A 113,904-nucleotide genomic window follows, 5' to 3' on the forward strand; every position below is an offset into this window, starting at 1 on the left:
CCCCCCCCCCCCCCCCGGCCCCGCCACCCCTCCCCCCGGGCCCCCCCCCCCCCGGGGGGGGGCCCCCCCCCCGCTGCCGTGTTCGATCGACGTGCGCTGACTCAGCCGCCGTCAGGGGTGGGTGTCGGAGTCGCCGGTGTGGCACCCACCTGCGCACGCACGCGGCCCAGGATCTCCGCCATCTTCTCGACCTGGGTCTGGTACTCGCCGAGGTTGCCCTTCTCGAGCGCCTGCTGTGCGGCGTCGTAGGCCGCGTCGGCCTGCTGGAGCAGCTGCTCGACACTCTGCGGTGTCGGCGACGTTCCTCCGTCGCCTCCGTCGGCCTGGTCCGTCGGCGGCGGGGCGCCCTCGATGCCGAGGGCGACGCGCAGAGCCTCGTCGAGGTTCTGGCCGAAGCCGATCCCCTCGCCGAACGACGCGATGACGAACTGCAGGACGGGATACGAGCCCTCGGTCGCGCTGCGTCGGATGTAGACCGGTTGGACGTACAGCAGTCCCTCGCCGACCGGCAGCGTCAACAGGTTGCCGAAGAGCACCTTCGTGCCGGCCGACTTGTACGGCAGCAACGCCGACGACACCCTGCTGTCGGCCTCGAACCGGTTGGCGATCTGGTTGGGGCCGTCCACCGTGGAGGCAGAACCCAGCTGCAAGATCTGGATCTTGCCGTAGTTCTCGGTGTCGCTCGCCTCGGAGTTCACCGACACGAACGAGGCGAGGTTCTGGCGGTTGTTGGGCAGGTAGACGCTGGTCAGCGAGAACCGCGAGTCCTCCTCGCCCGGGCGCTGGATCGACAGGTAGTAGGGCGGCTGGAGCGACCCCTTGGCCGTCGGGTCCTCCGGGATCTTCCAGCGCTCGCCACCCTCGTAGAAGGTCTGCGGGTCGGTCACGTGGTACGCGCCGAGGATGTTGCGCTGCACCTTGAACATGTCGACCGGGTAGCGGACGTGCGCGAGCAGGTCGGGCGAGATCTCCGACTTCGGCTTGACCGTGTCGGGGAAGACCTTCATCCAGGTCTTGAGCACCGGGTCCTCGGTGTCCCACTGGTAGAGGTCGACCGACCCGTCGTACGCGTCCACCACGCCCTTGACGGCGTTGCGCATGTAGTTGACCTGGTCCGATGGCAGAACCGCCTGCGCACCGGTGCCGGTCAGCGTGTCCGAGGTCGCCTCGTCGAGCGAGACCTTCTCGGAGTAGGGGTAGTTGTCGCTCGTGGTGTAGCCGTCGACGATCCACACGACGCGGCCGTCCACGACCGCCGGGTACGGGTCGCCGTCGATCGTGAGCCACGGCGCCACCTTGGCGACCCGGTCACGCGGGTGCCGGTCGTACAGGATCTTGGAGTTCTCGTTGACGCGGTTCGAGAGCACGATGTTGGGCTCGCTGAACTTCACCGCGTAGAGCAGCTTGTTGAACGCGCTGCCGATGTCGACGCCACCCTTGCCGTCGTACGTGTTCTGGGTGACGTTCTCGGCCGGCGACTCGCCCGCGGCCTCCTCCTCCTCGGCGGTCGTGCCGTTGCCGCGCGGGATGTCGACCTCGATCGGCTTCGCGCCCTCGGGGCGTCCGACGATGGAGTACGAGGGAGAGTTTTCGCCGAAGTAGATCCGCGGCTGCTTGTCGAGCTTGAGCTCGCCGACCGGGGGGATGTCGCGCTCGACCCAGACGGGCTCGCCCTGCGAGCCGCGCTGGTTGCCCTGGGCTGCGATCACGCCGTAGCCGTGGGTGTAGACGGTGTGGTCGTTGGCCCAGTTGCGCTGGTTCTCCGGCAGACCGTCGAGGTTGAGCTCGCGCGCCGCGATCACGATGTCCTGCGGGTTGTCGGTGCCCTCGAGCTGGTAGCGGTCGACGTCCAGCGTGGGCGGCACGCTGTAGTAGCCGCGGACCTGCTGGAGCTGCTCGAACGCTGGAGACACCAGCGTCGGATCGAGCAGGCGCGTGCTCACGCGCGACTCCGCCGACTCGGTCAGCTGCTGGGGCGTCAGCTCGGTCTGCGCGTTGTAGTTCTGCTTCTCGACCCCCGCGATCCCGAACGCGTCCCGCGTGGCGGTGATGTTCTTCTCGATGTAGGGGGCTTCCTTGTCAGGCTCGGACGGCTTGACCTGGAAGGACTGCATGATCGCCGGCCAGATGCCGCCGATCAGCACCGAGGTCAGCACGAGGAGCGCCAGGCTGATGCCGGGGAGGAGCCAGTTGTGCCAGATCGCGTTGGCGAAGAAGAGCAGCGCGCACAGCAGCGACACCGCCATCAAGATGTTCTTGCTGGGGATGCGCGCGTTGGCGTCGGTGTAGGTGATGCCGGTCAGCAGGTTGCCGCTGTCGACCGAGAACCCGAAGCGGTCCAGCCAGTAGGCGAACGCCTTCAGCAGCATGATCAGGCCGATGAGGATCGACAGGTGGGTCTGCGTGGCCCGGGAGATCTTGCGGTTCTTGCCCGAGAACGCGATGCCGCCGTAGATGTAGTAGACGACCGCCACCGCGATGACCGAGACGATCAGCAGGGCGAATCCGAAGCCGGTGAGGAAGCGCAGCCACGGGTAGTCGAAGACGAAGAACGAGATGTCGCGGCCGAAGGTCTCGTCGTTCTTGCCGAACGGCGTCGCGTTGCGCCACATCAGGAACGTCCGCCACTGCCCCGCGGCCGAGGAGCCGGCGAAGACCAGCAGGAGGATGCCCAGGCCGATCAGCGCCACCTTGCGCAGCGGGTGGATGGCCTCGCGGTAGCGGACCACCGGGTCGTTGGGGCGCACCGGACCTGGAGTCTTGGGACGCGACCGGTAGGCGAGCCAGACGTTGAGGACCACCACGCCGGCGAACAGCGCGCCGAACACGACGAACATCAGCACCCGCGTGCTCAGCATCGTCGCGAAGACCGAGCCGTAGTCGACCGACCGGAACCAGAGGCGATCGGTCCACACACCCGTGAAGATGGCACCGAGGAACAGCAGCGCCACGAGCGTGATGATGGTGGGAATCAGGACACGTCGTCCCTGTCGTCCGACCTCGGGTCGAGGTCGGGCAGCGGCGGATCCTTCGCTCACAGCTCTCCTTCAGTAGTCGTGCTCGAGGCACAACAGTCTTCGGACTGCAAGTGTGACAGGTCAGTCCAGCAGGGTCTGCCGCAGCATCGAGACCAGGCCGGGGACCAGATCGGGCCCCTCGGCGAGCTCGTCGCTGCCGCGCACGTCCACGATGCAGTGCGCCTGGCCGTCCCTCGTCACCGCGACGGTCAGACGGACCTCCTGGCGATCGGGGTGCTCGGCGACGAAGTCGGACACGGTCGACTCGTCGTCGGGCAGAGACTCCTCGGCGTCTGGAGGCAGCATGAGGCGCTCCAGCACCACGGCGGTGCCGTCGACCTGCGGCGGCCACACGATCTCGGTGACGAAGTCCTCGAACGAGCGCTCTGCGGGCAGGTCGTCCTGCTCCACCGCGGTGAACGAGTCGTCCACGTCGTCGGGCCCGATCCCGAGCTCACGGGCCAGCGCGGGCTCGTCCGCGGCCAGCGCGGCCGTTCGCACCAGGGCGTACAGGCGTGGGGGCGCGTCCCACCCGGCCGCCTGCGCCACCTCGGCGATCTCGAGGGCGGTCTCTCTCAGGGCGTTCGTGGGTGTCAGCTGCATGTGGGAACCGTGGCCTTCGGGTCGTCGGAGAGCTTGTCGAGCGCGTCGACGGCATCGGCGAGCTTCTTGACACGCACCAGGCGCATGTCGAAGTCGTCGGACGCCGCCGCTTCGGCGCAGTTGCCGTCGGGGACGAGGAACACCTTCGCCCCCGCAGACGACGCGCCGGCGAGCTTTTGCTGGATCCCGCCGATCGGGCCGACCGCGCCGGCGGCGTCGATGGTGCCCGTGCCGGCGATCGTCGTGCCGTCGGTCAGGTCACCGGGGGTGAGCATGTCGTACAGCGCGAGGGCGAAGACGAGGCCGGCGCTCGGCCCGCCGATCGACTCGCCCAGGTTGTTGGCGATGGGGAACGGCAGCTCGACATCGGTGCCGAGGCTGACCCCGATGCGCGCCTTGCTCGGGTCGTCGGGGGCTGCCTCGGACCTCACCTTGACGGTCTGGTCCGACGCGTCGCGCCGGATGCCGAGAGTGATGACGGCGCCGGGCCGCGCGGACGACACGAGCTTGACCGCCTGGTCGGTGCCGGTCACCTTCTGACCGTCGACGCTGACCAGCACGTCGTCGACCTTGAGGACGTCGGCCGAGGGGCCGTCCTCGGAGACCGCAGCGATCTCGACGACCGACGCGACGTCGTACCCGGCCTGGGTGAGCGCCGCAGCCTCGGAGGTCAGCTTGGAGCTGGCCATCTGCGCGGCGTTCTCCTGCCGCGACTCCTCCGCGGTCTGGTCCTTCGGATAGACGAGGTCGCGCGGAACCACGGCCTCCTCGGGGTTGAAGTAGGCGATGAACGCCTGCGGGAGGCTCACGCGCGAGTCGGCACGCGTCACCGACACCGTCGTCAGGCGGATCTGACCATCGGTCGGGTAGGTCTTGGCGTCCTCGATCTCCAGGACCGGTTTGCCGTCGTAGTCGCCCAGCACGTCGACGGTCGGCCCGGGGCGCATCGTCACGTACGGGACGGGGAGCAGCAGAGCGACCGCGACCAGGGTCAGCACGAGGAGCCCGGCCGAAGCCAGGGTAGAGGTCCGGCGGCTCATCGGGGCGTGCTCACCGGCCTGACTCGGGCTTGGCACGACGGACGACGACGCCGCTGGGCGGCTGGGGCGACTGCCGGGCGTGGACCGCGGCCGGCAGCGGCCGCTGGACGGCGTCGCTGAACCGCGCGTACGCGGGATCACCGGGGCCCCAGGAGCGGGCCGAACGATCGACGCCGTGCGACGCGTCCGCACCCCGACGCCCGTACCACGCTGCCCACAGCATCGCGAGCGCGGTGACGGCGAGAGGCACCGCCAACCACAGCAGGATCTTCACGCCACCAGTCTAGGCGGCTCGGCCGCACCCCGGTCGAGCGAGCGCAGCGAGTCGGGACCTAGGGACTCCCCACCCACTCGTCGCTCCCGTCCTCGAAGAGCTGGTGCTTCCAGATCGGCACCTCGGCCTTCAGCCGCTCGACCAGCGCACGGCTGACCTCGTACGCCGCCGGCCGGTGGGGTGCCGCCACCGCTGTCACGACCGCGAGGTCGCCGATGTCGAGGTCGCCGACGCGGTGCACCACCGCAACTCCCCGTACGCCGGTGCCCCCCGAGACCTCCTCGGCGATCGCGCGCAGCACCGGGAGGACCCGGGAGTGCGCCGAGTACGCAAGGCCCTCGACCCCCTTGTCGCCGTCGTGGTCGCGCACCGCCCCGACGAAGAGCACGACGGCGCCGGCGCCGGCGTCGGCCACCGCCTCGTACACCTCGGAGATGTCCAGGGGCTCGTCACGCACGTCGACCAGACGGACCACATCGCTCATGGCGAACAAGACTAGGGCGGTTCGAGCCTCACGGGTACGTTGGAACCATGCCTGATGAGCCCGAGCGCACCCCTGACGACATGCCCGACGACCCGGAGGGCACCTCCAGCGGGGGCGACCAGGGGCCCGACCACGGCATCGGCTTCGGCAAGGTGCCCGGCCCGTCCCAGGGCGGCACGGGCTCACCGTCTGGCGACAACCCGTTCGCGGGCACCCCGATGGAGGGCCTCTTCGGCCCCTTCGGGCAGATGTTCGGCGGGACCGGCGGTGGGCAGATGCCCGACATGAACCTCCTGATGCAGCAGATGCAACGCATGTTCGCCCCGCACGACGGCGCGGTCAACTGGGAGCTCGCGACCGACGTCGCCCGCCGTACGGTGGCGGCCTCTCCCGACCCGTCGCCGCTGCGCACCGAGTCATCCGCTGTGGACGATGCGATGCGACTCGCGGAGGTCTGGCTGGACACCGCGACCGACATCCCCGCCGCCGCCATGCGCTCGGCTGCATGGAGTCGGTCGGAGTGGGTGGAGTCGACGATGCCCACTTGGCGGGCGATGGTGGAGCCGATCGCCGAGCATGTGGTCGCGGCGATGTCGAACGCCCTGCCCGAGGAGGCCAAGGCGATGGCCGGCCCGCTCGTGGGCATCCTCAACCAGGCCGGCGGCGCCATGTTCGGCTCGCAGGTCGGCCAGGCGATCGGGACGCTCGCGACCGAGGTCCTCGCGACCACCGATGTCGGCCTCCCCCTCGGTCCGTCGGGTGTGTCCGCCCTTCTCCCCGCCAACGTCCGCGCGTTCGGCGAGGGTCTGGACCAGACCGACACCGACGTGTTCCTCTACGTGGCCCTGCGCGAGTGCGCGCACCAGCGGCTCTTCGCCCACGCGCCGTGGCTGCGGGGGCGCCTGCTGTCGACGATCGAGGAGTACGGCCGCGGGACGAGCATCGACGTCTCCTCGATCGAGGAGAAGATGCGCGGTCTCGACCCGACCAACCTCGCGTCCGCCCAGGAGGCGCTCGAGGGTGGACTGTTCGAGCCCGAGCGCACCCCGCAGCAGCAGGCGGTGCTCGACCGGCTCGAGGCGCTGCTCGCGTTCATCGAGGGGTGGGTCGACGAGGTCGTCACCCAGGCGACCGACGGTCGGATGCCGAGCGCACCGGCACTGCGCGAGGCCATGCGGCGACGCCGTGCCGCCGGAGGCCCGGCCGAGCAGACGTTCGCCTCGTTGGTCGGTCTCGACCTCCGTCCGCGCCGGTTGCGCGACGCCGCCGCGCTCTGGGCCGCGCTGCGCGACCATCGGGGCGCCGAGGCACGCGACGCCGTGTGGTCGCACCCCGACCTGATGCCCACGGCCGCCGACCTCGACGATCCGCTCGGCTTCGCCTACGACGAGAAGGACCCGGCCCAGGGCAGCGGTGACGCCGACTTCGACGCCGCTCTCGCCGACCTGCTCGAGGGCGGCAGCGACGGCGCTACTTCGGCTCCCGGTGCCGAGGATCCGAGCAAGGGCGACACGAGCAAGGGCGACACGAGCGAGGGTGACACGAGCGAAGGCGACACGGGCGAGGGCGAGGGTCCGAGCTCGGGCACCGCCCGTTGAGCCTGCACGCCGACGCGTACGAGCTCCTCGCCGGCTGGGCTGCTCCCGACGACCAGCAGGCCGCGATGCGTGCGAGCTACCTGACGCACCTGCAGTCCCATCCCGACGCCATGGAGCGCAGCTGCCTCCCGCAGCACCTGACGGCGAGCGCGATCGTCATCACCGATGACGGGACGCGGGTTCTGCTGACACTGCACCGTCGTCTGCGGCGGTGGTTGCAGACCGGGGGGCACTGCGAGGACGGTGACGCGAGCGTGCGAGCTGCTGCTCTCCGCGAGGCCACCGAGGAGTCCGGCATCGCTTCGCTGCGGGTCGATCCGGTGCCGCTGCGGCTCGACCGCCACACGCTCTCGTGCGGTGGTCGCGCCGATGCCGAGCACCTCGACGTCCAGATGCTCGCCACGGCGCCCGTCGACGCCGTGCCGGCGATCAGTGCGGAGTCGCTCGATCTCGCCTGGTTCGACGTGGACGCGCTCCCTGAGACCGACGACTCCGTACGCGCGCTGGTGATCGCGGCACGCAGACGCCTGAGGGCGGCCGACCTGGGTCCCACCCCTCCTAGGGCGTGACCGTGATCGGTGTCCCCGCGTAGACCAGGCGCCAGTCGACCGACGCGAAGACCGCGGGATCGATGGCGCCGACCTCACTCACCCAGTCGATGAGCAGCTGCCGGATCTCGACCTGGGCGTTGTAGACGACCGGTGCTGTCGTGACACCCGGGAAGTTGCCGCCCCCCGACTGCCGGTAGTTGTTGATCGCGACGACGAACCGCTGGTCGTCGCTGACGGGAGTGCCGTCGTACGCGAGTCCGACGATGCGCGACCCGACGGGTCGCGAGAGGTCGACGTCGTACGTGAGCGGGGCGTCGAGGCCGCCCATGATGTCGTAGTTGTAATCGGGCGTGCCGTTGGGTGCCGTGTCGGTGACGGCATTGGTGACCGCGCTCGACGGCACCGGGCCGGGGGCCGTCACGGGCTTGAAGTAGCGTGCCGAGAACTCGAGATAGGCATGAACCTCAGCGCCTGTCAGGACGATGCCGAGCAGCGTGTTGTCGTAGATGTAGAGGCCGGCCACGTCGCGCACCGAGACCTCCCCCGCCGGGATCGCGGCTGCACGGTTGAACGGCGCGGCGATGCTGAGCACCGGCAGAGCTGCCTCGGGCGTGCCTGCGATCGCCTTCTTGACCGCGTCCGCCTGCACGTAGTTGATGAAGTCGATCGCCGCGGTGTCCTCCCACGGCGCCGTCGCCGCCGACATCGACGTCAGCGCCGAACCGATGACGGAGTTGACGTACGTGATGACCTTGTCGTGGTCGGCCTGGAGCAGCCTCACGATCCGAGGGTCCTCGTCGACCGTGTTGGCGTTGAGGACCTGCGACGTGACGCCGACGACCTCGTAGCCGGGGCCGCGGCGCCGACGCCTGACCGTCACGTCGATCGCCGACAGACGCATCCCCCAACGCAGCGGCTCGGTGAGGACGACCTCCCTGCCGGTCTGCGTGTTCGTCACGGTCCGTTGCGCGATCTCCACATGAGCGTGCCCGACGAGGATCGCGTCGATGCCGGGCACCTCCTGCGCGAGGAGGGTCGAGGCGTTCTCCGGCCACGGGAGCGCGTCACCGTACGAGGACGAGGTGTCGGCTCCGGAGTGCGCGGAGACGATCACCACGTCGGCACCCGCTCGGCGCATCCTGGGAACCCAGTGCTTCGCCACCTCGACCAGCCCGGGGAAGACCAACCGTCCCTCCACGTTGGCCTTGTCCCAGATCGCGATGCCGGGGTTGGTCAGACCGAGGATGCCGACCCGGACGGTGTGGCGTCCGACGCGGACCCGCTTGATGACGAACGGCGGGAAGACCGGGAGCCCGGTCGCCGCGTCCTGCGCGTTGGCACCGAGCAGAGGGAAGTCGCACTGTCGTTCGAACGTGCGCAGGAGAGGGAGACCGTAGTTGAACTCGTGGTTGCCGAGCGCGGCGGCGTCGTAGCCGATCACATTCATCGCGCGCGCCATCGGGTGGACCACACGCCGGCCGATCGGCTCGATCCTGGCGTAGTAGTAGGCCAGGGACGTCCCCTGGATCGTGTCGCCGGCGTCGATGAGCAGCGGGCACGGTGAGCTGTGGTGCTGTCGCATCGCGTCGACCAGCGTCGAGATCTTGGCGAGGCCGATGTCGTTCTGCGCGGAGTCGGTGTATTCGGCGTTCTTGAAGTAGTCCCAGTTGAAGACGTTGCCGTGGAGGTCGGTCGTGCCGAGCACGGTGAAGGTGGCGGTGTCACGCCCGTGTCCGGGCCGCCGGCCGTGGGCGGCAGCAGACGGCGCGGCGTACCCGGCTGCGGCCAGGGCCGCGGCCGCGGCTGACCCGCTGAGCACCGTACGGCGGCGGAGCGCGGCCGGTGTCCGCCCTCCGGTGGTCTGAGCTGGTTGCCGGGCTGGTTGCTCGGGGGACGGCGTCGGGGTCATGGACACTCCTCGGGGCGAGCGCATCGGGACCTGCTCATCGTCGCGCGACCATCCCGCGAACGCCTCGTCAGAACGTGACGTGATCTGGTCAGATCTCGGGCACGTCCTTCCAACCAGCTCCTGCGACGACACCCTCGAGGAACCCGCGGGCACGCTCCGTGCGGGGATAGCGGTCGACGTGCTCCCAGAACTCGGGCCCGTGGTGCGGCACCAGCAGGTGGGCCAGCTCGTGGACGAGGACGTAGTCGACGACCCACTCCGGGAAGCCGTGCAGTCGGCTAGACAACCGGATGGTGCCGTCCTCCGGTGTGCAGGAGCCCCATCGCCGCCGCTGGTTGTCGACCCACCGCACGCTCGTCGGGCAGGCGGCGCCGCCCAGGTATCGGGCACTCAGCGCGTCCGCGCGCGCATGCAGCGCGGCGTCGTCGCGGTGGACGCGCCGGTCGCGTCGCTCGACCTTGGCGACCATCGTGTCGACCCACCGCTGCTCCTCGGCGTGCGAGAGGCCGGCCGGCATGAGGATCACGATGCGGGAGCCGTCGCGATAGGCCTGCACGGACTTGCGCCGACGGGCGCTGCGGCGGATCTCGACATGGGGCCGGTCGGGGGCGCCGGGAGTGGAAGCACGGTCGAGGGCGGCGGGCATGGGATCACGGTACGCGCCGCGACGGGGAGGATGAATGCTGCGTCCACAAGGCTGTGACCGGCGTCCGGGCAGGTCAGCAGGCCTCAGCCGCCTCAGAGAGGCCCCCCTGTCCCCGGCTTGTGCACCGGTTCTCCCACACTTTCCACAGCGACACCCGGCGGTTCCCACAGACTATCCCCAGGTTTTTCCACAGGGGTGGACAACGACACGCGGCATGGAGTTGCCGGGTGCGCGGGTCGCCCGTAGCGTCGATGGGTCGGTGCTGGTCAGGCCGGGCGTCGGCTAGGGGAAGGCAGGCGGACGACTGGCCGGGACCGACTCGTGCGGCGACCTGTGGACGGCCGTCCGCGTGTGGACGACGCCCTCGCTGCGCACCGTTCCTCGGGCAAGGTGGATCGACCCCCTCTTTCCACCTGCCCGAGGAGCCCCCGATGAAGCCCCTCCTGCGACCCGGCACGAGCGTCGTGCGCCGCAGTGCCAGAGCGCTCCAGATCGGCACCGTGGCCGGCGCCGCCCTCGTCGTCGCTGATCGCCAGGGCGTCGCGGCCGTCCTCCGGGGCGCCGACGGCACGCGCGACCTCGACACGATCGCCGCGACCTCCCAGCTGCCCCGGGCCGTCGTCGCGCAAGCAGCCGCCTCGCTGCTCGAGGCCGGGGCCCTGCTCGATGCCCGCACCTGGGACGACGTCGGCGGGGCCGCCCTGATGGGTGAGGCCAGGGCTCTCGCAGCGTGCGGGGAGTCGCGCGAGCAGGTGGCCGACAGGTTGCGCGCACGCTCGGCGGCGCCCGTCGAGATCGTCGGTGACCGCCTGACCGAGGATCTCGCTCGTCGACTGGGCCAGATCCTCGGCGAGGCCGGCGCCGACCTCGTCGGCACGATCGGCGCCCAGGGTGCTCCCGCTCTCGTCGTGGTGATGTCGGCGGGACCGAGCCCGCGTGAGGCCTTCGACGTCCTCACCGGGGAGGGCGTGGCTCATCTGCCCGTGGTCTGCGAGGCCGATCGCGTGCGCGTCGGCCCGCTCGTACGCCCGGGGTTGACGCCCTGCGTCCGGTGCGACGACGTCGACCGTGCCGGCTACGAGCCGACCTGGCCGTTCGTCCTGGAGCAGCTCGCCCGACCGATCGCCCAGGCCCCGGCGACCCACCCGCACGCGCTCGACACGCTCACCGGATATGGGGTCGCCGTGCACCTGGCGGGTCTGGTCCTGGCCTTCTGCGACGGACGACCGTCGGCTGCCGAGGGCGCGGTCCAGGTCCTCGGACCGGGAGTCCAGGCCGGCGCGGTCACCGCCGTCGCGCTGCAGCCCGACTGTCCGTGCCAGATCCTCACCTCGGGCGACGGGTTCGATCCCCGCGTGCGTGTGGCGCGGGGTGTCAGAATGACAGCATGACCGACGGTCCAGACACGCCCGACGACGACGGCCGCGGCTCGGCCGTCCCCCACGGGTCGTTCTCGCGAGCGGTCAAGCTCGCCTCGCTGCCGATCGGCTTCGCCGGCCGCACCACCTTCGGCATGGGACGCCGCCTGGTCGGCGCCCCTGCCAACGCGGTTCTCACCGAGGTGCAGCTCCGCACCGCCGAGCAGATCTTCGCCGTTCTCGGTGAGCTCAAGGGCGGCGCGATGAAGTTCGGCCAGGCGATGAGCGTGTACGAGGCGGCGGTCCCGCCGGAGCTCATGGAGCCGTACCGTGAGGCGTTCGTCCGGCTCCAGGACGACGCCCCGCCGATGCCCGTCAAGACGGTGCACAGGATCTTCGCCGGCGAGCTGGGGCCGAGGTGGCGTGAGCAGCTGGTCGAGCTCGACGACACACCGGCTGCCGCGGCCTCCATCGGTCAGGTCCACCGTGGCCGTTGGTTCGACGGCCGCGAGGTCGCGGTCAAGGTGCAATACCCCGGTGCCGCGGCGGCGATGCGGTCGGACCTGCGCCAGATCGGTCGGCTGAGCCGTCTCTTCGCCGTCGCGTTCCCCTCCATCGACGTCAAACCGCTCGCGGAGGAACTGGCCGAACGGGTCCGCGAAGAGCTCGACTACGGCCTCGAGGCAGAGGCGCAACGTGCGTTCGCCGCAGCCTTCGCCGACGACCCGCAGATCGTCGTCCCCGACGTCGTGGCGCACACCGAGACCATCCTCGTCACGACCTGGATGGAGTCCAAGGCGTCGCTCGCCCAGATCATCTCCGACGGCCTGCCGAGCGAGCGCGACCACTACGGCGAGCTCTTCGCGCGCTTCCTCTTCGCCGGGCCGAGAAGGGTCGGCATGCTGCACGCCGACCCGCACCCCGGCAACTACCGGATCCTCGACGACGGACGACTCGGGGTCGTGGACTACGGCGCGGTCGCTCGCGTCCCCGGCGGTCTCCCGCCGGTGATCGGACGTCTGCTGCGCGCTGCGGTCGACGACGACTACGCGACCGTGGTGGACGGACTCCGTGAGGAGGGGTTCATCAAGCCCGGGGTGCGCATCGACGAGGAGATCATCCGGTCCTACCTCGAGCCGTTCGTCGAGCCTGCACGCCACGAGGTCTTCACGTTCAGCCGTGAGTGGATGCGCGAGCAGGCCCAGCGGGTGTCGCGGCCCGCGCGAGAAGGGCTCGGGACCGCGATGAAGATCAACCTGCCGCCGTCATACCTGCTGATCCACCGGGTCTGGAGCGGCGGCCTGGCCATTCTCAGCCAGCTCGATGCCACGGCGCCCTTCCGCGGGATCCTCGAGGAGAGCCTCCCCGGCTTCGCCGACTGACCTCGCCCGACACGAGGGACGGGCAGCATCCGGTGGGATGCTGCCCGTCTCCGTGGTCTGGCAGCTACAGCATCCGGGCGATCCGGCTGCGCACGCCGTACGCAACGCGTACGAGGCGTTCGATCATCGGGGCTCTCCTTCGGCATGGTGACTCCGTCAGGCGACGGCGTCCTTGCGAGGGCGTCCCCGCGGCCGCTTGCGGGGGATGACGGTGCCCTTCAAGAAGAGCTCGCCACCCCACACCCCCCACGGCTCCCCGCGCTCGAGCGCCCCTGCCAGGCACTCGCGGCGGATCGGGCACTCGAGGCAGAGTGCTTTTGCGTCCTCGACACCCATCGGTGTCTCGGCGAACCAGAGCTCGGGGTCGCGGGTACGACACGGGATCGACGTGTGCTGCACCTCGTGCTCGAGCACGGCGGTCGTCATGGTTTCTCCTGAGAATGAGAGATGGTTGCTGGTGGTGGGCAACACGGTCTCTGTCGGGAACGACAGGAAGGCCGCGGATCCCTGGTGTGGGTTCCGCGGCCTGTGTGGCGTCTGATCGACGGTTAGGTCGAGTCAGGACTCCGGCGAGCAGATCCCAAGGACTGGTGGATGTCGGCATTCGGCGACGCGGCGACGAAGGACGGCATGAGCCACCCGAGGTATCGCGTGCGCGTCGCAACGGCAGCGACGTCACAGACGTCGGCGCCGCCGAGGTTCTTGATGCTGCCCATGACGATGCACGCTCCTCTCTCAGGTCGATCGGGCTGACGAAGCAAGACTCTATGGCGCCCTTGCGACAAGGCGCAAACCAATTATTGCCAAGTTTTCGATAATTTATTCCGCGGCCGTCACGCCTCGCAGAGTGCCAGGACGTCGGCGCCGTACTTCTCGAGCTTGGCGCGACCGACTCCGGGGACCTTGAGGAGATCGGTCTCCTCCCGGGGCCTCGCCTCGGCGATCGCCGTCAGCGTCGCGTCGGTGAACACCACGTAGGCGGGGACCTTCTGAGCCGACGCCTGCTCGCTGCGCCACCCGCGGAGGCGTTCGAAGAGGTCCTCGTCGTAGGAGGACGGGCAGTCGAGACAGCGCCCGAGCTTGCGCTCGGCGCCGGTGGTGAGGACCGCGTCGCAGCTGCGGCAGCGGGCGATCGAACGCTCCTTGCGTGTGCGGCGGCTTCGTCCGGCCCCCACGACCGGCTCCGCGTCGGCCGGCCGCAGGCCGTCGAGGAACCGGCTCGGGCGTCGGTTTCCGCGTCCCCCGGGGTTGCGTGCCAGAGACCAGGAGATCTCCAGCCGGTCGCGGGCACGCGTCACCCCCACGTAGAAGAGCCGTCGCTCCTCCTCCACACCGGCGTCGTCGGTGGCATAGGCGATCGGGACGGTGCCCTCCTGCATCCCGACCAGGAACACCGCGTCCCACTCGAGGCCCTTGGCCGCATGGAGCGTCGTCAGCGTGACGCCCTCGGCGATCGGGGCGTGGGCGTGCTTCGCCCGTCGATCGAGGTCGTCGACGAGAGCGGTGAGGTCGGCGTCGGGTCGCGCCGCCTGCAGGTCGGCCGCCATCGAGACCACGGCATGCAGCGACTCCCACCTGTCGCGCTGGGCGCCGGCTGTCGTCGGGGCGGACTCGGTGTAGCCCATCGTGGCGAGCACGGTGCGCACGTCGGACACGAGGCCCTCCTCCCCCGCATCGCCGCCGCGAGCCTGCCCGCGCAGCAGGGTGACCGCCTGACGCACCTCCGCACGGTCGAAGAACCTCTCGACACCACGCACGACGTAGGCAAGGTTGCGCGCGGCGAGCGCCTCTTCGTAGGCCTCGGACTGCGCGTTGGTCCGGAAGAGGATCGCCATGTCGCGCAGCGACGTGCCGCCCTCTCGGAGCTGGAGGATCTGCGCCGCGACCGACTCGGCCTCGGCGACCTCGTCGGAGTAGGACGTGTAGGTCACGGCGGGACCGGGCTCGCGCTGCGCTCTGAGGACCACGCCGTCGCGCCGTCCACGGCTGAACACGGCGTTGGCAGCCGCGACGACCTGGGGTGTCGAGCGGTAGTTGCGCACGAGCTCGATGCGCTGGGTGCCGGGATGGTGCTTCGAGAACTCGTTGAGGTGCTTCGGGGAGGCACCCGCGAAGGAGTAGATCGTCTGCAGGGGGTCGCCGACGACGCAGATGTCGTGCCGCCCGCCGAGCCACTGCTCGAGGAGCGCGGCCTGCAACGGGTTGACGTCCTGGTACTCGTCGACGACCAGCCAGCGGTACTGGCGGCGGATCTCGGCGGCCACTCTCTCGTGCTCGGCCAGCATCGAGACCGTGCAGAGAAGCACGTCCTCCATGTCCATGCGGCCGCGGTCGCGCTTGACCTCCTCATAGGCCGCCATCACGTGCGCGACCGTCGCGTCGTCGACGGCGTCGAGGCCGCGGTGCGCCAGCGGGGCGAGCCGGGGGTAGTCGTCGGGGCGGACGTTGGACACCTTGGCCCACTCGATCTCCGCGGCGAGATCGCGCAGCAGCGCCGAGTCGGTCTGCACACGGCACCGTCTGGCGGCCTCGGCGACGAGCGGGATCTTGGACGCGATCAGCTGGGGAAGCCCGTTGCCGTACAGCCGGGGCCAGAAGTAGCCGATCTGGCGCAGTGCCGCCGCGTGGAACGTCCGTGCCTGGACGCCCTCCGCGCCGAGCTGTCGCAGGCGACCGCGCATCTCCCCCGCGGCACGCGCCGTGAAGGTCACCGCCAGCACCTCGGTCGTCTTGTAGACCCCTGTCGTCGCCCCGTAGGCGATGCGGTGCGTGATCGCTCGCGTCTTGCCCGTCCCAGCGCCGGCGATCACGCACACCGGTCCGCGCAGAGCGAGAGCGACCTCGCGCTGCTCGGGGTCAAGGGCGTCGAGCAGGCTGTCGGCGGACGGCACGGATCTCCTCGGGGGTGGTCGTGCGATTGGGGCGGGCGCGTAGGCGCCATAAACTTGGTGGCGAGCGCCGGTCTCAGACCCGGCGAACGCTGCCACCCCCCAGCGTAATCGGAGAGAAGGACACACATGTCGGCCACGTTCACGATGTACTCGACGCCCTGGTGCGGCTACTGCAAGCGGCTCAAGGGCCAGCTCGAGCGGGAGGGCATCGCGTTCGAGGAGGTCGACATCGAGCAGGACGAGGACGCTGCCCTGGTGGTCGCCCAGGCCAACGGCGGCAACCAGACCGTCCCGACCCTGGTCTTCGCCGACGGGAGCGCACTGACGAACCCGTCGGTGGCCCAGGTCAAGGCCCAGCTCGCGACCATCGACGCCTGACCGGCGGCTGTCAGCCCCAGGAGCCGGTCAGGGGCGCGCCGTACCAGCGCTCGATCAGCCAACGCGAGATGGAGACTCCCCCGGGCAGGACGAGCTCTCCGGAGAGTGTCAGCCGCCGGACGTCCTCGCGGCTGAACCACCGCGCGTCCGTGGTCTCCGTGCCGTCGACGGTGACCTCGGTGGTCCGGGCACGGCCGAAGAACCCGAGCATCAGGCTCGACGGGAAGGGCCACGGCTGGCTCGCCGCGTACGAGACCTCTCCCACCTCGATGTCGGTCTCCTCGAGCGTCTCGCGTCGGACCGCGTCCTCGAGCGACTCGCCGGGCTCGACGAAGCCGGCGAGCGTGGAGTAGCGACCCTCTGGCCACTCGGGGCGACGGCCGAGCAGCGCGCGGTCGGCGTCGTCGGTGATGAGCATGATGACCGCGGGGTCCGTGCGCGGGAAGTGCGTTGCACCGCACTGCGGGCACCGGCGGACGTGGCCGCCCTCGCGGACGTCCGTCGCCGCGCCGCAGCGCGAGCAGCGGGGATGGGTCCGGTGCCACTGCGCGACCCCGACCGCGTGCACCGCGAGCCGTGCCTGGGCAGTGCCGAGCTCGGTGGCCAGCGACCGAAGCGCGCGGGCGGGCGGGGGGACGCGTTCGAGCATGACGGCCGCGTGCTCCGTCCCGTCGACGGTCCCCAGATAGAGACGGTCGCCCTCGGGCACCTCGGCGGCGCTGCGCCACACCAGCGTGTTGTCGTCGGCAGAGACGTGCTCACCTCCGACCAGGAGCACCTTGGTCTTGGGGTCGGACCACAGCGTGTCCATGAACCCGTCGTCGACCCGTCTCTCCGAGTGCCGGTTGTAGGCGCCGTCGGCGAACGTCAGGTGGTCGGTCACCCCTCGAGCCTACGTGTCGCCAGGATGGACGAGATGCTCGAGCGCGACCCGGTCAGGGAGGTCTGCGTACGAGACGGTCTCGCCGAGGCGTACGTAGTGGAACGAGGCCGTCACCTGGTCGAGCGCCACACCGTGCTTCTCCGCCCACGCGAGCCGGTAGACCGCCAGCTGGAGCGGGTCGGCCGTCGCCGCCCGGTTGGTCTTCCAGTCGACGACCTCGAAGCCGTCCTCCGTCCGGTAGACCGCGTCGATCCGCCCGCTGACGATCTGCCCGCCGAGCCTCAGGGTGAACGGCTCCTCGATCGCGTAGGGGACGCGGTCCCCCATCGGCCCCGACTCGAAAGAACGGATCAGGTCCCCGAGCTCGATCTCGTCCTCGATGTCGGTCTCGTCCCGACCAGGGAGCTCGTCGTCACCGATCAGGGTCTGCTGACCGAAGTGCGCCTCGACCCACGCGTGGAACCGAGTGCCGAACCGGGCTGCCGGCGCAGGCGGACGGGGCAGCGGTCGCGCCAGGCTCCGCGCGAACGCGTCGGGATCTTTGCGCATCGCCATCAACGACGTGGTGGACATCTGCGACGGGAGCGGCACCTGGACGACGTCGCCACGGGCCTCGCGCGCCTCGGCGAGCAGCCGCTCGATCTCGCCGTCGAGCTCGGTCAGGCGGGCGAGCTCAGCCGCCTCGACGGGGTCGACGGGGTCAGGAAGGTCGACAGGCGCCGGCGGGGAGGCGACGTAGGTCCGCACCCGCGCGGCCGCCTCTCGCCGGCGTACGAGGTCGTCCTCGTCGGGCTCGACCGGCCAGGCCACCGCCTCCACCCGGCCACGGAGCGGGTTGTCGGCGCCCTGATCCGGCTCCGGGGTCCACAGCTCGGCGTCGTCACCCCGGCCGCGCAGCCAGGTCGCGACGGTCTCGAGGAACGGACTGGGCTCTGACGGCGCCTTGCGGGTCCGGCTCCAGCGACTCGCGCTCGTGATCAGGAGGCGACGCGCGCGGGTGAAGGCGACGTAGCCGAGGCGTACCTCCTCCATCTCCGCCTCGGCTCGCATCGCTGCCCGGAACTCCTTGTCGCCGGCGCGGCTCAGCTCGGCCATGACCGGGAGCTCGGCACCGTCCCCACGAAGGTCGTGCGGCAAGGCGTGCGCCACGGTCGGCCAGGCCGGCCTCGATCGGGTCGAGGGGAAGGTGTCTGCAGTGAGGAAGGGGACGAGGACGACGTCCCACTCGAGCCCTTTGGCCGTGTGAACCGTGAGCAGCTTGACCGCGTCGGAGTCCGTCGGGGAGGCAACCTCGAGGCCGTCGTTGTAGGTCTCCTCGGCGTCGAGGTAGGCGAGCACTGCCGACAGCCCGGCGGAAGGGTCGGTGGCGACCACGTCGGCGATGACGTCGAGCAGGCGGGTGACGTTGTCCTGAGCGACACGGGCGGCCGTCCCGGGCGTGGAGGCCAGCTCGACGTCGATGCCGAGAGCCGCGACCGCCAGCCGCGCAGTGTCGGCGGGCGAGCCGCTCGCACGTCGCCGGAGCCCACGCAGGAGTCGCGCCACCTCGGCGAGACGGGCGCGAGCCTCCGAGGAGTACGGGAGGCGCTGGCGTTCGTCGTCGGGACTCTCGACCGCATCGGCCAACGACACGATCTCGGTGGGATCGATGCCGCGCACAGAGCGCTCGAGCTCCTCCTCCAACGACGTGGTGGCGACCTCGCGGACGGGGCCTACGAGCTGCTTGGCGCGGCGCCCCAGCAGCGCGAGGTCGCGTGGCCCGATGCGCCACCGAGGCCCGGTGAGGAGCCGCAGCAGTGCGGCGTTGGCCGTCTGGTCGGCAAGCACCCGCAGCACGGAGAGCACGTCGGTGACCTCGGGCTGAGCCAGCAGCCCCGACAGCCCGACGACCTCGACGGGGACCCCCCGCGCACGCAGGGCGGCGACGATGGTGGGGATCTCGCTACGAGTCCGGACGAGGATCGCGATCTCCGACCACGGGGTCTGCGGCTGTCCAGCCCCCTCGTGCGCCGCGACCACCTCGTCGACCATCCAGGCGATCTCGTCGGCCACGGTCTCGTGGAGCGCGGCGCGCACGGTGCCGCCCTCGGTGCCCTCGGCGGCGACGAGGGGTCGGACGACTTCGGTGACGTGGTAGTACGGGGCGGCGACACGGTTGGCCACGTCGAGGATCTCGGCCCTGCTGCGCCGGTTGACCCGCAGGTGGAAGAGGCCGCCGCGGCCGGCATCGCGCTGCCGGCTCGCCCCGATCCGGTCGGGGTCGGCCGGGAAGTCGTCGAGGAACGCGGTCAGGTTGCTCGCGGCGGCCCCGCGCCACCCGTAGATGCCCTGGCACGGATCGCCCACCGCGGTGACGCAGTGGCCGAGCCCGTCTCCGGGCTCACCGGAGAAGAGCCCTCGAAGCATGTCGCGCTGGGCGACCGAGGTGTCCTGGTATTCGTCGAGCAGCACCACCGAGAACCGCTCGCGCTGCGACTGCGACACCTCCGGGCACTCGACCGCGAGCCGTGCGCCGCGCTCCATCTGATCGGAGAAGTCGACGACGCCGTCCTCCGCCTTGGCTGCTCGGTAGCGCTCGACGAGCGTCACGAGCTCGTCGCGGCGGCGGGTGGTGTCGGCGAGGTCGTCGTGGAGCCTGACCTTGCGCATCTCGACCGTCGCTCGCTCGACGTCGACCCGTATCTCTGCGTCACAGCGGCGGACGTCGTCGGGTGAGACCAGGTGCTCGGCCATCTGCCCGTCGAGCCCCAGGACGTGGCCGATCAGGTCGGGCATCGAGGTCGTCGCGTGGGCGAGCGAACCCGGATAGGAGGCGATGGCCCGGAACGCCCGCTGGAACCGGGACGCGTCGGTGGTGATCCGCAGGTCGGGCTCGTAGCCGAGCAGCAGCCCGTACTCGGTGATCAGCGTGCCGGCGTACGCGTGGTAGGTCGAGACGGTCGGCGTGCCGTAGCGCTCGAGCAGGTCGGGCACCCCGGCCTCGCGCGCCAGCGTCTCCAGCGCCTGCCGGACGCGGTGCGCGAGCTCGGAGGCGGCCTTGTTGGTGAAGGTGAGTCCGAGGACCGATCCCGGGAGGACGCCCTCGTGCCCCACCAGCCACACCACGCGGGCGGCCATGACCGTCGTCTTGCCCGAGCCGGCACCGGCGATGATCGCGCTCGGGCGGTCGGTCGGCGCCTGGATGGCGGCCATCTGCTCGGTGGAGAACGGGATGCCGAGGAGCGCACGGAGGTGGTCGGCGTCGTGGATCAGCTGCGGGACCTCCACGGCGGTTGCCGTCATGAGGCCTCCTCCTCGGCAGCGGGTGCTGGGGCCACGGCATCGAGGACCGACGCACCCTCCGGCTTGGCGGGGCACATCCGCGCGAACTGGCAGAACTGGCAGGCCTTGGGGCTGGGTGTCGCGACCCACTGCTCCGTCCGGATGGTGCGCACCGCATCCTCGAGGAGGGCGTAGGCGAAGAAGGCGTCCTCCTCGCGCGGCGCGTCCTGGGGCTGGACCTTGGGAGCGGTCGCACGTTTGGCCGACTCGGGCAGCCGCAGGTGGACGAGCTCCGCCCCGCCGCTGCGCGCACGGCGCCGGAGCAACGGGTCGGCGGCCCCGTGCTCGACCGCGAGCTGGTAGACGCCGAGCTGCGCGTGCTCGGTGATCTCGCTGCCGGTGGGAGCGCGCTTGCCCGTCTTGAAGTCGACCACGTGCACGAGCCCGTCGACGTCGACCTCGACGCGGTCCATCGATCCGCGGAGAACCACCTCCTCGCCGGCGACCGGCAGCCGCACCTCGAAGGCGTGCTCGGCGGCGAGCGGACGTCGTCGCGCCGCCTGCTCCTGCTCCGCGTGCCACTGCGCGAACCGACCGATCGCCGCCCGGGCCTCGTCGCGCTCACGCCGGGCCACCCAGGGTGCGGCGTAGGCTAGACGGTCCCACACCACGTCGAGGGCGGCGTCGAGGGCCGCGGGATCAGCCGCGGAGCCGCCCTGGACGACGTCTGCGGCCAAGGCGTGCACCAGGAGTCCGAAGCCCTGAGCCGTCGAGCTCACGGCCTCGCCCTTGGCCTCGTGCGTGAGGAACCACGACAGCGAGCACGAGGTGATGGCGTCGAGCGAGCTGCCAGACAGGCGCACCGGCTCGTCGAGGGTCCGGACCGGCTGCTCCGACCGGGTGACCTCGCGCAGGCCCCACCAGGTGTCGGGGTCGGCCGGCGCGGCCGCGGGCAACCGCGTCGCGGCGAGGGTAGCGAGCCGCTGTGCCGCTGCGTCGCGGACACTCTCGGTCGCGCCGTGCTGGGCCAGCTCGCGCAGCTCGGCGATCACCCCTCGGAGGGAGAGCCCACGGCGGGGGCGTCGCTCCGGGCCGCTGGAGACGTGGGTGGCGTGCCTCGCCACGTCGGCGACGAAGGGCGACGGCTGGTCTCCCTCGGGATCGGAGCTCTGGACCGTCGTGACGACCAGCCGCCGACGTGCACGCGTCACCGCGACGTAGAACAGGCGCCGCTCCTCCGCGACCAGCTCCGCCGCGGTCGGCGGGAGACGGAGCGAACCACCACCGGCCTCTTCTGCGAGGCGTTCGGCGCCCAGCAGCGTGCCGCGGTGACGGACGTCGGGCCACGTGCCCTCCTGGACGCCGGCGACGACGACCAGGTCCCACTCGAGGCCTTTGGAGCGGTGCGCGGTGAGCAGGCGTACGGCTGACCCGCGCTGGCCGCGCTCGGCCAACGTGTCGACCGGAACCTCGTGGCGCGCGATCTCGTCGAGGAAGGCAGCGACGCGCCGACGACGCTGGCTCTCCTCGGCCCGAGCCGCCAGCGCGAACAGGGCGACCACGGCATCGAGGTCACGGTGTGCGGCCGCGGACGCGTCGGCGTGGTCGGCCACGATCTCCTCGGCGAGGGGACGGCTCCTGCCCTCGATCGACGCGAGCAGGCGACCCTCCCACCCGGTCCCGCGCCACAAGGTCCACAGCACGTGCTCGGGCGACGCGTGGTCCGCGACGAGGCGAGCGGCTTCGGAGACGAGCGCGCAGGCGCGGTAGGCGCGCCGCGCGACGTCACCGGCACGGCTCCCGTGCCCGCCGTCGTCGACCAGTGGGGCAAGGCTCAGCGGCTCCAAGAGCAGCTCCACGAGCAGCGTGCGCGAGCTGCGCGGGAGCTGACGCTCACCGTCCTCGGCGTACGCGTCGCGTCGTCGGAGCTCCTGGCAGAGGATGCGCAGCTCGGCCGCGTCGAGGTCGCCGAGCGGACCAGTGAGAAACCGCTCGACGCTCTCGGGATCGGGCTGACGTTGCTCGGCGAGCGCGACCGCGAGGTGCAACGCCGCGAGCAGGGCGGCCACGGCGGGCTCCGTGCGCAGCGGAACCTCCGCACCGGCCACCTCGACAGGGACCCCCGCGGCCTGGAGTGCCCGCTGGAGGCGAGGCATCGCGGCGCCGGAGCGGACGAGCACCGCCATGTCATCCCAGTCCAGACCCTCCTCGAGGTGCGCGCGTCGCAGCATCAGCGCGAGGTGCTCGGCCTCGGAGGCGGAGTCGGCGAACGTCCGCACCCACACCTCGTCGCCCTCGCCGACCGGGCTCGGCTCCGGGTCTCGAAATGCGCGCGCCTGCACCGCGAGGGGCCCGAGGGGGATGCGCCGGGCGACCTCACGCGAGGCGGCGAGGATGCGCGGGCCGAACCGCCGGGTGCGTCGCAGGGAACACACGGCCGCGGGGGCACCCTCACGGGTCCGGAAGGCGTCGGCGAAGCCGAGGATCGCCGAGACCTCTGCTCCGCGGAACGCGTAGATCGACTGGTCCGGATCACCGACGACGACCAGGTCGCGCCCGTCCCCCGCCAGAGCCTGCAGGAGGGCGACCTGAGCGGGGTCGGTGTCTTGGTACTCGTCGACGATGACGAAGGGGAACCGCTCACGCAGCGCCGGCTGGTGCTCGGGGTCGGCGACGACGAGGCCGGCTCGGTGGACCAGCTCGGCGTAGTCGATGAGGTTCTGGGCGTCGAGGACGTCGAGGTAGTCCTCGAAGAACCGTGCTGCGGCATCCCAGTCGGCGCGTCCGGCCACCGCACCGGCCGCGGCCAGGTCGACCGGATCGAGGCCGAGGGCACGGGTGCGGGTCATCAGCCGCTCGAGCTCCACGGCGAAGCCCCGCGTCCGCAGGGCGGGGCCGAGCCGCGTCGGCCACGGGACCGTCCGGTCGTCCAGCCCGCCGAGGACCAGCTCGCGGATGCGGGTGTCGGACTCCGACGCCGACAGCAGCTGGAGCGGCTCGGAGTAGCTCTTGGGGTCCTGGAACTCCCGCACCAGGCCGTAGCAGAACGAGTGGAACGTGGTCGCGAGCGGCGTCGCGACCGTCCGGTCGAGGCGGGTGGCGATGCGGTGACGGAGCTCCTCGGCGGCCTTGCGGCTGAACGTCAGCACCAGCGCCTGCTCGGGCCGGAGCCCGCGCCGCTCGATGCGGTCGACCACCGTCTCCACGAGCGTGGTCGTCTTGCCTGTCCCCGGGCCGGCCAGCACGAGGAGAGGGCCTCCCTCGTGGTCGACGACCGCCTGCTGGTGGGGGTCGAGCACGGGCGCGGGCGCTCGTCCGGCAGGCGGGGGGACCAGCGCGTACGCCGGTCGCCGGGGGTGGTCCGTCATAGGTCCATTCGATCAGAGCGGTCCGACAGATCCGTGGACCTCGTACGAGGCGGCGCGGATGTCGACGCGCAGGTCCCGGTCCAGCCGGCTCCGCAACGGCGTGCCCTCCTCGAGGTAGTGCTCACGGGCACGTCCACGAAGCGGCTCAGGGAGCGTGCCGTCGGCGCGGACCACACGCCACCACGCCACGGCTGCCCCGTACGTCGCCATCACGCGGCCGACCTGCCGCGGGCCACCGCGGCCCACGGCCTCGGCCACCTGGCCGTACGACACCACGTGGCCAGAAGGCACCTGCTCGGCGATGCGCAGGACCGCCTCGACGTACGCGTCGGGGTCCGGGGCATCCTCGCTCACGGGCCCACGATCTCACGGCCGGCGCCGGGTGCGTTTGAGGTGCTCGCACCGCAAGTGCCGCGGTCCCACCCCGTATTGCGGGTGCGATCGTCGTCGTTCGGGTGTGAGCACCTCAAACGCGGCGGGAACGCGAGGCGAGGGAGGCGGCCAACGTCACAGGTAACGGCGGCGGCCCCACTCGAGCTCGTCACGGATCCTCGCGATGTTCCCGCGGGTCGGGCTCCAGACCTCGTCCCAGAGGAAGCGCAGCATCCCGTGGCGACGACCGCACATCGCCCTCTCGCGCGTCCGCTCGTCGGTGACGACGTCGTCCGGCGACTTGCCGGGGACGAACCCGCGACCGTACTTGATCTTGCCGTCGAACTCCCCGAGCATCCCGTGCTCGAGCCAGGCGAAGTCGGATCGTCCGAGGAACGTGCCGTCGTCATCGCGGACGACGTACTGGAGATCAGGCATCGGCAAGCGGCACGCATGGAACATCCATCGCGTGACCGACTCTCCGGGAGACTCGGCGCGGCCGTCGGCGAGCTCCAGCGCGAGACGCGGGCCTTGGGCGCCCTTCCACGAGGCGAATGCCTCGCCGGTCGCCTTGAGCTCGTCTCGTGTCACCGTGCCGTGGTGGAGGGCGTCGTCCATGAGCACGAGCGCGCTTCGTGCGGGGGCCTTGACCCCCGCCTCCCAGATGGCGCGTGCCGGTGACGTCACGGTCCGCCCCCTGACCTGGACGAGATCCGGCTCGCTCACCGGGAACACCCGGTGGTCGACGCCCGCCCGACGGCGCCCCGTGAGGTCGTCGAGGCGAACGACGTCCACCCACGTGCGGTCGATGCCGACGAGTGGAAGCCCGTGGACCGCTGCGGACGACACGCCGCACAGGACCGCGTCCGGCGCGAGCTTGTCGGCGATCGCCAGGCACCGCACGGCGTACTGCTCGTCAGCACCGAGTTCGTCGTCGTGCTCCGCGAAGACGTACGTGCCGTGGCGGATGCGGCGGATCACCCCGGACCTGCAGAGAGACCCGAGCGAGGTCGTGTCGAGCCCGATGTCGCGGACGTCAGAGCGCAGGAAGTAGCCACCGCGGGCTGCCGCGAGCATCTCGAGCGCGACCAGAGCGTCAGGGTGCATCACCCGACCGTGGCGGATCAGGTGTCCGGCGTGCGTGCCGAATCCACAGCGTGCACGGCGTCCGCTCGGTGGTCCACACCGCTTAGAGCGGACTCGTTTGAGGTGCTCACACCGGAAACGCGACGATCCCACCCCGAATTCGGGGTGGGATCGTGCGCGACGAGGTGCGAGCACCTCAAACGGGAGGGTCAGTACGAGGGCTGCGAGGGGTCGATCTGGTTCACCCAGGCGACGACGCCACCACCGACGTGGACGGCGTCCTCGAGGCCGGCGCCCTTGACGATCGCCAGCACCTCTGCCGAGCGAGCGCCCGACTTGCACTGGAGGACCACCTGCTTGTCCTGAGGCAGCTGTCCGAGCGCGTTGCCTGCGAGGAACTCGCCCTTCGGGACGAGGATCGAGCCGGGGATCTTGTTGATCTCGTACTCGTTGGGCTCGCGCACGTCCACCAGGACGAAGTCGCGCGAACCCTCCTCGCGCTCCTTGAGCCAGCTCGCCAGCGTCGTCACGGAGATCGTCGAGTCGGCCGCGGCCTCCGCGGCGTCGTCCGAGAGCACCCCGCAGAACGCCTCGTAGTCCTCGAGCAGCTCCGTCGGCGGCTCCGCGTTGGGGTCGCGGCGGACCTTGAGCTCGGTCCAACGCATCTCCAGCGCGTCGAACACCAGCAGCCGGCCGACCAGCGGGTCACCGATCCCGGTGATCAGCTTGATGGCCTCGTTGACCATGACCGAGCCGATCGACGCGCACAGCACGCCGAGCACGCCACCCTCGGCGCAGGACGGGACCATGCCCGGCGGCGGCGGCTCGGGGTAGAGGTCGCGGTACTGAGGACCCTCCTGGGCCCAGAACACCGAGACCTGGCCCTCGAAGCGGTAGATCGAGCCCCACACGTACGGCTTGCCCAGGATCACGGCCGCGTCGTTGACGAGGTAACGGGTCGCGAAGTTGTCGGTGCCGTCGAGGATCAGGTCGTAGCCGGAGAAGATGTCCAGCACGTTGTCGACGTCGAGGCGCTCCTCGTGGAGGATCACGTTCACGTACGGGTTGATCTCGGCGACCGACTCCTTGGCCGAGAGGGCCTTGGACTTGCCGATGTCACTCTGGCCGTGGATCACCTGACGCTGCAGGTTGGACTCGTCGACGGTGTCGAAGTCGATGATGCCGAGCGTGCCGACACCGGCCGCCGCGAGGTACAGCAGCGCGGGGCTGCCGAGACCCCCGGCACCGATCACCAGGACCTTCGCGTTCTTGAGCCTCTTCTGGCCGGCCATCCCGACGTCGGGGATGATCAGATGCCGGCTGTAGCGGCGAACCTCGTCGACGGTCAGCTCGTCGGCGGGCTCGACCAGGGGTGCTAGTGCCACGAGGTCTCCTCGGTCGGGTGCGTTGCTCTCATCGGGTCCAGGAGACCCGCTGATGTCGTCAACACCATGCGGTGGCGCGGTGTTCCCGCGGCTCTCCGGCCCTCCTCCATCATGCCCGGCACGTCCCGGAGACCGGACACCCGTCTTACGCTCCGGACACGGTCGGCGGGGTCGCGAGACCGTCCGGTACGTCCCGCTTGTCCGCGCCTCAACTCGGCAAGACGACCTAGCGGGATACGATCGGGCACGTGACCGACACCACGACCGCTCCACGCCCGCGCGGCGGACGCCTCCCTCGCAGCGCCCGGCGGGCCCAGCTCCTCGAGGCGGCTCGCGAGGTCTTCGTCGACAACGGCTACCACGCCGCCGCCATGGACGACATCGCCGAGCGTGCAGGGGTCAGCAAGCCGGTCCTGTACCAGCACTTCCCGGGCAAGCTCGAGCTCTACCTCGCCCTTCTCGACTCCGCGTGCGACACGGTCGTCGAGTCCGTGCGCGACGCGCTCGCCTCGACCGAGGACAACAAGGCCCGTGTCCAGGCGACCATCGACGTCTTCTACAGCTACGTCGCGAGCGACCAGGCCGCGTTCCGGCTCGTCTTCGAGTCCGACGTCACCAACGAGCCCGAGGTGCGCCGCCGCGTCGACCGCGTCAACACCGAGACAGCCGAGGCCGTCGCCGCGGTCATCCACGACGACACCGGGCTCCCGGCGGTTGCGTCGGAGCTGCTCGCGGTCAGCCTCGTCGGGATGGCGCACGTCGGGGCGCGCTACTGGCTCGACCAGGGCTCGGCGCTGTCCAAGGAGGAGGCCGTCGCCATGGTGAGCGCGCTGTCGTGGCGCGGCATCGGCGGGTTCCCCCGCACCGACGAGCCCGACGGTCGCTGAGCGGCGCCGTACGCGGGCAGCAGACGCCCGTGCTCTCGCTGCGCACCGCGAGATAGCGTGAACCTGCCTCCCGTCCGTGGAGGTGCCCGTGACACAGAAGAGAGGCCATGACGTGGACGTACGGATCGGCGTGCAGCACAGCCCCCGCGAGCTGTCGCTCGAGACCACGGAGACCAAGGAAGCGATCCTGCAGGCGTTCAAGGACGCAGGCTCGGGCGACGGGCTCCTCGCACTGAGCGACGACCGCGGACGCAGCGTGGTCGTCCCGGTCGAGAAGGTCAGCTATCTCGAGTTCTCCGGGGAGTCCGGCCGGCGCGTCGGCTTCGGCGAGTCCTGAGCCTGACCGGCACCACCCGCACGACACGCACGCCCCGTGGGGGCCGGGCTCAGGAGTCCAGCCCGAGCTCGGCCATCCGCGCGGCGTGGTTCTCCGTCATCCGCGCGAACATCCGCCCGATCGCGGCCAGGTCCATCCCGTTGCCGCGGTCGTAGGCACCGACCAGCACGGCCGTGAGCCCGTCGTGCTCCGCGGCCACCAGCTGCGCCTGGCTCAGCGCCTCGCCCATCAGTCGGCGTCCCCACAGCGCCAACCGTCCCGAGATCGACGGGTCGGCCGCGATCGCCTCTCGCACCCGTGCCACCACGAAGTCGGAGTCGCCGGTGCCAGCCAGGCTGTTGAGGACGAGCGCGCGCGTGTCGACATCCAGGTAGGCGGCGATCTCCCGATAGAAGTCGGCGGCCAGCCCGTCGCCGACGTACGCCTTCACGAGCCCTTCGAACCAGTCGGAGGGGGCGGTCTTGGCATGGAAACGGGTGAAGGTCTCCTCGAACGGCGTCATCGCCTCGTACGGGTCGACGCCCAGCGCGGCCAGCCGGTCGCGCAGCCCCAGGAAGTGACCGAGCTCGACGTTGGCCATCTGGGCAAGCTCGGCCTTGTCGCGCAGCGTCGGCGCCAGCGTGGCGTCCTCGGCCAGCCGCTCGAAGGCCGACAGCTCCCCGTACGCGATGACGCCGAGCAGCTCGACCACACCCTCGCGATAGATCGGGTCGTCGAACGCTGCGGAGGTCTCGGAGGGGGTCGTCGAGTCGGCCATGATCGAAGAGTAGCCATCGCCGGTACGTCGAGCCGCGCCCGTGCCGTCAGGCGCTGGGGATAGAGTGGTAATGCCCAGGCATGGATCACGGTCCCTCGGACCTTCTGTCGCCGGGCCGCGCGGTCGCCGCCGAGCAGCGCGTCGAACGTCGACGCTCCGCCGCCACGACCTCAGGAGACCAGGCCGCCAAAGACGCGCGGCACGATCGACAAGAAATCGAGAAGACCCCTGACTACGTTCAAAGACCTGGGCGTTCTCCCGGAGATCGCCGATGCCCTGGAGACCCAGGGCATCACCGACGCATTCCCGATCCAGGAGATGACGCTCCCCATCGCACTGCTGGGGAACGACCTGATCGGACAGGCCCGTACCGGTACGGGCAAGACCCTCGCCTTCGGCATCCCCGTCGTGCAGCGGGCCATCGCACCGCACGACCCCGAGTTCGAGATGCTCAGCGCCCCTGGCAAGCCGCAGGCGCTCATCATCGCGCCGACCCGTGAGCTCGCGCTCCAGGTCTCCGCCGACGTCTCTGCCGCCTCGGTCAAGCGCGGCACGCGGGTGCTGACCGTCTACGGCGGCGTCCCGTACGAGCCGCAGCTCGAGGCTCTCGAGCGGGGTGTCGAGATCGTCATCGGCACGCCGGGGCGTCTTCTCGACCTGGCCAAGCGTCGCTCGCTCGACCTGTCCCACGTCAAGGCGCTCGTCCTCGACGAGGCCGACGAGATGCTCGACCTCGGGTTCCTCCCCGACGTCGAGGCCCTGATCTCGCGCACGCCCGAGCTGCGCCAGACGATGCTCTTCTCGGCGACCATGCCGGGTGCGATCGTGGCGCTCGCCCGCACGCACATGCGTCACCCGGTCAACATCCGCGCGGAGTCCAGCACCGACTCCTCGATGGTGCCGGCGACGGCGCAGTTCGTTTTCCAGGCCCACGACCTCGACAAGCCCGAGATGGTGGCCCGCATCATGCAGGCCAAGGACTTCGGTCGCGCGGTCGTGTTCACCCGCACCAAGCGTGCGGCGCAGCGCCTCGCCGACGACCTGGCCGAGCGCGGCTTCAACGCCGCCCCTCTGCACGGTGATATGGCGCAGGTGGCGCGCGAGAAGGCGATGAAGAAGTTCCGTGAGGGCAAGGTCGACGCGCTGGTCGCGACCGACGTCGCCGCGCGAGGCATCGACGTCGCCGACGTCACGCACGTCATCAACTACAGCTGCCCGGAGGACTCCAACACCTACGTCCACCGGATCGGCCGGACCGGGCGCGCCGGCAAGAGCGGCAACGCGGTCACGTTCGTCGACTGGGCCGACATCGCGCGGTGGAAGACCATCAACCGCGACCTCGGGCTCCCGTTCGACGAGCCGCTGGAGACGTACTCGACGTCGGAGCACTTCTTCCACGACCTCGGCATCCCGAGCGACGTCACCGGACGCATCGTGCCGCCGTCAGCGCCGGCCCCGAAGGCCGACCGCCCTCGCTCGGGCTCGGGCTCTCGATCGGGTTCGGGAGCACGCGGCTCCGAGCGTGACGGTGGCGCAGAGGGCGGCGCCAGCGACCGTCCCCGTCGCAACCGCAACCGGCGCCGTACCCGCGGCGGCGAGCCTGTCACCGAGTCGGGCGAGAGCACGACGACGGCCGTGACGGCCACGACCGGAGCCCCGAGCGCTCCGCCAGCGGGCGACGACTCGCCGTCCGGTGAGGCCACCCCCCGACGCCGGCGCCGTCGTCGTCGCCCGTCGGGAGACGGCGGCGAGGGTCGGACCGACGGCGCCGAGAGCGCCGGTGCACCCGCCGCTGACGCCTGACGCACTCGCCGGCGACCTGACGTACCGAGCACCCACCGCACCTGTGCGGTGGGTGCTTCGTCGTTCGTGCGGCGACCCGAAGGGCGGCTCGTACGGCGTTCGCGCGGCGACCCGAAGGGCGGCTCACGCGACGACGACCACGACCGTCCCGACCGGAGCGAACTCCCACAGAGCGATCGCGTCCGGACGATGCTGCCGCACGCACCCGGACGAGAGAGGCGTCCCGAGCTGCTTGCGCGTCTGCACCGGTCTGCCGTCGCCGTCGACCGGGATGGTGTGGAACCCGATCGGCGCGTTGACGCCGCGTGTGAAGCGCACGAAGTACTCCATGGTGCTGCCCAGGTCGTACGACGTGGCGTGTCTCGACCGCGAGTAGACCTCGTACCTGCCGGGGCCGAGGTTGTCGAGCTTGCTGCCGGAGACCTCATACGTCCGTGCGGTCCGACCGTCCTTGCGGACGAGCCAGACCCGTTGCTCGCTCATCGAGAAGACGATCCGCCGTCCCTTCCCCGACCGTGCCGGGAGCGGCGCCTGCGAGGCGCGCGCCGACGTGGCGGTGGCGCCGGGGGTCGGCGTCGTCTGAGACGACGGGGACACCGACGGCGGGACCGTCGGACCCTGGACGGGACCCTGGACGGGACCCTGGACGGGGGCTGCCGGCGGGGCGACCTGCGCGTCACCGACCGAGGGCGCAGCGGGCGGGTAGACCGCTGGTCCTGCGGCGTCGAACCCACCGACGGGGGCCGCTCCGGCAGGCTTCACCAACGCGTCGATCCCGATCTCTGGAACGAGGTCCTCGTGAAGCGCGAACACCGTCGCCGCCATGCCGCCCGCCAGGATGGCGGCCGTCCAGCGCGGCCAGTGCCTCCGCGGCCGCCTTCGTGCGCTGTGACGCCCCGAGGATGTCACGGAACGATCACGGCGCACGGTCACGCTGGTCAGCGTACGGGCCACCGAGGTCCGCGTCGACGGAGGGGCGAGATCCTCCGCGAACGGCGCACCGACCCGTAGCCAGGGTTCGCCGCCGCGCCTCGCCACGATCTGCGAAGATCTGCCCATGTCTCTCGCACTCGTGACGGGCGCCACATCAGGGATCGGGCTCGCGTTCGCCCGCGAGCTCGCGCGTCGCGGGGACGATCTCGTGCTCGTGGCGCGGGACGAGGCACGCCTCGACCGGCTGGCTGGTGAGCTCCGCCTAGTCGGCCGCACCGTCTACGTCGTGCCTGCTGACCTGGCCACCCGCGAAGGGGCGGCCCGCGTCGCCGAGGCCGTCCGCGAGCACCGCATCGACCTCCTCGTCAACAACGCGGGCTCGTCGATCGGGAAGTTCTTCGGAGACACCGACGTGGCCGACGAGGACGCCCAGCTCGACCTGATGGTGAAGGCACCGATGGACCTGATGGCCGCGGCGCTGGAGGTGATGCGTCCGCGCGGTTCCGGGCAGATCCTCAACGTCGCGAGCATCGCCGCGTTCACACCGCGTGGCACCTACTCCGCGCACAAGGCGTGGATCGTCAACCTGAGCCAGTGGATGAACATCCAGTACGCCCGCGAGGGCGTCGTGACGACCGCGCTGTGCCCCGGCTTCGTCCGTACCGAGTTCCACCAGCGCATGGGCGTCGACCCGAGCGACGTCCCCCGCTGGATGTGGACCAGTGCGGAGCAGCAGGTGCAGGGGGCCCTCGCCGACCTCGCCAAGGGCAGGCCGCTCTCCATCCCGACCGTGCGCTACAAGGTGCTGGGCGCGATCGCCCGCTACGCGCCGGCCGGTCTGGTCGCCGCGGTCGCCAAACGGGGCCGGAAGCTCGCCGAATGACCGTGGCCGACGCCCAGGTCGCGGCCCAGGTCGTGAGCTCGCGGGTCATCGAGACGCCTCGAGGGGCGTTCGCCGCGCTCGACGCCCGCGTCCCGCCCGGCACGTCGAGACGGGGACACGTGCTCCTCGCGCCCGGGTTCACCGGAAGCAAAGAAGACTTCTCGGCCATCCTCCCCGCGCTCGCCGCGGCAGGCTGGCACGCGACGGCGTACGACCAGCGCGGTCAGTACGAGACGGCGGGCGACCCGGACGACGACTACTCGCTGTGGGGGTTCGCCGCCGACGCGCTCGCCGTCCAGGAGGCCCTGGCGCCGCACGGGCGCTCGCACCTCGTCGGCCACTCGTTCGGGGGTCTGGTCGCCCAGCACGCCGTGCTCGACGACGCGTCGGCCTGGCGGAGCCTGACTCTGCTCTGCTCGGGTCCGGCAGGGTTCAGGCATCCCGTCGTGAGGGGGCTCGCGAACGACCCCGAGGGGTCCACGCGGAGGCTGGAGTCCTTCCTCGTCGCCGTCCCCGCCCTCGGCCTGGAGGCGGTGTTCGAGAGCCAGGAGACCGACCCCGACGCCGCGCCCGGCGTGCGCGACTTCCAGCGGACTCGGTTCGTGGCCAGCTCCCCCGAGTCGCTCTGCGCGATCGCCGCGTGCCTGCTCGACGCTCCGGACCAGGTCGACGCACTCGCGGCGACCGAGGTGCCGGTCGCCGTCGGCCGCGGCGCCGACGACGATGCGTGGCCGCACTCGGCCCAGGACGCGATGGCCGCGCGCCTCGGCACCGACGTCGTGGTCATCTCCGGCACGGGGCACTCCCCCGCCGCGGACGCACCGGAGGCGACGGCGGCGTTCCTGCTGCGGGCGTGGGAGCGCCCCGGCCTCTGACGCCCTCAGCCCGCGTCGACGATGGCCGCGACCGGCCCGCCACCGTCCGGACCCTGGTGCGCCGCCGAGACGGAGACGAACACGGCAGGGTCACCGGTCACCGCGGCGGTGACGCCACCGACCGCGGCCTTGATCTGACGGTGCCAGTGGACGTCGGAGTCGTCGAGCATCGCGTTGCGACGACCGCGCACCATGCCGTCCTGGCTCGCCTCGCACTTGAGGAAGACGTTGACGAGCCGGTCGTCGAGGTCGCTCGTCCGCGGGCGCTCCGGCAGGTCCAGCCCGGCCGAGCGGATCGCGTCCCAGATGCCGTCCGCGTCGAGCGCGTCGTCCATGACCGCGTGACCGATCCGGTAGCGGCCACCGATCCCGCGCACGTTGCCCACCACCACGACCTGGGCACGGTCGAGCTCGACTCCTGAGGAGCAGGAGGCCACCGACGAGAAGAGCCGACGGTCCTTGAGGACGTCCGCGTCGGTCGGCATCTCGATCTCACCGAGCGCGACCGCGACGCCGAGCGCCGTCGTGCCGTTCGAGAGGTCCATCGACGCGAGCGTGTCCTCGGTCCACACCGACTCTCCGCGCGACGTGGCGTCGCGGATGGTGTCGATCGTGAGCAGCGGTGTCTTGGTCTGGACGTAGTGCACGTCGGCGGCGTCGGTGATGCCTGCACGCTCGACGGCGACCGTCACCGCGGCAGCGACCTTCTCGATCATCGCGGTGCGCCCGATCTCCTCGGGCAGCAGCACGTCGCTCATCGCGAAGCCGACGCTGAGCCGGGGCTCCTCGCTCGCCTCGACCGAACCGTCGGGCAGCGTAGCGAAGATCGTCGCGTGCGGGCTGATGACCCCGTCGGTGCCGCCGGACCAGACGATGGGGATCTCCTTGACCTCCGCCGCGGAGCGCGAGCCCTGGGCGACGAGGACTTCTCGGAACGCCCGGTCGGCGATGATCCGCGTGTAGTCGTTGACGCCGCCGTTGCCCTCGGTCTTGCCGATGATCGCGATGACGCGGTCGGCCTCGATCACGTTGTCCGCGATCAGCTTCTCGAGCTCGCTGGCGTCGGCGACGGAGTGGATCGGGACCTTGCGGACTTCGATCGCTGCTGGCATGGCGTTCCTCTCGGTTGGGGTACGTCGGTGGTCGGGGCGGCGTCGCGACGGCTCAGCCGGTCGGCTGCGGGGCCTGGACGGTCAGCGGGTCGGGGCTCACGCGGGTGCCGGTGCGCCCAGCGACGGCCTCGCCGATGCGGGGCAGGGAGGTGATGACGCCGGTACGGCCCGTGTGCGACGCGAACCGCGCCACCGCCTCGACCTTCGGCCCCATCGATCCGGCCGCGAAGGCGCCGGTCGCCGCGAGCCTCCGGATCTCCGAGACGCTGATCGCTCCGATGGGCTCGGCCTGCGGTGTGCCGAAGCCGAGGACGGCCGCGTCGACGTTCGTCCCGATCACGAGGCCGTCGGCCTCGATCCGCTCGGCCAGGAGCGCCGCAGTGAGGTCCTTGTCGATGACCGCCTCCACCCCGACGTACGAGCCCGACGTGTGCACGGTCGGGATGCCACCGCCGCCGGCGCAGACGACGACGAACCCGTCGGCCAGCAGGGTGCGCACGGCGGGGATCTCGAGGACCGCCCGCGGCTCTGGCGAGGCGACGACCCGGCGCCAGCCGCGACCCGGGACCTCGACCCACCGCTGGCCGTGCGCCCGCATGGCCGCGGCCTCCGCCCCGCTGGCGTAGCGGCCGATCGGCTTGGTCGGCACGAGGAAACCGGGGTCATCGCGGTCTACCAGGGTGCGCGACACCAGAACGGCGCTGCGCGCGTGGTGGCCACGACGTCCGAGCTCCTCGTCGAGGGTGTCGAGGATCAGCCGGCCGATCGTCGCCTGGGTCTGCGCGACGCACCAGTCCAGCGGGACGGGGGGCACAACGTTGGCGGCCATCTCGTTCTTGAGCAGCAGGTTGCCCACCTGAGGGCCGTTGCCGTGGGTCAGGACGATCTCGTGCCCCGCCTCGACGAGGTCGGCGACGCTGCGCATGGACTCGAGGATCGCCGTGCGCTGGTCCTCGGGACCGACAGACCCGTCTGGCGCGGTCATGGCGTTGCCGCCGAGGGCGATGACGAGGCGCATGCGACGAATCTAGGGGCGTATGTCGGTGTCGGCACTGGCGAAGATCGCCAACGCGGCGGCGTCGGCCCGTCACACCTTGACCAGCAGGGCGGGACCCGTTCTCCTCGCCGGGACACCGCAGATTACCCTGTGCGCATGCCACGACGCCGCACTCTCGTGCTGGTGCCCCTCGCGCTGACGCTCCTCGCCGGCTGCGGGCATGCGCCCATGTCCGAGAAGTCCGTGGAGGAGAAGGCGTCGGAGGAGATGGGCAAGCAGATCGGGCTCGCGCCGGTCGTCGACTGCCCCGACGACCTGGAGTCGCGTGCCGGCGCGACGATGGACTGCACCCTGTCCGACCCCAACGGCAGCAACAAGGAGTACTCGATGACGGTCCGCGTCGTCAGCCTCGAGAACGGTGTCGCGAAGCTGAAGTTCGCGCTCGACGACGGCGACTGACCAACCGCCGCGAGGATGCGCGGGCGCTCATTGTGGCACTCGCACGACGTCGACGGCGGCGAAGGCCGCACCGTCGGCGAGCCGGGCGTAGCCGGGACCGCGGTCGAAGAACACCTCGCTCGGCCGGTCCGAACGGCGAGCGGCGCGCAGCGCCACTGTCGCCTCCTCGTCGACGCCGAGGTCGTCCCCGTCGCCGGTGAGAACCACGGCGTAGTCCTCCTCGGCGGCGCGCCGCGAGACCTTGGCCCACACGACGTCGCGGACGACGAGAGCGGGGTCGCGGTCGAGCGGGTCACCCCAGCCCCCGCCGCCGGTCGTCCGGATGCGGACGGTCTCCCCCGCGCGCACCGGCTCGGCGTCGGCGAGCGCGTCGACGAGCCGCTCGTGCCGCCCACCGGGGTCCACCACCACCTCGAACGGACGCCCGGCCAGCCCACCGTTGACCCCCCAGCACGCGAGGATCGAGCGGTCGGCGATCGACATGAAGTGGGCGTCGGCGAGCATCCGCAGGTGCTTCTCGTAGCCGAGCCCGCCGCGGAACGTCCCGGGCCCACCCGAGTCCACCGCCAGCGAGAGCGACTCGACGACGAACGGGAACCGCGACTCGGTGAACTCGGTCGGCAGGTTCCGCGAGTCGGGCACCACGTGGATCGTGTCTTCGCCGTCGGCGTAGTAGCGGCCGCCCGAGCCGCCACCGAGGACCTCGCGCATGAGGTACGGGCGACCGACGAGGTCCGTCCCGTACACGCCGGTGTAGCGGATCGTCTCCTGGTCGGCGGGCATCCGCCCGTCCACGGCCTTGGCAAGCACTCCTGCGAGGACCCCGAGCAGACGCAGGATGACGAAGGTACGAGCGTTGGTCGGCGCCGGGAACTCAGGTGTGATCAGCGTGCCCTTGGGTGGGAACCGCATCTCGATCAGGGGCACGACACCCTCGTTGACGTCCAGCTCGGCCATGCGTTCGGGGGTGTCGGCGAGGTTGCGCAGGATCGGTGCGAGCCACTTCTTGAGGAAGACGCCGTCGGAGTAGTCGCCGCAGTGGTTGATCGGTCCCTTCGCCTGCGGTGACGTGCCGGCGAAGTCGAGGACGACCCGCTCGCCACCGGGATCGTCCGCACCGGTACGGGTGAGCGTGATGCGCTGCGTGTGGAGCTGCGGCTCGTCGACCCCGTCATGCTCGGCGTAGTCCTCCCAGACCCACGTGCCCACCGGGATCTTCGCCAAGATCTCCCGCCGGTAGGTGTCGGTGGTGCGGTCGATGATCGCGTCGAAGCACGACTCGACGGCGTCCACGCCGTAGCGGTCGAACAGCTCTCCCAGGCGACGTGCGCCCATGAGGCAGGCAGCGCACTCGGCGTCGAGGTCTGCGGCGAGCGACTCCGGCATGCGGGAGTTGCGGGTCATGATGGTCAGCGCGGCACGGTTCGGGACGCCCGCGTCCCAGAGCTTGATGGGCGGGACCATCAGTCCCTCCTCGTACACGCTCGTCGCCGCGCTCGGCATCGAGCCGGGGACGGCTCCGCCGATGTCGTCATGGTGCCCGAAGGCCTGGATGAACCCGACGACCCGCTGCTCGCCCTCGACGCCGCTGAAGACGGGCACGGTGACACACAGGTCGGGAAGATGCCCGATACCGCCCTCGGACCGGTAGACGTCGTTGTGGAAGTACACGTCGCCGGGCTTCATCTGGTCGATCGGGAAGTCGCGGGCCACCGGGTGGACCAGGGCAGAGTACGAGCGACCGGTCAGCTTGCGCAGCAGCCTGTCGTGGATCCCGGCGCGGAAGTCGTGGGCGTCGCGGATCATCGGTGAGCGCGACGTCCGGGCGATCGCCGTCTCCACCTCGTGCTCGATCGACGCCAGGCTGCCCTGGACGATCTCGACGAGCACCGGGTCGGCGCAGCCGCCGGCGTCGTCGGTGAGCATGCCGAACGGGAACTGGGTGGGTGCAGGACGCGAGGTGGTCATGCGGGGCTCCCCGCTCGGGTGACGACCAGGTTGAGGTACGGATCGACGCGCGCGACGAACCCGGGATGGAGCGGGACCGTCGACCCGTACTCCTCGATGACCGCGGGGCCGTGGACCTCGTGCCCCGGCAACAGGGACGCACGATCGAGGACGGCCGCGTCGACGTACCCCGCGCGCGCGTCGAAGCACACCGGCCTGCGCACGGTCGTCGGCGCGGCCGCGATGCGGGTGACCTCGTGCCGACGAATCGCCGGTCGCCGGATCGGCCCGATGCCCGACACCCGGAGGCTGACCCACTCGACCTGCTGGGTGTCGTCACCGGCGAAGTCGTAGCCGTAGAGCGAGCGGTGCTCGCGGTGGAAGGCCTCGGCCACGGCGGAGACGACGTCCGCGTCCACGGGACCGCCGGGCACGGGGACGCGAACCTCGAACGCCTGCCCGAAGTAGCGCACGTCGGCGGTCCGGACGAAGCGCTGGGCCTCGGGAGGGAAGCCCTCGGTCTCCAGCGCAGCCGCCGCCCGTGCGGCCAGCCCGTCGTACAACCGCTCCACCTCGGCCGGGTCGAGCTCGGAGGCCAGCCGGACCGCGGTCTGCACGTAGTCGTTCTTGACGTCGACCGTCAGCAGCCCGAAGGCCGAGACGTTGCCCGGGCTGTGGGGAACCAGCACGGTCGAGATCCCGAGGACGTCCATCAGCCGGCACAGCAGGAGCGAGCCGGAGCCACCGAACGTCGTGAGGGTGAAGTCGCGGACGTCGAGCCCGCGCCTGACCGTGATCTGGCGCAACGCGTTGGCCTGGTTCCAGGCGGAGATCTCCAGCACTCCGGTCGCGGCCTCCTCGAGGGACAGTCCGAGCGCGGCGGCGAGCGACTCGAGACCCTTGCGCGCGGCGTCGACGTCGAGCGGGATCTCGCCCCCGAGCAGGTGCGGCGGGATGCGGCCGAGGACGACGTGCGCGTCGGTGATCGTCACGTCGGAGCCCCCCTTGCTGTAACAGAGCGGACCCGGATCGGCGCCGGCCGACTGGGGCCCCACCTTCAAGGTGCGCTCTGGGGACAGCCACGCGATCGACCCCCCTCCAGCACCCACGGTGACGACGTCGATCATCGGGATCTTGCTCGGGTAGACCCCCACGGTCCCCTCGGTGGTGAGGGTGGGCTCCCCGTCCACGACGACCGACACGTCGGTCGAGGTGCCGCCCCCGTCGCAGGTGAGGACGCGGTCGAACCCCGCGACCGACGCGATCATCGCGGCCCCGAGCGCGCCCGCGGCCGGCCCCGACAGCACGGTGGTGATCGGCTGGTGCACGACCTCCGCAGCCGAGAGCACGCCGCCGTTGGACTTCATCACGGAGAACGGAAGACCCTCGGTGAGCTCCTCGAGACGCCCGGCGATGCTGCGGACGTACGCCGACACCTTCGGCTTGACGGCGGCGTCGACCAGGGTGGTCATCGACCGCTCGTACTCCCGGTACTCACGGAGCACGTCCGACGAGATCGACACCACGGCCTCGGGGTGCTCCTCGGCGAGCACCGCCCGCATCGCCTCCTCGTGCGCCGGGTCGGCATAGCTGTGCAGGAAGCAGACGCCGAGCGTGTCGATCCCGCGCGCCCGGAACCACCGTGCGACCTCACGGGCCCCGTCGGTGTCGAACGGACGGATCTCCTCACCGGTCCACGACAGGCGACCGGCCACGCCTCTCACCCGGTCGCGCGGCACGATGCGGTCGGGCTTGACCCAGAAGTAGGAGTTGCCGTAGCCGTCCGGGACCGACTGACGAGCGATCTCGAGCACCGCCTCGTACCCCGCGTTGGTGATGAAGCCGAGTCGGCCGACCTTGCCCTCGAGGAGCTGGTTCGTGGCGACCGTGGTGCCGTGGGCGACCGCCGCCACGGTGTCCCGGCCGGCAGCGGGCCCTCCCTCGGGGTCGATCAGCGCCAGCACCTTGTCGATCCCGGCGAGGAAGCCCTCGGCCGGGTCCGTCGGCGTCGACGGAGTCTTGGTGGTGAGGAGCTCACCGGTGGACTCGTCGAAGGCCACCACGTCGGTGAACGTCCCGCCGGTGTCGATCCCGATCCGGAGAGTGGCGTTGATCCGTCCTGGACGGGAGCCTGACGTCATGGTTCTCCTCGCGTGGTGAGCCCTGCTCCTCGATTCCAACGCAACCACCTCGAGACCCCCACGGCGAAGGTCGCCTGACCCCTCCGGGGAACCTTGGCACTACCTGACAGGCCGCCGGCGCGACCCGCCATCATTGTCCCGTGCTCCGTACCCAGCTGGCTGCCCTCATGGCGGTTGTCGCCCTCCTCTCCGGGTGTGGGGTCACCCCCCACGCAGCCCTCTCTGCCGCCGGCGCCGAGGTCGCGAGCGGCCTCCCGCACGTACGCCATGAGCTATCGGTCTGAGGAGCTGCGGATCTCCGGTCTCCTGCACGTCCCGCACCACGCGGTCGACCGGCCCGCGGCCGTGCTCGCCCACGGCTACCAGAACCCCCGTACGTACCGGAGCGGGCACGCGATGACCGACGTGCAGGACCGACTGGCGAGGGCCGGCTACGTCGTGATGTTCACCGACTACCGCAACCATGGAGGCTCCGACCACGACTCCGACCTCGACGCCACCCTGCGCACCGGCTACACCGTCGACGTCGTCAACGCGGTCGTGGCGCTGCGGCGCGCCCGGCTCGACGCCGTCGACCCCGACCGGATCGGACTGGTGGGACGGTCGATGGGCGGTGGCATCACGTACAACGTGCTTGTCAGCCGGCCAGGGCTGGTCAAGGCCGCCGTCGTGCTGTCGCCGATGAGCTCGTCAGCGCCCGACGGTGTCGAGATCATGACGCGCCCAGCAGCGACGCGTGCCTGGAGCCTCGCGGCGGTGCAGGCCTCGTACGGTCCGCCGGACGAGGACTCCGCCGCTTGGCAGGACCTCTCGCCCCGCCGGTTCTTCGAGCGGGTCACCGAGCCGGTGCAGATCCACCACGGCACCGCCGACCGGACCTGTCCGCCGGCGTGGACCGCCGCCTCGGTGGACGCGCTGCGCGCGGCGGGCAAGGAGGTCGACGTCCACTGGTACCCGGGACAGGGTCACCGCATGTCCGGCGCAGGACACGACCTGTCCTTGGCGAGGACTGTGGCCTTCCTCGATGCGCACGTCTGAGCGGTCCCGGCGCCGCTGGTAGGTGGACCCCGATTCGGGTACGTTCCCGAGAACGCACCCGCCTCCGGGAGGAGCAGCCGTGTCCAACGTCGCCGACGCCCTCTTCGAGCACGCACGCGCCCGCCCCGACCGGGTGGCGGTCCGGGCCGCAGGACGCGAGACCACGTTCGGGACCCTGCGGGACGCGGCGGCGGCCTTCGCGAAGCGCGTCGTCGAGGCCGGGATCTCCCCCGGCGACCGCGTCCTCCTCGTCGCCCCGACCATCCCGGAGTTCGTCGCCGCCTACTACGGCCTCCACGCCGCGGGTGCGACCGTCATCACGATGAACGTGATGGCACCGGCTCGCGAGCTGGGCTACGTCGTCGACGACGCCGGCGTCGGTCTCGTCGTCGCCTGGCAGGACACCGCCGAGGCCGCCGAGGCCGTCGCCGGCGAGCGTGGACTCCCCTTCTGGCGGATCGGGCCGCTCGAGGACTGGGACACCTCAGACCAGCTCGACGCACCGGTCGACCTGCCCGACGATGCGACGGCGCTCATCATCTACACCTCCGGCACGACGGGGCGGCCCAAGGGCGCGGAGCTCGCCGTGTCCGGCATCGCCGCGATCGTCGACGCGGCCGAGCACGTCATCGAGTTCAGCGACGAGGACCGATCCGGCACCGCACTCCCGCTCTTCCACGTCTTCGGGCAGATCATGGTCATGCACCTGGCGCTCTCCTTCGGCACGCCGGTCTCGCTGCTGCACCCCTTCCACCCGCGCACGTTCGTCGAGATGATCCGCGACGACGAGCTGACGGTGGTGTCGGGCGTGCCGACGATGTGGATCGCGATGCTGCACGCTGCCGGTGACGCGAAGCCTGAGGACTTCGCCCGCCTCCGGCTCGCCTCGTCCGGGGGTGCGTCGCTGCCCGCCGAGGTGATCCGTGCGTTCGAGGAGAGGTTCGGCACGCGGATCCGCGAGGGCTACGGGTTGTCGGAGACGTGCGGCTGGGCGACCTTCGCCCCGCTCGACACCGAGCCGAAGGTCGGCGCGGTCGGCCGCGCGGTGCACAACGTCGAGATCGAGGTCCGTGACCTGGACGGCAACGCCGTGCCGGCCGGCGAAGTCGGGGAGGTGTGGATCCGCGGCCCGATCGTGATGAAGGGCTACTGGAACAATCCCGAGGCGACCGCCGCCGTCCTTCAGGACGGGTGGCTGCGTACCGGTGACCTCGGCATCCTCGACGAGGACGGTGACCTGCGGATCGTCGACCGGCTGAAGGACCTCGTCATCCGCGGCGGCTACAACGTCTATCCGAGCGAGGTCGAAGAGGTGCTCTACGAGCACCCCGACGTCGTCGAGGCGGCGGTCGTGGGCGTCGCCGACCCGACGTACGGCGAGGAGGTGGCTGCCGTCATCGTGCTGCGGGAGGGCGCCGTTCCCGACCCCGAGGCGCTCCGGGCGTGGGCCAAGGAGCGCCTGAGCGCGTACAAGGTGCCACGCCTCTTCCAGTTCGTCGATGTGCTCCCGAAGGGTCCGTCGGGCAAGATTCTCAAGCGCGCCATCGACCGTGCCGCGCTGTCCGACGCCGCGCCGCAGAACGCCACGCCGTCCGACGCCGGGCCGCAGGACCGCCGCCGGTGAGTCCCGCCACCGCCCGCGGCGCCCGCACGAGGGCAGCACTGCTTGCTGCCGCGCGCGAGGTCTTCGAGCGCGACGGCTTCGGCGACGCCCGCGTCGCGGAGATCACGCGGATCGCAGGCTGTGCCACCGGGTCGTTCTACACCTACTTCGCGAGCAAGGAGGAGATCCTCTCGGTCGTCCTCTACGAGGCACAGAAGGATGTCCTCCACCCGCACATCCCGCCAGAGGACGGCATCACCGACCCGGCGGAGCTCGTCGAGGCCAACCACCGGGCGTTCTTCGAGACCTACCGCGCCAACGCCCGTCTCATGCTGTTCATGGAGCAGGTCGCGAGCCACGACGCGAACTTCCGCGGGATGCGCCGGAGGCAGGGATGGGCGTACGCCGAGCGCAGCGCCGTGCTCGTCCGCCGGCTGCAGGCGCTCGGGCTCGCCGACCCCGAGCTCGATCCGGTGCTCGCCATGCGCTCTCTCGCGACCATGGTGACGCGGATGGCGTACAACACCTTCGTCGCCGGTGACGAGACCTCCCTCGACGACCTCGTGGCGATCTCCACCCGGTTGTGGCTCAACGCGATCGGGGTGACCGCGCGCACGGAGGCCGTCCCGGCGTCAGTGCCCGCGGCGTCGGAGACATCGTCGTGAGCACGGTGCAGACGGTCGCGGGGCCGGTCGACAGCGCCGACCTCGGTCGTACGCTCGTCCACGAGCACATCGTCATCGTCGGCGAGGAGCATCGCCAGAACTACGCCGGCGACTGGGACGAGGACCAGGTGGTGGCCGACGCGGTCCGCGACCTGACCGAGCTCGCGCGCCTCGGGATCGACACGATCATGGATCCGACGGTGCTCGGGCTGGGCCGCTACGTGCCGCGGGTGCAGCGCATCGCGGAGCAGGTCGACCTCAACATCGTGGTGGCGACAGGGCTGTACACCTACAACGAGCTCCCGTTCCAGTTCCACTACGCCGGTCCGGGACTGCTCTTCGACGTGCCGGAGCCGTTGACCGAGCTCTTCGTCCGCGACCTGACGGAGGGGATCGCCGACACGGGAGTCCGCGCGGCGTTCCTCAAGTGCGCGATCGAGGCCCAGGGGCTCACGCCGGGCGTCGAGCGCGTGATGCGCGCGGTGGGTCAGGCGCACGTACAGACCGGCGCACCGATCACGGTGCACACCAACCCCCACACCGGGTCGGGTCTCGTCGCCCAGCGCGTGCTGGGTGAGGAGGGTGTCGACCTGTCGAAGGTGGTCCTGGGGCACTGCGGCGACACGACGGACCTCGACTACCTGAGCAGGCTGGCCGAGGCCGGTTCGCTGCTCGGGATGGACCGTTTCGGACTCGACCTGCTGCTGCCGTTCGAAGACCGGGTCGACACCGTCGTCGAGCTCGTACGCCGCGGCTTCGTCGACAACGTCGTGATCGCTCATGACGCATCGTGCGTCATCGACTGGTTCCCTGCGGGTGCCAAGGAGCAGGTCGTGCCCCGGTGGAACTACCGGCACATCAGCGAGGACGTCATCCCGGCCCTGCTCGACAAGGGGATCAGCCAGGCGGACCTGGAGACGATCCTGGTGCACAACCCGCGCCGTCACTTCGAGTAGCCGCACGCCCGCACCGCCGTACTCCCCCCTCGCGATCCTCCCCCTCGCGATTCGGTGAGGAGATCGGGATTTTTGCGCGGGAACTCCCGATCTCCTCACCGAATCGCCGACGTGGGGCGGGCGCGGGGGTCCATCCCCGCGAGAGCAGCGCAGCCCGTACGCGCGCGACCGCTCGAAGCGGATCCGCGATGTCGGCGGCCGCGATCACGACGACGATCCACCCAGCTGTCGCGAGGGCGGCGAGGCGCTCGTGGTCGCGCCGACGTTGCGCGGCGCTGCGCTCGTGCTGCCAGCCGTCGTACTCGACGAGCACCTTGTACGCGATGTAGGGCATGTCGCCGCGCGCGATGAAGCGGCCCGTCGACTCGTCATGGATGTTCGTGTTCGTCGCGGGCTCGGGGAGACCGGACCCGACCAGCAACAGCCTGACCCACGTCTCGCGTGGAGACTCGACACCGGTACGGACCAGGTCGACGGCTCGGCGCGCGCGTACGACGCCGTCGAGTCGTGACGCTGCCACGAACTCTCGGAGCCGCGGAGCCGTCGTCCACCCGGCGTGCACCAGCCAGTCGCCGGCGGCGACGAGGTCGCGCTCCGCGAGGCCGCTCGACGCGACGTCGACGAAGGTCCTCTCGGGGCCGAGTGTCGCGATGCCCTGCAGGTCCTCGGTCACGAGCGTCCCGCGCCTGCGATGGAGCGTGATCCTGGGGTCGACGCACTCGCGCTGACGGTTCGTCGACAGATGAACGGGGCCGTCCACGTCACCGATCAGCACCCCGCGCAGGTGCAGTGCGGTGAGATGGCTGACGACCGAGTCGGGAACGGCGAGGAGCGCGGCCTGAGACCGTACGACGACGGTGGGGTCGAGCTCGTGCCACCGCCAGACGCGAGGGTGCATCAGCACGAATCGTCGGCCCTCCAGGACGTGCCGAGGAAGGCCGTACGCGCGGAGCTGACCGACGGTGAACGGAGCGGACCTGAGTGACTGCGGGATCGCGTACATGCCCTGACGGTGGGTCCGCCACGGCGTCGCGGGCCACGCCGCACGCGACCTGTGGACAACGATGTGCGGAGAACGTCGGGCTTCTTTTGCGGAAGTCCCCGATCTCCTCACCGAATCGCGGGCCGGGGGCCTCCCACGCCGATGCCGGCGCCCGAGAGCTCCTCGTACGCCCGCGCGATCGCCAGCAGACGGCGCTCCGAGCCCGCCGGACCCACGAGCTGCAGCCCGACGGGCAGGCCCTCGGGCGTGAATCCGGCCGGCACGCTGATCGCGGGACAGCCGGTGACGGTGATGAGGTACGCCGACCGCATCCAGTCGAGATAGGTGTCCTGCGGCCGACCGTTGATCGCGGTCGGGTATTCCTGGTCGGCCGGGAAAGGCGGCACCTGGCTGACCGGCATCGCGAGCACGTCGAAGGAGGCGAAGAACCGGCGCGCCTGCTCGGCGAGGGCGCTGCGCCCCGCGTACGCCTCCGCGACGTCACGCCCGGTCAGGGGACGCCCGGCACGGATGTTGTCGGCGAGCGACTCCTTGACGTCGTCGGGACGGCGGTCGAGCACGGCACCGAGCGTGTAGTCCATGAGCCAGGCGCGCAGCGTGCGGAACGTGGCTTCGGCGTCGGGGAGCTCGGGCCACGCCTCCTCGACCTGGGCGCCGGCACCCGCGAGGTCGACCCCGGCCGCACGGACGACCTCCGCGACCGAGCGATCGACCTCGAAGGCCCCGCCCAGATCGACCGACAACGCCACGCGCAGGCCGCGGAGCCCGACCGGGGCGGGGTCGGCGAACACGGCGCCCGGCGTCGAGTCGGCGGTCGGCACCCGCGGGTCCGGCCCCGCGAGCACGCCGAGCAGCATCGCGAGATCACCGACGTCGCGGGCCAACGGGCCCTGGACCGAGACCGTCTCCCACAGGTTCCAGGTCGGCCACGTCGGGACGCGACCCCAGGTCGGTCGCAGGCCGACGACGTTGCAGAACGACGCCGGGTTGCGCAGCGACCCGCCCATGTCGGACCCGTCGGCGAGCGCGACCATGCCCGACGCGAGCGCCGCCGCGGCGCCACCGCTGGAACCGCCGGCCGAGCGACCCGTGTCGTACGGGTTGACGGTCGTCCCGAAGACGGGGTTGAAGGTGTGCGAGCCCGCCGCGAACTCCGGGGTGTTGGACTTCGCCACCACCACCGCGCCCGCAGCGCGCACCCGCTCCACCACCAGCTCGTCGTACGCCGACACGTGGTCGGCCATCACCGGCGAGCCGAACGTCGTCCGCCACCCGGCGACGTGGTGCGTGTCCTTCACCGCGTACGGGAGACCGTGCAGCGCCCCGAGCTCCGCCCCGGACGAGGTCAGGTCGTCGGCTGCCGCGGCCTGCGCATGGGCGCGGTCGACGTCGATCGACACGAGCGCGTTGACCGTGCCGTTGACCCGCGCGATCCGGTCGAGATGGAGCGTGAGCAGCTCACGCGCGGAGACCTCGCGCCTGGCGACAGCCGCCGCCATCTCCCGCGCACTGCTGTAGACGTCGATCATCGTGACCGGCGACCGAACAGCCCTCCGGCGACCACGCCGGCCAGGACCAGGACGCCGCCGACGACCACACCCCGAACGAAGTCGTCGTTCGATCCGGCGCGACCGCGGCCGCGCGTCGTCGACGCCGCCGGCGCCGTGAACCGCTGACCGGGCAGCGAGGTGTCGTCGGTCCATGCCGAGGACGTTGCCTCGGGCTTCGTCGTCCCGTCGGGCTCGGCACCAGCGCCGGAGAGCGCGTCGTCCACCGCCCCGAAGAACTCACCCGCCATCCGCTTGCTCACAGCCGTGAGCATCCGCTGCCCGACACCACCGATCATCCCGCCCACGACGGCGTCCGCGGCGTACGAGACACCCGTGGTGCCGTCCCCTCGGTCGGCGAACCGGACGGCCACGTCGGCCGCCACCGTGCCCGGCGCCCCGGCGCCCTGCGCCCGCATGACCAGGGACTCGTGCGGGACGAGGTCGCTGAGCGCGCAGGTGCCCGTGTAGCTCCCGCGGATCGACGCGACCCCCGCGCTCACGGTCATCGCGTACGCGTTGTCACCGGTCTCCTCGAGCACCTCGCACCCGGGGATCGTGCGTACGAGGACCTGCGGGTCGAGCAGGGCCTCCCACACCGCGGCGACAGGTGCGTTGAGCACCGCCTCTCCGGCCACCTTCATGAGTCTCCCTCCAGAGCGGCCACCACCGCGTCGTCGCTGCCTGCGTGCGCACGCCGCAGGTCGAACAGCTCGCTCGGCGAGATCGGCATCCTGGTGATCGTGATGCCCTCCGCATCCTCGATCGCCGACGCGAAGACCGCCGCGCTGGGGATCACCCCCGCCTCTCCGGCACCCTTGATCCCGAGCGGGTTCAACGGTGACGGCGTCTCGAGGTGGTCGATGTCGATCGTCTCCGGCACCTCCGTGGCGTACGGCATGAGGAAGTCCATGAACGAGGCGTTCTGGAGCTGTCCGTGCTCGTCGTAGATCATCCGCTCGTAGAGCGCGCCGCCGACGCCCTGCGCGACACCGCCGTGGATCTGTCCCTCGACGATCATCGGGTTGATCAGACGTCCGCAGTCGTGGACGACGGCGTACGTGAGGATCTTGATCTCGGCCGTGTCGGGGTCGGTCTCCACGATCACGGCGTGCATGCCGGAGGCGAACGTCGACCGCGGCGGCGAGTAGAAGTCGCGGCTCTCGAGCCCGGGCGACGTCCCCTCGGGCACCGGGACCTTGTCGGGGTCACCGACGGAGAACTGGGTCGCCGCCTTGCTCGCCTCGTCGAACGCGTATCTCAAAGGGTTGCTCAGCACCGCCAGCGTGCCCAGACTGATCTGCGCACCGGGCGCCCCCCTGACCTCGACCACACCGTCGCGCAGCTCGAGGTCGTCGACGTTCGCCTCCAGGGCGTCTGCGGCCAGCTCGAGCGCCTTCTGCCTGACCGAGCGGGCCGTCAGGGCGATCGCGGACCCGCTCATCACCGCAGCACGGGAGGCGTAGGTGCCTACCGCGTACGGCATGCGCCGCGTGTCACCGGTGACGACCTCGACGTCCTCGAAGCGAACACCCAGCTCGTCGGCCACGATCTGCGCGAAGGCGGTCTCGTGGCCCTGCCCCTGGGTCGTCAGTCCGGTGGAGACCTTGACCTTGCCCGTGGTCTCGACCTGGATGTGGCCGCCCTCGTACGGGCCTACGCCGGTGCCCTCGACGTAGCAGGCCAGGCCGATCCCCACCCGCCGTCCCTGCGCTCGCATCTCGTCGCGCATCGCCGTGAACTCGTCCCACCCCACGAGCGCCTTGATCTTGTCGAGCATCTGGGGGAAGTCACCGGAGTCGTAGACCAGCGCCTTGCCGTCCTGGAAGATCAGCCCCTGGTCGTACGGGAACTCGTCGGGCTGGATGAAGTTGGCGGCGCGCACGTCGGCCCGGTCCTTGCCGAGGGCGGCGGAGATCGCGTCCATGGTGCGCTCCATCGCGAACACGCCCTGGGGACGGCCGGCGCCACGGTACGGGGTGACGATGACGGTGTTGGTGTAGAGGCTGTGGAACGTCACCGAGTAGACCGGCGGCTTGTAGGGCCCGAGCAGCTGCGTCGAGGTGATGATCGGGATGATCAGGCCGTACGGGATGTAGGCGCCGTGGTCGTGCCAGATCTCGACGTAGAGACCGAGGATGCGGCCGTCGTCGTCGAAGCCGACCTCGACGTGGTGCTGCTGGGCGCGCTCGTGCGCGGCGGAGACGAAGTGCTCGCGACGGTCCTCGGTGAACGTCACCGGGCGTCCCAGCGCCATCGCCGCCATCGGGACGAGCACCTCCTCGGGCCACGGGTGCACGATCTTGACACCGAACCCTCCCCCGACGTCGGGGGTGATCACGTCGACGGTCGCGAGGTCGAGACCGAGCTTGGCGGCGATCGCGGCGCGGACCCCGGTCGAGGTCTGGGTCGAGGACCACACCTGGAGACGACCGCTGTCGGTGTCCCACTTCGCGAGCGTGCCGCGGCCCTCCAGCGGGGTGGACGCGCTGCGCTCGACGTCGAGGTTGAGCGAGAGGCGGTGCGGGGCGCGTCCGATCGCCGCCAGGGCGTCGCCGGTCGCCTGGGTCGACGACGCGGCGAGGTTGCCGGGGACGTCGTCGTGCACGAGGCGGTCGGCCGCCCGAGCCGCGTCGAGCCCGACGACCGGCGGAAGCACCTCGTACGACACCACGATCCGGCCGACCGCGTCCTCGGCCACGTAGCGGTCCTCCGCCACCACCATCGCGATCGCCTCACCGACATGGTTGACCTCGTCCTTGGCGAGGGCGTACTGCGTGCGTCCGTGCGTGAGGTCGGGGTGCGGGATGAGCAGCGGGAGCGGCTCGGCCATCGCTCCTGTGAGGTCGTCGTAGGTGTAGACCGCGACGACCCCGTCGAGGTCGAGCACGGGGTCGACCTCGATGTCGACGATGCGGGCGTGGGCGTGCGGCGACCTGAGGACGGCGACGTGGAGCGCGTCGGGCGCGAGGTCGTCGAGGTAGCGGCCGCGTCCCCGCAGGAACCGCTCGTCCTCCACCCTGGCGACCCGAGCGCCGAACGCCTTGGTCGTCATGGCTGGTCCTCGCGGCTGGCGGGCCCCTGCGCGTCGCGGGCCCTGCGGATCTCGGCCGCCCGCAGGACGGAGCTCACGATGTTCTGGTAGCCCGTGCAGCGGCACAGGTTGCCCGCGATCATCTCGCGGGCCTCGTCGCGGGTGGGGTCTGGATTGTCCTCCAGGCCCGCCGTGATCGTGGTGAGGAAACCCGGCGTGCAGAACCCGCACTGGAGTCCGTGGCAGTCCTTGAACGCCTGCTGCACGGGTGCCAGGCGGTCTCCCTCCTCGGCCAGGCCCTCCACGGTCGTCAGCGAGGCCCCGTCCATCGAGACCGTCAGCAGCAGGCACGAGCGCATCGGCCGTCCGTCGACGAGGATCGTGCACGCCCCGCACACCCCGTGCTCACAGCCGACGTGAGTGCCGGTGAGGCCGAGGTCGTGGCGCAGGGCGTCGGAGAGCAGCCGTCGCGCGGGCACGTCGAGGTCGTACGCCGCGCCGTTGACGGTGAGCGAGACGTGGTGGAGCGCGTCGGGAGCGAGGATCTCCGGAGGGCTGGTCATCGGGCACCTTGCGCGTCGCTCGCCGTCGCGCGGGCGTGCGCCGCGCGCACCACCCGGCGCGTCAGCACACCCGCGAGGTGTCGCCGGTAGTCGGCGCTGCCGTGGATGTCGGTCTCCGGATCGACCGCGCCGGTCGCGATCTCCGCGGCGGCGTCGACGTTGGCGTCGCTCGCCGAACCGTCCACGAACGCCTCCGACAGGTCGAGCACGAGCGGTGTCGGCGAGACCGAGAGATAGGAGGCCCGCACTCTCTCGATGGCACCCGCTGCTCCCACGGAGACGACCGCGGCGACCCCGCACAGCGCGTAGTCCCCGTGCCGCCGCGTCACCTCGTCGATCGCGGCACCGGAGCCCGGCCGCAGCGCCGGCACCTGCAGCTCAAGCGCCAGCTCGGCGGGGCGGACGGTGCACTCCAGCGGGCCGACGAAGAGGTCGGCCGCCTCGATCGTGCGACGCCCCCGGGTCGACGCGACCGTCACGGCGGCGTCAAGCAGCGCGGCGACCGCAGGCATCTCGGCCGCGGCGTCGGCGTGGACCACCGATCCGAGCGTGGTGCCGCGGTTGCGGATGGTCGGGTGGGCGACCAGCCGCATGGCGTGGCGCAGCAGTGGCTGGACCCGCCATGCGTCGACGTCGGTCTCGACGTCGACGTGGCGGGCCAGCGCCCCGATGCGGACACCGTCCTCGTCTGTCCGCACGTAGGCGAGCTCGGCCAGCCCGTTGATGTCGACGAGCGTGGTCGGCGAGGCGATCCGCATTGACAGCATCGGGACCAGGCTCTGGCCGCCCGCGAGCACCTTGGCGTGCGGGTCGGACCCGAGGACGTCGAGCGCCTCGTCGAGCGTGGCCGGGCGGACGTAGGAGAACGGTGCGGGCTTCACAGTGCTCGCGTCACCTCTTCCGCGCCGTCGTCGTCGGTGTCCTCGCCGTGCCGCCTCCAGGCGACCAGGTGGTAGAAGGCGATGACGAGGATCGTGCCGAGGGCGATGCCCCCCAGCTGGAAGTCGTCGGTGAAGACGAGCGTCACGTTGCCGACACCGACGATGATGCCCGCGGCCAGCCCGACGATGTTGACCGGATCACCGAAGTCGACGCGGTTCTCGACCCAGATCTTGGCGCCGACCAGGCCGATCATGCCGTAGAGCACCACCGTGATGCCGCCGAGCACACCGCCTGGGATGGCGTTGACGATCGCGCCGAACTTCGGGCACAGGCCGAGGACGATCGCCACCAGCGCGGCGAAGTAGTAGGCCGCCGTCGAGTAGATGCGGGTGGCGGACATGACGCCGATGTTCTCGGCGTACGTGGTCGTCGGCGAGCCGCCGAACGCGCTGGCGAGCGAGGTGGCGAGACCGTCGGCGCCGATCGCGCGGCCCATGTAGGGGTCGAGGTTGTCGCCGGTCATCTCGGCGACGGCCTTGACGTGACCGGTGTTCTCGGCGATGAGCGCGATGACGCCCGGGAGGACGAGCAGGATGAAGGTGAAGCTGAAGCTCGGGGCGTGCACGGCCGAGACGCCGTCGGCGAGCGTGCCGGACGGGAGGTCGAACCACGAGGCGTCACCGACGGCCGACCAGTCGACCCGCTGGTGCGCGACCTCCTCGCCGGCGCTGGGCACGAAGGAGGTGATGTCGCCGAAGAGCACGTCGGCCGCCCACGAGATCAGGTAGCCGAAGATCAACGCGAGGAAGACGGCGATCCGGCCCCAGAAGCCGGGGAGGAGCACGGCCGCGCCGACCATGAACGCCGCCGTCGCGAGGGCGATCCATTGGTCCTGCGGCCAGTAGGTCGCGGCGACCACCGGTGCGAGGTTGAAGCCGATCAGCATGACGACCGCGCCGGTCACCGCAGGCGGGAGCAGCGTGTGCAGGAAGCGCGTGCCGGCGAAATGGACCGCGACGCCGACGGCAGCCAGGACGAGACCGGCCACGAGGATGGCTCCGGTGACGTCGGCGGAGTCACCGCCCTGTCCTCGGATCGCGGCGACCGCGGCGACGAACGAGGCGCTGGTGCCGAGATAGCTCGGCACCATGTTGTTGGTGATGAGCAGGAACATGATCGTGCAGATGCCGGAGAAGAGGATCGCCAGGTTGGGATCCAGGCCCATCACCACGGGGAAGACGAAGGTGGCGCCGAACATCGCCACGACGTGCTGCGCGCCGAGCCCGGCCGTGCGGCCCCAGCTCAGCCGCTCGCGTGGTCCCACCGCCTCACCGGGAGGCGGTGTCTTGCCGTCGTGCACCACGTCCCACTTGAACATCGACATCCCGGTCTCCTCAGAGCGTGTGCGAGCCGCCGCCGGGGGATCTCGTCGGCGCACCCGGCCAATGACGAGACCCTAGTAGTGACGAGCGACATGCGACATGGTGCGAACCTGCCAACGGACCCCTGACCGGCCTGTCAGGCCTTGCTCTGCGTGTTCATCTGCCCGAAAAGAACCTGGACGGCGATAGCCTCGAGCGATGCCGAGCTTCGAGGTCACGCCGATAGGCACCGTCCGGAACGACCGGACCGACGTCCAGGAGACGGACCACTGGGGTGCCGTACGCAGCACGATCGTCCTCGATGAGCGCTTCGGCGAGGCGAGCCTCCAGGGCCTCGATGAGTTCTCCCACGTCGATGTGGTCTTCGTCTTCGATCAGTTCCCCGAGGACGACGACTACGGCGAGCCCCGTCCGTACCGCGGCCGCTCCGACCTACCGCCGGTCGGGATCTTCGCCGGACGCGGCCCGCGCAGGCCGAACCGCATCGGGGTCACGAGCTGTGCGATCGAGTCCGTGCACGGCCGCGAGCTGACCGTGGTGGGCCTCGACGCGGTCTCGGGCAGCCCTGTCATCGACCTCAAGCCCACGATTGCGGAGTTCCTCCCGGTCGGCACCACGCAGCCCTCGTGGGTCAGCGCCATGATGGCGGACTACTTCCAGACGTAGCCCTCGTGCGCCGCGTTCACTCCCGCATCTGCAGGATCTGCAGCGCCACCGCGACGTCGAGGCGCACCTCGGGGTCGGTGCTGAACGGACCGAGGATGCTCTCGAGCTTGGTGACCCGATAGCGCATCGTGTTGTAGTGGAAGTGCTGCGTGCGTGCGGCCTCGGCCACGTTGAGGTTGACGTCGAGCAGCACCTGCAGCGTGGCTCGGAGGTCAGCGGCCGCCGCGGTGGCCTGCGCGAGCGGCCCGAGCACCTCCACGACGAAGGCGTCGAGCTCGCCCTGGTCCTCGACCTGGGACAGGAGGCGACGGACCCCGAGCCGGTCGAAGTACGTCGTCGAGCCGTCACCCTTCATCCGACGGCCGACGTCGACCGCCTTGCGGGCGCGGGCGTACGCGTCCGGGAACGCCTCCACCTCGGTCACCACGCGACTGATGCCCGCGGAGAACGAGCGTCGCCCGCCGCCCGAGTCGCCGCGCACTGCCGCCAGCGCCTCCTCGACGACCTCGCCCACGTCCGACCCGTCCTCGGCCACCGGCAGGAGCGCGACGACCTGCGATGAGAAGTCCGCGACGGCGATGCTCCGACCTCGTCGCTCGACCACCTGACGCCAGGCCGCGGCGAATCGGTCCTGGAACCCGCGGCGCGAGCGACCTGACACCGGCGCGTCCCCGGGTCCGGGCGGGTCGAGCTGGGCGACCACGACCACCAGCGGGCGGTCGAGCTCCCAGCCGAGTCCGCGGGCGTGCTCGAGGACGTACTGCGGGCTCTCGGCCCGGTCGGTGAGCACGTCACGCAGGAAGTCGCCGCGATACTTCCCCTCCACCGCGACGACCGCCTGCATCCGCGTGATGAGGAGCGCGGCGACGGTCGCGGCCCTCTCGAGGGCGTAGACGTCGGACGCCCGCAGCGACCGTCGTTCGCTCAGCACGACCAGCCGAGCGAGCTCGGTCCCGGAAGCGGCGACGTGCAGGGATCGGATCTCGCCGACCCCGAAGGGTCGGGGGGTGCGCATGCGCTCGACCCGGACGCGGCCGGACACGTCGAGGAACTCGCTGACCTCGAGGCTGGCGCGCACGTCGTCGCTCAACGCACCGGCCCACTCGCGTCCGTCGGTCGAGGTGACGAGGACACCGACGTCGAGCACCTGGGACACCTCCGCGGCGATCTGGTCGAGATCACCACCCTCGAGGACGATCTGGGTGAGGGCCGAGTGGAGGGCGTCGATCTGCGCGAGGACGTGCGACTGGAACGCGTTCAGTGCGGCGTAGGCGTCCCTCAGCACGTCGTCGAAGGCCACCTCGTCAGGGATCTGGACGATCGGGAATCCGAGGTCGTCGGCGAGCGCGAGCACCGACTCGGGCACCTGGTCGACGTAGCGGCCGAGCTTGATCGCGAATCCCGCGAGCCCGGCGTCGTGGAGTCCTCGCACCAGTGCCAGCATCCGGTTCACGTCGAGCCGGCGCGAGGTGTCGAGCAGCGGGAAGCCTGTCGTGACGAGCAGCTCGTGCGGCTTGACCCACCCGAGGACGTCGGGGACCTCCATCACGTTGAGGCCCGTGACGGTGCGCTCGGACCCGGCGGACCCGGCGAGCGTCTTCGCCCCGGTGAGCGCGTCGATCGCGATCACCGCGGACAGCGGGAGCCCGTACGTCGTGCCTGGCAGGTTGTGGCTTGGATCTGGCCGATCATTGGCAAGTCTCGCCATCGGCTCACCGTAGCGAACGCTCCTACGCTGACGCCATGGTCGAGCCGTTCGGATTCCGGTCCCAGGCCGCCGGGCGCCCCGACCGCCACCGGGGCGCGCACCCGTCCGCCGCCACCCCCGAGATCGCTGCCCGGCTGCACGGGCCGCGGCGGGCAGCCCCGATCGTGCACCGTGGCCCGCACGCCGTCTACGTCGACGACCGCGGGACCCGTCTGGCTGTCCTCGGCCGCGACGCGGTCGCGGTCCCCTGCGGTGTCCAGACGCCCTGGCCCGACGTCGCCGGGGTCCGGTCGGTCATCCTCGGAGGCGGGCGTTGCAGCGTCGACGACCGCGACCTCCGTGTCCAGCGGTATCTCGACGCCCGTGTCCGTCCGCTGAGCATCCGGTGGCAGGAGCACGCTCTCCCCACCGCCTCGCTCGCGACAGAGGTCGACGCCCTGCTCCGCGCCGCCGTCCCGTACGCCGCGCTCCAGGAGGACGATCCCGCCGCCGTCGACGCGCTCCTGGGTCGTGGACCGGGCCTGACGCCGCTCGGCGACGACGTCCTCGCAGGGTGGCTCGTCACCCGCCACGCCGCTGGATACCGGGGCGGCCGCGTGGCCCAGGCGGTCCTCGCGGTGGCCTCCGTACGCACGACCACCGTGTCGTCCACGTTGTTGCTGCACGCCGCTCGGGGAGAAGGCGTTCCCCAGCTGTGTGCACTCGTGGAGAGCCTGGGCCGGCCCGGGGACGCCGACCGGCTGGCCGACCTACGCCTCGTCGGCCACACCTCCGGCGCCGGGCTCGCGCTCGGCGCAGCCCTCGCCCTGCCGTCCCCTTCGGCCGCCGCCGCCTGACCCCATCCCGAGGAGAGCGATGACCGACCACGTACGCATCCGATCGGGCGCCTACGCCGACTCGGTGACCCTGCTCCAGGTGAGCAAGCGGGTGGCCGCCTTCGCCGGGGTGGTCGACGCGCAGGTGGCGATGGCCACGGGCCTCAACCTCGAGACGCTGGCCGCGATGGGGTTCGACGTGCCCCCGGAGGCGACCCCGAACGACATGGTCGTCGCCGTGCGGCTCGACGGGGCCGTGCTCGACGACGTGCTCGACGAGGTGGATGCCGCGCTCGACGAGGTGAGCCGCCCGGCCGTGGACGGTGATGCCACCGTCGCACCGCCACGTACGACGGCGAGTGCGCTTCGCGGGGCACCCGCCGATGCGGTCGTGCTCGTCTCGGTGCCAGGTGCCTCAGCCTTCGTCGAGGCGATGGACGCGGTCGAGACCGGGCACGACGTGATGGTCTTCAGCGACAACGTCCCGGTCGCGCAGGAGGTCACCCTCAAGAGCGCGGCCGCCGGGCGCGACGTGCTGGTGATGGGCCCTGACTGCGGCACCGCCGTCGTCGGCGGGGTGGGGCTCGGCTTCGCCAACGTCGTCCGTCCCGGGCCGGTCGGCATCGTCGCCGCGTCCGGCACGGGGACGCAGCAGGTCCTGGCCCTCCTCGACCAGGCCGGCGTCGGCGTGAGCGCCGCGCTCGGTGTCGGTGGACGTGACCTCTCGGCGGCGGTCGGCGGACTCTCCACCCGTACGGCGCTGGCCCGGTTGGACGACGACCCGGCGACCTCGCACGTGCTGGTGGTCTCCAAACCGCCCGCGCCGCAGGTCGCGGCGTCGATCGAGGCGTACGCGGAGTCCCTGACGGTCCCGGTCGAGCTCGCCCTGCTGGCGCCGGGCACCGACCTGACCCTGCGCACCGAGGCGCTGCTCGACTCGCTCGGTGTGCGCCCCGAGCCGTGGCGTCGTTGGGGCCAGCCCGAGGAGGCCGGACCTGGCCGTCTGTGCGGGCTGTTCGTCGGCGGGACCCTCTGCGACGAGGCCATGCTGATCGCCTCCGAGCACCTGGACGAGATCCGCAGCAACATCCCGCTGGACGGTGGTCTCGGGCTCGATCCGGCGGCCGTCCTCGCCGGTGACCTCGGCGACGCGCACGTGATGATCGACTTCGGCGACGACGCGCTGACGGTCGGCCGAGCGCACCCGATGATCGACCCGACGCTGCGGCTCGGCGCCCTCCGCCGCGCCGGGACGGATCCCTCGACCGCCGCCGTCCTGCTCGACGTCGTGCTGGGCCACGGCGCGGAGCCCGATCCCGGCGCGGTGCTGGCTCCGGCCATCGAGGCCGCGCGCCAGGCCGCCGCCGACGGGGGCCGGATCCTGGCCGTCGTGGTGACGCTGGTCGGGACCTCCTCCGACCCCCAAGGGCTCGAACGCCAGGGCGAGGCGCTCGCCGCGGCAGGGGCGTACGTCTTCTCCTCGAACGCCGAGGCCACCCGCCACGCGGTAGGGCTCGTCGCACCTGCGGCCGCCCGTACCGCCACGACCGCAGGAGAGGCACCATGACCACCCCCACCGTGGTGACTGCCGGGACCGGCCTGCTCACCGACGCCGTCGAGGACCAGGCGGTGACCGTCCGACGCGTCGACTGGCAGCCCCCGATGCCCGGGACCGAGCACGACCTCGCGACCGTCGCCGCGGACCCGCTGCGTGCAGCGGCCAACACCAAGGCGGTCGAGGCCTGTCTCGGTGTGACCGCGCAGCTCGTCGACGTCCAGCCGGCGAGCGAGGTGCTCGGGCTCGCGCCCGGCGACTTCCTGCACGCGGGGCCCCCGATCACCTGGGAGCGCGCGTCCGGTCCGATGCGGGGTGCGCTGAGGGGAGCGGCGGCCCTCGAAGGTCTCGTCTCCGACCCAGACGAGGCCGTCGCGTTCTTCGAGTGCGGCACCGGCTACACCCTGAGCCCGGCGCACCACCACGACGCCGTCGGTCCGATGGCCGGGGTGGTCTCGCCGTCGATGTGGGTCTTCGTCCTCGAGGACGCCTCGACCGGGGCGCGGACGTACTGCTCCCTCAACGAGGGGCTCGGCAAGGTGCTGCGCTACGGCGCGTACGGTCCCGAGGTCCTCGACCGGCTCCGCTGGATGTCGGGGGTCCTCGGGCCGGTCCTCCAGAGCGCCGTGCGGTCGACCGGCCCCATCGACGTGACCGCGCTGCTCGCGCAGATGCTGCAGATGGGCGACGAGGCGCACAACCGCAACCGTGCGGGCACGCTGATGCTGCTCCGCGACCTCGCGCCGGCGATGATCCGGTCGGGGTCACGGGCGGGCGACGTCGCCGACGCCGTGTCGTTCATCGGAGGCAACGACCACTTCTTCCTCAACCTCGCGATGCCCGCCTGCAAGCTGGCTCTCGACGCCGCCCGCGGGATCGACGGCTCGACCATGGTCGTCGCGATGGCCCGCAACGGGACCGACTTCGGCATCCAGGTCTCCGGCACCGGCGACCGGTGGTTCACCGGTCCCGCGCAGGTCGCCGACGGTCTCTACCTCGGGTCGTACGGTCCCGACGACGCCAACCCCGACATCGGTGACTCCGCGATCACGGAGACCGCCGGCATCGGCGGGTTCGCGATGGCGACGGCGCCGGCGATCGTACGACTGGTCGGCGGATCGGTGCCGGACGCGCTCGCCACGACACGTCGCATGAGCGAGATCACACTGGCCGCCAACCCGCGCTGGACCATCCCGGTCCTCGAGTTCGCCGGGACCCCTACCGGCATCGACGTGACCCGCGTGTGCCGGACCGGCATCCTCCCCCAGATCAACACCGGGATGGCCGGGCGTGCGGCGGGTACGGGGCAGGTCGGAGCCGGCCTCGTCACGCCGCCTGCCGAGATCTTCCCGGCGGCCCTCGCCGCCCTCGCCGAGGGTGCACGAGAGCGTGCCGCGGCCTGCTGAGCCGACCCCACACCCGGACACACCTGACCGAAACTCTCGACTCTCCCGGGAACGGTTCCTACGATTTGGCCATGGGGAGCTTCCGTACACCTCGCCCTGACGCCCTGCTCGTGGGCGCGCCGAAGGCGGGGACGAGCGCGCTGCACGCCGCGCTCGCACTGCACCCGCAGGTGTTCTCGAGCCGGCCCAAGGAGCCGAAGTACTTCATGTGCGCCGACGCTCCTCCGCCGTCGTACCGCGGCCCCGGTGACGCGCACAGCCAGCAGGAGTGGGTGTGGCGACGAGAGGACTACGAGGCGTTGTTCGCCGCGGCACCCGGGAACGCCGTACGGCTGGAGAGCACGCCGTTCTACCTCTATCTGCGCAACGCCCGCCGGCGCATCGCCGAGGAGCTGCCCGACGCCCGTCTGGTCGCCGTCGTGCGGGACCCCGTGGACCGCGCCTACTCGAACTGGATGCACCTGTGGTCCGACGGGCTGGAGCCCGTCGGTGACTTCGTCGAGGCGTTCGCGAGGGAGGACGAGCGGGTCGCGGACGGATGGGCTCCGTTCTGGCACTACCGCCGGCTCGGCCTCTACGGCAGGCAGCTGGAGGACCTCTACCGCCACGTCGACGCCGACCGCATCCTCGTCCTGCGCTATCGCGACCTCGTCCAGGAGCCTGCCGCGACGCTCGACCGTGTCTGTGTCTTCCTGGGTCTGGAGCCGGGCCTCGTCACCCACATCCCTCGCGACAACTCACGGCCGTACGCCGCCCCCGGGGCCGTCCACGACCTGACAGCGCGGGCGATGCGCGCCGGCGCTCGTGCCGGGGCGCTCGTCCCACCGAAGGTCTGGCGCCACGCGAGCAAGCCGCTGGTCGCCGCGATGCACTGGCGCGGGGACACCACCCGCCCGGCGCTCGCGAAGGACGCGCGGGCCGCGCTGGTCGAGACCTACCTCGACGACATCGAGCTGCTGGAGAAGGTCACCGGACAGTCCTTCGACGACTGGCGTGGCACCGAGAGCCTGGGATCGTTCGCCGCGCGGGTCGCTCAGACGCCGGGCTGAGCGATCGACGTCATGAGGTCGTGCGCGCCGTCGGGCCGGGCGGCCTCGAAGTAGAAGCGGGTGCGTCCGTCGGGCAGGCGCACGGCGCTGGCGTAGCGCAGCGCACCGTCGGACTCCGGCGAGGCCGCCACCGGCGCGTCACCGACAGGCTCGAGCACGCCGGGGACAGCCCGCTCCTGAGCCAGCCCGGTCCGCTCGAACCAGTTGGACGCGGCGTCGGCGCGCCCGTCGTACAGCACGGTGAGGGGGGCGCGATCGAGAACGGCGGTGACGCGCGCACCTCGCTCGTCCCACCCGCCCGGAGTGGGTGTGAGCACGGCCCCGCGGTCGACCCACGACAGTCCGTCGTCGCTCGTCGCGTAGCGGGTCGTCATGCGGTCCTCGGCCCCAGGGACGTCGAGCGGGTGGCAGCACACCCACATGTGCCATCCGTCCTCGTCGAGGAGCACGACAGGGTCCTTGACGCCCACCCTCTCGTCACCGGGGAGGACGACCGTACGGTGTCCGGCCTCCAGTCCCTCGGGCGTCGCCGCGTCCACCGCCTCGATCCACCAGTGCTTGGAGCCCGGGGTCGCGCAGCTCAGGTAGATCCGCCATCCGGCCTCTCCCCGGTGCACCAGCGCCGGCCGCTCGAACGACTCGGCGGCGAAGTCGTCGCGGTAGATCTCGGCCACCGGCTCGAACCGCACGCCGTCGTCCGAGCGGGCGACCACCACGCTGACGCCGCGGCCGGCGTGGATCGGGCGGCGGACGCGGTAGGCCAGCCAGAACGCGCCGTCGGCGTAGATCGCGGCCGGCGCACCGGCCCAGTTGCCGGGGCCTGGTGCGGGGGCCTCGACGACGACCTCGGCGCCGTCGAAGCGAGGAAGGGTCCGTTCGACGATGGTAGTCACGATTTTAAGTCTACCGATCCACTGCAGTTGGGTCGCGGGTTTCGCTCGCCGAGGTGTGCCGCTCGGCGGCTCGCCTGCGACGGCGGGCGACGGATTCTCTCACCGGTTCAACGTGATGCGATCCTCGAGAAGGCGGACGGCCTGGTCGGGCACGGTCGTGTTGACGCCCAGGTCGTAGCCGACCTTGCCCGTCCCGTGGTAGTCGCTCGAGCCCGTCACCACGAGGTCGAGCTCTCGTGCGATCTCGCGCAGGCGAGTCCGGGTGCCGGCGTCGTGGTCGTTGTGGTCGACCTCGAGCCCGACCAGTCCCAGCTCGGCCAGGTCGGCGATGACCTCCTCGGTCAGCACCGACCGGCTCTGCCGCGTCCACGGGTGCGCGATCACGGGCCTGCCTCCTGCGTCGATCAGCAGCCGGATCATCTCCTCGAGGTGCGCCGCGTACCGGTCGACGTACGCCGGTCGGCCCGGCATCAGGTAGCGCTCGAACGCCTCGTCACGGTTGCCGACGACACCCATCGCGATGAGAGCGTCGGCCACGTGCGGTCGGCCCGTCGCTGCGGCGTCACCCGAGACCGCGAGGACGTCGGCCTCGGTGATCGGGATGTCGAGGTCCTGCAGCTTGGCGATCGTCTTCGGAAGGCGGTCCTGCCGTCCGCGCAGCACCCGCTCAAGCTCGGCGAGGAGGCTGGGGTCGGTGGGGTCGGGCTCGTACCCGAGGAGGTGCACCCCCTTGTAGCGATAACGGCACGAGATCTCGAGCCCTTTGACGAGGGTGATGCCCACCCGGTCGGCTGCGGTCTGCGCCTCCCCCCAGCCCGTCATCGCGTCGTGGTCGGTCAACGCCACCACGTCGAGGCCCGCCCGCGCCGCGTTCTCCACGAGCTCGGTCGGGCTGTCGGTGCCGTCGGACCGACGAGAGTGGGTGTGGAGGTCGATGAGCACGCGGTCAGGTTACCGGCGACCGTGCACCCCGGCGGAACGCAACGGTGTCGATACGGTCGGAAGGTGGATCTCTTCGCCTGGCTCGTCGAGCAGACCCCTTCGCGCGACCGCCCGGCGCTCCTGGCTGTCGACGGCATGGACGGCAGCGGCAAGACGACGTTCGCGACGGCGCTCGCCGCCTCCGTCACCAAGGAAGGCCGCGCGGCCGTCGTCGTCCACGAGGACGACTTCTTGAATCCGCGCCGGGTCCGGCACCACCGAGGTCGCCACTCCCCGGCAGGGTTCCTGCACGACTCCTACGACCTGGCCGCGCTGAGGGAGAAGGTGCTCGACCCACTCCTTCCGGGCGGCACGCGGCGCATCGTCACCCGTCACTTCGACCACCGCTCGGACACCGCCGTCGTTGCCGACCCGCTCGAGGTCCCGACCGACGCCGTCGTGATCGTCGAAGGCCTGTTCCTCCACCGCGACGAGCTCGTCCGACGCTGGGACCTCTCGGTGTTCCTCGACGTCCCGGTCGACGAATCGGTACGCCGGATGGCGGAGCGCGACGGCACGCCCGACGATCCCGCGCACCCGCTGCTCCGACGTTACGTCGGGGGCCAACGCCTCTATCTCTCGATGTACGCCCCTCACGAACGAGCGACGCACGTCATCGACAACGCGGGCCCGGTCTCCGAATGCACGACGGTGGCGGGTCCGTGGTCACCGACCCTCGTTCGGTGAGCACGCACCCACCACCGTGGCGTGCGGGTCAGCGGCCAGGTCAGTGCACGACCACCGGGGTCCGGGAGTCCTCGCCCACGCGCTCGATCCGCCTGCGCGGGAGGAAGAACGCCGGGACGAGCGTGAGCCCGATGAGCACCGTGGCCAGGACGAACGACGTGCCGAAGGCGTCCGCCGCCTCGCCGAACCCCTGACGGATCAGCGCGGCGGGGATGGTCTCCAGGAGGGACGGGTCGTCCCAGGACTCGATCGCGAGGCCGGACAGAGGCACGTCGGTCTCCTTGGTCACCGGCGCGCCGGTGGCCTCGGCGACCGTCGTGCCGCCCGTGAGCTGGTTGGTCAGCACCACCGAGAACACCGCGGTCCCGATGGACGCCGCGACCTGCTGAATGATGTTCATCAAGGTCGAGCCCCGGGCGATCGTGTGCTCGGTCAGGGTGGCGAGCGCCGCGGTCATCGTCGGCATCATCGTCAGACCCATTCCGAGACCCATCACGAACAGGGCGCTGAGAAGGAACGGGTAGGAGGTGTCGGCGCCGACCTGCGTGAAGCCGGCCATGCCCGCGGTGGTGAGCGCGAGACCGGTGAGCACCACCTTGCCCGGACCGATCCGGTCGACGAGTGCGCCGCCGACCGGCATCGTGAGCATCGCGCCGAGGCCCTGGGGCGCCAGGAGCAGGCCGGCGACCAGCGTGGACTCGCCGCGGACCTGCAGGAAGTAGGCGGCGAACAGGATGCTGGCACCGAAGAACGCGATCGCGAAGCACGCCATCGTGATCACGGCGACCGTGAGGTTGCGGTGCTTGAAGAGACGCAGGTCGACCAGCGGGTGCTCAGGCCGGAAAGCGTGGAACACGAACGCCACGATCAAGACGACCCCGACCGCAGCGGTCACGAGGACCTTGCTGGCCCAGACGGTGCCCTCCTCGGGGATCGAGGAGACGCCGAAGAGGAACAGTGCGAGACCCGGCGACAGCAGGATCATGCCGGTCCAGTCGAAGGACTGAGACGGCTGCGGGTTGTCCTTGGGCAGCACGCGCCAGGCGTAGAAGAGAGCGACGATGCCGATCGGGAGGTTGATCAGGAAGATCCAGTGCCAGGTGAGGCTCTCGATCAGCCATCCACCGAGGATGGGGCCACCGATCGGGCCGAGCAGCATCGGGATGCCGAGGACGGCCATCACTCGACCGATCCGGTGCGGGCCCGCCGCCCTCGTCATGATCGTCATGCCGAGCGGCATCAGCATGCCGCCGCCGAGGCCCTGGATCACGCGGAAGACCACGAGCTCGGTGATGCCTCCAGCGAGGCTGCAGAGGACGGAGCCGGCGGTGAACAGGACCAGCGCCATCATGTAGAGGCGCTTGGTGCCGAACCGGTCGGCGGCCCAGCCGGTGAGCGGGATCACGGTCGCGAGCGCGAGCGTGTAGGCCGTCATGGTCCACGCGACCTGTGCGTAGGTGGCGTCGAACTCGTTCTGGAAGGTGGGCAGCGCGACGCTCACCACGGTGATGTCGAGGATCGACATGATCGCGCCGAGCACGACCACGCCGGCGATCTTGAGGACAGCCGCGTCGAGCCTGTCACCATCTCCGGGTGCGTTGCCGGGGCCAGGTCCGCCGGTCGGCGTCTGGGTGTCTTGACTCATGGGTGAGGGTCCTTAGCCGGGGTGGTGGGTTGGCGTTCGGAGAGCGCGGCGCGTAGCGCGCGATCAAGAAGGCTACGTGTGGGCTCCGACAGCTCGCGAGCGATTTCTTGGAGCGCGGCGCGCTTGGTCTGCAGCTGGCGGCCGACGAGCTCGCGCCCCCGGTCGGTCAGCGTCACCAGACGGACGCGACGATCATCGGCACACTCGTTCCGGCAGACCAGGCCAGCGCCGACCAGCTGGTCGACGGCGCGTCCCGCCGCGGCCACCGAGACGCCGACCGCGCGGGCGACGTCACTGATCTGGGTGGTCCCTGGCCGGCTCGAGATCATGAGGAGCGTCCGCGACTGGGTCGCGGACAGGTCGAGAGCGGCGAACGCGTCGACCGCATCGCCTTCGCAGCGCGCGGCCACCTGGAGGAAGAACTCCTCCAGGCGGCCGGCGAGGGACTCGGGTGTCGTCACCGGACGATATTAACGTCAGCGCAACAGTTTCACCTACGCGAGAGATGCGTGAGGTAGATCACTGTGCGGCTGCCGGGCCTGCCCAGTTCTTGTCGGGCTGCGGCACGGGCCGCGCCGGCTGCTCGCCGCCGCGGGACTCCAGGTAGTTGTCCTTCGGGACCATGACCTTCCGGCGGAAGACGCAGACGACCTTGCCGTCCTGGTTGTAGCCGATCGTCTCGACGTAGACGACGCCACGGTCGTCTTTGCTCTTGCTCTCCCACTTGTCCAGCACGGTCGTCTCGCCGTAGATGGTGTCGCCGTGGAAGGTCGGCGCGACGTGACGCAGCGACTCGACCTCGAGGTTGGCGATGGCCTTGCCCGAGATGTCCGGGACGCTCATGCCGAGGAGCAACGAGTAGACGTAGTTGCCGACCACCACGTTCTTGCCGAACTGCGTCGTCTTCTCGGCGTAGTTCACGTCCATGTGCAGCGGGTGGTGGTTCATGGTCAGCAGGCAGAAGAGGTGGTCGTCGTACTCGGTGACCGTCTTCCCTGGCCAGTGCTTGTAGGTGGCGCCGACCTCGAACTCCTCGTAGCTGCGGCCGAACTGCATGGGGACTCCTCGCGTCGTTGAACCCTGGGGGCGCTGACATCATGACCGATCCGCCTCCGGCTTCTCGGGTCGGGTGGCCTCCTGCCGGGCGAGCAGGGTCGCCGTCTTCGGCAGCAGAAGAACCGTGATCGTGCCTCCCGCGACGAGGATCGACGCCGTCGTCTGGGTCATCTCGCCCGCGTCCACCGCGACCGTGCTGACCGCGAACCATGAGCGGCAGGCCGGTCGAGGCCAACAGAGACACCCGTACGGAGTCGCACGGCGCCGGGGTCGATCGCCATTCCGGAGGTCACGAAGAAGACCGGGATGAGGAGGCCGAACGCGAGCCCGTTGATCTTGGTCTCGAGCCGCTCGTCCCCTCCGGGCAGTGCCCGTCGAAGGATGAACCCAGCCGCGAAGCGGCCAGGATGGTGTCCAGCTGGACGACCACGGCGAGCGCGCTCAGGGACACCAGGAGCAGCACGGTGAAGCGTACGGTCGTCTGTGCCGTCGTCTCGGCGCCGGCGCGGACGAGGCCCGGGATCACCGACGCCGGCGGGAGCAGCCTCGTCGGTACGACCGCGACCAGCACAGCCGCTACGCCGAAGAGCACGAGCGACAGAACTGCTCGCTCCGGTCCGTCGCCGCCACGACGGGGGCGATCGCGGCGCACAGGACGATCCAGAACAGCGATTCCACGCGGGCCCCCTCTCCCGGGAGGTCAGCAGTTCCAGCGCTCGATCACCGCATCGCTCCCGTGCTCGTAGCCCAGCACCGACAGCGTCGCCGTTCCGAGGGCGAGGCGCGCGCCGAACCGCAGCGGCTCGTCGAGGAAACGGGCGGCCAGCCCGCGCAGTGCGTGACCGTGCCCGAACACCAGCACGACCCCGTCCGTGGCGCGTACCCGCGCCACGACCCGGTCGAGCCGGGCCGTGACCTGCTCCGGCGTCTCGCCGCCCACCGTCCCGGCGCCGTGGGACCAGACGGTCCAACCCGGGGTCTTCTCACGGATCTGCGGCGTGGTCAGGCCCTCGTGCTCTCCGTAGTCCCACTCGGCGAGGTCGGGCTCGACCTCGGCGTCGGGGAAGCCTGCCAGTGCCGCCGTCCGGCGGGCACGCAGACGAGGGCTGGTGAGGACGAGCGAGAAGGACGCCGTGGCGAGACGCGGCACCAGCTCGCGCGCCCGTTCCTCGCCCTCCGGCAGGAGCGGGAGATCCGTACGACTGGTGTGGCGGCCGTCGCGGGCCCACTCCGTCGGTCCGTGGCGGACCATCCAGAGTGCCGCGCTCATGCCGTCTCCCTCATGCCGTCTCCTCCATGTCTGTCCCGTCCGTGTCTGTCTCGTCAGCCTGTCCAGGTCGTCGGCAAGCCATGGGGCGGGGCAGCACCGATCACGGTGACCTCGCCGAACGGCCAGGTCGTGAGGACCACCGAATACGTCCCGTCGACCTCCCCACTGTCCTCGAGCGTCACGCGGGCGAGCACGCGGTCCGGATCCGCCTGCTCCGCCAGCGCTGCGATCCGGGCGTCGACCCGCGCGCGCTCGGCCTTGCCCACGTACTGCCACATCACCGAGTGCCACACCACGGTCGCCACCCCTCGCTCCAGCTCGACCGCGTCGAGGGCGTCCCCGGCGCTCGAGCGCTCGACCACGGCCGGGACGTCGGCCGCAACCTCGCATGCCGCGCGCAGGCGGACCAGCCGCTCGGTCATGTCCGGCCATGTGTAGGCCTCCAGCGTGCGTCGGTCCTCGGCGCGCGCGACGTCCAGCGGCGCGAGGTCGAAGCCGCGTCGCTCGACCACCTCGAGCGGAGCGTCCACCGGCGGCAGCGGCCCGGCCCAGGCGTCGGCCATCACGACAGGCGAGTCCGCAGGGCCCCACCAGCCCGAGGGCGACCCGAACCGGAAGTGGTCCGCGCGAAGGTTCAGCCCCGCGCTCGCCCCGATCTCGAGCAGTCGCACGGGCAGCGCGAACCGATCGGCGGTCCGGAGCAGGCCGCCGACGAGCGCGGCCGAGCGTCCGACCTCGTTGGTCTGCGGCGTGAGGTCGAGGGCGCGACGCAGCGTGGCGCCGTGCTGATCGATCACGGCCAGCACGTGGTGCCAGGCACCCCCGAGATCCCACCGGCCACCGACGCTCGGGTAGAACTCCTCGAGACCCGGCGCCTCACCCTCGAGAACCAGCCGGTGGAGCCCACCCGCGAGGCGCAGGCCGGGCACCGAGGGGAGCTCGGCCCCGTCGCTCACCAGGTCACCGAAAGCGGCGCGGGCCGGTCCCCCTGCCACGACGTCGTCGGCGAGCGCCGTGAGCATCCCCTCGTACATCGGCGAGCCGAGCCGTCCGCAGGCCCGGGCCTGCCAGGCCAGCGCGTGCGCAGCGTGTTCGACGCCAGGCGTGGTCACGCCCCTGGCGGGGCCGACGGGGGCTGGGTCGACGGGGGCTGGGTCGGCGAGGGCTGGCTCGGCGGCTGGCCCTGGCTCGGGTCCTGGCCCTGGCTCGGGTCCTGGCCCTGGCTCAGGTCTTGGTGGCCCTGACCTCCCGGCCGTGCCACGTCCGCCGCGTGCTGAGGCTGCTGCTGGGTCGCCGGGTGGATGAGCCCGGAGAGGACCCGCTGCCCGTCGGCGAGGAACTTGTGCTCGACGAGGAGCTCGTACCGGGATGCCACCACCTGGGAGACGGAGGTGAAGTCACGGCGTCCGTGCGTGAACGCGTAGCCGATGAGGCCCCAGATCACGCCGAAGACGAGACCGATGAGGATGGCTGACAGCACAACGGCGAGCCAACGACCCGGCTCGGCGAAGATGCCCACGATCAGACCCAGGAGGAGACCCAGCCAGGCGCCCGTCGCCGCACCGTAACCTGCGACCCTGCCCCAGGTGAGGCGACCCGTGACGCGCTCGACCTGCTTGAGGTCGCTGCCCACGATCATCGTGTTCTCGACCGGGAACCGCTGATCCGACAAGTAGTCCACCGCGCGCTGCGCATCGACGTACTTGTCGAAGTACGCCAGGTGCTGCGGGTACTCGAGCGTGAAGCCTTCTCTGCCTTGCTGCTGCGCCATCGCTGCCCCTTTTTCTCGACTGTCCCTCACCCTAGTGACATCAGTTGCGGCGTGCGCTGCATGTAGTGTCCAGGTGGCGTGTCTCTCGGCGTGCGCGCGGCTGCGGGCGACGACAGACTGACACGATGAGGGTGCCGCCGGCGCCACGGATGATGCCCAAGGAGGGCCGGATGCCGGACGAGACGGTGCTCGTCGTCAATGCGGGCTCGTCATCGCTGAAGTACGAGCTGCGCGATGCGAGCTCAGGGGTGCGGCTGGGGCGGGGCATCGTCTCCCGCATCGGCCACGACGGCACCTCGCTGCGCTATCAGGTGACCGGGTCGGACCCCGTCGAGAGACCGTTGCCCGGCGCTTCGTACGCCGACGCGATCGCTGCGATGTTCCAGCGGTTCGACGAGGCCGGCGCGCGCCTCGACGGGCTGATCGGAGCAGGTCACCGCGTCGTCCACGGCGGCACGGAGTTCAGCACGCCGGTCGTGGTCGACGACGACATCCTGGCGCGCATCGACGCGCTCTCCTCGCTCGCGCCCCTGCACAACCCCGTCGCGGTCGAGTGCATCCGGCTGATGAAGGAGCGCGACCGCGACCTCCCGCAGGTCGCGGTGTTCGACACCGCCTTCCACGCGACGCTCCCGTGGGAGGCCTACACGTTCGCGATCCCGCAGGAGCTCGCCGCCGAGCACCAGCTGCGCCGGTACGGCTTCCACGGGACGTCGGTCGAGTACGTCACCGGGCGGACGGCGGCGTTGCTCGGCGTCCCGCCGGCTGAGGTCAACCTCATCGTCTGCCACCTCGGCAACGGTGCGTCGATCACCGCCGTGCGCGGCGGACGCAGCGTCGACACGTCGATGGGCTTCACGCCGTTGTCCGGCCTCGTCATGGGGACACGGGCCGGCGACATCGACGCGTCCGCCGTGCTGTTCCTGCTGGACACGGTCGGCATGTCCACAGCGGAGGTCGCCACCCTCCTCGAGCGACGCAGCGGTCTGCTCGGGCTCAGCGGCGAGTCCGACATGGCCAAGGTTCAGTCCCTCGCCGAGGCCGGCGACGAGGACGCGCGGGCAGCGCTCGCGCTCGCCGCGTACCGCATCCGCCACTACATCGGCGCCTACCTCGCGACCGTCCCCGGTGTGCACGCCGTCGTGTTCACCGCGGGGATCGGTGAGAACGACCCGAGCTTCCGGGCCGAGGTGTGCACGCCGCTCGCGCACCTCGGCATCGAGATCGATCCCTCGCGCAACGCGCTCTCCGTGCCCGACGACGGGCTCGTCGTCGGAGGGGGGCCGATCCGGGTCGCGGTCGTGCCCACCGACGAGGAGGCCGAGATCGCGCACCACACCGTCGCCCTGGTGCGCACGGGCTCGCCCGCGCGACCGGCCGCTGCAGCGGACCACTCCGAAGCCAAGGAGAACGCATGACCGAGACGACCATCGACATGACCGCGTTCGCGAACCCCACCGACGAGGAGGTCGCCACCCTCGACGCGTGGTGGCGAGCGGCCAACTACCTCACGGTCGCCCAGATCTACCTGAAGAGCAACGTCCTGCTCGAGCGTCCGCTGTCGGCCGACGACATCAAGCCGCGCCTGCTCGGGCACTGGGGAACGAGCCCGGGGCAGTCCTTCGTCTACGCCCACATGAACCGGCTGATCCGCCAGACCGGGCAGTCCTCGATCTATCTGTCGGGGCCTGGGCACGGCGGCCCGGCAGTGGTCGCGGCCGGCTACCTGGAGGGCACCTACTCCGAGGTCTATCCCGAGGTCTCTCTCGACACCGAGGGCCTGACTCGGCTCTGCCGCCAGTTCTCCACACCGGGCGGCATCCCCAGCCACGTCTCGGTGACGACGCCCGGATCGATCCACGAGGGCGGCGAGCTCGGTTACGTCCTCATCCACGCCTTCGGCGCGGTCTTCGACAACCCGGACCTGCTCGCGGTCGCCGTGGTCGGAGACGGTGAGGCCGAGACCGGTCCGCTCGAGGGCTCCTGGAAGGGGATCTCGTTCCTCAACCCCGCCCGCGACGGCGCCGTGCTCCCGATCCTCCACCTCAACGACGGCAAGATCGCCAGTCCGACCGTGCTTGGCCGCAAGCCCCCCGAGGAGGTGCGGGAGCTCTTCACCGGCCACGGCTACGACGTGCTCGAGATCGAGGGGTCCGACCTGCCGGGTATGCACCAGCGCTTCGCCGCGGTGCTCGCCGAGGCGTACGGCAAGATCCGGGCGATCCAGGAAGCCGCCCGTGGCGGTGACTGGGACGGCGAGATGCCGAGATGGCCGATGATCGTGATGCGTACGCCCAAGGGCTGGACGGGCCCGCACGAGGTCGACGGCGTGACGATCGAGGGCAACTGGCGCGCGCACCAGGTGCCGATGTCTGATGTCCGTCAGAACGCGGAGCACCTCGCGATCCTGGAGTCGTGGATGCGGTCGTACGGGCCGGACGAGCTGTTCCCCGACGGACACCCGAGTGCTCAGGTCGAGGCGAACAACCCCGAGGGTGACCTCCGGATGAGCGCGAACCCGGTCGCCAACGGCGGGGTGCTCACGAAAGACCTCGCCCTGCGGCCTTTCACCGACTACGCGATCGAGGTCCTCAACCCCGCCGCCGAACGCTTCGAGAACACCCGCGTCCTCGGCGCGATGATGGCCGACATCTATCGCGACAACCCGGACAACTTCCGGCTCTACTGCCCGGACGAGACCAACTCCAACCGGCTCGGAGCGGTGTTCGAGGTCAGTGATCGCGCCTTCATGGAGCGGGTCACGCCGGACGACGTGAAGCTCTCCCGCGACGGACGGGTGATGGAGGTCCTGAGCGAGCACAACTGCCAGGGTTGGCTCGAGGGCTACACCCTGACCGGGCGTCACGGTCTGTTCGCGACGTACGAGTCGTTCGCCATGGTGAGCGCCTCGATGACCGTGCAGCACGCGAAGTGGCTCGAGGAGGCGAGCCACCTGCCGTGGCGCGCGAAGATCCCCAGCCTCAACATCCTGCTGACGTCGACGACGTGGCGCAACGACCACAACGGCTTCTCGCACCAGGGGCCGGGGCTGATCAACGTGGTGCTCAACATGCGCGGCATCGTCTCGAGGGTCTACCTGCCGCCGGACGCCAACTGCCTGCTGTCGGTCGCCGACCACTGCTTCCGGTCCCGGTCGTACGTCAACCTCATCGCGATCGACAAGCAGCCTCACCTCCAGTACCTCTCGATCGACGAGGCCGCCGAGCACTGCGAGAAGGGCGCCGGCATCTGGGAGTGGGCCGGCAACGACGACGGCTCCAAGAAGCCCGACATCGTGATGGCGTGCGCCGGCGACGTGCCCACGGCAGAGACGGTCGCGGCGGCGCAGCTGCTCAAGGAGTGGGTGCCGGACCTCACCGTCCGCGTGGTCAACGTCGTCGACCTCATGACGTTGCCGCGGCAGAAGGACCACCCGCACGGGATGTCGGAGTCGGAGTTCGCCGCGCTCTTCACCGAGGACGTGGACGTGCTCTTCGCCTTCCACGGCTACCACGGCGCGATCCACAAGCTGGTGCACGGCCGGCCGGACGCCGACCGCTTCCACGTCCGTGGCTTCATCGAGCAGGGCACCACGACGACGCCTTTCGACATGACGGTGCTCAACCACATGTCGCGCTACCAGCTCGTCGAAGACGTCCTCAACAACGCCCACGCGACGCCGGAGAACGCGCAGGAGCTGCGGGAGCACTGCCAGCAGATGCTCGAGAGGCACCGCACCTATGTGCGGGAGCACCTCGAGGACATGCCCGAGGTGAAGGACTGGGTTCTCAACCCGGCCACCTGATCCCCGCGTGCCCCTCGCCGTCCGACGCGCTTACCGCTCGCAGACGATGCCGTCCCTGTCGCGGTCGATGTACCAGGAGTACTCCGGGTCCCTCCCCCGGTAGTAGGGGCCGTAGCCATGGGCGATGGCTACGCCGCAGGTGCCGAAGCGTGGATCGTTGCTCGAGGGCGGCGGCGCGGGTGCGCTGTTTCCGCCGGTCTTGACGCTCGCCCGCCCGGGCTTGGCAACCTTCAGGCCGCGCCTACCGCAGCCGGAGAACACGCGGGTGATGGCCCGCTTCTCACGCTTGTCGACGGCGAGCCGCCACCGGTACTTCACGGCCACGTAGCGGGCGGCGTAGGAGCACCTGGACTTGCTGGGCAGCCACTGGGCGATGTCGCCGTCACCCTTGGCCCGGTTGGAGCGCGCGGTCACCGCGACGAGGGACTCGGCATATCCGAGGTCGTTCGCGTAGGCGATCCGGGTCTTTTTGGTCCACTTCTTGGCGCCGCTGTCCCAGGCTTCGGCCAGCGGCACACGGTGGTCGATGTCGAGCTTGGAGGCACGTCGCACGACCCGGCCGTCGTACTGGCTGCGCCATTTGCCGCGCTTGATTGTGCAGTTTCGGGTCTGTGTGGTGCGGGACTTCGACTCGCTTCTGAGCACGACGGCCCTCGTGTCACAGCCCTTCCCCTGTGCCTTCCAGCCGCGGCCGAACTTGGCGCGCGCGTAGCCGGCGCGCGTCTCGCTGCGCACCGTCAGCCTCTTCAGCAGGGTCTTGGCCGAGATCGTGCTGGCCCTCTTCGCGTCGGCCACGCTGGGAGTGGCGGTCGGCACTGGTGTCGCGCTGGCGGACGAGAGCCCGGCGCCGATCAGCGCCAGACACCCCACGAGCGCGAGCGCGCGGACAGCGTTCTTCACGATGGTCTCCTTCGAGCAGAGGCGGCACGCCCCTCGTGCAGCGCGGCACGGGCATGGCGCATCAGCTCACGCCAGACCTCGACCACGCGGCCGGGGGCAGGGGGGCGCAGCCGACGCACGTCAGCGATCGGACTCACCCCGAGAAAGGGCCAAAACCAGACTAATCGCCCATGCAAGGGCTCCCCCGTACGTTCTCACCGCCGTGGTGACGCGAGGCCAGCCCACTGTCAGAGCCTCCCGGTCGGCGGACCGAACCTTCGAGCGTGACAGTCAGCACACGGCGTGTGCTGCCGACCATGCTGTGACGCGGATGTAACACGGCGCCCGTAGCCTCCCGGCATGGAGAGCCAGGCACGAGAGAACGTCCAGGCGTTCATCAGCGCCTGCGAGCACCGCCGTATCCCCACCGAGGACGTGTACAACCGGGTCGCGAGCACGCAGGGCCGTCTGATGACGTACACGACGTCGCGCAAGCCGGTGACGGCCGGCTGGATCCTGCCGGCCAGGCCGCCGGTCGAGGACGCGACCCACGCACTCGTGCTGCCGGTAGGACTGATCTACGGCGCGACGACCGTCCGCCGCAGGCTCGGCCGCAGCCAGAAGGGCACCGGCGCGCTGGCGTGGGTGATGCTGGACGTCTGGTGGCGCCCATCCTCGCCCCACGACCACGGGCTGACGGAGGCGATGTACGACTTCGTCACCGGGTGGGACCGGGTGGGCGTGCGATGAGGCGCCGGGGTCACACGCGACGGTGGACCAGGAGCGGGAGCACGGCCGACGCCCCGGCCGCCCGCAGAGCTCCGCCGACCACCGTGATCGGCCACTGTGACGCCGAGGCGTCCACGACCAGCAACACCGTACGGCCGGCGACCGCTGCCGCGGTCTCGCTCGGCACCGTCACCGCGTCGCGCCACAGCGCCGCCTCGTCGGACGAGGTCAGCTCGCGGATGTCCTGCGCGGACGGGTGCGCCTCGACCGCGAGGTGAGCCCGGTCGAGCCGTCCCACCGCGGCGAGGTGGTCGGCGATGCTGCCGGAGAGCTCGGCGAACCCGGCCGCCGGCAGAGCCACGGCGACCTCAGGGCGAGACCTCCACTGCGAGCGCCAGCGAGCGAGGACCTGGACGCACGCGTCGAGCACCTCCTGAGGCGCCGGCGCGTCTCGAGCGAACATCTCCCGGACCGCCTCGCGCCACTCGGGGGCGTCGGCGTGCACGAGCGCACGGCCCGGCTCGACCGCACGGTCGGGGGCGATCCGCCCGCGTACGCCGAAGGAGCCGCCCGGCCACATCTTGCGGGGCTCGAGCAGGTGGTCCTCACCACGCAGCACCCCCGCCACCGTGCGGACCGTCTCGGCCCGTGGGGCTGCCGCCAACCCCTCGGGGAGCGTCTCGCGGCACACCGAGCAGCGGCCGCACGGGGCGGCCTCCGGATCGTCCAGCGACTCCTGGAGCAGCTGCATCAGGCAACGCTCACCACGGGTGTAGGCGCGCATGATGTCGGCCTCGCGACGGCGTACCGCCACGACACCGTCGTAGTGCTCACGGTCGTACGACCACGGCGTGGTGGTCCGCACCCAGCCGCGCTCGACCCGCTCGGTGACGCCGTCGACGGCCAGCTGCTTGAGCATGAGCTCGACACGCCCGCGCCGCAGCCCGGTCTCGGCCTCGAGGCTCACCACGGTGGCCGGCGCGTCGACCGTGGCGTCGGCCATCGCCTCGAGCAGCCGCTCGACCTGCTCGGCGACGGGGATGGTGGCGGTCGCGAAGTAGTCCCACACTCCGTCGTCGGCCCCCGAGGGCAGCAGCACCGCGTGAGCGTGCTCGATCGCACGCCCTGCACGGCCGACCTGCTGGTAGTACGACACCGGCGACGGCGGCGCACCGACGTGCACGACGAACCCGAGATCGGGCTTGTCGTAGCCCATCCCGAGCGCCGAGGTCGCCACCAGCGCCTTCACTCGGTTGTCGCGCAGGGCGTCCTCGAGCTGCTCGCGCTCGGCGGCCTCGAGCTGGCCCGTGTAGGCGGCGACCGGCACCGCGTCACCGTGGACCGCGCGGACCGCGGCAGTCAGCCGATGCGCATCCGCGACGGTGAGCGCGTAGACGATCCCGGACCCGGGCAGCGTCGGAAGGTGGTCGACCACCCAGGCGTATCGCTCCAGCGGCGACAACCGGTCGACGACCGACAGCTCGAGGCTCGAGCGCGCGAGCGGTCCGCGGAGCACGAGCGTCTCGTCACCGAGCTGCGTCGCCACGTCGTCGGTGACCCGGGCGTTGGCGGTCGCGGTGGTGGCGAGCACCGGGGTGTCGGGATTGAGCCGCTGGAGGACGTCGGAGACGCGACGGTAGTCGGGGCGGAAGTCGTGACCCCAGTCGGAGACCGCGTGCGCCTCGTCGACGACCAGCAGCCCGATGTGGCCCGCGAGAGCGTCGAGCACCCGGCGCCCGAAGCCCGGGTTGGCCAGGCGCTCGGGCGAGACGAGCAGGACGTCGACGTCACCGGCCCGCAGCGCCTGCTCGATCCGGGACCACTCCTCGACGTTGGAGGAGTTGAGCGTCTCGGCCCGCAGACCGGCCCGGGCTGCGGCCGCGACCTGGTCTCGCATCAGCGAGAGCAGCGGGGACACGACGAGCGTCGTGCCAGCGCCCTCGTCGCGACGGATCGCCGTCGCCGCCCAGTAGACCGCGGACTTGCCCCATCCGGTCGCCTGGACGACCAGCACGCGGGCGCGCGGCTCGCACAGGGCGGTGACCGCGGCGACCTGGTCGCCGCGCAGGCTCGCACCAGGCCCCGCGAGAGCACCGATGACACGGTCGGCGACAGCGGCGCGAGAGGGTGACAGCGCGGACGGAGCGGCGGTGGGGGGCATGGTGTCCACCGTACGCACGCGCAGCGACACCCGGCGTACGGAGTCCCCAGGTCGTCCGTCCGTCCGCGTCCCGGGCGCTCGCACCCGGGACGCGGCGGCGGTCAGCGGAGCTTGTAGTCCTTCAGCAGGCTGCGCCCGATGATCATCTTCTGGATGTCGCTCGTGCCCTCGCCGATGAGCATGAACGCCGCCTCGCGGTAGAGCCGCTCGATCTCGTACTCCTTGGAGTAGCCGTAGCCGCCGTGGATGCGGAACGACGCCTCGACGACCTCGTTGCAGTACTCCGAAGCGACCATCTTGGCCATGCCGGCCTCGACGTCGTTGCGCTCGCCGGCGTCCTTCTTGCGCGCCGCGCGCACGACCATCGCGTGCGCCGTCTCGACCTTGGTGCCCATCTCGGCGAGCCGGAACAGGATCGCCTGGTGCTGGGCGATCGGCTTGCCGAACGTCTCGCGCTGCTGCGCGTAGGCGATGCCGAGCTCGAACGCGCGGTTGGCGATGCCGACAGCGCGGGCGCCGACGTTGACGCGACCGACCTCGACACCGTCCATCATCTGGTAGAAGCCCTTGCCGGGCTCGCCGCCGAGGATCTGGTCGGCCGAGATCTGGTGCTTCTCCAGGATCATCTCGGTCGTGTCGATGCCCTTGTAGCCCATCTTGTCGATCTTGCCGGGGACGGTGATCCCCTGGGCCGTCTCGCCGAAGCCGGGCTCCTTCTCGATCAGGAACGTCGTCATGTTCTTGTAGACCGAGTCCGCGCCCTCGTCGGTCTTGGTCAGCACCGCGACGAGGTTGGACGAGCCACCGTTGGTCAGCCACATCTTCTGGCCGGTGATGCTATACGACCCGTCGTCCTGCTTGGTCGCCTTGGTCGCGACCGCCGAGACGTCCGAGCCGAGCGACGGCTCCGACATCGAGAACGCACCGCGCACCTCGCCCGTCGCCATCCGCGGGAGGTACTTCTGCTTCTGCTCCTCCGTGCCGTGGTGCATGAGCATGTAGGCGACGATGAAGTGCGTGTTGATGACGCCGGAGACACTCATCCACCCGCGCGCGATCTCCTCGACCACCAGCGCGTACGTCAGCAGCGACTCACCGAGGCCGCCGTACTCCTCGGGGATCGTGAGCCCGAACAGGCCGAGCTCCTTCAGGCCGTCGACGATGGCCTGAGGGTACTCGTCCTTGTGCTCCAGCTCGGTCGCGACCGGGAGGATCTCCTTGTCCACGAAGTCGCGGACGGTCTTGAGGATCTCCTGCTGGATGTCGGTCAGTCCGTCGGTGGTGACCAGGCGGCCCATGGTGTTCTCTCTTCTTCCGTACGGCGGGGCTGGCGGGTGCGACGACCTCAGTCGGTCGGCGGCTGCCAGGTCGTGGTGCGCTGCATGCCGGCCGCGCGTCCCTTGGCCGAGATCACGAGCGCCATCTTGCGGGAGGCCTCGTCGATCATCTCGTCGCCGAGCATGGCCGAGCCCTTCTTGCCGCCGGCCTCGGAGGTGAACCAGTCGTACGCGTCGAGGATGTTCTCGGCGTGGTCGTAGTCCTCCTGGCGAGGGCTGTAGACCTCGTTGGCGACGTCGACCTGGCCGGGGTGCAGGACCCACTTGCCGTCGAAACCGAGCGCGGCCGACCGCGAGGCGACGCGGCGGTAGCCCTCGGTGTCGCGGATCTGGAGGTAGGGGCCGTCGATGGCCTGCTTGTCGTACGCCCGCGCCGCCATGAGGATGCTCATGAGGATGTGGTGGTAGGCGTCACCGACGTCGTAGCCCGGGGGCTGCTCGCCCACGACGAGCGACTTCATGTTGATGCTGGCCATGAAGTCGGCGGGGCCGAAGATGATCGTCTCGACGCGCGGCGAGGCCGCGGCGATCGCGTTGACGTTGGTGAGGCCCAGGGCGTTCTCGATCTGCGCCTCGATGCCGATGCGGCCGACCTCGAAGCCCATCGTGGTCTCGATCTGCGTCAGCAGGATGTCGAGCGCGACCACCTGCTCGGCGGTCTGGACCTTCGGCAGCATGATGCAGTCGAGGTTGGCGCCGGCGCCCTCGACGACCTCGATCACGTCACGGTAGGTCCACTGCGTCGTCCAGTCGTTGACGCGGACCACCCGGACCTTGTCACCCCAGCCGCCCTCGTTGAGCGCGGCCACGATGTTCTTGCGTGCGTCGGGCTTGGCGAGCGGGGCCACCGCGTCCTCGATGTCGAGGAAGACCTGGTCGGCGGGCAGACCCTTGGCCTTCTCCAGGAAGCGCGGGTTGGAGCCGGGGACGGCGAGACAGGAGCGCCGCGAACGCAAGGCCTTGTTTTCGACAGACACGGGTCACCTCGGTGCTGCGGGGACGGGATCAGGGCTGACTGTACCGACGAGCACTGTTAACGACTAGTAACAGCCGCGTCAGTGTGACCCGCTTCTCATCCGCCTCCCCGCCGCGATTCGGTGAGGAGATCGACTCCGCTCGGGCCAGAACCCCGATCTCCTCACCGAATCGCGCGGATGGGATGGGGGCGATGGGCGCGGGGCGCGGGGGGTGCGGGTCAGTCGGCGTCGGGCACCTCGGTACGGCGCGGTGGGCGCCGCGTCACGACGACGGCGAGCCCGACGATGATCAGGGCCAGACCGACGTAGACCCCCAGGCCCGGCGCCTGCCCGAGCATCGCGGTGGCGAGCAGCGCCGCCCCCGGGACCTCGAGCAGGAGCACCAGCGAGACGACCATCGGGCTCATCACCGCGAGCAGGTGGTTGATCACCGAGTGCCCGAGCAGCTGGGCGGTCACCGTCACCGCGAGGATGCCCAGCCAGGCCGTGGTCTCGAACCCGACCAGCGGCACCCGCCAGACCAGACAGGCCACCAGCAGGATCAGCGCGCACGCGCCGTAGCAGAGCACCGTGTACGACGTCGTCGACAGCGTCTCCCGCGCCCGGGCCCCCGCGACGGTGTAGATCGCCGCGCTCAGGCCCCCGAGCAGCGCCAGCCCGTCCCCCAGCACGGCCTCGCGCGACAGGCTGAGGTCGACACCGGTGATGACGAGCACGCCGGAGAACGACACGGCCAACCCGGCGGCGACACCGAGCCGGACGTGTCTGCCCCGGAGCCGGTCGATCAGCGCGATCCAACCGACCTGCATCGAGACCAGCGCCGTCGCGGCCGCGACGGAGGTGAGCTTGAGCGCGCTGATCCACGTCGCGAAGTGCGCGGCGAGCGCGGCTCCGGCGAACAGGCAGGTACGGACGTCGACCGCTGTCAGCGCCCTCAGCTCGCGTCGGTTGCGGGTTGCGGCGACCGGGATCAGGACCGCCTCGGCGAGGGCGTTGCGCCAGAACGCGATGGCGAGCGCGGGCGCCTGCGTCCCCGCCATCAGGGGTCCGGACAGCGAGACGCCGAGCACGGCCACGGCGGCGAGGATGACGGTCACCTGCGCAGTATGCGTGGCGCGGCCGCCGTACCGCCGACGCGGCCGCCGCGCAGACGATCCCGTCCTATGCTGTCGGGCATGGACCCCAGCGAGCCGGCAGGCGACTTCGACGCGCTGTTCCGCCGGGCCTTCGTGGCCGAGGTGGCGAAGAAGTCGGGCCTGCTCTGGATCGTGTACGCCGACGCCTGGCACCCGGTCTGGCACGTCTGGCACGAGGACGCCGTCTGCGTCGTCGCCGGCGGGGACGAGCAGCCGCTGCCAGGGATCCGGGACGAGCGCGAGGTCGTCCTCGACCTGCGCGCGAAGTCGACCCGGGCGCAGGTCGCGAGGGTCAGCGCGTCCGTCGAGGAGATCAGTCCCGACCACCCCGAGTGGGAGGAGGTCACGGCGGTGCTCGCTGCGGACCGCCTCAACCTGTTCGAGGCTGACGAGGCCGTGGCCCGGTGGGCGCGCGAGTGCGTCGTCGTACGCCTCCGCCCGATGGAGCTGTTGTCCTCCCCCGGGCACCTCGACGACAGGGCGCAGCGCGAGCAGCCGCTGGAGTCGCCGGCGCGTACGGTCCGCAGCCGCCCCTTCGCCCTGCACCGCCAGCGTCGCGCCCCTCGCCTCTCGGGGTCTTCCGAGGCCTGAGTCGGGGCGCAAAATAGTTGAAGCCACCACCATGGCCGAAGCCCCGACGGGTGGACTTCCCATGAGTTATGTTCCTGTCGCACCCCTCGTCCGCCCAGGAAGGCTCCCTCCGTGAATTCGCTCCTCAAGCGTGCCGCCGTCGTCGTGGCAGGGGGCGCGCTCGCGTTCTCCGGCCTCGCGTTCGCGTCCGCCGCCCCCGCCGCCGCAGCGACCTCGCCGATCGACGTGACGTCGATCCGCGTGGCGTCCTCGTCCGGCCCCTACATGAGCTACAGCACGAAGTACATGCAGACCGCCACCGACATGCGTCAGGTCGGGTCGCTCGGCCAGTACGGCCGCGTGACCGTGTACGGCGACATCTACCGTGGCTCGACGCGTCTGCTGGCCAACCAGCAGCTCGCCTACGTCAGCAACACCTACCAGTCGACGACCTCCGGTTTCACGTTCAAGAACGGCTGGGGCCGTGGCGCGTTCCGCGTCGCCAACGTCCGCGTCCAGTGGAACGACGGCAACAACAACATCCGCTGGTTCACCGACGCCAGCGTCGCCGGCCGTGGCTTCACGATCAAGTCGGCGATCGAGGGCAACCTCAAGTACCGCAACGTCATCTCCATCAAGAGCACCGGCTCGAAGAAGAAGGTGAAGGTCGGGGTCCGCTACTACAGCCCGACCGGCTGGAAGCCGTACCGCGGCAAGAAGGTCGTCGTCCAGGTCAAGAAGGGCAAGTGGAAGAAGAAGAAGGCGCTGCGCCTCAACCGCAAGGGCAAGGCCGGCTTCACCTTCTACTCGTCCAAGCGCGCCAAGTACCGCCTCAAGATCCCCGCAACCAAGACCGTCCAGGGTGGTTACAGCCGCGGCACCATCAAGCTCTGACCTGACACTCAGGCCTCCGACGCCCCGTCACCGCGCCGCGGTGGCGGGGCGTCGTACGTCCGGCCTCCTGCCCGGACGCCGCTAGGCTGACCCCCGTGACCTCGACGAGCCGGATCTTTCTCGCCAGGCTGGCCGGGCACTCTGTCTTCGACCCCGCTGGGGACCAGGTGGGCAAGCTGCGCGACGTCGTCGTCACGCAGCGCAGCGCAGGCCGCCTCCCCCGGGTGCTGGGGTTGGTGATCGAGGTGCTCGGTCGTCGGCGCGTCTTCCTCCCGATGACACGGGTGACGTCGCTCGAGGGCGGCCAGATCATCACCACGGGCGTCCTCAACCTGCGCCGCTTCGAGCAGCGCCAGACCGAGACGCTCGTGTTCGGTGAGCTCTTCGACCGCAAGGTGCGGGTGCCGTCTCAGAACCTCGACGGGGTCGTGGTCTACGACGTCGCGATGGAGCAGGACCGCACCAAGGACTGGTATCTCTCCGACGTCGCCGTGCGCAGCCGCAGCGCCCGCTTCGGACGGCGTGGCCACGGCGTCGTCGTCGACTGGGGCGACGTCGCCGATCTCGCCGGCGAGCAGCCCTCGCAGGGCGCCACCCACCTCCTCGCGACCATGGACGAGATGCGCCCGGCCGACCTCGCCAACGCGCTGCGGGAGCTGCCGGTCCTGCGGCGGACGCAGATCGCGGCCGAGCTCGACGACGAGCGGCTCGCCGACGTGCTCGAGGAGATGCCCGAGATCGCCCAGGTCGAGATCCTCGGCCGCCTCCACCCCGAGCGCGCGGCCGACGTCTTGGAGGAGATGTCTCCCGACGACGCGGCCGACGTCATCGCCACGCTGCCGATGGACACCGCGGAGGCGCTGCTCGCGCTGATGGAGCCCGAGGACGCCGAGGACGTCCGCCGGCTGATGGACTACGAGGAGGGCACGGCGGGTGGCCTGATGACCTCCGACGCGGTCATCCTCCCGCCGGACGCCACCCTGGCCGAGGCCCTCGCCCGCATCCGGGAGCCCGAGATGTCGCCCTCGCTGGCCGCGCTGGTCTACGTGGCGCGGCCGCCGCTCGAGACGCCGACGGGACGTTTCTTCGGGGTGGTGCACTTCCAGCACCTGCTGCGCGAGCCGCCCTCGTCGCTGGTCGGTGCGATCGCGGTGAACGACATCGACTGGCCGCGGCCCGACACGTCGCTGCACGAGGTGGCTCGTATCCTCGCGGCGTACAACCTCGTCGCCTGCCCCGTCGTCGACGACTCCCACCACCTGGTGGGGGCCATCACGGTCGACGACGTCCTCGACGAGCTGCTGCCGGAGGGCTGGCGCGACCAGGAGCCGGAGGGAGCGCTATGAGCGACCGCGACGACCGCCGAGTGCGGCTCGACCAGCCCCGCGACCCCAACCGCTGGAGCCGCAGCCGGCGCCGCCGGGTGGACGCGGAGACCTTCGGCCGGTTCGCCGAGGGGTTCGCGCGGTTCATGGGGACGGCGACCTTCATCGCGTGGATGACGGTGTTCGTGGCGGCCTGGCTGCTCTGGAACAGCCTGAGCCCGGACTCCTTGCGCTTCGACCCGTTCCCCTTCATCTTCTTGACCCTGATCCTGTCGCTGCAGGCCTCGTACGCCGCTCCCCTGATCCTGCTCGCGCAGAACCGTCAGGAGGCCCGTGACAGGGTCACCCAGGAGCAGGACCGGGAGCAGTCGGCCCGGTCGCACGAGGACACGCAGTTCCTCGCCCGGGAGGTCGCGAGCCTCCGTCTGGCGCTCGGCGAGGTGGCCACCCGAGACTTCCTGCGCTCGGAGCTGCGAGGGCTGGTCGACGACATCGAGGACCGGGTCAGGTCGTCGCCGGACGAGGCGGCAGACGGTCAGCCCGACCCGACGCCCCTGTGATTGCCAGGGCGCACGTAGCATCGATGACATGCCCGCTGAGACCCTGGTGAACCCCGACGCCGTCAACCAGGCGCTGTCGACCGTCAACGATCCCGAGATCCGTCGTCCGATCACCGAGATCGGCATGGTGGAGGGCGTCGACATCGACGGAGGCTCCGTCACCGTCAGGCTCCTCCTCACCGTCGCCGGCTGCCCACTCAAGGACACGCTGAACCGCGACATCACCGCCGCGGTGACGAAGGTGCCCGGCGTCACCGACGTCCGCGTCGACATGGGTGTCATGAACGAGGACCAGCGCAAGAACCTCCAAGAGGTGCTGCGCGGTGGGCAGACGCAGCGGGAGATCCCGTTCGCCGCCGCCGGGTCCCTCACGAAGGTGTACGCGATCGCGTCCGGCAAGGGCGGTGTGGGCAAGTCGTCGGTCACCGTCAACCTCGCCGCAGCCCTCGCCGCTCAGGGTCTCAAGGTCGGCATCGTCGACGCCGACATCTACGGCCACTCGATCCCGGACATGCTCGGTGTCGGCGACGCCCGCCCGACCCAGGTCGAGGACATGATCATGCCGGTGCCGGTCCGCGGCATGCAGGTCATGAGCATCGGCATGCTCAAGCCGCGCAAGGACCAGGTCGTCGCCTGGCGCGGCCCCATGCTCGACCGTGCGCTCGTGCAGATGCTCTCCGACGTCTACTGGGGCGACCTCGACGCGCTGCTGCTCGACCTCCCGCCGGGCACCGGGGACATGGCGATCAGCCTCGGCCAGCACCTCCCCAACGCGGAGGTCGTGGTGGTCACCACGCCGCAGGACGCCGCTGCCTCGGTCGCCGAGCGTGCGGGGACCATGGCGTCGATGATGCACCAGCGCGTGGTCGGCGTGATCGAGAACATGTCGTGGCTCGAGCTGCCCAACGGCGACCGGATGGAAATCTTCGGCTCGGGTGGAGGCGCGACCGTCGCCGCGACGCTGAGCGCCCGGTTCGGCTACGACGTCCCGCTCCTCGGACAGATCCCGCTCGACCAGCAGATGCGCATCAGCGGAGACACCGGCGTGGCCATCGTGGAGGAGGCACCCGACAGCCCTGCGGCCAAGGTGCTCAAGCAGGTCGCCTCGACGCTGTCCGGGCGCTCCCGCGGACTCGCCGGGATGCAGCTCGGGCTCTCCCCGACCGGCCGCTGACGTCTCCGCCGGCCTGCGGCTAGGCTTCGCGCATGTTCGACGTCGGCGTGGCGGAGATGGCGGTGATCGTGATCGTCGCGGTCCTCGTCTTCGGACCTGAGCGCCTGCCGGAGTTCGCACGGCAGCTCGGCCGCCTCGTCCGCACGGTCCGGCAGATGGCCGACAACGCCAAGGCCGACCTCCAGCGAGAGATGGGCGACGACTTCACCTCGCTGCGAGACGACATCCGGGGCCTCGACCCGCGCGAGATGATGAAGGGCACGCTGGACGACGACGATCCGACGTCCAACCCCTCCTCCCGAGCGACGTCCCGCCCCCTCGAGCCCGGCGAGCCGGCTCCGTTCGACGTCGACGCGACCTAGGGCCTGCGGGCTGTGCGCCGCTGGCGGGGCCTGAGTCTCTCAGGCGTCGCGGGAGCCGGGCGTCGTCCAGGCAGTCAGTCGCTCCAACCCCGTACGGACCCGGTCCAGCATCCCGTTGCGGTGCGGCTGCTGGGGGAGGTCGGCGATCACGTCGCGCAGGCGCGAGGCGGGCGCGTCGGTGACGACGGTGAACACGATGCCGTCGTAGTCCCAGGTGGCGACCGTCGGTGTCCCCTCCCGCACCCAGACCTCCGCGTCGCCCACGTCGTGGCGCGCGAAGCCCGACACCGCGTCGCGGTCGAGGGCGCCGTTCTGCTCGTAGACGGTCACCGTGGACCGGCCGTCGGTGTAGGTCAGGGCGATGCCCTTGTCCCCGGAGAGGTCGACCCAGCGGGCGCCGACCCGCTCGAGGGACCGCCCGAGGCGGTCGTGACACGGCCAGCCGGTCATGGCAAGGCGGTCGATCGTGGCGGTGTCGATCTGCACCCCGTGCTCGGTGGCGAGGTCGTCTGCGGCGACGCGTCCGGTCTCCTGGAGCGGAGCGGATGCCTCGTGCACCGGGATGCCCTCGGTCCGCGGCACCGGCCGGACAGCGCGGAAGACGGGATCGGCGATCTCCTGCTGGGCGTATCGCACGACCTGGCGCAGACGTCCGTCGGCGTCCTCGATCACGTATGCGGCGACACGGCGGCCGTCGTCGGCGGCGATGACCTCCGACCTGCCTGGCCTCGAACGGATGACGGAGAGATCGTAGCGGTTGGCGAGCAGCCGCACGCTCACCGACGAGCCGAGGGCCTCCTCGAGGAGCGACACGGCCTCCGTCGAGTCGCTCCGGGTGGGCACGACGGCGTGGCCGGGCGCGACCACCAGCGCCACGTCGCTCGGAGAGCCGCCCACGGCGCCGACGCTCTGCTGGATCGGGTCGGCCTCGCCGCGGAACTGGGCTACGAACTGCTCGACGGGCGGAGCCACGGTGTCGGCCGGGGTGGCGGGTGCGCCCACCGCGTAGGCGATGCCGGCGAGCACCGCCGAGGCCCCGGTGGCCGCGATGCCGACACGGACCACGACGTGGTCGAAGATCAGGTGCAGCCGCGACGGCGGAGCGGCGGCAGCGAGCCGCGCTGGGTCGGAGAGGGCCGAGAGGAACGTCGAGGAGGGGGACGGAGGCGTGCACAGGCCGGTCATGCGCCGCTTGAGGGCACGCTGGGCCAGGACGGCCTCGAAGCACTCGTCACAGGCCGCCAGATGAGCGTCCGCGCGCGCGGCCTCGTCGACGGGCAGCTGTCCGTCGACGTACGCAGCGACGCGATCTCCCAGGTGTGCCATCAGCGGGGTGCCACCGCCGGGTCGAGAGGGCCTGCGAACCGTGTACGCGCTCCGGACGGGGCACGGTGCTCCAGCGCCGTACGGAGCTGCTTGCGCCCGCGGTGGATCCGCGAGCGGACCGTCCCGAGCTTGACGCCGAGGACGTCGGCGATCTCTTCGTAGGACAGACCCTCGATGTCGCACAGGACCACGGCGACGCGGAACTCCTCCGGCAGCGAGGCGAGCGCAGTCTCGACGTCCGCGTCGAGGCTCGCGTCGGACCAGGCCCTCTCCGGCGACGGGTCGGTGGCGGTCAGCCTCTCCTCGGCGCCCTCGCCGAACCGGTCGAACCGAAACTTCGACTTCCGGCGGACGCGGTCGAGAAAGAGGTTGGTGGTGATCCGGTGGATCCATCCTTCGAACGAGCCGGGCTTGAAGGAGTCGAGCGAGCGGAACACACGGATGAAGACCTCCTGGGTGAGGTCCTCGGCGTCGTGCTGGTTGCCCGTCAGCCGGTAGGCGAGCCGGAAGACGCGCGCGGAGTGCTGCTCCACGATCTCCTCCCAGGTACCGACCCCGTTCTGGTCGTGGGTCTGCGTGCCGGCGTCCTGCGTGGTCGTGCCCATCTGTCTGACGACCTCCTGTGTTGGTCGGACAACTATCGTCTACCAACAAACTGAGACAACGATGAGACGGACCTGGACGTTCCCCATGATGCCGAGTCGCACGAGCTTTCACGGCACCGGCGAGGCGCGTGCTGACGTCCGCGGCGACCCCTCTCCCATGCCTTAGGCTGTGGCCCAGGTGCCGGGATTCCCGGCCTGTGAGAGGAGTTCGTCATCGCCACCGCGATCACGCCGCAGAGCTGGTTGTACGCCGAGGAGTTCGTCGTCGAGGACGAGCCGCTGCAGAACGGCCGTGCCCGGGCGGACGAGGTCGGCGTGGTGCCCATCGGCCCGGGTGGCGGCGCGGCACTGCGTCTGCTGGCGGGGGTCGCGAACGCTGGCGCGGTCGTCGAGGTCGGGACGGGTACGGGTGTCTCCAGCCTGTGGCTGCTGCGCGGCATGCGCCCGGACGGCGTCCTGACCTCCGTGGACCGGGAGGCCGAGCACCAGCGGCTCGCGCGCACGACCCTGACCGAAGCCGGGATCGCCTCCAACCGGTTCCGTCTCATCTCCGGCTCCGCGCTGGAGGTGCTTCCCCGCCTGGCCGACGGCGGGTACGACCTGGTGTTCGTCGATGCCGACAAGCGCGACTACCCCCTCTTCGTCGAGGAGGCGGTGCGCCTGTTGCGTCCCGGCGGCGTCCTCGCGTTCGACAACGCGCTGTGGCACGACCGGGTGGCCGACCCGGCGCGACGCGACGAGGACACCGTCGCGGTCCGCGAGATCGGCCGTTCGCTGCTCGACGACGACCGGTTCATGCCGGCGCTGCTCCCCGTCGGGGACGGCCTGCTCGTGGCCCAGGTCCGGAGCTAGATCTCCCGACCAGCCGCCGCTCACCCTGCCGGGGCGCGGAGCTCGGCATCCTCGCTCAGCCTCGCAGCCAGCTCCGCACGCGAGGAGATCCCGAGCTTGATGTAGGCGTGCCGCAGGTGGTACTCCACCGTCTTCGGACTCAGGAAGAGTGCCGCCGCTGCCTCTCGTGTCGTCCGTCCCTCGCCGAGGAGACGGGCCACCTGCAGCTCCTGCGGGGTCAGGGGCTGCTCCGCCCCCGGCGCGCGCCGCTGCACCCGCTCACCGGTCGCGGCGAGCTCCGCGGAGGCCTGCGCGGCCCACGGGGCGGCGGCCAGGCGGTCGAACGTGGTGAGCGCCTCCCTGAGGTGCTCACGCGCCTCGCTGCGCCGCCGTGTGCGGCGCAGGTGTGCCCCGAACGCGAGCTGGGTGCGCGCCCGCTCGTACGCGTCCGGGCTGTGGGCGTGCTCCACGAGAGCGGCAGCGAACCGAGCGTCCGGCGTCACGCCGACGAGCGCCAGGGCCCGGTGCGCGCGGGCTCGTGACCACGGCTGACCCTTGGTGTCGGCGAGCAGGGCGAACGCGGACGCCTCAGCACGGGCACCGTCCAGGTCACCGACACGGACGAGGCACTCCACCAGCTCGGGCGCCGGAGACAGGTCGGCGTCGACGACGCGGAAGCGGCGTACGAGCGACTGCTGCGCACGAAAGTGCTCGACCGCCTCCTCGTACCGGCCGAGGCCGGCCGCCAGGTCGCCCGCCGCGAAGCGGAGCCAGGCCCTGCCGAAGTTGAGTCTGCTCCGCACGCACTGACGCTCCGCCTCCTGTGACTCGGCCCGCATCTCGTCCTCGCACCCGCGACGCGCGAGCAGCCACGCGAGTCCGGCGCGGGAGATCGCCTCGTCGGTGCGCTGGCCGGATTCGCGGGCCAGCGCGATGGCCTCGCGGTAGGCCCCCTCCGCCGACGTCCACCGGTCCGTCGTCGCATCGTCGCGCGCGGCGTGGAAGAGCAGGAATGGCAGCGTCCCCAGCGCCGCGCGCTCACGTGCGTCGAGGACCACCGCGTCGACCAGGGCCCGCGAGTCGCCGGAGTCGCGCAGCCAGATCGGCGGGAGCAGCAGCCACCCCCGCCACCGGGGATCGTCGATCAGATCTCCCGTTCCCGCCGCGGCCACGGCACGGCGCATCTGGGTGGCGCCCGCCTCGCCGTCACCGGTCATCAGCCGCCCGATGCCCGCGGCGAGGTCGCCGAGCAGCCGGCTGCGGGGTGCGGTGGCCGTCTCCCGCAGCGCGTCGAGCCGGGCGACGACCGTGCGCGCTCCGGCGCCGTCACAGAGGTACACGCACAGATACACCGCCTCCGCCAGCAGCACCACCGCGAGGTCGGGGTCGTCGGCGGCGACCGGACCCGACGCCTCCAGGAGGAGGTCGCGCGCCTCGACCAACGAGCCGCACCGCGCACCCACCACCCCCCGCAGCGCCAGCGCGCGTCGACGGGCCGGCCCTGTGGGAGCACCCGCGACCGCCTCCCCGAAGATCTCCAGGGCGCGGTCGGCCAGGCCCCCGAGCCAGGCGTGCTCGCCGGCGAGCGCGAGTCGCCGGGTGCGCTCCTCCGGGTCCTCGCTCGCGTGCGCTGCCCGCTCGCCCCACTGCGACGCCACCGCGTATGCGCGACGCCGTGCCGCGGACGCGGTCGCCGCGTCGAGCACCGCGGCCGCCTCTCCGTCGGGGCCGATCGTCGCCGCCGAGAGGTGCTGCGCCCGCCGGTCGAGGTCGCCGGTGGGGAGCGCGTCGGCGATGATCCGGTGCAGCTGCCGCCGCAAAGGTGGCGCCGTGGCCTGCACCAGCGACGCCTGCATGAGCGGGTGCCGGAACCGGACACGGTCGAGCCCCAGGTCGACCAGCTCCGCCTGCTCGGCATCGGCGAGGTGCGCGAGGTCGCTCCCGGCCGTAGCGCACGCCCGGCCCAGCGTCGTGAGGTCGACGTCGCCCGCCAGCGCCGCGACGGTGAGTGCGGTGCGTGCGAGGGGCGGCAGGCTGCCGAGACGGCCGGTGAACGCCTCCTCGATGAGTCGGGGCACCGGGATCTCGCCGAGATCCCGCGCCAGCAGGTCTGGCGTACGCACCATCTCGAGGGCAGCGAGCGGATTGCCCTCGCTCACGGCGTGCAGGCGCTCGGCCTGCGTGGCCGAGAGCCCGCGGGATACGACGAGCGCGTCGCACTCCTCGCGGCTGAGTCCAGCAACCTCGAGACGGTCGAGGTCGGCCACAAGCTCACCGACGGCAGCACCCGGTCGCGTCGCGAGCACCACCGCGACCGCGTCGGTGAGGAGCCGTCGGGCGGTGAAGAGGATCGCGTCGACGGAGGGGCGGTCGAGGTGATGGAGGTCGTCGACGAGCAGAAGGAGGGGGCGTTCCTCGGCTGCCCGGCTGATCAGCCCGAGCGTCGCCGCGGAGATCACGAAACGCTCCCCGGCGCGAGCGGGCGCCTCCCCCGTACCTCCCGGACGGAGGGCGAGCGCCTGCGCGAGCGCGTCCGCCTGCACGGCCGGCAAGGCGCCGAGGTGGCCGAGCAGCGGCCGCAGGAGCTGCGCGAGCCCGGCGAACGGCAGGTCGCGCTCGGGCTCGGCTCCTGCCGTCGCGAGGACCTGGACGTCGGAACCGGCTGCTTCCCTGGCCTGCAGGAGCAGGGTGGACTTGCCGATCCCGGCCTCGCCCACGACGACGACAGCACCGCTGGCACCGCCGCGTGCTCGCGCCACCAGCGCGCCGATCGCGGCGCACTCACGCGCTCGTCCGACGAGCATGCTCCCGAGGCTAGTCACCCGGGGGGCTTACAGCCGCGGGATTGACGAACCAGGGGGGTCACCGGATGCGGCGACACGCCCCCGATCCCTAGCGTCGCGGGCATCGACGGATCACCGAGGAGGGTGACATGACTGCACAGATCGACGAGGACGTCCTGATGTCCTTCGTCTTCCGAGCCGTGGACGAGGTCGGTGCGACGCTCAACGCGGCGCTCGTGGTCCTGGGCGACAAGCTCGGCTACTACCGGGCGCTGGCCGACGGTGGCGCGCTCACGCCTGCGGAGCTCGCCGAGCGGACCGGTACGGCTCTCCCGTACGCGCGCGAGTGGCTCAATGCCCAGGCGGCAGGCTCCTTCGTCCGCTACGAGCCCGACACCGGGCGGTATGTGCTCCCGGCAGAGCACGCCGTCGCGCTCACCGACGAGTCGAGTCCGGCCTTCCTGCCCGGTCTCTTCCAGATCGCGCTCGGCACGGTGGCCGACTCCCAGCGCGTCGTCGAGGCGGCGCGGGACGACGCGGGGGTCGGCTGGCACGAGCACAACGGTGACGTGCACGACGGCTGCGAACGGTTCTTCAGGCCCAGCTACCTGGCCTACCTCGTCGATGCGTGGCTTCCCGCCGCGGGTGTGGCGGACAAGCTCCGGGAGGGCGCCCGCGTCGCCGACATCGGCTGCGGTCACGGCGCCTCCACGATCCTGATGGCCGAGGGTTACCCCAGCTCCACGTTCGTGGGCTCGGACTACCACGCGGCCTCGATCGACGTCGCCCGTCAGCGGGCCGCGGCCGCAGGGGTGTCCGACCGGGCGACCTTCGAGGTGACGTCGGCCCAGCACCTCGGTGACGAGGCGTACGACGTCGTCACGACGTTCGACGCGCTGCACGACATGGGCGACCCGGTCGGTGCCGCTCGGCACGTGCACCACATGCTGGCCGACGACGGCGTCTGGATGATCGTCGAGCCGATGGCCGGCGACCGGGTCGAGGACAACCTGACGCCTGTCGGTCGCGCCTACTACGGGTTCTCGACGCTGCTGTGCACGCCCGCCTCGCTGTCCCAGGACGTCGGGCTGGCGATCGGCACCCAGGCGGGTCCGGCGAAGATCCGCGAGATCACCGCCGCCGCCGGCTTCACGGGCTTCGACTCGGTGGCGGAGACGCCGTTCAACAGGGTGCTCGCCGTCCGGAAGTGACGTCTGCGCACCCACGGGGACGACAACCGAGGGCCGTCGCACCCACCTGCGGGCGCAGACTGGGGGCGACGGCCCACCGACGGAGGGACGATGCGCGCGAGGGAACCCGACAGCGACGGCGTCGTGGTGCGCGACGGGGTGCGCATCGCGTACGAGGTGTTCGGCGACGCTCCGCACACCGTCCTGCTGATGCCGACCTGGTCGATCATCCCGTCGCGCTCGTGGAAGGCGCAGGTGCCGTACCTGGCACGTCGATTCCGGGTGGTGACCTTCGACGGCCGTGGCTCCGGCGGCTCCGACCGTCCGGTGGGGCCGGAGCCGTACGCCGACGGCGAGTTCGTGGCCGACGCCCTGGCGGTGCTGGACCGCACACGCCGCGACCCGACGGTGACCGAGGCCGTGGCGGTGGCCGGGTTCTCCTGCGGCGTGGCCTGGTCGTTCGCGCTGGCGTGCGAAGCACCGGAGCAGGTGGCCGGGATCATCGCAATCGGCTCCGCACTCGGTCTGGTGCCGGGTCATCCGGAGCGGGAGCAGCACGCGTTCCTCGCCGACCCGCGCGACGGCCCGGCACCGCCGGGGTGGGCGTCCTTCAGCCGCGACAACTGGCTCCACGGCGACTACGACGCCTTCCTCAGGTTCTTCTTCGGGCAGATGTACACCGAGCCGCACTCGACCAAGAAGATCGAGGACTGTGTGGCCTGGGGACACGACATCGGGCCCGAGCGTCTCGTCGACACCGAGCTCGCGCGGACGGTGTGCCGTCGTCCCGAGTTCACGCAGAGCATCACGCAGGTCGACCTCCCGGCTCTCGTCATCCACGGCGAGGACGATCACATCCGCCCCTTCGCCGAGGCGGAGGCGCTCGCCGAGAGGACGGGGGCATCACTGTTCGCCGTGTCCGGCGGCGGGCACGCCCCCCACACGCGTGAACCGGTCGCCGTCAACCGGGCCATCGGCGAGTTCCTCGGTCGGCTCTGGCCTTCTGAGGAGCCGGCTGTGCGGCGGAGGTGGACCCCGCCGCGAGGGCGCCGACGGCGGGCGCTCTTCCTGACCTCGCCGATCGGCCTCGGTCACGTGCGACGCGACCTCGCGATCGCCGACGCACTGCGCGAGCGCCACCCCGACCTCCACGTCGACTGGCTCACCCAGTCCCCGGCCACCGGCGTCCTGGAGCGCGCCGGCGAGCGCGTCCACCCGGCATCGTCCCTTCTCGCGAGCGAGTGCGCCCACGTCGAGGACGAGGCCGGCGAGCACGACCTGCACGCCTTCCAGGCGATCCGTCGGATGGACGAGATCCTGGTGGCGAACTTCGGCGTCTTCGACGACGTGGTGAGCGAGGAACCGTACGATCTCGTAGTCGGCGACGAGGCGTGGGACGTCGACCACTTCCTTCACGAGAACCCTCAGCTCAAGCGGTTCGCGTATGCGTGGCTGACCGACTTCGTAGGCTGGGTCCCGCTGCCCGACGGCGGCGCGGAGGAGGCGGCGCTGACCGCCGACTACAACGCCGAGATGCTCGAGCAGCGTGCTCGGCTCGAACGTGTGCGTGACCGGTCGCTCTTCGTCGGCAACCCTGCCGACGTGATCACGGAGCCCTTCGGTCCGGGTCTGCCCGGCATCCGGGAGTGGACCGAGGCGCACTTCGCCTTCACGGGCTACGTCACCGGGTTCGAGCCGGTGGGCCCGATCGGACGGGCCGCCGTCCGCACCGAGCTCGGCCTCGAGGCCGACGAGCTGCTCTGCGTCGTCACCGTCGGGGGCTCTGCGGTGGGGCACCACCTGCTGCGTCGGGTGCTCGACGCGGTCCCGCGGATCCGTCGCGAGGAGCCGCGCCTACGGTTCCTCGTGGTGACCGGACCCCGGATCGACCCTCGTACGCTCCCTCGCCTCCGTGGCGTGGACGTGCGGGGCTTCGTGCCGGACCTTCACCGGCACCTCGGGGCGGCCGACGTGGCGCTCGTCCAGGGCGGGCTGACCACCTGCATGGAGCTGACGGCACAACGCGTGCCGTTCGTCTTCGTGCCGCTGCGCCACCACTTCGAGCAGAACGTCCACGTGACGCACCGGCTCGCGCAGTACGCCGCGGGCCGGCGACTGGCGTACGAGCAGGCGTGCGACCCGGACCAGCTCACGTCGACGCTGGTCGCCGAGGCACGGCGCCGACCGTCGGGTCCGCCCGTGGAGAGCGACGGCGCCGAACGGGCGGCGGGCCACCTGGCCGACCTCCTCTGAGCAACGCGTACGAGGTTCCCGCCGCAGACCCACGGCGCCGCCCAGGGCGACGTCGGTGGCCTGCGGCGGGCACCTCGACCGATCAGGCGAAGGACGGGGTGGGCCTGAAGCCCGCAGCGCCTTCCGCGATCGCGACGACCTCGCACTCCTCGATCAGCTCCGGCGCGCTCCCGACGATCTGCGATCCGGGTGCCGAGGCCGCGGTGGCGGCGAACGACTCCTGGAAGGCAGCACGAGCAGCGTCGTCGACGAACACGTACACGCCCTCGAACCACGCGCCCTCACGAGCACGCCAGGTCTTGAACGCCAGTCCGTCCATGCCGGAGAACCGGTCGTAGGAGGTGTCCCGGACATAGGCCCTCAGCTGGTCCAGCGCGCCGTCGGGGGCGTCACGCAACGACCAGCGGACGGTCAGTCCGGGCTGGGAGCCCACTCAGACTGCCTTGAGGGCGTCACCCAGGTTGGATGCCTCGTCGTTCGTCAGCTCGACGACGAGTCGTCCTCCACCCTCGAGCGGGACCCGCATCACGATGCAGCGTCCTTCCTTGGTGACCTCCAGCGGACCGTCTCCGGTCCGAGGCTTCATGGCCGCCATGCGTTCCCCTCTCCTCCGTGCGCAGCGCGGGCGCGTGCACCTTGAATGCGTCCATTATCGCCCACGTCCCCGCCGGGAGTGAATGCGGCAGACTGACGCCATGACAGAACCCCACCCCGCCGTCGCCTACGAGGTCGCCGACGGCGTCGCCACGATCACGCTGTCGCGCCCCGACGTGCTCAACTCCTTCGACGATCTGACCAAGGTCGCGTTCCGTGACTCCCTGCACGCCGCGGCGGCCGACGAAGCCGTCCGGTGCGTGGTTCTGACGGGCTCGGGGCGGGCCTTCAGCGCCGGTCAGGACCTGAAGGAGCACGTCGCGAAGATGAGCGAGGGCGGCCAGCTCAGCAACACCGTCGAGGAGCACTTCAACCCGATGGTGCTCGCGATCACCACGATGCCCAAGCCGGTGATCGCCGCCGTCAACGGGATCGCCGCCGGCGCGGGCGCCTCGATCGCCTTCGCCGCGGACTTCCGGATCGTCGCCGAGTCCGCGGGGTTCAACCTCGCGTTCGCCGGCATCGCGCTGTCGGCGGACACCGGGGCGTCGTGGACGCTGCAACGGCTCGTCGGCCTCCCGAAGGCCACCGAGCTGCTCCTGCTGCCCCGTACGGTCCGTGCCGAGGAGGCTCTGGCGCTCGGTCTCGCGACGCAGGTCGTGCCCGACGACGCCTTCTCCGAGGCGGTCGCCGACCTCGCCCAGCGCCTCGCCACAGGCCCCACGCTCGCGTACGCCTCCCTCAAGCGCGCGCTCGCGTTCTCCGCCACCCACTCCTTGCCCGAGTCGCTCACCAACGAGGCCCGGTTGATGGCGTTGACCGGTGCGTCGGAGGACCACGGCACCGCGGTCAAGGCTTTCCTCGCCAAGGAGCAGCCCACGTTCGTGGGCCGCTGAGCCGCGGCGTCAGGACCGCGTGCCGCCGAGCGCCTTGAGGAGGCCGGTGGGCGCGGTCCGGGTCAGGTAGGCACGCGACGGACTGCGCCCGAGCTCGACCGTGACGAGCTGGCCGTCGAGCCGGTGGTTGAACCACTGCGACATCGTCCCGTAGCAGCCCGACCCGCAGGAGAATGACCTCCTGGGGAGCTTGAGGTGCTTCGCGAGCCGCCGCGCGAGCGGGCGGTTGCCGGTCCCGCTGGTGTCGATCCCGTACAGAGGCTGGTGGAACGAGACGACCTGATCGGGGGCGACCCGGCGGAGGAACCGCATCATGGCGCGCGTCTCCGGCTCGGAGGCCGCGCTCGGGCCCGACCAGGTGACGCCGCGCCTGGACCGCTTCCAGCGCCTTGGGAAGTTGCGGTTGAGGTCGACGCCACGGGCATTGCGTCGCGCCTTGCGGGCGACCCCGTCGGGGTTGGCACTCGGGACGACCCACAGGTCGAGGCCGGTGATCGGACGACCGTCGCGAAGGGTGCGGAGGATTGTCTGGGGCTTGCGCTCGTTGCCGTGCATCGCCGCGATGACGACCGCCGACCGGGTCGCGTCGGGGTCACCGAGCCGGAACGCGAGGATCGGGCGGCCCCTGCGGGAGCGGCCGATCACCACCCGCTCGACGACCGCAGGACGAGGCTCGGCGAGGCTGCGTGCCGGCACCACGACCCTCGACGGAGCCGTGCTGTCCGGCACGACCTGCTGCACCGACCGCGTGGCGGACGCCTCGGCCGCCGACGGGACCACGAGAGCCAGCGCGACAGCGCCCACGGCACTGCCGGCGAGGGCGCCACGCGTTGCTGTCCGCATGAGCCGATCCTCGCTCAGACCGGGTCGGTGCGCACCTGGCAGCCGGCGAGGTGGTCGTCGACCATGCCGACCGCCTGCATCATCGCGTACGCCGTGGTCGGGCCGACGAACCTGAACCCCTTCCGCTTGAGGCCAGCGGCCAGGGCGGTGGACTCCGGGGTCACCGCCGGGACGTCGGTCATCGAGAGCGGGCGCGGACGCGGCTCGGGGGCGAACGACCAGACCAGGTCGGCGAAACCACCGTCCAGCGCCCGGATGGCCCGGGCGTTGGCGATCGTCGCCTCCACCTTGGCGCGGTTGCGGATGATGCCGACATCGCTGAGGAGCGCGGCGACCCGCGCTGTGTCGTAGGCCGCCACGACCTCGGCGTCGAAACCTGCGAAGACCTCGCGGAACCGCGGCCGCTTGCGGAGCACGATGGCCCACGAGAGGCCGGACTGGAACGCTTCCAGCGTCAGTCGCTCGAACAAGCCTCGCTCGTCGCGGACGGGACGGCCCCACTCCGTGTCGTGGTAGGCCCGCATCTCGTCCGACGACTCCGCCCACGCGCAGCGCGTGACTCCGTCCGACCCGACGACCGCGTCACCCATCGGCGTCGTCCCGGGGCGTCACCGACGGCTCCACGGGCGACGACGGTGTGCTCTCGTCGCGCGCGCGGGCCTCCTTCTCGAGCCGCGCCATCAGCGAATCGACCTCGTCGCGCGCGTAGCCCCGCCAGGCCCAGCTGAAGCGCACCGCCTGCAGGTCGTCGGCCGAGAGCGTACGGTCGGCCGGCACGAGGACGTCACGACGCGAGGACGGCAGCGGTGCGAGGTCCCCGGTCCGTCCGGCGACGACCGTCACCACCGCACCGACGAGGACGGCTCCGACCACGACTCCGATCCAGATCACGCCTACGATCGTGCCATGGACCTCCGACTGCGCGGACGGGTGATCGCGCCCGGGGACCACGCGGTGATGGCGATCGTGAACCGCACGCCGGACTCCTTCTACGACGGGGGCCGCACCTACGACCTCGACGACGCGCTCGCCTACCTCGGCGTGGTGGTCGCGGAGGGGGCCGACATCGTCGACGTCGGCGGTGTCAAGGCCGGCTACGGCGACACGGTCGACGCCACGGAGGAGCTGCGGCGTACGGAGGACTTCGTCCGGGCCGCGCGCGAGGCGTACCCGGAGCTGGTGATCAGCGTCGACACCTGGCGCAGCGAGGTCGCCGACCGCCTGTGCGCCCTCGGTGCCGACCTGATCAACGACACGTGGGCCGGACACGACCCCGAGCTCGCCGAGGTCGCCGCGCAGCACGGCGCCGGTCTCGTCTGCAGCCACACCGGCGGCCTGCCCCCGCGTACGGACCCGTTCCGCCCCGCGTACGACGACGTGGTCGCCGACGTCGTCGCGAGCACGACCGAGCTGGCCGGGCGTGCGGTGGCGGCCGGGGTGGCGCCGGAGTCGGTGCTCCTCGACCCGACCCACGACTTCGGCAAGAACACCCGGCACTCGCTGCTCCTCACCCGTCGCATCGGAGAGCTGGTCGCGACCGGCTGGCCGGTGATGGTCGCTCTCTCCCGCAAGGACTTCGTCGGCGAGACCCTCGACCTCGAACGCGACGAACGGCTCGCGGGCACCTTGGCGGCCACGGCCTGGTCTGCGGCCGCGGGGGTGCGCGTCTTCCGCGCCCACGACGTCGCAGCCACCCGTCAGTGCCTGGACATGGTCGCGTCGATCAGGGGCGTACGACAGCCTGCGGTGTCGCGGCGCGGGCTGGCCTGATCGGCGGCTCGCGCCGGCCGCTCACCCGGAGCTGGAGGCGCCGACCGGCTCGGCCATCGCGGCGATCTGCTGGAGGAATGCCGCATAGACGTCTCGTGCCTTGGCGCTGTCGCCGTCGACCAGCCACGCGAGCACCACACCGTCGTTGACCACCACGAGCATGCGTGACAGCAGGTCCACCGGAACCGACCACTCGATGCCGGCGGCAGCCGCGATCCGCAGGAGGACCTCGCGGGCCGTCGTCCGGTAGGTCTCGTACTGCCACTGCGCGAGGTCGGTGAAGCCGGCGTTGCGCAGCGCGTGGGCCGCCACCTCGAACGTCAGCAGATGCGCCTTCGGGTCACCCTCGACCGACGACCACATGTGGGCGAAGGTCTCCTCGAGCAGCGCGGTCACGTCGTCCTCGCCCGAGACGACGACGTCGCTGACCGAGGCGACGTACTGGTCGGCCAGCCGGGAGATCATCGCCCGGAGCAGCTCCTCCATGGAGGAGAACACGTAGTGCACGATCCCGGGGGTGGCCCCTGCCTCGGCGGCGACCGTGCGCGTGCTCACCGCGCCGACGCCCTCGCGCTTGGCGACGGCCAGCGCAGCCTCGATGAGCTGTTCGCGCCGCTGTTCCGAGGAGACCCGCACCCGCACTCCGTCCGTCGACCGTGTCCGTCCGATTGTGCCGCACGAGCGCGGCCCGGTCCGCACGGCACGCCCTTGCGACGGTGGTTCAGGAGGAGACGAACTGCGCGACGATCTCGTCGATGTCGTCGGTGAGGACGAGCCGGTCCACGTCGTCGGCGGAGATCGCTCCGTACTCCAGGACGGAGTCGCGCAGCCAGGCCAGGAGGCCGGCCCAGTACGCCGTGCCGTACAGGACGACGGGGAACTGCGTCACCTTTCGCGTCTGCGCGAGCGTCAGGGCCTCGAAGAGCTCGTCGAAGGTGCCGAACCCGCCGGGGAAGACCACGAAACCCTGCGCGTACTTGACGAACATCGTCTTGCGCGCGAAGAAGTATCGGAAGTTGACCCCCAGGTCGACCCAGGCGTTCATCTTCTCCTCGAACGGCAGCTCGATGCCGAGGCCGGCCGAGACTCCTCCGCGCTCGCACGCGCCTCGGTTGGCGGCCTCCATGATCCCTGGGCCGCCCCCCGTGATGACGCCGATGCCCGCGTCGGCCAGCCGGCGTCCGAGCTCGCGGGCGGCGGCGTAGTCGGCGGCGTCGCGCGAGGTCCGGGCGGAGCCGAAGATGCTGACCGCGGGCCCGAGCTCGGCCAGTGCACCGAACCCCTCGACGAACTCAGCCTGGATACGCAGGACGCGCCAAGGATCGGTGTGCACCCAGTCGGACCGCTCAGGGGAGTCCAGCAACCGCTGGTCGGTCGTCGTCGACTCGATCCGGTCGCGCCGAAGGAGGACGGGACCCTTGACCCGCTCGTCCTCGGCGCGCTCCTCGACCCGCTGGTCGTCGGCGCGCTGGTCGTCGCTCATCCGGGCTGCCCCTCGCCGGCACCGCGCAACCATCCGTGCAGCCGTTCCTCGACCGACCGGAGCTGTGTCACCGGGACGCGCTCGTCCTTCTTGTGGGCGAGCAGCGGGTCACCGGGCCCGAAGTTGACCGCGGGCACGCCCAAGCGGGCGAACTCCGCGACATCGGTCCAGCCGAACTTCGGGTTGACCTCCACGCCCATCGCCTCGACGAACGCCGCCGCGGCGGGTCGGTCCAGCCCCGGCGACGCGGCCGGCGCCGAGTCGGTGACGACGACCTCGTACCCGTCGAACAGTCCTTGGAGATAGTCCAGCGCTTCGTCCTCCGTACGATCAGGGGCGAAGCGGTAGCTGACGGCGATCCTCGCCTCGTCGGGCACCACGTTCGACGCCGCACCTCCGCTGATCCCGACCGCGTTGAGGCCCTCGCGGAACGTGAGTCCGTCGATGACCGGTGTGCGAGCCTGCGCCGCGGCGAGGCGATCCATCGCGGGCTTCAGGCGATGGATCGCGTTGACGCCCATCCACGACCGGGCCACATGGGCGCGCTCCCCGCGGGCGACGACGTCGACGCGCAGCGAGCCCTGACAGCCTGCCTCGATCACACCGTCCGAGGGCTCCATGAGGATGGCGAAGTCGCCGGCGAGCAGCTCGGGGCGCTCCCTGGCGAGCCGTCCCAGCCCGTTGGCGGACGCCTCGATCTCCTCGGCCTCGTAGAAGACGTAGGTGACGTCGCGAACAGGCTCGGGAATGTGTGCCGCGGCCCGCAGCGCGACCGCGACGCCGCCCTTCATGTCGCACGCGCCCAGGCCCCACAGGTCACCGCCATCGAGCGCGGACGGGAGGTTGCCGTTGACCGGCACGGTGTCGAGGTGCCCGGCGACCACGACCCGGCTGTCTCGGCCGAGAGCGGTGCGGGCGACGACCGTCTGCCCGTCGCGGATCACCTCCAGGTGCCGGCAGTCGCTCAGTGCGGCCTCGACCGCGTCGGCGATGACGGCCTCGTGACGGCTCTCTGAGGGGATGTCGACCAGGGCGGCGGTCAGGCTCACGACGTCGGCGTGGAGATCGAGCGAGGTCATGCCGTCCATCCCATCACGTGGCGGGCGCCAGAGCACGGGCCGCCACCTGGAGATCGGAGACGAGTGCGCGTCACCCCTCCTCCTCGAAGACGCAGAACTCGTTGCCCTCCGGGTCGGCCATCACCGTCCACGGGGTCTGCTCCGCCGGCCCGCGCAGCACGCTCGCGCCACGGCGTACGAGCTCGTCGACGGCGTCCGGGCCCCCCGTGACGTCCCAGTGGATCCGGTTCTTGACGGTCTTGGGCTCGGGCACGTTCTGGAACACCAGCGACTCGAACGGCACGCCCGGAGGAGTCGTCCAGCTGAAGCCTCGACCCTCGTCGTCCACGTCAGAGCCGAGCACGTCGGCCCACCAGGCCGTCATCGACGGGTGGTCGACCGCGTCGACCCCGACCTCGTACAGGCGGTACGCCTGCGGGTGTGCCGACCACCAGTCGTCATCGCGTTCGAAGACGCACAGCTCGCCGCCGCTCTCGGGGTCACCCATCACCGTCCACGGGGTGTCCCAGCCCGGCAGCCTGGTCGCGCCGAGCGCCTCGTACTCGGCGACCGAGCGCCCGTGGACGTCGAAGTGGACGCGCTGCTTCACCGTCCTCGGTTCGGGCACCGCGTTGATCCACACCGTGTGCTGCGGCGTGGGCCCGCGCAGCACCGCGTCGCCGTCGGGCAGCGCCTCCGCCGTGAGCCCGAGCGCTGCCGCCCAGAAGGCGCTCGCCGCCGGCACGTCGTTCGCGTCGATGCTGAAGTCTTTGAACCGTACGAGAGACATGTCGGCACCCTAGGACAATCGGGCGTCTGGAGCCGGTCGATAACCTGGACCGCATGACCCCCACCACCCCGCAGTCCGCCTGGGCGTACGGCATCGCCACGCTCACCGAGGACGGGACCGTCCTCGACGTCTGGTATCCGAACCCGACCCTCGGTTCGTACGACGGAGCGATCGAGCCCACCGGCCTGACGGCGCTGGAGGGGACCGACGAGGTGCGCCAGGTGCGGAGGACCGTGGTCCGGACCGAGGTCGAGGACCTGAGCTCGCCGGTCACCGACGCGTACGACGCCTACCTGCGCCTCCACCTGCTCTCCCACCGGTTGCTCCGCCCCCACGGGACCAATCTGGACGGCATCTTCGGCGCCCTCGCCAACGTCGTGTGGACGTCCATCGGCCCCTGCTCGGTCGAGGGCTTCGAGGAGACCCGGCTGCGAGCCCGTGCGGCTGGGCTGTCGGTCGCGGTGACCAGTGTCGACAAGTTCCCGCGGATGACCGACTACGTCGTTCCCAGCGGCGTCCGGATCGGTGATGCCGATCGGGTGCGCCTGGGCGCTCACCTCGCGGAGGGCACCACGGTGATGCACGAGGGCTTCGTGAACTTCAACGCGGGCACTCTCGGGCACGCGATGGTCGAGGGCCGGGTCAGCGCGGGCGTGGTCGTCGGCGAGGGCACCGACGTCGGCGGCGGCGCATCGATCATGGGCACCCTCTCGGGCGGCGGCAAGCAGGTCATCAGCCTCGGGCGCAACTGCCTCCTCGGTGCCAACGCCGGCATCGGCATCTCTCTCGGCGACGACTGCGTGGTGGCCGCGGGCTGCTACGTGACGGCGGGCTCGAAGGTCACTCTCCCTGACGGGTCGGTAGTCAAGGCGGCCGAGCTCTCGGGCCACGACGGGCTGCTGTTCCTCACGAACTCCGAGACAGGGCGTCTGGAGGCCCGGCCCCGGACGGGCAACGGGATCGCGCTCAACGCAGAGCTGCACGCCAACTGAACGGCGCAGTGACCGACCCGATGGCCCCTCGTGACCGTCGCCGGAGGGGCGCCTCTCTCCTTCTGATCCTCCTCGTCCTCGTGGGCGTGGTGGCTGCGGGTCTGGTCGTGCTCGCGCGCAGCGGGCAGATCGCCCAGCTGCGCGGCGAGGAGTGCACCGTCGAGGTCGGCGACACCTACGCGACCCTCGATCTCGAGCAGACCGAGCACGCGTCGCTGATGGCGGCGATCGCGATGCGCCGCGGGTTGCCCGCCCGAGCCGTGACGATCGCCGTCGCGACGGCGTACCAGGAGTCGAAGCTGCGCAACATCGACTACGGCGACCGGGACTCCGTCGGCCTCTTCCAGCAGCGCCCGTCGCAGGGCTGGGGGACGGTGGAGCAGATCATGGAGCCCCGCTACGCGATCACCCGCTTCTACGAGGGCCTGGAGAAGGTCGACGGCTACCGTTCGATGTCGGTCACCGAGGCGGCCCAGGCCGTCCAGCGGTCTGGTTACCCCGAGGCGTACGCCGACCACGAGGCCTACGGGCGCGCGATCGCGTCGGCACTCACGGGCAACTCCCCCGCCACCTTCACGTGCGTGGTCGACCTGCCCGCCACCGACGAGGGCGTGCCCGGCGCCAACGGTCTGACCCCTGCGGCCGAGGCCGTCCGTGTCGACGTACGCAAGGCGTTCGGGCGCCTGCCCACCGGCGGGTACGCCGCCGACGGGGTGAGCACGGGACACTCCGCCGGGTCGAAGCACTACGACGGCAAGGCGGTGGACGTGTTCTTCCGGCCGGTCACCGCCCAGGCGAAGAAGGACGGCTGGGCGCTCGCGCAGTACCTCGTCGCGAACGCGCGCCGTCTCGGGATCGCCACGGTGATCTACGACGCCAAGATCTGGACGGCACGCCGGTCCCCGCAGGGCTGGCGGGACTACACGCCGCCGGCGCGCGACGGCGACCGTGCCGTGCTCGAGCACCGCGACCACGTCCACGTCGACGTGTCGTAGTCGCGGTGCTCGGCGTCACCCTCCGGCGACCGGCTGCTGGGTGAGGACCTTGTAGGTGTAGCCCGTCGCGATCAGCGTCAGCGGGATGGTGACCAGCAGTCCGACGAAGCACAGGATGAAACCGAGGATGTTGATGCCGGTCAGCGCCAGTGCGAGCAGGAAGACGGGCCCGAGGTTGTTGCCCACCAGCCGGAAGCTCGACTGGAGCGCTTCCCACGGTCCCTGTCCTTGGTCCATCACGAACCACAGCGTGTACCACGCGAAGAACGTGAAGACGATGCCCGGCAGGATGCAGAGGATCAGTCCGACGAAGGTGAGGACGCCGAGGAGCAGGAAGGTCAGGATGACCTTGCCCGCGTGCTCCCCCCACTGGAAGAAGTCGCCGAAGCCGGGCTTGCGTCCTTCGGTCTCGAGCAACGCTCCCTTCGTCTGCGCGGCCTGCATGAACCAGCCGACCAAGGTGCCCGCGAGGTTGAACAGCAGCGCGACGACCGAGAAGCCGCCGGCCAGCCACCAGCGCGAGGAGTCCCAGGCGTCGTCTCCCCCGGACTGAGCGGCCGAGCCGATCCCGCTGATGACCGCCTGGATGACGAAGAACACCAGGCTGACCCCGACCCAGACGCCCCAGTTGTCCTTGAACCTGTCCCAGCCGAACGAGATCGCTCTGCCGACGTTCAGCTCCTGCGGGGCGCCGTAGCCGCCGGGTCCACCCCCATGGCCGCCCGGGGGCTGGCCGGGCGGGGGGCCGTACCCACCGGGTGGCTGGCCGGGCGGCGGACCGTACCCACCGGGCGGCGGTCCCGGAGGCGGACCGTACCCACCGGGCGGCGGTCCCGGAGGCGGTTCGTACGGCGGTGGAGGAGGTGGAGGCGGATCGTACGGCGGAGGCCCGCCGGGTGGCTCGTTGCCCGGTGTGTCGCCGCCGGGAGGGTTCTGAGGCTCGCTCATGGACCGTCTCCTCCAAGGGTCGCGCGGGGCGATCGACCCCCCGGCCTCCTTCGAGGCTAGCGACATCTCGGCGTGTCGGCGCGACCGGAGCGGACTCGGCGCGTCGCGGCTCGTGGGCCTCAGGCGAGGCTGGAGAGCCTCGTGGCCGCGGCCGCGATCCGCTCGTCCGACGCGGTGAACCCGACGCGGACGTGCTCGGCGCCGGCGGCGCCGTAGAAGTCACCCGGCGCCACGAGGATCCCGAGGTCCGCGAGCGCTCGCACGGTCTCCCGCGCCGGCTCGCCCCGCGTCGCCCACAGATAGAGCGAGGCCTCGGAGTGGTCGATGCGGAACCCTGCAGCCTCGAAGGCGCGGCGGAGCGTCGCCCGGCGGGCGGCGTAGACGGCGTGCTGGGCGTCGGCATGCGCATCGTCGGCCAACGCCGCCGTCATCGCGTCCTGGACGGGCGCGGGGACGATGAGGCCGAGGTTCTTGCGCACCTCGAGCAGTTCCCCGATCACCGTGGGGTCGCCGGCGACGAACGCCGCACGATATCCCGCGAGGTTGGACCGCTTCGAGAGCGAGTGGACGGCGAGCACGCCCTCGTGCGAGCCGCCGCTCACGTCAGGGTGGAGGACCGAGGAGGGCGTGGCGTCCCAGGAGCACTCGAGATAGCACTCGTCGGAGACCAGCAGAACACCACGCTCCCGCGCCCACGAGACGGTCTTGCGCAGGTGCTCGAGCCCCAGCACGCGCCCGCTCGGGTTGGACGGCGAGTTGATCCACATCAGGCTCGGCGCCGACGGGCCGAGGGCCACCGTGGAGTCGGAGACCACGACCTCGCAACCGGCGAGGCGAGCACCCACCTCGTACGTCGGGTAGGCCAGCTCCGGGATCACGACCGCGTCACCCGGGCCGAGGCCGAGGTGGAGTGCCAACCCGGCGATCAGCTCCTTCGAGCCGATGGCGGGAAGCACCCCGTCGACGTCGAGACCGGTCACCCCGTGGCGCCGTGCGAGCCAGTCGACGGCAGAACGCCGGAGCGCGAGGGTGCCGACCGTCTGGGGGTAGCCGGGCGCGTTCGCGCCGGCGGCCAGGGCCTCCCGTGCCACTGCCGGGGTCTCGTCCACCGGCGTGCCGATCGAGAGGTCCACGATCCCATCAGGATGTGCGACCGCTCGCGCCTTGACCTCGGCGAGCGAGTCCCAGGGGAAGTCGGGAAGGCGACGAGACACCGCACCGGCCGACAACCGCGTCGTCGCACTCGGGCGCGACGGCACGGACGGGACCGGGTCCGGCATCAGTCCTGGTTCTGCGGAGGAAGCGCGGCGATCATCGGGTGGTCCTTGTCGATCGGACCCATCTTGGCAGCACCGCCGGGCGACCCCAGGTCGTCGAAGAAGTCGACGTTGGCGGTGTAGTAGTCCTTCCACTCCTCCGGGGTGTCGTCCTCATAGAAGATCGCCTCCACGGGACAGACCGGCTCGCAGGCACCGCAGTCGACGCACTCGTCGGGGTGGATGTAGAGCATCCGCTTGCCCTCGTAGATGCAGTCGACGGGACACTCATCGACGCAGGCACGGTCCTTGAGGTCCACGCAAGGCTGAGCGATGACATACGTCACGAGGGGTCCACTCCTTCATTCGAACGGCTGGAACTAGTATCACCCTCTCGTGCGGGGAGGGAGTGGCCAGGTCCGCCTAACGGACCGGCTGGGCGGGAGGTTGGGGTGCCAGACTTCGGCGAGCTCGTCGGTCGACGCGTCGTGGTGAGGTCACGTGTCCCCGGTGAACGCGGCCCGTCGGGCGGGCCCGCCTACACCGACGTGGTCGGTCGGCTGCTCTCGTACGACGGCTCGACCCTGCGCATCCAGCGCCGCGACGGTCGTGAGGCGTACGTCCCGGCAGCGGACGTGGTGGCAGCCAAACCCGTGCCCGAGGGCAGCGCACGCGTCCGGACGCGGCCGGCGATGGACTACTCCCCCGAGGAGCTCGCCCGGATCTGCACGCGCGGCTGGCCGCCCCGCATCACACAGGATCTCGGCGAGTGGACGCTGCGCGCGTCCGGCGGGTTCACCGGCCGCGCCAACTCGGTCGCGGTGCACGGCGACCCCGGCGCCGACCTCCCGACCGCGCTCGCCCAGGTCGAAGGGTTCTATCGCGCGCAGGGGCTGCCCGCGAAGGCCCAGGTGATCGACCAGACCCCCTGGCCCGGCCGCTTCGCCGACGCCGGATGGGTCGGGACCGGCGGCACTCACGACCACGCAGTGGTGCTCGTCGCCGCCGCCCGCGCCGTCCTCGAGACGTCACGGACCGGGCGCCAGGACGGCGAGGCGACGGTCAGGATCGACGAGACGCTCACCGAGCCGTGGATGGCTGCGGCTGAGCGGGTGACCGCCGACGTGCCGCTGGACGACGTCCGCCACGTGCTCGCCTCACCGCCGGTCGTCGGGTTCGCGGTCGTCGAGGGGGACAGCGGGATCGAGGCGGTGGCGCGCATCGTGGTCACCGGAGAGTGGGCCGGCCTGTCGAGCGTGCACACCCTGCCCCAGGCCAGGCGCCGCGGGCACGCCGCACGGCTGCTCGAGGCGTGCACGCGTTGGGCGTGGGACCGCGGCGCGGACAAGGTCTACCTGCAGACCATGCGGCACAGCAGGGCGGCGCTGGCGTTGTACGAGGGGTACACCTTCGAGGTGCACCACACGTACCGCTACCTCAGCCCCGCGTAGCCGTCACTCGTCCCCAGGCGCCTTGCGGCACTCCACGTTGTCGGCGGCGTTGTACTTCGCCGTCGTCGTCTCACGCTTGACCACCGCGCCGTCACGCGTGAAGGTCCGATAGACGTCGACGTCGAACCCGGTCACGCCGGCCTGGGGCAGGCACTCGTCGGAGGCGTCGTAGCGGGTCGCGGGCGACCGGAAGTTGCGCTTGGACGACAACCCTGACTTGATGTCCCACTGCTTCGTGCCCCACAGCGTGACATTCATCGAGCCCTGGCGGCCCGGGGTGCTGCGGTTGACCCAGGCCTGGATGAGGATGCCGTGATCGGTGGTGTTCTTGAACTTGAGGTCGACCGACGGCCAGGCGACCGTCGCCTCGCGGCCCACCGGGTAGCGGCTGATGTAGAAGCTGTGCGGCTTGTGAGTGACGTCCTCGAGGCCGGCGAAGAATCCCGCGTTGTAGAGCGTGGTCGCGACCTGGGAGACGCCGCCGCCGAGGTCCTCGCGGAAGACGCCGTTGCTGATCATCGTGCCCGCGGTGAAGCCGTTGGCGACCGTACGCTCGCCGACGGTCTCGTTGAAGCTGAACGTCTCGCCTGGCTTGAGCAGCGTGCCGTTGACGAGCTCGGCGGCGCGGCCCTGGTTGGTGTTGCGGTAGTCCGCGTGCGGGTAGTTCGTCGAGAAGGAGCTGACCTTCTCGACGATGCCGAGCTTCTCGACCTCCTTGGTGGTGAGGTCAGGCGCCTTCTGCTTGGGCTCCACCTCGACCGCGCGTTCGGCGCCGGACTTCTGGAGCACCGGCACGAGGGCGGTCGCCACGTCGGCCGGGACCACGCCGATGCCGGCCTTGCCCGGGACCACGACCGGCTTGCCGGAGCGGATCGCCACCGTGGCGTCCTGCGCCGGTGTGCCGATCTCCTCGGTCGCCTCGGCGAGCGGCTCCGCCAGCTTCTTGGGGTCGACGACCGTCGTGAGCTTGCCGTCCTTCACCTGCACGCTCAGCGCAGGCGCGTAGTCCGACGGGGCGAGCTCGGCAGACTTGCTCCCGGCGACGATCTTGACCGGGGCCGACATCGCCGGCTTGGCGATCTCGGTGACCGCGGCCCGGAGGTCGTCGACGCTCACCGCGGGCTCCAGCACGTCGACCGGCAGCTCGAGATCGGTGTGCGCGAGCGGGTACGAGCTGCGGACGAGGGCCGTCGTGGCCTTCTGATCCACCGCGCGGCCCGCCTTGGGCTTGCTCACCTTGGGCTTGCCGTCGGTGAAGCCGATGCGACCCTCGGAGACCTCGCGGTCGGTGTCGTCGGCGATGGAGGCCACGGCCGACTCGAGCACCTTGTCGTCCACGGCGACGGCCACGTCGTAGCTCTCCGCGCCGAAGAGCACGTCCAGCATCGTCAACGGGTTCCACACCGAGGTGTCGGCGCCGGTCTGGGCGATCGAGGTGTCGAGGTCGACGGCGAGCCCGGCCTCGTCGGGCGTGAGCTCGAAGGTCTTCTTGCCGCGGACGATCCGGACGGGCTCCTTGGCCGGCGCGGCCAGCGTGTCACCGAGTGTGGTCCGCGCCTCGTCGATCGGCTTCATGCCGAGCTCGACGCCGCCGATCGTGGTCCCCGCGGGCACGCGGTCCGAGGTGGAGAAGTGCAGGACGACGTAGACGGTCACGACGAGCAGCGCGATGACGGCGAGAGCGATCAGCGCGATGCGGTCGCCGCGTCGGCGCTTCTCCTCGAACAGAGTCGTGTCGTGCTCGGTGAGCGTGGGGGTCGGGGTCGGGGTCGGGGCCATGTGTTCCTCGTGGTCCGGGTCGTGCGGGGGCCGGTCAGCGCTGGTGCTCGACCGGGGCCAGGCCTGAGTTTTTCTCGCTCTCGGGGGAGCGGACCAAGGCGCCGTAGTGCGAACGGTAGTAGAGAAGCGGCTCCCCGAGCCGGGACTCGCCGAAATCGCGGGTTCCGTCGGGTGCCGCGGGGGCGCCCGGCTCGTCGGCACGCACCGCCGCCGTCAGGACCTCGCCGACGACGATCGTGTGGTCACCACCGTCGTACGTCTGCCAGGTGCGGCACTCGAGCCACCCGATGGCCCGGTCGAGCAGCGCTGCGCCGGTGACTTCGCCCCGGTGGTGCGGGACACGCTCGAGCTGTCCCTCGAGGGGGCGCCCGCGGCGGGCGAGCCAGGTGGCGTCGTCCTGTCCGTTCTCGGCGAGGACGGAGACGCCCCACGTGCCGGAGGACAGCACCGCGTCGTGGAACCGCGCTCGTCGGTCGACGGCGACGAGCACCAGGGCGGGGTCGAGCGAGACCGAGCAGAAGGCGCTCGCGGTCATCGCGTGATCGAGCCCGTCGGCCACCGTGGTCGTGACCGTGACGCCGCTCGCGAACCGTCCGAGGACATCACGGAAGGTGCGCGCGGCCGCTGGGTCGAGGGGGTGGGGCACTGAGCTCACCCTCCCAGCCTACGGGGACGGTCCACCGTTTCGGACGCGATGTGACCTGCGCCGCGTGCGGCGAGCACGACGCCGGCTCCGAGGACGACGAGGGAGCCGAGCAGGAACGAGTAGCCGAGGGCGTCGGCCGCCACCAGGTAGTCGCCCTCGGGCCGCGACGACATGGTGAGCAGCAGCACAGCGCCGTAGGAGACGGCGAGGACGACCGCCGCCGCCGTACCCCCCACGAGCGCGGCAGCACGCAGCGTCACCAGCACCGTTCCCAGGGCCAGGACGAGCCCCCACGGGACGGGGCCGGTGACGTGCCGGTGGACGACCAGTCCGGCAACGCAGAGGACCGCTCCGAAGACGGCGGCGAGGAGCAGGACGAGCGGCCTCGCGGAGCGCGAGTCAGCGCGTGCCCGCGAAGAGGTCATGCTCGAGCCCGTCCTCCCCCGGCACCGGCGTGCCCTTCGCGATCCGGAAGAACTCGGTGCCCCACACGTACGCGCCGAGGTTGTTGGACAAGGCGAAGAAGGGGCTGTCGACCTGGATCTGAGTCGGGTAGGCGCGCATCGCGTCCAGCTTGGCCTCGGCGAACTCCTCGGCGACCACCGATGCCGCGATCTGGTCGTCGGGGACGGCCATGAACGACAGGTCTCCCTCGGGGTCGAGGCCCTCGAAGGTGGTGTGGTCGCCGGCCGCTCGGAGCTTGCGCAGACCCTCCCGCAGCCACGAGTCGGCGTTGGCGGTCCAGTAGACCTTGTCGACGTCCCAGGCGGCGCCGAGGTCGGCGCGGTAGGACGGGGCGGCGGCGAGCGCGACCGCGTAGGTCGCCACGCGGTGCGCCTGCACGTGGTCGGGGTGACCGTAGTTGCCGAAGTCGTCGTAGGTGATGAGGACCTGTGGGCGGATCTCCCGGATCACGGCGACGAGGTGGTCGGCCGCCTCGCGGAGGTCGGCGAGCCAGAACGCGTTGGGGGCGACGTCGGGCGCGACGGTGGCGGCACCGGACTCGGACCACACCATGCCCGAGTCACGGTAGGTGCCGGCCCCTCCGAGCCATCGGGCGTCGGTGATGCCGAGTCGCTTCATCGCCGCGTCGCGCTCGGCGACCCGGTGCTCACCGAGCGTGTCGTCGCGGTCGGCCGCGAGATGCTCGAGCTCGGGCACCAGGACCTCGCCCATCTCGCCCATCGTGCACGTCACCAGGGTGACGAGCGCGCCCTCGGCGGCATACTTCGCCATCGTCGCGCCGGTCGTGATCGTCTCGTCGTCGGGGTGGGCGTGCACCAGGAGCAGACGGCGGTCGGGGAGGATGTCGGGCATGCCGCCCAGCGTACCGAGGCGGACGGACGCCCCACGCCTCTTGTCGCGCCAGACGGTCGTCTAGAGTCGGCGCACCGCGCGTGTCACGGGTCACACTCGACACGCTCGCACCCGTCCGCCGGTCCTCGAGGAGATCACCATGGCCGACCGCACCGTCGACGTCGTCATCGTCGGCGCAGGCCTGTCCGGCATCAACGCCGCGTACCGCCTGCAGGAGCGCAGCCCGGGCACCACCTACGCGGTCCTCGAGGCCCGCGACGCGATCGGCGGGACGTGGGACCTGTTCCGCTACCCCGGTGTGCGCTCGGACTCCGACATCTTCACGCTCTCGTTCCCGTTCCGCCCCTGGCGCGGGCCGGACTCGATCGTCGACGGCGAGCAGATCCGGGACTACCTCCACGAGACCGCGCGGGAGAGCGGGATCGAGCAGCACATCCGGCTGTCGACCACGGTCCTCGCCGCCGACTGGTCCCCCGAGCGTGCACGCTGGACGGTCACGGTCGCCACCGGGCCGGACGCCGTCGAGGAGACGTACGAGGCGCGCTTCGTCTTCTTCTGCAGCGGCTACTACGACTACGACGCCCCGTACGACCCGGGTCTCGCCGGTGTCGAGGACTTCCGAGGGCGGGTCGTCCACCCGCAGTTCTGGCCCGACGACCTGGACTACGCCGGCAAGCGGGTGGTCGTCGTGGGCAGCGGAGCCACCGCCATCACCGTCGTGCCCGCGATGGCCGAGCAGGCGGAGCACGTGACGATGCTGCAGCGGACCCCCACGTACGTCGTCGCGCAACCGAAGCAGGACGCCGTCGGCAACGCGATCCGCAAGGTGCTCCCGCCCCGGGCGGGGCACCTCGCGATGCGGACCAAGAACACCGCGATGCAGTGGGGCTTCTACCAGGCGTGCCGACGGCTGCCCAACCAGATGGCCGGGCTGTTCCGCAAGGGCGCGGTGGCGGCGATCGGCTCCCAGGAGATCGTCGACGCGCACTTCACACCGCCGTACCGGCCGTGGGACCAGCGCCTGTGCATCTCCCCCGACGGCGACCTGTTCCAGGCGATCCGCGAGGGCAGTGCCTCCGTGGTGACCGGCCACATCGACCGCTTCGTCGAGAACGGCATCCGGCTGGAGAGCGGCGAGGTGGTGGAGGCCGACGTCGTCGTGACGGCGACCGGGCTCGCCCTGCAGCTGCTCGGCGGCACGCAGATCAGTGTCGACGGGACGCCGGTCGACCTCGCGCACACCTACGCCTACCGCGCGACGATGCTCAGCGGCATCCCCAACCTGGCGTTCTGCATCGGCTACGTGAACCTCTCGTGGACGATGCGCTCGGACATGACGGCGCGCCTCGTGGCTCGGATCGTCAACCGGCTGCGCGACACCGGCGCCGACACGGTGACGCCGGTGATCGAGGGGACGCCCGAGTCCCGCCCGCTGTTCGACATGGACTCCGGCTACATCCGCCGTGGCGCGCACCTGCAGCCGCGGTCGACCGGTGACTACCCGTGGTCGATGCGCCAGAACGTCGTCGTGGACGCGTGGGCGACCAACCGGGCCGACCTCGACGACGGCCTTGTCTGGACCCGTTCGGCGCGTGCCCAGGACCGGACGGAGGTCGGGGCATGAGGGCGGTCACCTGCCACCGCGGCGAGCTCGCCGTCGCCGAGGTCCCCGATCCCGTCCCCGGCCGGGGCCAGATCCTGATCGAGGTCACCAGGAGCGGGATCTGTGGGTCCGACCTGCACGCCCGGACCCACAGTGACCTCACCGCCGACGGAGCCGCCGAGATCGGGTACGACGGCTTCATGCGCTCCGAGCAGACCGTCGTCCTCGGGCACGAGTTCTGCGGGCGCGTCGTCGCGTACGGGCCCGGCTGCCATGAGCGGTGGCCGGTGGGCACCAGGGTGGTGGCGCTGCCGGTGCTGCGGCAGGACGACGGCGCACACCTCACCGGCCTCTCGGAGCGCGCGCCTGGCGGCTTCGCCGAGATGACGCTGGTGTCGGAGGTGATGACGATGCCGGTCCCCGACGGGGTGAGCGACGACCACGCCGCGACCACCGAGCCGCTCGCCGTCGCGCACCACGCCGTACGGCGCAGCGAGGTCGGCAAGAAGGACGTCGCGATCGTCGTGGGATGCGGACCCATCGGGCTCGCCGTGATCCTCATGCTCAAGGCCGCCGGGGTCCGCACGGTCGTCGCCAGCGACCTCTCGGCGGCACGCCGGCAGCTGGCGGCACGGTGTGGCGCCGACATCGTCGTCGACCCGCGCACCGAGTCGCCGTGGACGGCGTACGGAGAGCGCAAGGGCCACCTTCGCACCGCACCGAGCCTGATCGAGCTGGGGATGGACACGCTCCAGGTCCTGCGACGCGTGCCGGGACTGCCGTGGTGGCGGGTGATGCGCGCCGCCGAGAAGGTGGGCGCCACGCCTCGCGGCCCGGTCGTCTTCGAGTGCGTCGGTGTGCCCGGGATGATCGAGGACGTCATCACGCACGTGCCGTTGCTGTCGCGTGTCGTGGTCGTGGGCGTCTGCATGGAGCCCGACACGTTCCGCCCGTCGATGGCGATCAACAAGGAGATCGACCTGAGGTTCGTCTTCGCCTACGGACCCGGCGAGTTCTACGAGACGCTCCAGATGATCGCCGACGGCACCGTCGACCCGTCGCCGCTGCTGACCGGCACCGTCGGGCTGGACGGGGTCGCCGACGCGTTCACCGCCCTCGCCGACCCGGACCGGCACGCGAAGATCCTGATCGACCCCGTCAGCGACGTGCGGACGGTCTGACCGGCTCGATACGCTCGGGGGATGTCGAGCCCCGTTGACGAGTCCCTGTCCTTCCCCCGGCTCCAGGCGCGCTCGCTGCGCTTCACGCTCGGAGTCCCGCGCAACCTGACGGTGAGCCCCGACGGGTCGCGGGTCTTCTTCGTCCGCACGCCGGACGGGAGCTCACGCACGGGCTCGCTGTGGGCGTACGACGCCGACAAGGGCGAGGAGACGTGCCTGGTCGACGCGAGCGCTCTGCTCGGCGCGGGCAGCGAGGAGCTGTCGGCCGAGGAGCGGGCCCGCCGCGAGCGCAGCCGCGAGTCGGCCGCCGGGATCGTCGGGTACGCGATGGACGACGCCTGCGAGGTCGCGACGTTCGCGCTCTCGGGCAAGGTCTGGGTCGCTCGCACCCGCTCCGCCGGTGCACTCGCGCTCCCCACCGCCGGCTCCGCGATCGACCCCCGCGTCGATCCCACCGGGCGGCGCATCGCCTACGCCACCGACGGATCCCTCCGGGTGATCGGGGTCGACGGCACCCTGGACTACCCCGTCGTCGAGCCGGACGGCGAGCACGTCGTGTGGGGGCTCGCCGAGTTCGTCGCGGCCGAGGAGATGGACCGGTTCCGCGGCTACTGGTGGGCACCTGACGGCGAGTCGCTGCTCGTCGAGCGCTACGACGAGTCGCCGGTCGAGACCTGGTACGTCGCCGACCCCGCCGACCCGTCCCGAGCCCCGGTCGAGCACCGTTATCCCGCCGCAGGCACCGCCAACGCGCTCGTGTCGCTGTGGCACGTGCGCCTCGACGGGACCCGCACCGAGGTGGTGTCGGACCGGGAGACGTTCCCCTACCTCACCCGCGTCTCGTGGACGTCGCACGGCGAGCCGCTCGTGCAGGTCATGTCGCGCGACCAGAAGCACGCCGGTGTGCTCGCCGTCGAGCTCGACTCCGGCGAGACGACGCTCGTCCGGGCACAGAGCGACGACGTGTGGGTCGACCTCATGCCGGGCGTCCCTGCCTACGCGCCGGGTGGTCGCCTCGTGACGCTCGAGGACCACGCCGACACCAAGACGCTGTTCGTCGACGGGAAGCCCGTGTCGCCGAAGGGCCTCCAGATCCGCAGGGTCGTCTCGCTCGGCGCCGAGGGCGCGATCGTGACGGCCTCGCAGGACCCGACGCAGATCCACCTCCACGCCGTCGGCTGGGACGGTGAGACGGTGCCGCTCGCCGAGGGGCCCGGCGTCTGGAGCGGTGACGAGCGGGGTGGCACGGCCGTCCGCGTCCGTGAGGGGATGGAGTCGCCTGTCCCGACCGTGACGGTGATGCGCCACGGCTCGACCGTCGGCACCATCACGTCCCACCCGCTCGACCCCGGCCTCCACCCGGAGGTGAGCTTCCTCGAGGCGGGCGACCACGGCATCCGCACCGCGGTGCTCTTCCCCCGTGGGCACGTGGTCGGCAGCCGCGCGGCGCTCCCGATCATCATGAACCCGTACGCCGGTCCCCATGCGCAGCGCGTGCTGCACTCGGCCAAGGCCTACCTCCAGGCACAGTGGATGGCCGACCAGGGCTTCTGCGTCGTGATCGCCGACGGGCGCGGCACCCCGGGCCGCGGACGCGCCTGGGACCGCGCCAT

The 113,904-nt window shown here is 71.1% G+C and carries 104 protein-coding genes and 1 pseudogene (1 of these 105 only partly in view); 41 read left to right on the plus strand and 64 right to left on the minus strand.

What is annotated here, in order from left to right; translation table 11 throughout:
* Nucleotides 1–101 precede the first annotated feature (101 nt).
* Genes KV097_RS12225 through KV097_RS12245 form a run of 5 tightly spaced genes read right to left on the minus strand, consistent with a single transcriptional unit; the run spans nt 102 to nt 5,418 of the window.
* On the minus strand, nt 102–3,038 hold the full coding sequence (locus KV097_RS12225) for a UPF0182 family protein (protein ID WP_220366034.1): 2,937 nt from the start codon (nt 3,036–3,038) through the stop codon (nt 102–104).
* Between the two features lie 60 nt (nt 3,039–3,098).
* A complete protein-coding gene (locus tag KV097_RS12230) occupies nt 3,099–3,620 on the minus strand; it encodes a PPA1309 family protein (RefSeq protein ID WP_220343939.1) in 522 nt (173 codons plus the stop codon).
* The gene (locus tag KV097_RS12235; RefSeq protein WP_220366035.1) at nt 3,611–4,660 is read right to left on the minus strand and encodes a PDZ domain-containing protein; all 1,050 of its coding nucleotides are present in this window, start codon (nt 4,658–4,660) and stop codon (nt 3,611–3,613) included. Before KV097_RS12235 ends, KV097_RS12230 begins: the two co-directional genes overlap by 10 nt.
* Before the next feature lie 10 nt (nt 4,661–4,670).
* Nucleotides 4,671–4,934, minus strand: coding sequence for a hypothetical protein (locus tag KV097_RS12240; RefSeq protein ID WP_220343961.1), 264 nt, complete (start codon nt 4,932–4,934; stop codon nt 4,671–4,673).
* 58 nt (nt 4,935–4,992) lie between these two features.
* Nucleotides 4,993–5,418, minus strand: a complete 426-nt coding sequence (locus tag KV097_RS12245; protein ID WP_220343937.1) for a molybdenum cofactor biosynthesis protein MoaE — start codon at nt 5,416–5,418, stop codon at nt 4,993–4,995.
* A 47-nt stretch (nt 5,419–5,465) separates the two neighbouring features.
* Here KV097_RS12245 and KV097_RS12250 point away from each other — a divergent pair, with 47 nt between their 5' ends.
* Nucleotides 5,466–7,016 carry a zinc-dependent metalloprotease gene (locus KV097_RS12250; protein ID WP_220366036.1) on the plus strand — a complete coding sequence of 517 codons (1,551 nt, stop codon included), beginning with the start codon at nt 5,466–5,468 and terminating at the stop codon, nt 7,014–7,016.
* Nucleotides 7,013–7,585 (plus strand): NUDIX domain-containing protein, encoded by a 573-nt coding sequence (locus tag KV097_RS12255; RefSeq protein ID WP_220346420.1) that lies wholly within the window; start codon nt 7,013–7,015, stop codon nt 7,583–7,585. Before KV097_RS12250 ends, KV097_RS12255 begins: the two co-directional genes overlap by 4 nt.
* Here KV097_RS12255 and KV097_RS12260 read toward each other — a convergent pair.
* Complete coding sequence (locus KV097_RS12260) at nt 7,575–9,476, minus strand: bifunctional UDP-sugar hydrolase/5'-nucleotidase (RefSeq protein WP_220366037.1); 1,902 nt, start codon at nt 9,474–9,476, stop codon at nt 7,575–7,577. The genes KV097_RS12255 and KV097_RS12260 overlap by 11 nt on opposite strands.
* Nucleotides 9,477–9,564: 88 nt before the next feature.
* Nucleotides 9,565–10,122 (minus strand): M48 family metallopeptidase, encoded by a 558-nt coding sequence (locus KV097_RS12265; protein ID WP_220346418.1) that lies wholly within the window; start codon nt 10,120–10,122, stop codon nt 9,565–9,567.
* A 431-nt stretch (nt 10,123–10,553) separates the two neighbouring features.
* Between KV097_RS12265 and KV097_RS12270 the strand changes: the two genes are divergently transcribed.
* Entirely contained in the window at nt 10,554–11,513 is a 960-nt protein-coding gene (locus tag KV097_RS12270; RefSeq protein ID WP_220366038.1) for a hypothetical protein, read from the plus strand.
* Nucleotides 11,510–12,862, plus strand: a complete 1,353-nt coding sequence (locus KV097_RS12275) for an AarF/ABC1/UbiB kinase family protein (RefSeq protein ID WP_220366039.1) — start codon at nt 11,510–11,512, stop codon at nt 12,860–12,862. The genes KV097_RS12270 and KV097_RS12275 overlap by 4 nt, the downstream gene beginning before the upstream one ends.
* Nucleotides 12,863–13,018: 156 nt before the next feature.
* Here KV097_RS12275 and KV097_RS12280 read toward each other — a convergent pair whose 3' ends face one another.
* The 3 genes from KV097_RS12280 to KV097_RS12290 form a co-directional block, all read right to left on the minus strand.
* On the minus strand, nt 13,019–13,288 hold the full coding sequence (locus KV097_RS12280) for a WhiB family transcriptional regulator (protein ID WP_220343930.1): 270 nt from the start codon (nt 13,286–13,288) through the stop codon (nt 13,019–13,021).
* Nucleotides 13,289–13,410: 122 nt separating this feature from the next.
* Nucleotides 13,411–13,578, minus strand: coding sequence for a hypothetical protein (locus KV097_RS12285; RefSeq protein ID WP_220343929.1), 168 nt, complete (start codon nt 13,576–13,578; stop codon nt 13,411–13,413).
* A gap of 117 nt (nt 13,579–13,695) precedes the next feature.
* On the minus strand, nt 13,696–15,753 hold the full coding sequence (locus KV097_RS12290; RefSeq protein ID WP_220366040.1) for an ATP-dependent DNA helicase UvrD2: 2,058 nt from the start codon (nt 15,751–15,753) through the stop codon (nt 13,696–13,698).
* 126 nt (nt 15,754–15,879) lie between these two features.
* Between KV097_RS12290 and KV097_RS12295 the strand changes: the two genes are divergently transcribed.
* Nucleotides 15,880–16,131 carry a mycoredoxin gene (locus tag KV097_RS12295; RefSeq protein ID WP_220343927.1) on the plus strand — a complete coding sequence of 84 codons (252 nt, stop codon included), beginning with the start codon at nt 15,880–15,882 and terminating at the stop codon, nt 16,129–16,131.
* 10 nt (nt 16,132–16,141) lie between these two features.
* Here KV097_RS12295 and nudC read toward each other — a convergent pair whose 3' ends face one another.
* The 6 genes from nudC to moeZ all read right to left on the minus strand — a co-directional run bounded on the left by nudC (nt 16,142) and on the right by moeZ (nt 26,486).
* On the minus strand, nt 16,142–17,014 hold the full coding sequence (gene nudC, locus KV097_RS12300) for an NAD(+) diphosphatase (protein WP_301022030.1): 873 nt from the start codon (nt 17,012–17,014) through the stop codon (nt 16,142–16,144).
* Nucleotides 17,015–17,023: 9 nt separating this feature from the next.
* The gene (locus tag KV097_RS12305; RefSeq protein ID WP_220366041.1) at nt 17,024–20,296 is read right to left on the minus strand and encodes an ATP-dependent DNA helicase; all 3,273 of its coding nucleotides are present in this window, start codon (nt 20,294–20,296) and stop codon (nt 17,024–17,026) included.
* Nucleotides 20,293–23,643 carry an ATP-dependent DNA helicase gene (locus tag KV097_RS12310; protein ID WP_220366042.1) on the minus strand — a complete coding sequence of 1,117 codons (3,351 nt, stop codon included), beginning with the start codon at nt 23,641–23,643 and terminating at the stop codon, nt 20,293–20,295. The genes KV097_RS12305 and KV097_RS12310 overlap by 4 nt, the downstream gene beginning before the upstream one ends.
* A 12-nt stretch (nt 23,644–23,655) precedes the next feature.
* Entirely contained in the window at nt 23,656–23,997 is a 342-nt protein-coding gene (locus KV097_RS12315) for an MGMT family protein (RefSeq protein ID WP_220343924.1), read from the minus strand.
* Between the two features lie 153 nt (nt 23,998–24,150).
* On the minus strand, nt 24,151–25,122 hold the full coding sequence (locus KV097_RS12320) for a type IV toxin-antitoxin system AbiEi family antitoxin domain-containing protein (protein ID WP_220366043.1): 972 nt from the start codon (nt 25,120–25,122) through the stop codon (nt 24,151–24,153).
* A gap of 188 nt (nt 25,123–25,310) precedes the next feature.
* On the minus strand, nt 25,311–26,486 hold the full coding sequence (moeZ, locus tag KV097_RS12325) for an adenylyltransferase/sulfurtransferase MoeZ (protein WP_220343922.1): 1,176 nt from the start codon (nt 26,484–26,486) through the stop codon (nt 25,311–25,313).
* A gap of 248 nt (nt 26,487–26,734) precedes the next feature.
* Between moeZ and KV097_RS12330 the strand changes: the two genes are divergently transcribed.
* Both KV097_RS12330 and KV097_RS12335 read left to right on the plus strand, forming a co-directional pair.
* Entirely contained in the window at nt 26,735–27,373 is a 639-nt protein-coding gene (locus KV097_RS12330; protein WP_220343921.1) for a TetR/AcrR family transcriptional regulator, read from the plus strand.
* An 88-nt stretch (nt 27,374–27,461) separates the two neighbouring features.
* Nucleotides 27,462–27,710: a DUF3107 domain-containing protein gene (locus KV097_RS12335; RefSeq protein ID WP_308289417.1), complete on the plus strand. Its 249-nt coding sequence runs from the start codon at nt 27,462–27,464 to the stop codon at nt 27,708–27,710.
* A gap of 49 nt (nt 27,711–27,759) precedes the next feature.
* Here the strand turns inward: KV097_RS12335 and KV097_RS12340 are convergent, their stop codons facing one another.
* Nucleotides 27,760–28,467, minus strand: coding sequence for a ferritin-like fold-containing protein (locus tag KV097_RS12340; RefSeq protein WP_220366044.1), 708 nt, complete (start codon nt 28,465–28,467; stop codon nt 27,760–27,762).
* A 318-nt stretch (nt 28,468–28,785) separates the two neighbouring features.
* Here KV097_RS12340 and KV097_RS12345 point away from each other — a divergent pair, with 318 nt between their 5' ends.
* Entirely contained in the window at nt 28,786–30,270 is a 1,485-nt protein-coding gene (locus tag KV097_RS12345) for a DEAD/DEAH box helicase (RefSeq protein WP_220346409.1), read from the plus strand.
* A 123-nt stretch (nt 30,271–30,393) separates the two neighbouring features.
* Here the strand turns inward: KV097_RS12345 and KV097_RS12350 are convergent, their stop codons facing one another.
* Complete coding sequence (locus tag KV097_RS12350; RefSeq protein WP_220366045.1) at nt 30,394–31,095, minus strand: L,D-transpeptidase; 702 nt, start codon at nt 31,093–31,095, stop codon at nt 30,394–30,396.
* A gap of 232 nt (nt 31,096–31,327) precedes the next feature.
* Here KV097_RS12350 and KV097_RS12355 point away from each other — a divergent pair, with 232 nt between their 5' ends.
* On the plus strand, nt 31,328–32,086 hold the full coding sequence (locus KV097_RS12355; protein WP_220366046.1) for an SDR family oxidoreductase: 759 nt from the start codon (nt 31,328–31,330) through the stop codon (nt 32,084–32,086).
* Entirely contained in the window at nt 32,083–32,961 is an 879-nt protein-coding gene (locus tag KV097_RS12360; protein WP_220366047.1) for an alpha/beta fold hydrolase, read from the plus strand. The genes KV097_RS12355 and KV097_RS12360 overlap by 4 nt, the downstream gene beginning before the upstream one ends.
* A gap of 5 nt (nt 32,962–32,966) precedes the next feature.
* Here the strand turns inward: KV097_RS12360 and KV097_RS12365 are convergent, their stop codons facing one another.
* Both KV097_RS12365 and KV097_RS12370 read right to left on the minus strand, forming a co-directional pair.
* Nucleotides 32,967–34,073 carry a ring-opening amidohydrolase gene (locus tag KV097_RS12365; RefSeq protein WP_220343915.1) on the minus strand — a complete coding sequence of 369 codons (1,107 nt, stop codon included), beginning with the start codon at nt 34,071–34,073 and terminating at the stop codon, nt 32,967–32,969.
* A gap of 52 nt (nt 34,074–34,125) precedes the next feature.
* Nucleotides 34,126–35,091: a carbamate kinase gene (locus KV097_RS12370; protein WP_220346406.1), complete on the minus strand. Its 966-nt coding sequence runs from the start codon at nt 35,089–35,091 to the stop codon at nt 34,126–34,128.
* Between the two features lie 135 nt (nt 35,092–35,226).
* Here KV097_RS12370 and KV097_RS12375 point away from each other — a divergent pair, with 135 nt between their 5' ends.
* The gene (locus KV097_RS12375; RefSeq protein ID WP_220366048.1) at nt 35,227–35,529 is read left to right on the plus strand and encodes a DUF4333 domain-containing protein; all 303 of its coding nucleotides are present in this window, start codon (nt 35,227–35,229) and stop codon (nt 35,527–35,529) included.
* A gap of 27 nt (nt 35,530–35,556) precedes the next feature.
* Here the strand turns inward: KV097_RS12375 and KV097_RS12380 are convergent, their stop codons facing one another.
* Both KV097_RS12380 and KV097_RS12385 read right to left on the minus strand, forming a co-directional pair.
* A complete protein-coding gene (locus tag KV097_RS12380) occupies nt 35,557–37,497 on the minus strand; it encodes a hydantoinase B/oxoprolinase family protein (RefSeq protein ID WP_220366049.1) in 1,941 nt (646 codons plus the stop codon).
* Nucleotides 37,494–39,617: a hydantoinase/oxoprolinase family protein gene (locus KV097_RS12385; RefSeq protein WP_255559587.1), complete on the minus strand. Its 2,124-nt coding sequence runs from the start codon at nt 39,615–39,617 to the stop codon at nt 37,494–37,496. The genes KV097_RS12380 and KV097_RS12385 overlap by 4 nt, the downstream gene beginning before the upstream one ends.
* Nucleotides 39,618–39,812: 195 nt before the next feature.
* On the opposite strand from KV097_RS12385, the gene KV097_RS12390 reads away from it, so the two are divergent.
* From KV097_RS12390 to KV097_RS12405, 4 genes are all read left to right on the plus strand, one after another.
* Nucleotides 39,813–40,655: an alpha/beta fold hydrolase gene (locus KV097_RS12390; protein ID WP_308289418.1), complete on the plus strand. Its 843-nt coding sequence runs from the start codon at nt 39,813–39,815 to the stop codon at nt 40,653–40,655.
* A gap of 79 nt (nt 40,656–40,734) precedes the next feature.
* A complete protein-coding gene (locus KV097_RS12395) occupies nt 40,735–42,279 on the plus strand; it encodes an AMP-binding protein (protein ID WP_220366051.1) in 1,545 nt (514 codons plus the stop codon).
* Nucleotides 42,276–42,923, plus strand: coding sequence for a TetR/AcrR family transcriptional regulator (locus tag KV097_RS12400; RefSeq protein WP_220346402.1), 648 nt, complete (start codon nt 42,276–42,278; stop codon nt 42,921–42,923). The genes KV097_RS12395 and KV097_RS12400 overlap by 4 nt, the downstream gene beginning before the upstream one ends.
* Nucleotides 42,920–43,879 (plus strand): phosphotriesterase, encoded by a 960-nt coding sequence (locus KV097_RS12405; RefSeq protein ID WP_220366052.1) that lies wholly within the window; start codon nt 42,920–42,922, stop codon nt 43,877–43,879. Before KV097_RS12400 ends, KV097_RS12405 begins: the two co-directional genes overlap by 4 nt.
* On the opposite strand, the gene KV097_RS12410 is transcribed toward KV097_RS12405, so the two are convergent.
* From KV097_RS12410 to KV097_RS12440, 7 genes are all read right to left on the minus strand, one after another.
* Complete coding sequence (locus KV097_RS12410; RefSeq protein WP_220366053.1) at nt 43,821–44,882, minus strand: hypothetical protein; 1,062 nt, start codon at nt 44,880–44,882, stop codon at nt 43,821–43,823. The two genes, KV097_RS12405 and KV097_RS12410, sit on opposite strands and share 59 nt — an antisense overlap.
* Before the next feature lie 107 nt (nt 44,883–44,989).
* Complete coding sequence (locus tag KV097_RS12415; protein WP_220366054.1) at nt 44,990–46,411, minus strand: amidase; 1,422 nt, start codon at nt 46,409–46,411, stop codon at nt 44,990–44,992.
* Nucleotides 46,408–47,073: a carbon monoxide dehydrogenase subunit G gene (locus tag KV097_RS12420; RefSeq protein WP_220366055.1), complete on the minus strand. Its 666-nt coding sequence runs from the start codon at nt 47,071–47,073 to the stop codon at nt 46,408–46,410. Before KV097_RS12420 ends, KV097_RS12415 begins: the two co-directional genes overlap by 4 nt.
* Nucleotides 47,070–49,484 (minus strand): aerobic carbon-monoxide dehydrogenase large subunit, encoded by a 2,415-nt coding sequence (cutA, locus tag KV097_RS12425; protein WP_220366056.1) that lies wholly within the window; start codon nt 49,482–49,484, stop codon nt 47,070–47,072. Before cutA ends, KV097_RS12420 begins: the two co-directional genes overlap by 4 nt.
* On the minus strand, nt 49,481–50,026 hold the full coding sequence (locus tag KV097_RS12430) for a (2Fe-2S)-binding protein (RefSeq protein ID WP_220366057.1): 546 nt from the start codon (nt 50,024–50,026) through the stop codon (nt 49,481–49,483). Before KV097_RS12430 ends, cutA begins: the two co-directional genes overlap by 4 nt.
* Nucleotides 50,023–50,907, minus strand: coding sequence for a xanthine dehydrogenase family protein subunit M (locus tag KV097_RS12435; protein WP_220366058.1), 885 nt, complete (start codon nt 50,905–50,907; stop codon nt 50,023–50,025). The genes KV097_RS12430 and KV097_RS12435 overlap by 4 nt, the downstream gene beginning before the upstream one ends.
* Entirely contained in the window at nt 50,904–52,292 is a 1,389-nt protein-coding gene (locus KV097_RS12440; RefSeq protein ID WP_220366059.1) for a uracil-xanthine permease family protein, read from the minus strand. The genes KV097_RS12435 and KV097_RS12440 overlap by 4 nt, the downstream gene beginning before the upstream one ends.
* 196 nt (nt 52,293–52,488) lie before the next feature.
* Between KV097_RS12440 and KV097_RS12445 the strand changes: the two genes are divergently transcribed.
* Nucleotides 52,489–52,956, plus strand: coding sequence for a TrmO family methyltransferase (locus KV097_RS12445; protein WP_220366060.1), 468 nt, complete (start codon nt 52,489–52,491; stop codon nt 52,954–52,956).
* A 16-nt stretch (nt 52,957–52,972) separates the two neighbouring features.
* Here KV097_RS12445 and KV097_RS12450 read toward each other — a convergent pair whose 3' ends face one another.
* Nucleotides 52,973–54,664, minus strand: coding sequence for a PucR family transcriptional regulator ligand-binding domain-containing protein (locus KV097_RS12450; RefSeq protein ID WP_220366061.1), 1,692 nt, complete (start codon nt 54,662–54,664; stop codon nt 52,973–52,975).
* 35 nt (nt 54,665–54,699) lie between these two features.
* On the opposite strand from KV097_RS12450, the gene KV097_RS12455 reads away from it, so the two are divergent.
* The 4 genes from KV097_RS12455 to KV097_RS12470 all read left to right on the plus strand — a co-directional run bounded on the left by KV097_RS12455 (nt 54,700) and on the right by KV097_RS12470 (nt 59,489).
* A complete protein-coding gene (locus tag KV097_RS12455; protein WP_220366062.1) occupies nt 54,700–55,500 on the plus strand; it encodes a DUF2877 domain-containing protein in 801 nt (266 codons plus the stop codon).
* A 19-nt stretch (nt 55,501–55,519) separates the two neighbouring features.
* Nucleotides 55,520–57,046 carry an FdrA family protein gene (locus KV097_RS12460; RefSeq protein ID WP_220366063.1) on the plus strand — a complete coding sequence of 509 codons (1,527 nt, stop codon included), beginning with the start codon at nt 55,520–55,522 and terminating at the stop codon, nt 57,044–57,046.
* Nucleotides 57,043–58,440 carry a DUF1116 domain-containing protein gene (locus KV097_RS12465; protein WP_220366064.1) on the plus strand — a complete coding sequence of 466 codons (1,398 nt, stop codon included), beginning with the start codon at nt 57,043–57,045 and terminating at the stop codon, nt 58,438–58,440. The genes KV097_RS12460 and KV097_RS12465 overlap by 4 nt, the downstream gene beginning before the upstream one ends.
* 71 nt (nt 58,441–58,511) lie before the next feature.
* Nucleotides 58,512–59,489, plus strand: a complete 978-nt coding sequence (locus tag KV097_RS12470) for a sulfotransferase (RefSeq protein ID WP_220366065.1) — start codon at nt 58,512–58,514, stop codon at nt 59,487–59,489.
* On the opposite strand, the gene KV097_RS12475 is transcribed toward KV097_RS12470, so the two are convergent.
* Both KV097_RS12475 and KV097_RS12480 read right to left on the minus strand, forming a co-directional pair.
* Entirely contained in the window at nt 59,474–60,382 is a 909-nt protein-coding gene (locus KV097_RS12475; RefSeq protein ID WP_220346390.1) for a hypothetical protein, read from the minus strand. The genes KV097_RS12470 and KV097_RS12475 overlap by 16 nt on opposite strands.
* Before the next feature lie 99 nt (nt 60,383–60,481).
* The gene (locus tag KV097_RS12480) at nt 60,482–61,324 is read right to left on the minus strand and encodes a PHP domain-containing protein (RefSeq protein WP_220366066.1); all 843 of its coding nucleotides are present in this window, start codon (nt 61,322–61,324) and stop codon (nt 60,482–60,484) included.
* 63 nt (nt 61,325–61,387) lie between these two features.
* On the opposite strand from KV097_RS12480, the gene KV097_RS12485 reads away from it, so the two are divergent.
* A complete protein-coding gene (locus tag KV097_RS12485) occupies nt 61,388–62,050 on the plus strand; it encodes a zeta toxin family protein (RefSeq protein ID WP_220343893.1) in 663 nt (220 codons plus the stop codon).
* Between the two features lie 40 nt (nt 62,051–62,090).
* On the opposite strand, the gene KV097_RS12490 is transcribed toward KV097_RS12485, so the two are convergent.
* The 8 genes and pseudogenes from KV097_RS12490 to KV097_RS12520 form a co-directional block, all read right to left on the minus strand.
* On the minus strand, nt 62,091–63,695 hold the full coding sequence (locus KV097_RS12490; protein ID WP_220343892.1) for a DHA2 family efflux MFS transporter permease subunit: 1,605 nt from the start codon (nt 63,693–63,695) through the stop codon (nt 62,091–62,093).
* Nucleotides 63,692–64,156, minus strand: coding sequence for a MarR family winged helix-turn-helix transcriptional regulator (locus tag KV097_RS12495; RefSeq protein WP_220343891.1), 465 nt, complete (start codon nt 64,154–64,156; stop codon nt 63,692–63,694). Before KV097_RS12495 ends, KV097_RS12490 begins: the two co-directional genes overlap by 4 nt.
* A 58-nt stretch (nt 64,157–64,214) precedes the next feature.
* Nucleotides 64,215–64,751 (minus strand): MaoC family dehydratase, encoded by a 537-nt coding sequence (locus KV097_RS12500; RefSeq protein WP_220346386.1) that lies wholly within the window; start codon nt 64,749–64,751, stop codon nt 64,215–64,217.
* 39 nt (nt 64,752–64,790) lie between these two features.
* Nucleotides 64,791–64,922: a hypothetical protein gene (locus tag KV097_RS19315; RefSeq protein WP_255559589.1), complete on the minus strand. Its 132-nt coding sequence runs from the start codon at nt 64,920–64,922 to the stop codon at nt 64,791–64,793.
* A gap of 118 nt (nt 64,923–65,040) precedes the next feature.
* Nucleotides 65,041–65,403, minus strand: coding sequence for a hypothetical protein (locus KV097_RS12505; protein ID WP_220366067.1), 363 nt, complete (start codon nt 65,401–65,403; stop codon nt 65,041–65,043).
* Nucleotides 65,404–65,451: 48 nt separating this feature from the next.
* A complete protein-coding gene (locus KV097_RS12510) occupies nt 65,452–66,021 on the minus strand; it encodes a histidine phosphatase family protein (RefSeq protein ID WP_220366068.1) in 570 nt (189 codons plus the stop codon).
* A gap of 53 nt (nt 66,022–66,074) precedes the next feature.
* On the minus strand, nt 66,075–67,133 hold the full coding sequence (locus KV097_RS12515; RefSeq protein WP_308289419.1) for a DUF2332 family protein: 1,059 nt from the start codon (nt 67,131–67,133) through the stop codon (nt 66,075–66,077).
* Between the two features lie 191 nt (nt 67,134–67,324).
* Nucleotides 67,325–67,792, minus strand: a pseudogene (locus KV097_RS12520) (general stress protein); the annotation flags it as partial.
* A gap of 125 nt (nt 67,793–67,917) precedes the next feature.
* Between KV097_RS12520 and KV097_RS12525 the strand changes: the two are divergent.
* Nucleotides 67,918–69,210: an acetate/propionate family kinase gene (locus tag KV097_RS12525; protein ID WP_255559592.1), complete on the plus strand. Its 1,293-nt coding sequence runs from the start codon at nt 67,918–67,920 to the stop codon at nt 69,208–69,210.
* Entirely contained in the window at nt 69,207–71,597 is a 2,391-nt protein-coding gene (locus KV097_RS12530) for a phosphoketolase (protein ID WP_220343886.1), read from the plus strand. The genes KV097_RS12525 and KV097_RS12530 overlap by 4 nt, the downstream gene beginning before the upstream one ends.
* 30 nt (nt 71,598–71,627) lie before the next feature.
* Here the strand turns inward: KV097_RS12530 and KV097_RS12535 are convergent, their stop codons facing one another.
* Entirely contained in the window at nt 71,628–72,497 is an 870-nt protein-coding gene (locus KV097_RS12535) for an excalibur calcium-binding domain-containing protein (RefSeq protein ID WP_220366069.1), read from the minus strand.
* Nucleotides 72,498–72,836: 339 nt separating this feature from the next.
* Between KV097_RS12535 and KV097_RS12540 the strand changes: the two genes are divergently transcribed.
* The gene (locus tag KV097_RS12540; protein WP_220343884.1) at nt 72,837–73,226 is read left to right on the plus strand and encodes a hypothetical protein; all 390 of its coding nucleotides are present in this window, start codon (nt 72,837–72,839) and stop codon (nt 73,224–73,226) included.
* A 10-nt stretch (nt 73,227–73,236) separates the two neighbouring features.
* On the opposite strand, the gene KV097_RS12545 is transcribed toward KV097_RS12540, so the two are convergent.
* From KV097_RS12545 to KV097_RS12560, 4 genes are all read right to left on the minus strand, one after another.
* Nucleotides 73,237–75,366: an ATP-dependent DNA helicase RecQ gene (locus KV097_RS12545; protein WP_220366070.1), complete on the minus strand. Its 2,130-nt coding sequence runs from the start codon at nt 75,364–75,366 to the stop codon at nt 73,237–73,239.
* 101 nt (nt 75,367–75,467) lie between these two features.
* Nucleotides 75,468–76,664, minus strand: a complete 1,197-nt coding sequence (locus KV097_RS12550) for an acyl-CoA dehydrogenase family protein (RefSeq protein ID WP_220343882.1) — start codon at nt 76,662–76,664, stop codon at nt 75,468–75,470.
* Nucleotides 76,665–76,711: 47 nt separating this feature from the next.
* Nucleotides 76,712–77,680 (minus strand): CoA ester lyase, encoded by a 969-nt coding sequence (locus KV097_RS12555; protein WP_220343881.1) that lies wholly within the window; start codon nt 77,678–77,680, stop codon nt 76,712–76,714.
* A 218-nt stretch (nt 77,681–77,898) separates the two neighbouring features.
* The gene (locus KV097_RS12560) at nt 77,899–78,777 is read right to left on the minus strand and encodes a DMT family transporter (RefSeq protein WP_220346380.1); all 879 of its coding nucleotides are present in this window, start codon (nt 78,775–78,777) and stop codon (nt 77,899–77,901) included.
* Nucleotides 78,778–78,855: 78 nt separating this feature from the next.
* Between KV097_RS12560 and KV097_RS12565 the strand changes: the two genes are divergently transcribed.
* The 6 genes from KV097_RS12565 to KV097_RS12590 all read left to right on the plus strand — a co-directional run bounded on the left by KV097_RS12565 (nt 78,856) and on the right by KV097_RS12590 (nt 83,701).
* Nucleotides 78,856–79,407, plus strand: a complete 552-nt coding sequence (locus KV097_RS12565; RefSeq protein WP_220343879.1) for a hypothetical protein — start codon at nt 78,856–78,858, stop codon at nt 79,405–79,407.
* Between the two features lie 111 nt (nt 79,408–79,518).
* Nucleotides 79,519–80,280 (plus strand): hypothetical protein, encoded by a 762-nt coding sequence (locus KV097_RS12570; RefSeq protein ID WP_220366071.1) that lies wholly within the window; start codon nt 79,519–79,521, stop codon nt 80,278–80,280.
* A 95-nt stretch (nt 80,281–80,375) separates the two neighbouring features.
* Entirely contained in the window at nt 80,376–81,626 is a 1,251-nt protein-coding gene (locus tag KV097_RS12575) for a magnesium transporter MgtE N-terminal domain-containing protein (protein ID WP_301021483.1), read from the plus strand.
* Nucleotides 81,623–82,165, plus strand: coding sequence for a DUF1003 domain-containing protein (locus tag KV097_RS12580; RefSeq protein WP_220343877.1), 543 nt, complete (start codon nt 81,623–81,625; stop codon nt 82,163–82,165). The genes KV097_RS12575 and KV097_RS12580 overlap by 4 nt, the downstream gene beginning before the upstream one ends.
* 28 nt (nt 82,166–82,193) lie before the next feature.
* Nucleotides 82,194–83,339, plus strand: coding sequence for an Mrp/NBP35 family ATP-binding protein (locus KV097_RS12585; protein ID WP_220366072.1), 1,146 nt, complete (start codon nt 82,194–82,196; stop codon nt 83,337–83,339).
* Between the two features lie 32 nt (nt 83,340–83,371).
* Nucleotides 83,372–83,701, plus strand: a complete 330-nt coding sequence (locus KV097_RS12590) for a sec-independent translocase (protein WP_220343875.1) — start codon at nt 83,372–83,374, stop codon at nt 83,699–83,701.
* 39 nt (nt 83,702–83,740) lie between these two features.
* Here the strand turns inward: KV097_RS12590 and KV097_RS12595 are convergent, their stop codons facing one another.
* Both KV097_RS12595 and sigE read right to left on the minus strand, forming a co-directional pair.
* Nucleotides 83,741–85,027: a zf-HC2 domain-containing protein gene (locus tag KV097_RS12595; protein WP_220366073.1), complete on the minus strand. Its 1,287-nt coding sequence runs from the start codon at nt 85,025–85,027 to the stop codon at nt 83,741–83,743.
* Nucleotides 85,027–85,632 (minus strand): RNA polymerase sigma factor SigE, encoded by a 606-nt coding sequence (sigE, locus tag KV097_RS12600; RefSeq protein ID WP_220343873.1) that lies wholly within the window; start codon nt 85,630–85,632, stop codon nt 85,027–85,029. The genes KV097_RS12595 and sigE overlap by 1 nt, the downstream gene beginning before the upstream one ends.
* Before the next feature lie 243 nt (nt 85,633–85,875).
* Here sigE and KV097_RS12605 point away from each other — a divergent pair, with 243 nt between their 5' ends.
* A complete protein-coding gene (locus tag KV097_RS12605) occupies nt 85,876–86,484 on the plus strand; it encodes an O-methyltransferase (RefSeq protein WP_255559593.1) in 609 nt (202 codons plus the stop codon).
* A 20-nt stretch (nt 86,485–86,504) separates the two neighbouring features.
* Here the strand turns inward: KV097_RS12605 and KV097_RS12610 are convergent, their stop codons facing one another.
* Nucleotides 86,505–89,267, minus strand: coding sequence for an AAA family ATPase (locus tag KV097_RS12610; protein ID WP_220366074.1), 2,763 nt, complete (start codon nt 89,265–89,267; stop codon nt 86,505–86,507).
* A gap of 128 nt (nt 89,268–89,395) precedes the next feature.
* On the opposite strand from KV097_RS12610, the gene KV097_RS12615 reads away from it, so the two are divergent.
* Together KV097_RS12615 and KV097_RS12620 are read left to right on the plus strand one after the other, a co-directional pair.
* The gene (locus tag KV097_RS12615) at nt 89,396–90,457 is read left to right on the plus strand and encodes a class I SAM-dependent methyltransferase (RefSeq protein ID WP_220343871.1); all 1,062 of its coding nucleotides are present in this window, start codon (nt 89,396–89,398) and stop codon (nt 90,455–90,457) included.
* A gap of 90 nt (nt 90,458–90,547) precedes the next feature.
* The gene (locus KV097_RS12620) at nt 90,548–92,689 is read left to right on the plus strand and encodes an alpha/beta hydrolase (RefSeq protein ID WP_220366075.1); all 2,142 of its coding nucleotides are present in this window, start codon (nt 90,548–90,550) and stop codon (nt 92,687–92,689) included.
* A gap of 82 nt (nt 92,690–92,771) precedes the next feature.
* Here the strand turns inward: KV097_RS12620 and KV097_RS12625 are convergent, their stop codons facing one another.
* The gene (locus tag KV097_RS12625; protein WP_220343869.1) at nt 92,772–93,122 is read right to left on the minus strand and encodes a hypothetical protein; all 351 of its coding nucleotides are present in this window, start codon (nt 93,120–93,122) and stop codon (nt 92,772–92,774) included.
* Nucleotides 93,123–93,284: a DUF3117 domain-containing protein gene (locus KV097_RS12630; RefSeq protein ID WP_139087699.1), complete on the minus strand. Its 162-nt coding sequence runs from the start codon at nt 93,282–93,284 to the stop codon at nt 93,123–93,125.
* A 100-nt stretch (nt 93,285–93,384) separates the two neighbouring features.
* Between KV097_RS12630 and KV097_RS12635 the strand changes: the two genes are divergently transcribed.
* Nucleotides 93,385–94,179, plus strand: coding sequence for an enoyl-CoA hydratase-related protein (locus KV097_RS12635; RefSeq protein WP_220343868.1), 795 nt, complete (start codon nt 93,385–93,387; stop codon nt 94,177–94,179).
* Between the two features lie 9 nt (nt 94,180–94,188).
* Here the strand turns inward: KV097_RS12635 and KV097_RS12640 are convergent, their stop codons facing one another.
* Genes KV097_RS12640 through KV097_RS12650 form a run of 3 tightly spaced genes read right to left on the minus strand, consistent with a single transcriptional unit; the run spans nt 94,189 to nt 95,913 of the window.
* Entirely contained in the window at nt 94,189–95,022 is an 834-nt protein-coding gene (locus KV097_RS12640) for a M14 family zinc carboxypeptidase (protein WP_220366076.1), read from the minus strand.
* Between the two features lie 14 nt (nt 95,023–95,036).
* The gene (locus KV097_RS12645; protein ID WP_220366077.1) at nt 95,037–95,612 is read right to left on the minus strand and encodes a DNA-3-methyladenine glycosylase I; all 576 of its coding nucleotides are present in this window, start codon (nt 95,610–95,612) and stop codon (nt 95,037–95,039) included.
* Nucleotides 95,605–95,913 (minus strand): DivIVA domain-containing protein, encoded by a 309-nt coding sequence (locus tag KV097_RS12650; RefSeq protein WP_220343865.1) that lies wholly within the window; start codon nt 95,911–95,913, stop codon nt 95,605–95,607. Before KV097_RS12650 ends, KV097_RS12645 begins: the two co-directional genes overlap by 8 nt.
* Before the next feature lie 15 nt (nt 95,914–95,928).
* On the opposite strand from KV097_RS12650, the gene folP reads away from it, so the two are divergent.
* Nucleotides 95,929–96,792 (plus strand): dihydropteroate synthase, encoded by an 864-nt coding sequence (folP, locus tag KV097_RS12655; RefSeq protein ID WP_220343864.1) that lies wholly within the window; start codon nt 95,929–95,931, stop codon nt 96,790–96,792.
* 21 nt (nt 96,793–96,813) lie between these two features.
* On the opposite strand, the gene KV097_RS19785 is transcribed toward folP, so the two are convergent.
* The 4 genes from KV097_RS19785 to KV097_RS12675 all read right to left on the minus strand — a co-directional run bounded on the left by KV097_RS19785 (nt 96,814) and on the right by KV097_RS12675 (nt 100,123).
* Entirely contained in the window at nt 96,814–97,428 is a 615-nt protein-coding gene (locus KV097_RS19785) for a TetR/AcrR family transcriptional regulator (RefSeq protein WP_220343863.1), read from the minus strand.
* An 85-nt stretch (nt 97,429–97,513) separates the two neighbouring features.
* Nucleotides 97,514–98,275, minus strand: a complete 762-nt coding sequence (locus KV097_RS12665) for a TIGR00730 family Rossman fold protein (RefSeq protein WP_220366078.1) — start codon at nt 98,273–98,275, stop codon at nt 97,514–97,516.
* On the minus strand, nt 98,272–99,354 hold the full coding sequence (dapE, locus tag KV097_RS12670) for a succinyl-diaminopimelate desuccinylase (protein WP_220343861.1): 1,083 nt from the start codon (nt 99,352–99,354) through the stop codon (nt 98,272–98,274). Before dapE ends, KV097_RS12665 begins: the two co-directional genes overlap by 4 nt.
* Nucleotides 99,355–99,424: 70 nt before the next feature.
* The gene (locus KV097_RS12675) at nt 99,425–100,123 is read right to left on the minus strand and encodes a VOC family protein (RefSeq protein WP_220366079.1); all 699 of its coding nucleotides are present in this window, start codon (nt 100,121–100,123) and stop codon (nt 99,425–99,427) included.
* A 53-nt stretch (nt 100,124–100,176) separates the two neighbouring features.
* On the opposite strand from KV097_RS12675, the gene dapD reads away from it, so the two are divergent.
* Nucleotides 100,177–101,115: a 2,3,4,5-tetrahydropyridine-2,6-dicarboxylate N-succinyltransferase gene (gene dapD, locus KV097_RS12680; protein WP_220343859.1), complete on the plus strand. Its 939-nt coding sequence runs from the start codon at nt 100,177–100,179 to the stop codon at nt 101,113–101,115.
* A gap of 8 nt (nt 101,116–101,123) precedes the next feature.
* Nucleotides 101,124–102,110, plus strand: coding sequence for a hypothetical protein (locus KV097_RS12685; protein ID WP_308289420.1), 987 nt, complete (start codon nt 101,124–101,126; stop codon nt 102,108–102,110).
* 15 nt (nt 102,111–102,125) lie between these two features.
* On the opposite strand, the gene KV097_RS12690 is transcribed toward KV097_RS12685, so the two are convergent.
* The 3 genes from KV097_RS12690 to fdxA form a co-directional block, all read right to left on the minus strand.
* Complete coding sequence (locus KV097_RS12690) at nt 102,126–103,058, minus strand: hypothetical protein (protein WP_220346371.1); 933 nt, start codon at nt 103,056–103,058, stop codon at nt 102,126–102,128.
* Between the two features lie 119 nt (nt 103,059–103,177).
* Nucleotides 103,178–104,338, minus strand: coding sequence for a succinyldiaminopimelate transaminase (gene dapC, locus KV097_RS12695; protein WP_220343857.1), 1,161 nt, complete (start codon nt 104,336–104,338; stop codon nt 103,178–103,180).
* Nucleotides 104,338–104,661, minus strand: coding sequence for a ferredoxin (gene fdxA, locus KV097_RS12700; protein ID WP_139086403.1), 324 nt, complete (start codon nt 104,659–104,661; stop codon nt 104,338–104,340). Before fdxA ends, dapC begins: the two co-directional genes overlap by 1 nt.
* A gap of 105 nt (nt 104,662–104,766) precedes the next feature.
* On the opposite strand from fdxA, the gene KV097_RS19790 reads away from it, so the two are divergent.
* Complete coding sequence (locus KV097_RS19790; RefSeq protein WP_220343855.1) at nt 104,767–105,765, plus strand: N-acetyltransferase; 999 nt, start codon at nt 104,767–104,769, stop codon at nt 105,763–105,765.
* Between the two features lie 3 nt (nt 105,766–105,768).
* On the opposite strand, the gene KV097_RS12710 is transcribed toward KV097_RS19790, so the two are convergent.
* Genes KV097_RS12710 through mshB form a run of 4 tightly spaced genes read right to left on the minus strand, consistent with a single transcriptional unit; the run spans nt 105,769 to nt 109,507 of the window.
* On the minus strand, nt 105,769–107,544 hold the full coding sequence (locus tag KV097_RS12710) for a VanW family protein (protein WP_220366080.1): 1,776 nt from the start codon (nt 107,542–107,544) through the stop codon (nt 105,769–105,771).
* A gap of 34 nt (nt 107,545–107,578) precedes the next feature.
* Nucleotides 107,579–108,199, minus strand: a complete 621-nt coding sequence (locus KV097_RS12715; RefSeq protein ID WP_308289421.1) for a flavin reductase family protein — start codon at nt 108,197–108,199, stop codon at nt 107,579–107,581.
* Nucleotides 108,196–108,615, minus strand: a complete 420-nt coding sequence (locus KV097_RS12720; protein WP_220343853.1) for a DUF6113 family protein — start codon at nt 108,613–108,615, stop codon at nt 108,196–108,198. The genes KV097_RS12715 and KV097_RS12720 overlap by 4 nt, the downstream gene beginning before the upstream one ends.
* Nucleotides 108,590–109,507: an N-acetyl-1-D-myo-inositol-2-amino-2-deoxy-alpha-D-glucopyranoside deacetylase gene (gene mshB, locus KV097_RS12725; protein WP_220366081.1), complete on the minus strand. Its 918-nt coding sequence runs from the start codon at nt 109,505–109,507 to the stop codon at nt 108,590–108,592. Before mshB ends, KV097_RS12720 begins: the two co-directional genes overlap by 26 nt.
* A gap of 139 nt (nt 109,508–109,646) precedes the next feature.
* On the opposite strand from mshB, the gene KV097_RS12730 reads away from it, so the two are divergent.
* The 3 genes in view from KV097_RS12730 to KV097_RS12740 are tightly spaced (at most 21 nt apart) and all read left to right on the plus strand, a layout consistent with a single transcriptional unit that may run on beyond the window.
* Nucleotides 109,647–111,131 (plus strand): NAD(P)/FAD-dependent oxidoreductase, encoded by a 1,485-nt coding sequence (locus KV097_RS12730; protein WP_220366082.1) that lies wholly within the window; start codon nt 109,647–109,649, stop codon nt 111,129–111,131.
* The gene (locus KV097_RS12735) at nt 111,128–112,291 is read left to right on the plus strand and encodes a zinc-binding dehydrogenase (RefSeq protein WP_220366083.1); all 1,164 of its coding nucleotides are present in this window, start codon (nt 111,128–111,130) and stop codon (nt 112,289–112,291) included. The genes KV097_RS12730 and KV097_RS12735 overlap by 4 nt, the downstream gene beginning before the upstream one ends.
* 21 nt (nt 112,292–112,312) lie before the next feature.
* Nucleotides 112,313–113,904 carry the 5' portion of a S9 family peptidase gene (locus KV097_RS12740; protein WP_220366084.1) on the plus strand. 520 nt of this gene lie beyond the right edge of the window, so 1,592 of the gene's 2,112 nt are visible here — the first part of the coding sequence; the start codon lies at nt 112,313–112,315; the stop codon falls past the right edge of the window.

This window comes from Mumia sp. zg.B17 (assembly GCF_019550915.1).
Taxonomy (GTDB): Bacteria; Actinomycetota; Actinomycetes; order Propionibacteriales; family Nocardioidaceae; genus Mumia.

Excerpts from the sequence above, each read along its gene's own strand:
- KV097_RS12230 (WP_220343939.1), bottom strand. The coding sequence starts at position 3,620 with ATGCAGCTGACACCCACGAACGCCCTGAGAGAGACCGCCCTCGAGATC.
- KV097_RS12235 (WP_220366035.1), bottom strand. The coding sequence starts at position 4,660 with ATGAGCCGCCGGACCTCTACCCTGGCTTCGGCCGGGCTCCTCGTGCTG.
- KV097_RS12245 (WP_220343937.1), bottom strand. The coding sequence starts at position 5,418 with ATGAGCGATGTGGTCCGTCTGGTCGACGTGCGTGACGAGCCCCTGGAC.
- KV097_RS12250 (WP_220366036.1), top strand. The coding sequence starts at position 5,466 with ATGCCTGATGAGCCCGAGCGCACCCCTGACGACATGCCCGACGACCCG.
- KV097_RS12260 (WP_220366037.1), bottom strand. The coding sequence starts at position 9,476 with ATGACCCCGACGCCGTCCCCCGAGCAACCAGCCCGGCAACCAGCTCAG.
- KV097_RS12265 (WP_220346418.1), bottom strand. The coding sequence starts at position 10,122 with ATGCCCGCCGCCCTCGACCGTGCTTCCACTCCCGGCGCCCCCGACCGG.
- KV097_RS12270 (WP_220366038.1), top strand. The coding sequence starts at position 10,554 with ATGAAGCCCCTCCTGCGACCCGGCACGAGCGTCGTGCGCCGCAGTGCC.
- KV097_RS12275 (WP_220366039.1), top strand. The coding sequence starts at position 11,510 with ATGACCGACGGTCCAGACACGCCCGACGACGACGGCCGCGGCTCGGCC.
- KV097_RS12280 (WP_220343930.1), bottom strand. The coding sequence starts at position 13,288 with ATGACGACCGCCGTGCTCGAGCACGAGGTGCAGCACACGTCGATCCCG.
- KV097_RS12285 (WP_220343929.1), bottom strand. The coding sequence starts at position 13,578 with ATGGGCAGCATCAAGAACCTCGGCGGCGCCGACGTCTGTGACGTCGCT.
- KV097_RS12295 (WP_220343927.1), top strand. The coding sequence starts at position 15,880 with ATGTCGGCCACGTTCACGATGTACTCGACGCCCTGGTGCGGCTACTGC.
- KV097_RS12305 (WP_220366041.1), bottom strand. The coding sequence starts at position 20,296 with ATGACGGCAACCGCCGTGGAGGTCCCGCAGCTGATCCACGACGCCGAC.
- KV097_RS12310 (WP_220366042.1), bottom strand. The coding sequence starts at position 23,643 with ATGACGGACCACCCCCGGCGACCGGCGTACGCGCTGGTCCCCCCGCCT.
- KV097_RS12320 (WP_220366043.1), bottom strand. The coding sequence starts at position 25,122 with ATGCACCCTGACGCTCTGGTCGCGCTCGAGATGCTCGCGGCAGCCCGC.
- KV097_RS12340 (WP_220366044.1), bottom strand. The coding sequence starts at position 28,467 with ATGGCCGACTCGACGACCCCCTCCGAGACCTCCGCAGCGTTCGACGAC.
- KV097_RS12345 (WP_220346409.1), top strand. The coding sequence starts at position 28,786 with ATGACGCTCCCCATCGCACTGCTGGGGAACGACCTGATCGGACAGGCC.
- KV097_RS12350 (WP_220366045.1), bottom strand. The coding sequence starts at position 31,095 with ATGGCGGCGACGGTGTTCGCGCTTCACGAGGACCTCGTTCCAGAGATC.
- KV097_RS12355 (WP_220366046.1), top strand. The coding sequence starts at position 31,328 with ATGTCTCTCGCACTCGTGACGGGCGCCACATCAGGGATCGGGCTCGCG.
- KV097_RS12360 (WP_220366047.1), top strand. The coding sequence starts at position 32,083 with ATGACCGTGGCCGACGCCCAGGTCGCGGCCCAGGTCGTGAGCTCGCGG.
- KV097_RS12365 (WP_220343915.1), bottom strand. The coding sequence starts at position 34,073 with ATGCCAGCAGCGATCGAAGTCCGCAAGGTCCCGATCCACTCCGTCGCC.
- KV097_RS12370 (WP_220346406.1), bottom strand. The coding sequence starts at position 35,091 with ATGCGCCTCGTCATCGCCCTCGGCGGCAACGCCATGACCGCGCCAGAC.
- KV097_RS12375 (WP_220366048.1), top strand. The coding sequence starts at position 35,227 with ATGCCACGACGCCGCACTCTCGTGCTGGTGCCCCTCGCGCTGACGCTC.
- KV097_RS12380 (WP_220366049.1), bottom strand. The coding sequence starts at position 37,497 with ATGACCACCTCGCGTCCTGCACCCACCCAGTTCCCGTTCGGCATGCTC.
- KV097_RS12385 (WP_255559587.1), bottom strand. The coding sequence starts at position 39,617 with ATGACGTCAGGCTCCCGTCCAGGACGGATCAACGCCACTCTCCGGATC.
- KV097_RS12410 (WP_220366053.1), bottom strand. The coding sequence starts at position 44,882 with ATGTACGCGATCCCGCAGTCACTCAGGTCCGCTCCGTTCACCGTCGGT.
- KV097_RS12415 (WP_220366054.1), bottom strand. The coding sequence starts at position 46,411 with ATGATCGACGTCTACAGCAGTGCGCGGGAGATGGCGGCGGCTGTCGCC.
- KV097_RS12420 (WP_220366055.1), bottom strand. The coding sequence starts at position 47,073 with ATGAAGGTGGCCGGAGAGGCGGTGCTCAACGCACCTGTCGCCGCGGTG.
- cutA (WP_220366056.1), bottom strand. The coding sequence starts at position 49,484 with ATGACGACCAAGGCGTTCGGCGCTCGGGTCGCCAGGGTGGAGGACGAG.
- KV097_RS12430 (WP_220366057.1), bottom strand. The coding sequence starts at position 50,026 with ATGACCAGCCCTCCGGAGATCCTCGCTCCCGACGCGCTCCACCACGTC.
- KV097_RS12440 (WP_220366059.1), bottom strand. The coding sequence starts at position 52,292 with ATGTCGATGTTCAAGTGGGACGTGGTGCACGACGGCAAGACACCGCCT.
- KV097_RS12445 (WP_220366060.1), top strand. The coding sequence starts at position 52,489 with ATGCCGAGCTTCGAGGTCACGCCGATAGGCACCGTCCGGAACGACCGG.
- KV097_RS12450 (WP_220366061.1), bottom strand. The coding sequence starts at position 54,664 with ATGGCGAGACTTGCCAATGATCGGCCAGATCCAAGCCACAACCTGCCA.
- KV097_RS12455 (WP_220366062.1), top strand. The coding sequence starts at position 54,700 with ATGGTCGAGCCGTTCGGATTCCGGTCCCAGGCCGCCGGGCGCCCCGAC.
- KV097_RS12460 (WP_220366063.1), top strand. The coding sequence starts at position 55,520 with ATGACCGACCACGTACGCATCCGATCGGGCGCCTACGCCGACTCGGTG.
- KV097_RS12465 (WP_220366064.1), top strand. The coding sequence starts at position 57,043 with ATGACCACCCCCACCGTGGTGACTGCCGGGACCGGCCTGCTCACCGAC.
- KV097_RS12470 (WP_220366065.1), top strand. The coding sequence starts at position 58,512 with ATGGGGAGCTTCCGTACACCTCGCCCTGACGCCCTGCTCGTGGGCGCG.
- KV097_RS12490 (WP_220343892.1), bottom strand. The coding sequence starts at position 63,695 with ATGAGTCAAGACACCCAGACGCCGACCGGCGGACCTGGCCCCGGCAAC.
- KV097_RS12500 (WP_220346386.1), bottom strand. The coding sequence starts at position 64,751 with ATGCAGTTCGGCCGCAGCTACGAGGAGTTCGAGGTCGGCGCCACCTAC.
- KV097_RS19315 (WP_255559589.1), bottom strand. The coding sequence starts at position 64,922 with ATGACCCAGACGACGGCGTCGATCCTCGTCGCGGGAGGCACGATCACG.
- KV097_RS12510 (WP_220366068.1), bottom strand. The coding sequence starts at position 66,021 with ATGAGCGCGGCACTCTGGATGGTCCGCCACGGACCGACGGAGTGGGCC.
- KV097_RS12525 (WP_255559592.1), top strand. The coding sequence starts at position 67,918 with ATGAGGGTGCCGCCGGCGCCACGGATGATGCCCAAGGAGGGCCGGATG.
- KV097_RS12530 (WP_220343886.1), top strand. The coding sequence starts at position 69,207 with ATGACCGAGACGACCATCGACATGACCGCGTTCGCGAACCCCACCGAC.
- KV097_RS12540 (WP_220343884.1), top strand. The coding sequence starts at position 72,837 with ATGGAGAGCCAGGCACGAGAGAACGTCCAGGCGTTCATCAGCGCCTGC.
- KV097_RS12545 (WP_220366070.1), bottom strand. The coding sequence starts at position 75,366 with ATGCCCCCCACCGCCGCTCCGTCCGCGCTGTCACCCTCTCGCGCCGCT.
- KV097_RS12550 (WP_220343882.1), bottom strand. The coding sequence starts at position 76,664 with ATGGGCCGCCTGGTCACCACCGACGGACTGACCGACATCCAGCAGGAG.
- KV097_RS12565 (WP_220343879.1), top strand. The coding sequence starts at position 78,856 with ATGGACCCCAGCGAGCCGGCAGGCGACTTCGACGCGCTGTTCCGCCGG.
- KV097_RS12580 (WP_220343877.1), top strand. The coding sequence starts at position 81,623 with ATGAGCGACCGCGACGACCGCCGAGTGCGGCTCGACCAGCCCCGCGAC.
- KV097_RS12585 (WP_220366072.1), top strand. The coding sequence starts at position 82,194 with ATGCCCGCTGAGACCCTGGTGAACCCCGACGCCGTCAACCAGGCGCTG.
- KV097_RS12590 (WP_220343875.1), top strand. The coding sequence starts at position 83,372 with ATGTTCGACGTCGGCGTGGCGGAGATGGCGGTGATCGTGATCGTCGCG.
- KV097_RS12595 (WP_220366073.1), bottom strand. The coding sequence starts at position 85,027 with ATGGCACACCTGGGAGATCGCGTCGCTGCGTACGTCGACGGACAGCTG.
- sigE (WP_220343873.1), bottom strand. The coding sequence starts at position 85,632 with ATGGGCACGACCACGCAGGACGCCGGCACGCAGACCCACGACCAGAAC.
- KV097_RS12610 (WP_220366074.1), bottom strand. The coding sequence starts at position 89,267 with ATGCTCGTCGGACGAGCGCGTGAGTGCGCCGCGATCGGCGCGCTGGTG.
- KV097_RS12615 (WP_220343871.1), top strand. The coding sequence starts at position 89,396 with ATGACTGCACAGATCGACGAGGACGTCCTGATGTCCTTCGTCTTCCGA.
- KV097_RS12620 (WP_220366075.1), top strand. The coding sequence starts at position 90,548 with ATGCGCGCGAGGGAACCCGACAGCGACGGCGTCGTGGTGCGCGACGGG.
- KV097_RS12630 (WP_139087699.1), bottom strand. The coding sequence starts at position 93,284 with ATGGCGGCCATGAAGCCTCGGACCGGAGACGGTCCGCTGGAGGTCACC.
- KV097_RS12635 (WP_220343868.1), top strand. The coding sequence starts at position 93,385 with ATGACAGAACCCCACCCCGCCGTCGCCTACGAGGTCGCCGACGGCGTC.
- KV097_RS12640 (WP_220366076.1), bottom strand. The coding sequence starts at position 95,022 with ATGCGGACAGCAACGCGTGGCGCCCTCGCCGGCAGTGCCGTGGGCGCT.
- KV097_RS12645 (WP_220366077.1), bottom strand. The coding sequence starts at position 95,612 with ATGGGTGACGCGGTCGTCGGGTCGGACGGAGTCACGCGCTGCGCGTGG.
- folP (WP_220343864.1), top strand. The coding sequence starts at position 95,929 with ATGGACCTCCGACTGCGCGGACGGGTGATCGCGCCCGGGGACCACGCG.
- KV097_RS12665 (WP_220366078.1), bottom strand. The coding sequence starts at position 98,275 with ATGAGCGACGACCAGCGCGCCGACGACCAGCGGGTCGAGGAGCGCGCC.
- dapE (WP_220343861.1), bottom strand. The coding sequence starts at position 99,354 with ATGACCTCGCTCGATCTCCACGCCGACGTCGTGAGCCTGACCGCCGCC.
- KV097_RS12675 (WP_220366079.1), bottom strand. The coding sequence starts at position 100,123 with ATGTCTCTCGTACGGTTCAAAGACTTCAGCATCGACGCGAACGACGTG.
- dapD (WP_220343859.1), top strand. The coding sequence starts at position 100,177 with ATGACCCCCACCACCCCGCAGTCCGCCTGGGCGTACGGCATCGCCACG.
- KV097_RS12690 (WP_220346371.1), bottom strand. The coding sequence starts at position 103,058 with ATGAGCGAGCCTCAGAACCCTCCCGGCGGCGACACACCGGGCAACGAG.
- dapC (WP_220343857.1), bottom strand. The coding sequence starts at position 104,338 with ATGCCGGACCCGGTCCCGTCCGTGCCGTCGCGCCCGAGTGCGACGACG.
- KV097_RS12710 (WP_220366080.1), bottom strand. The coding sequence starts at position 107,544 with ATGGCCCCGACCCCGACCCCGACCCCCACGCTCACCGAGCACGACACG.
- KV097_RS12720 (WP_220343853.1), bottom strand. The coding sequence starts at position 108,615 with ATGACCTCTTCGCGGGCACGCGCTGACTCGCGCTCCGCGAGGCCGCTC.
- mshB (WP_220366081.1), bottom strand. The coding sequence starts at position 109,507 with ATGCCCGACATCCTCCCCGACCGCCGTCTGCTCCTGGTGCACGCCCAC.
- KV097_RS12730 (WP_220366082.1), top strand. The coding sequence starts at position 109,647 with ATGGCCGACCGCACCGTCGACGTCGTCATCGTCGGCGCAGGCCTGTCC.
- KV097_RS12735 (WP_220366083.1), top strand. The coding sequence starts at position 111,128 with ATGAGGGCGGTCACCTGCCACCGCGGCGAGCTCGCCGTCGCCGAGGTC.